This is a genomic window from Streptomyces sp. SGAir0957 (assembly GCF_043523415.1).
This window is the reverse complement of the sequence record NZ_CP027293.1, coordinates 3,151,349-3,266,691: the sequence shown is the minus strand read 5'-3', so window position 1 is coordinate 3,266,691 and position 115,343 is coordinate 3,151,349. Positions and strand designations below refer to the sequence as shown.

At 71.7% G+C, this 115,343-nt stretch carries 100 protein-coding genes (2 of these 100 running past the window's edge); 53 read left to right on the top strand and 47 right to left on the bottom strand.

Annotation, left to right across the window (positions count from 1 at the left end):
- Positions 1-1,274 carry the 5' portion of an MFS transporter gene (locus C1N81_RS19540; protein ID WP_394430837.1) on the bottom strand. Its footprint begins 214 nt before the window's first position, so 1,274 of the gene's 1,488 nt are visible here — the first part of the coding sequence; its start codon is at positions 1,272-1,274; its stop codon lies beyond the left edge, outside the window.
- Positions 1,275-1,430: 156 nt separating this feature from the next.
- Here C1N81_RS19540 and C1N81_RS19535 point away from each other — a divergent pair, with 156 nt between their 5' ends.
- Entirely contained in the window at positions 1,431-2,372 is a 942-nt protein-coding gene (locus C1N81_RS19535; protein WP_394430835.1) for a LysR family transcriptional regulator, read from the top strand.
- A 40-nt stretch (positions 2,373-2,412) separates the two neighbouring features.
- On the opposite strand, the gene C1N81_RS19530 is transcribed toward C1N81_RS19535, so the two are convergent.
- From C1N81_RS19530 to C1N81_RS19510, 5 genes are all read right to left on the bottom strand, one after another.
- The gene (locus tag C1N81_RS19530; RefSeq protein ID WP_394430833.1) at positions 2,413-3,213 is read right to left on the bottom strand and encodes an AfsR/SARP family transcriptional regulator; all 801 of its coding nucleotides are present in this window, start codon (positions 3,211-3,213) and stop codon (positions 2,413-2,415) included.
- Positions 3,214-3,378: 165 nt separating this feature from the next.
- Positions 3,379-4,455 carry an IS701 family transposase gene (locus C1N81_RS19525; protein WP_394430831.1) on the bottom strand — a complete coding sequence of 359 codons (1,077 nt, stop codon included), beginning with the start codon at positions 4,453-4,455 and terminating at the stop codon, positions 3,379-3,381.
- Positions 4,456-4,723: 268 nt separating this feature from the next.
- On the bottom strand, positions 4,724-5,368 hold the full coding sequence (locus C1N81_RS19520; RefSeq protein ID WP_394430829.1) for a TetR family transcriptional regulator: 645 nt from the start codon (positions 5,366-5,368) through the stop codon (positions 4,724-4,726).
- A gap of 181 nt (positions 5,369-5,549) precedes the next feature.
- The gene (locus tag C1N81_RS19515) at positions 5,550-6,269 is read right to left on the bottom strand and encodes an HAD family phosphatase (RefSeq protein WP_394430827.1); all 720 of its coding nucleotides are present in this window, start codon (positions 6,267-6,269) and stop codon (positions 5,550-5,552) included.
- Positions 6,262-6,927, bottom strand: coding sequence for a ScbR family autoregulator-binding transcription factor (locus C1N81_RS19510; protein ID WP_394430825.1), 666 nt, complete (start codon positions 6,925-6,927; stop codon positions 6,262-6,264). The genes C1N81_RS19515 and C1N81_RS19510 overlap by 8 nt, the downstream gene beginning before the upstream one ends.
- 126 nt (positions 6,928-7,053) lie before the next feature.
- Between C1N81_RS19510 and C1N81_RS19505 the strand changes: the two genes are divergently transcribed.
- The gene (locus C1N81_RS19505; protein ID WP_394430823.1) at positions 7,054-7,974 is read left to right on the top strand and encodes a ScbA/BarX family gamma-butyrolactone biosynthesis protein; all 921 of its coding nucleotides are present in this window, start codon (positions 7,054-7,056) and stop codon (positions 7,972-7,974) included.
- Here the strand turns inward: C1N81_RS19505 and C1N81_RS19500 are convergent.
- The 11 genes from C1N81_RS19500 to C1N81_RS19450 form a co-directional block, all read right to left on the bottom strand.
- Positions 7,934-8,671: an HAD family hydrolase gene (locus C1N81_RS19500; RefSeq protein ID WP_394430821.1), complete on the bottom strand. Its 738-nt coding sequence runs from the start codon at positions 8,669-8,671 to the stop codon at positions 7,934-7,936. The two genes, C1N81_RS19505 and C1N81_RS19500, sit on opposite strands and share 41 nt — an antisense overlap.
- A 23-nt stretch (positions 8,672-8,694) precedes the next feature.
- Positions 8,695-10,428: a 3-hydroxyacyl-CoA dehydrogenase family protein gene (locus C1N81_RS19495; RefSeq protein ID WP_394430819.1), complete on the bottom strand. Its 1,734-nt coding sequence runs from the start codon at positions 10,426-10,428 to the stop codon at positions 8,695-8,697.
- 31 nt (positions 10,429-10,459) lie between these two features.
- A complete protein-coding gene (locus C1N81_RS19490; RefSeq protein WP_394430817.1) occupies positions 10,460-11,425 on the bottom strand; it encodes an aldo/keto reductase in 966 nt (321 codons plus the stop codon).
- An 81-nt stretch (positions 11,426-11,506) separates the two neighbouring features.
- The gene (locus C1N81_RS19485; protein WP_394430815.1) at positions 11,507-12,748 is read right to left on the bottom strand and encodes a beta-ketoacyl-[acyl-carrier-protein] synthase family protein; all 1,242 of its coding nucleotides are present in this window, start codon (positions 12,746-12,748) and stop codon (positions 11,507-11,509) included.
- On the bottom strand, positions 12,745-13,002 hold the full coding sequence (locus C1N81_RS19480; RefSeq protein WP_394430813.1) for an acyl carrier protein: 258 nt from the start codon (positions 13,000-13,002) through the stop codon (positions 12,745-12,747). The genes C1N81_RS19485 and C1N81_RS19480 overlap by 4 nt, the downstream gene beginning before the upstream one ends.
- Before the next feature lie 77 nt (positions 13,003-13,079).
- Positions 13,080-14,117 carry a beta-ketoacyl-ACP synthase III gene (locus C1N81_RS19475; RefSeq protein WP_394430811.1) on the bottom strand — a complete coding sequence of 346 codons (1,038 nt, stop codon included), beginning with the start codon at positions 14,115-14,117 and terminating at the stop codon, positions 13,080-13,082.
- The gene (locus C1N81_RS19470; protein ID WP_394430809.1) at positions 14,114-15,742 is read right to left on the bottom strand and encodes an FAD-dependent oxidoreductase; all 1,629 of its coding nucleotides are present in this window, start codon (positions 15,740-15,742) and stop codon (positions 14,114-14,116) included. Before C1N81_RS19470 ends, C1N81_RS19475 begins: the two co-directional genes overlap by 4 nt.
- 42 nt (positions 15,743-15,784) lie before the next feature.
- Complete coding sequence (locus C1N81_RS19465; protein WP_394430807.1) at positions 15,785-16,831, bottom strand: beta-ketoacyl-[acyl-carrier-protein] synthase family protein; 1,047 nt, start codon at positions 16,829-16,831, stop codon at positions 15,785-15,787.
- The gene (locus C1N81_RS19460) at positions 16,828-17,892 is read right to left on the bottom strand and encodes an AfsA-related hotdog domain-containing protein (RefSeq protein ID WP_394430805.1); all 1,065 of its coding nucleotides are present in this window, start codon (positions 17,890-17,892) and stop codon (positions 16,828-16,830) included. Before C1N81_RS19460 ends, C1N81_RS19465 begins: the two co-directional genes overlap by 4 nt.
- Before the next feature lie 217 nt (positions 17,893-18,109).
- Positions 18,110-18,331: an acyl-CoA carboxylase subunit epsilon gene (locus C1N81_RS19455; RefSeq protein WP_394430803.1), complete on the bottom strand. Its 222-nt coding sequence runs from the start codon at positions 18,329-18,331 to the stop codon at positions 18,110-18,112.
- Positions 18,328-19,956 carry an acyl-CoA carboxylase subunit beta gene (locus tag C1N81_RS19450; protein WP_394430801.1) on the bottom strand — a complete coding sequence of 543 codons (1,629 nt, stop codon included), beginning with the start codon at positions 19,954-19,956 and terminating at the stop codon, positions 18,328-18,330. Before C1N81_RS19450 ends, C1N81_RS19455 begins: the two co-directional genes overlap by 4 nt.
- 164 nt (positions 19,957-20,120) lie before the next feature.
- On the opposite strand from C1N81_RS19450, the gene C1N81_RS19445 reads away from it, so the two are divergent.
- The 7 genes from C1N81_RS19445 to C1N81_RS19415 all read left to right on the top strand — a co-directional run bounded on the left by C1N81_RS19445 (position 20,121) and on the right by C1N81_RS19415 (position 27,699).
- Positions 20,121-21,065, top strand: coding sequence for an ACP S-malonyltransferase (locus C1N81_RS19445; protein ID WP_394430799.1), 945 nt, complete (start codon positions 20,121-20,123; stop codon positions 21,063-21,065).
- A gap of 91 nt (positions 21,066-21,156) precedes the next feature.
- Positions 21,157-22,284 carry a threonine synthase gene (locus tag C1N81_RS19440; RefSeq protein ID WP_394430797.1) on the top strand — a complete coding sequence of 376 codons (1,128 nt, stop codon included), beginning with the start codon at positions 21,157-21,159 and terminating at the stop codon, positions 22,282-22,284.
- A 216-nt stretch (positions 22,285-22,500) separates the two neighbouring features.
- On the top strand, positions 22,501-23,253 hold the full coding sequence (locus tag C1N81_RS19435; RefSeq protein ID WP_394430795.1) for a GntR family transcriptional regulator: 753 nt from the start codon (positions 22,501-22,503) through the stop codon (positions 23,251-23,253).
- 378 nt (positions 23,254-23,631) lie between these two features.
- Positions 23,632-23,835: an SPOR domain-containing protein gene (locus C1N81_RS19430; protein ID WP_394430793.1), complete on the top strand. Its 204-nt coding sequence runs from the start codon at positions 23,632-23,634 to the stop codon at positions 23,833-23,835.
- Between the two features lie 21 nt (positions 23,836-23,856).
- Positions 23,857-24,267, top strand: a complete 411-nt coding sequence (locus C1N81_RS19425; RefSeq protein WP_394430791.1) for a (deoxy)nucleoside triphosphate pyrophosphohydrolase — start codon at positions 23,857-23,859, stop codon at positions 24,265-24,267.
- 153 nt (positions 24,268-24,420) lie between these two features.
- A complete protein-coding gene (locus C1N81_RS19420) occupies positions 24,421-24,837 on the top strand; it encodes an ATP-binding protein (protein WP_394430789.1) in 417 nt (138 codons plus the stop codon).
- Positions 24,838-25,080: 243 nt separating this feature from the next.
- Positions 25,081-27,699: a SpoIIE family protein phosphatase gene (locus C1N81_RS19415; protein WP_394430787.1), complete on the top strand. Its 2,619-nt coding sequence runs from the start codon at positions 25,081-25,083 to the stop codon at positions 27,697-27,699.
- Positions 27,700-27,705: 6 nt separating this feature from the next.
- Here C1N81_RS19415 and C1N81_RS19410 read toward each other — a convergent pair whose 3' ends face one another.
- The 6 genes from C1N81_RS19410 to C1N81_RS19385 form a co-directional block, all read right to left on the bottom strand.
- Positions 27,706-28,419, bottom strand: coding sequence for a PspA/IM30 family protein (locus C1N81_RS19410; protein ID WP_394430785.1), 714 nt, complete (start codon positions 28,417-28,419; stop codon positions 27,706-27,708).
- A gap of 59 nt (positions 28,420-28,478) precedes the next feature.
- Positions 28,479-30,581: a TPM domain-containing protein gene (locus C1N81_RS19405; RefSeq protein WP_394430783.1), complete on the bottom strand. Its 2,103-nt coding sequence runs from the start codon at positions 30,579-30,581 to the stop codon at positions 28,479-28,481.
- A gap of 103 nt (positions 30,582-30,684) precedes the next feature.
- On the bottom strand, positions 30,685-31,452 hold the full coding sequence (locus C1N81_RS19400) for a succinate dehydrogenase/fumarate reductase iron-sulfur subunit (protein ID WP_394430782.1): 768 nt from the start codon (positions 31,450-31,452) through the stop codon (positions 30,685-30,687).
- A complete protein-coding gene (locus C1N81_RS19395; RefSeq protein ID WP_394430780.1) occupies positions 31,449-33,386 on the bottom strand; it encodes a fumarate reductase/succinate dehydrogenase flavoprotein subunit in 1,938 nt (645 codons plus the stop codon). The genes C1N81_RS19400 and C1N81_RS19395 overlap by 4 nt, the downstream gene beginning before the upstream one ends.
- A gap of 16 nt (positions 33,387-33,402) precedes the next feature.
- Positions 33,403-34,257 carry a hypothetical protein gene (locus C1N81_RS19390; RefSeq protein ID WP_394430778.1) on the bottom strand — a complete coding sequence of 285 codons (855 nt, stop codon included), beginning with the start codon at positions 34,255-34,257 and terminating at the stop codon, positions 33,403-33,405.
- An 87-nt stretch (positions 34,258-34,344) separates the two neighbouring features.
- Positions 34,345-34,647 carry a hypothetical protein gene (locus tag C1N81_RS19385; RefSeq protein WP_394430776.1) on the bottom strand — a complete coding sequence of 101 codons (303 nt, stop codon included), beginning with the start codon at positions 34,645-34,647 and terminating at the stop codon, positions 34,345-34,347.
- 516 nt (positions 34,648-35,163) lie between these two features.
- Here C1N81_RS19385 and C1N81_RS19380 point away from each other — a divergent pair.
- From C1N81_RS19380 to C1N81_RS19350, 7 genes are all read left to right on the top strand, one after another.
- Entirely contained in the window at positions 35,164-37,398 is a 2,235-nt protein-coding gene (locus tag C1N81_RS19380) for an ABC transporter family substrate-binding protein (RefSeq protein WP_394430774.1), read from the top strand.
- A gap of 294 nt (positions 37,399-37,692) precedes the next feature.
- A complete protein-coding gene (gene typA / locus C1N81_RS19375) occupies positions 37,693-39,600 on the top strand; it encodes a translational GTPase TypA (protein WP_394430772.1) in 1,908 nt (635 codons plus the stop codon).
- 791 nt (positions 39,601-40,391) lie between these two features.
- Positions 40,392-41,423, top strand: coding sequence for an ABC transporter permease (locus C1N81_RS19370; RefSeq protein ID WP_394430770.1), 1,032 nt, complete (start codon positions 40,392-40,394; stop codon positions 41,421-41,423).
- A gap of 107 nt (positions 41,424-41,530) precedes the next feature.
- On the top strand, positions 41,531-43,327 hold the full coding sequence (locus C1N81_RS19365; RefSeq protein ID WP_394430768.1) for an ABC transporter substrate-binding protein: 1,797 nt from the start codon (positions 41,531-41,533) through the stop codon (positions 43,325-43,327).
- Between the two features lie 122 nt (positions 43,328-43,449).
- Positions 43,450-44,427: an ABC transporter permease gene (locus C1N81_RS19360; protein ID WP_394430766.1), complete on the top strand. Its 978-nt coding sequence runs from the start codon at positions 43,450-43,452 to the stop codon at positions 44,425-44,427.
- 10 nt (positions 44,428-44,437) lie between these two features.
- Positions 44,438-45,499, top strand: coding sequence for an ABC transporter ATP-binding protein (locus tag C1N81_RS19355; RefSeq protein ID WP_394430764.1), 1,062 nt, complete (start codon positions 44,438-44,440; stop codon positions 45,497-45,499).
- A 27-nt stretch (positions 45,500-45,526) separates the two neighbouring features.
- Positions 45,527-46,645 (top strand): ABC transporter ATP-binding protein, encoded by a 1,119-nt coding sequence (locus C1N81_RS19350; protein WP_394430762.1) that lies wholly within the window; start codon positions 45,527-45,529, stop codon positions 46,643-46,645.
- Positions 46,646-46,868: 223 nt separating this feature from the next.
- On the opposite strand, the gene C1N81_RS19345 is transcribed toward C1N81_RS19350, so the two are convergent.
- A complete protein-coding gene (locus C1N81_RS19345; RefSeq protein WP_394430760.1) occupies positions 46,869-47,600 on the bottom strand; it encodes a class I SAM-dependent methyltransferase in 732 nt (243 codons plus the stop codon).
- Positions 47,601-47,760: 160 nt separating this feature from the next.
- Between C1N81_RS19345 and C1N81_RS19340 the strand changes: the two genes are divergently transcribed.
- From C1N81_RS19340 to C1N81_RS19320, 5 genes are read left to right on the top strand one after another with little or no spacing between them, the layout of a single operon-like run.
- Complete coding sequence (locus C1N81_RS19340; RefSeq protein WP_394430758.1) at positions 47,761-49,398, top strand: peptide ABC transporter substrate-binding protein; 1,638 nt, start codon at positions 47,761-47,763, stop codon at positions 49,396-49,398.
- Between the two features lie 31 nt (positions 49,399-49,429).
- Positions 49,430-50,353, top strand: a complete 924-nt coding sequence (locus C1N81_RS19335) for an ABC transporter permease (protein ID WP_394430756.1) — start codon at positions 49,430-49,432, stop codon at positions 50,351-50,353.
- Entirely contained in the window at positions 50,346-51,368 is a 1,023-nt protein-coding gene (locus C1N81_RS19330) for an ABC transporter permease (RefSeq protein ID WP_394430754.1), read from the top strand. The genes C1N81_RS19335 and C1N81_RS19330 overlap by 8 nt, the downstream gene beginning before the upstream one ends.
- A 5-nt stretch (positions 51,369-51,373) precedes the next feature.
- Positions 51,374-52,357 (top strand): ABC transporter ATP-binding protein, encoded by a 984-nt coding sequence (locus C1N81_RS19325; RefSeq protein ID WP_394430752.1) that lies wholly within the window; start codon positions 51,374-51,376, stop codon positions 52,355-52,357.
- On the top strand, positions 52,344-53,504 hold the full coding sequence (locus tag C1N81_RS19320; RefSeq protein WP_394430750.1) for an ABC transporter ATP-binding protein: 1,161 nt from the start codon (positions 52,344-52,346) through the stop codon (positions 53,502-53,504). Before C1N81_RS19325 ends, C1N81_RS19320 begins: the two co-directional genes overlap by 14 nt.
- A 3-nt stretch (positions 53,505-53,507) precedes the next feature.
- Here the strand turns inward: C1N81_RS19320 and C1N81_RS19315 are convergent, their stop codons facing one another.
- On the bottom strand, positions 53,508-55,670 hold the full coding sequence (locus tag C1N81_RS19315; RefSeq protein ID WP_394430748.1) for a S9 family peptidase: 2,163 nt from the start codon (positions 55,668-55,670) through the stop codon (positions 53,508-53,510).
- A 179-nt stretch (positions 55,671-55,849) separates the two neighbouring features.
- On the opposite strand from C1N81_RS19315, the gene C1N81_RS19310 reads away from it, so the two are divergent.
- The 4 genes from C1N81_RS19310 (at position 55,850) to C1N81_RS19295 (ending at position 59,904) form a co-directional block, all read left to right on the top strand.
- Positions 55,850-56,044 carry a hypothetical protein gene (locus C1N81_RS19310; protein WP_361064602.1) on the top strand — a complete coding sequence of 65 codons (195 nt, stop codon included), beginning with the start codon at positions 55,850-55,852 and terminating at the stop codon, positions 56,042-56,044.
- Positions 56,045-56,084: 40 nt separating this feature from the next.
- On the top strand, positions 56,085-57,011 hold the full coding sequence (gene mshB / locus C1N81_RS19305) for an N-acetyl-1-D-myo-inositol-2-amino-2-deoxy-alpha-D-glucopyranoside deacetylase (RefSeq protein ID WP_394430745.1): 927 nt from the start codon (positions 56,085-56,087) through the stop codon (positions 57,009-57,011).
- A 65-nt stretch (positions 57,012-57,076) separates the two neighbouring features.
- Entirely contained in the window at positions 57,077-57,451 is a 375-nt protein-coding gene (locus tag C1N81_RS19300) for a DUF6113 family protein (protein WP_394438063.1), read from the top strand.
- A 143-nt stretch (positions 57,452-57,594) separates the two neighbouring features.
- Complete coding sequence (locus C1N81_RS19295; RefSeq protein WP_394430743.1) at positions 57,595-59,904, top strand: hypothetical protein; 2,310 nt, start codon at positions 57,595-57,597, stop codon at positions 59,902-59,904.
- A 101-nt stretch (positions 59,905-60,005) separates the two neighbouring features.
- Here the strand turns inward: C1N81_RS19295 and C1N81_RS19290 are convergent, their stop codons facing one another.
- A complete protein-coding gene (locus tag C1N81_RS19290; RefSeq protein WP_394430741.1) occupies positions 60,006-60,848 on the bottom strand; it encodes a transglutaminase-like domain-containing protein in 843 nt (280 codons plus the stop codon).
- Positions 60,849-60,921: 73 nt separating this feature from the next.
- Positions 60,922-61,926, bottom strand: coding sequence for a GNAT family N-acetyltransferase (locus tag C1N81_RS19285; RefSeq protein ID WP_394430739.1), 1,005 nt, complete (start codon positions 61,924-61,926; stop codon positions 60,922-60,924).
- Positions 61,927-62,066: 140 nt separating this feature from the next.
- Here C1N81_RS19285 and fdxA point away from each other — a divergent pair, with 140 nt between their 5' ends.
- Together fdxA and C1N81_RS19275 are read left to right on the top strand one after the other, a co-directional pair.
- A complete protein-coding gene (fdxA, locus tag C1N81_RS19280; protein WP_111666449.1) occupies positions 62,067-62,387 on the top strand; it encodes a ferredoxin in 321 nt (106 codons plus the stop codon).
- Between the two features lie 137 nt (positions 62,388-62,524).
- The gene (locus C1N81_RS19275) at positions 62,525-63,631 is read left to right on the top strand and encodes a bifunctional succinyldiaminopimelate transaminase/glutamate-prephenate aminotransferase (protein ID WP_394430737.1); all 1,107 of its coding nucleotides are present in this window, start codon (positions 62,525-62,527) and stop codon (positions 63,629-63,631) included.
- Positions 63,632-63,720: 89 nt separating this feature from the next.
- Here the strand turns inward: C1N81_RS19275 and C1N81_RS19270 are convergent, their stop codons facing one another.
- The gene (locus tag C1N81_RS19270; RefSeq protein ID WP_394430735.1) at positions 63,721-64,182 is read right to left on the bottom strand and encodes an ATP-binding protein; all 462 of its coding nucleotides are present in this window, start codon (positions 64,180-64,182) and stop codon (positions 63,721-63,723) included.
- 382 nt (positions 64,183-64,564) lie between these two features.
- Here C1N81_RS19270 and dapE point away from each other — a divergent pair, with 382 nt between their 5' ends.
- Together dapE and C1N81_RS19260 are read left to right on the top strand one after the other, a co-directional pair.
- The gene (gene dapE / locus C1N81_RS19265; RefSeq protein ID WP_394430733.1) at positions 64,565-65,644 is read left to right on the top strand and encodes a succinyl-diaminopimelate desuccinylase; all 1,080 of its coding nucleotides are present in this window, start codon (positions 64,565-64,567) and stop codon (positions 65,642-65,644) included.
- A gap of 93 nt (positions 65,645-65,737) precedes the next feature.
- Positions 65,738-66,487 carry an LOG family protein gene (locus tag C1N81_RS19260; RefSeq protein WP_394430731.1) on the top strand — a complete coding sequence of 250 codons (750 nt, stop codon included), beginning with the start codon at positions 65,738-65,740 and terminating at the stop codon, positions 66,485-66,487.
- A gap of 49 nt (positions 66,488-66,536) precedes the next feature.
- On the opposite strand, the gene folP is transcribed toward C1N81_RS19260, so the two are convergent.
- Positions 66,537-67,397, bottom strand: coding sequence for a dihydropteroate synthase (gene folP / locus C1N81_RS19255; protein WP_394430729.1), 861 nt, complete (start codon positions 67,395-67,397; stop codon positions 66,537-66,539).
- 137 nt (positions 67,398-67,534) lie between these two features.
- Between folP and C1N81_RS19250 the strand changes: the two genes are divergently transcribed.
- Positions 67,535-67,933 carry a DivIVA domain-containing protein gene (locus C1N81_RS19250; protein WP_394430727.1) on the top strand — a complete coding sequence of 133 codons (399 nt, stop codon included), beginning with the start codon at positions 67,535-67,537 and terminating at the stop codon, positions 67,931-67,933.
- Complete coding sequence (locus C1N81_RS19245; protein ID WP_394430725.1) at positions 67,930-68,523, top strand: DNA-3-methyladenine glycosylase I; 594 nt, start codon at positions 67,930-67,932, stop codon at positions 68,521-68,523. The genes C1N81_RS19250 and C1N81_RS19245 overlap by 4 nt, the downstream gene beginning before the upstream one ends.
- Positions 68,524-68,553: 30 nt before the next feature.
- On the opposite strand, the gene C1N81_RS19240 is transcribed toward C1N81_RS19245, so the two are convergent.
- Positions 68,554-69,357, bottom strand: coding sequence for a 2-cyclohexenylcarbonyl CoA isomerase (locus tag C1N81_RS19240; RefSeq protein ID WP_394430723.1), 804 nt, complete (start codon positions 69,355-69,357; stop codon positions 68,554-68,556).
- 335 nt (positions 69,358-69,692) lie between these two features.
- Here C1N81_RS19240 and C1N81_RS19235 point away from each other — a divergent pair, with 335 nt between their 5' ends.
- A complete protein-coding gene (locus C1N81_RS19235) occupies positions 69,693-69,860 on the top strand; it encodes a DUF3117 domain-containing protein (protein WP_003966491.1) in 168 nt (55 codons plus the stop codon).
- 93 nt (positions 69,861-69,953) lie between these two features.
- Here C1N81_RS19235 and C1N81_RS19230 read toward each other — a convergent pair whose 3' ends face one another.
- Complete coding sequence (locus C1N81_RS19230; RefSeq protein WP_394438061.1) at positions 69,954-70,586, bottom strand: O-methyltransferase; 633 nt, start codon at positions 70,584-70,586, stop codon at positions 69,954-69,956.
- 249 nt (positions 70,587-70,835) lie between these two features.
- Here C1N81_RS19230 and sigE point away from each other — a divergent pair, with 249 nt between their 5' ends.
- The 5 genes from sigE (at position 70,836) to C1N81_RS19205 (ending at position 76,640) form a co-directional block, all read left to right on the top strand.
- On the top strand, positions 70,836-71,615 hold the full coding sequence (gene sigE, locus C1N81_RS19225) for an RNA polymerase sigma factor SigE (RefSeq protein ID WP_394430720.1): 780 nt from the start codon (positions 70,836-70,838) through the stop codon (positions 71,613-71,615).
- On the top strand, positions 71,612-72,568 hold the full coding sequence (locus C1N81_RS19220) for an anti-sigma factor family protein (protein WP_394430718.1): 957 nt from the start codon (positions 71,612-71,614) through the stop codon (positions 72,566-72,568). Before sigE ends, C1N81_RS19220 begins: the two co-directional genes overlap by 4 nt.
- 692 nt (positions 72,569-73,260) lie before the next feature.
- Positions 73,261-75,177 carry a S1C family serine protease gene (locus tag C1N81_RS19215; RefSeq protein WP_394438059.1) on the top strand — a complete coding sequence of 639 codons (1,917 nt, stop codon included), beginning with the start codon at positions 73,261-73,263 and terminating at the stop codon, positions 75,175-75,177.
- 170 nt (positions 75,178-75,347) lie between these two features.
- Complete coding sequence (locus tag C1N81_RS19210) at positions 75,348-75,842, top strand: sec-independent translocase (RefSeq protein ID WP_394430716.1); 495 nt, start codon at positions 75,348-75,350, stop codon at positions 75,840-75,842.
- A gap of 141 nt (positions 75,843-75,983) precedes the next feature.
- Positions 75,984-76,640, top strand: a complete 657-nt coding sequence (locus tag C1N81_RS19205; RefSeq protein WP_394430714.1) for a hypothetical protein — start codon at positions 75,984-75,986, stop codon at positions 76,638-76,640.
- An 84-nt stretch (positions 76,641-76,724) separates the two neighbouring features.
- Here the strand turns inward: C1N81_RS19205 and C1N81_RS19200 are convergent, their stop codons facing one another.
- Genes C1N81_RS19200 through C1N81_RS19190 form a run of 3 tightly spaced genes read right to left on the bottom strand, consistent with a single transcriptional unit; the run spans position 76,725 to position 79,730 of the window.
- Entirely contained in the window at positions 76,725-77,858 is a 1,134-nt protein-coding gene (locus C1N81_RS19200) for an Mrp/NBP35 family ATP-binding protein (RefSeq protein WP_394430712.1), read from the bottom strand.
- Between the two features lie 44 nt (positions 77,859-77,902).
- Positions 77,903-78,466 (bottom strand): DUF1003 domain-containing protein, encoded by a 564-nt coding sequence (locus tag C1N81_RS19195; RefSeq protein WP_394430710.1) that lies wholly within the window; start codon positions 78,464-78,466, stop codon positions 77,903-77,905.
- The gene (locus C1N81_RS19190; RefSeq protein WP_394430708.1) at positions 78,456-79,730 is read right to left on the bottom strand and encodes a magnesium transporter MgtE N-terminal domain-containing protein; all 1,275 of its coding nucleotides are present in this window, start codon (positions 79,728-79,730) and stop codon (positions 78,456-78,458) included. Before C1N81_RS19190 ends, C1N81_RS19195 begins: the two co-directional genes overlap by 11 nt.
- 191 nt (positions 79,731-79,921) lie before the next feature.
- On the opposite strand from C1N81_RS19190, the gene C1N81_RS19185 reads away from it, so the two are divergent.
- On the top strand, positions 79,922-80,674 hold the full coding sequence (locus C1N81_RS19185) for a hypothetical protein (RefSeq protein ID WP_394430706.1): 753 nt from the start codon (positions 79,922-79,924) through the stop codon (positions 80,672-80,674).
- 59 nt (positions 80,675-80,733) lie between these two features.
- On the opposite strand, the gene C1N81_RS19180 is transcribed toward C1N81_RS19185, so the two are convergent.
- Together C1N81_RS19180 and C1N81_RS19175 are read right to left on the bottom strand one after the other, a co-directional pair.
- Entirely contained in the window at positions 80,734-81,249 is a 516-nt protein-coding gene (locus tag C1N81_RS19180; protein WP_394430704.1) for a hypothetical protein, read from the bottom strand.
- 14 nt (positions 81,250-81,263) lie between these two features.
- On the bottom strand, positions 81,264-82,394 hold the full coding sequence (locus C1N81_RS19175) for a magnesium and cobalt transport protein CorA (protein ID WP_394430702.1): 1,131 nt from the start codon (positions 82,392-82,394) through the stop codon (positions 81,264-81,266).
- A gap of 506 nt (positions 82,395-82,900) precedes the next feature.
- Here C1N81_RS19175 and C1N81_RS19170 point away from each other — a divergent pair.
- Positions 82,901-83,491 (top strand): suppressor of fused domain protein, encoded by a 591-nt coding sequence (locus C1N81_RS19170; protein ID WP_394430700.1) that lies wholly within the window; start codon positions 82,901-82,903, stop codon positions 83,489-83,491.
- A 52-nt stretch (positions 83,492-83,543) separates the two neighbouring features.
- Here the strand turns inward: C1N81_RS19170 and C1N81_RS19165 are convergent, their stop codons facing one another.
- Positions 83,544-84,818 (bottom strand): MFS transporter, encoded by a 1,275-nt coding sequence (locus C1N81_RS19165; RefSeq protein ID WP_394430698.1) that lies wholly within the window; start codon positions 84,816-84,818, stop codon positions 83,544-83,546.
- 197 nt (positions 84,819-85,015) lie between these two features.
- Here C1N81_RS19165 and C1N81_RS19160 point away from each other — a divergent pair, with 197 nt between their 5' ends.
- The 3 genes from C1N81_RS19160 to C1N81_RS19150 all read left to right on the top strand — a co-directional run bounded on the left by C1N81_RS19160 (position 85,016) and on the right by C1N81_RS19150 (position 87,379).
- Positions 85,016-85,669 (top strand): DUF6758 family protein, encoded by a 654-nt coding sequence (locus C1N81_RS19160; RefSeq protein WP_394430696.1) that lies wholly within the window; start codon positions 85,016-85,018, stop codon positions 85,667-85,669.
- A 143-nt stretch (positions 85,670-85,812) separates the two neighbouring features.
- A complete protein-coding gene (locus tag C1N81_RS19155; RefSeq protein WP_394430694.1) occupies positions 85,813-86,676 on the top strand; it encodes a PHP domain-containing protein in 864 nt (287 codons plus the stop codon).
- 97 nt (positions 86,677-86,773) lie between these two features.
- Positions 86,774-87,379 carry a MarC family protein gene (locus C1N81_RS19150; RefSeq protein WP_394430692.1) on the top strand — a complete coding sequence of 202 codons (606 nt, stop codon included), beginning with the start codon at positions 86,774-86,776 and terminating at the stop codon, positions 87,377-87,379.
- 110 nt (positions 87,380-87,489) lie between these two features.
- Here the strand turns inward: C1N81_RS19150 and C1N81_RS19145 are convergent, their stop codons facing one another.
- From C1N81_RS19145 to C1N81_RS19135, 3 genes are all read right to left on the bottom strand, one after another.
- The gene (locus C1N81_RS19145; RefSeq protein WP_394438606.1) at positions 87,490-87,627 is read right to left on the bottom strand and encodes a hypothetical protein; all 138 of its coding nucleotides are present in this window, start codon (positions 87,625-87,627) and stop codon (positions 87,490-87,492) included.
- A 311-nt stretch (positions 87,628-87,938) separates the two neighbouring features.
- Complete coding sequence (locus C1N81_RS19140; RefSeq protein ID WP_394430690.1) at positions 87,939-88,802, bottom strand: alpha/beta fold hydrolase; 864 nt, start codon at positions 88,800-88,802, stop codon at positions 87,939-87,941.
- A gap of 111 nt (positions 88,803-88,913) precedes the next feature.
- Positions 88,914-91,316 (bottom strand): DEAD/DEAH box helicase, encoded by a 2,403-nt coding sequence (locus tag C1N81_RS19135; protein ID WP_394430688.1) that lies wholly within the window; start codon positions 91,314-91,316, stop codon positions 88,914-88,916.
- A gap of 504 nt (positions 91,317-91,820) precedes the next feature.
- On the opposite strand from C1N81_RS19135, the gene C1N81_RS19130 reads away from it, so the two are divergent.
- Positions 91,821-92,576, top strand: coding sequence for a ferritin-like fold-containing protein (locus tag C1N81_RS19130; protein WP_394438058.1), 756 nt, complete (start codon positions 91,821-91,823; stop codon positions 92,574-92,576).
- A 57-nt stretch (positions 92,577-92,633) separates the two neighbouring features.
- Here the strand turns inward: C1N81_RS19130 and C1N81_RS19125 are convergent, their stop codons facing one another.
- The 4 genes from C1N81_RS19125 to C1N81_RS19110 form a co-directional block, all read right to left on the bottom strand.
- On the bottom strand, positions 92,634-92,906 hold the full coding sequence (locus C1N81_RS19125) for a hypothetical protein (RefSeq protein WP_394430687.1): 273 nt from the start codon (positions 92,904-92,906) through the stop codon (positions 92,634-92,636).
- Between the two features lie 202 nt (positions 92,907-93,108).
- Positions 93,109-93,336, bottom strand: a complete 228-nt coding sequence (locus C1N81_RS19120) for a DUF3107 domain-containing protein (protein ID WP_394430685.1) — start codon at positions 93,334-93,336, stop codon at positions 93,109-93,111.
- Positions 93,337-93,507: 171 nt separating this feature from the next.
- Positions 93,508-94,161 carry a TetR/AcrR family transcriptional regulator gene (locus tag C1N81_RS19115; RefSeq protein WP_394430683.1) on the bottom strand — a complete coding sequence of 218 codons (654 nt, stop codon included), beginning with the start codon at positions 94,159-94,161 and terminating at the stop codon, positions 93,508-93,510.
- Between the two features lie 201 nt (positions 94,162-94,362).
- Entirely contained in the window at positions 94,363-94,581 is a 219-nt protein-coding gene (locus tag C1N81_RS19110) for a hypothetical protein (protein WP_394430681.1), read from the bottom strand.
- A gap of 245 nt (positions 94,582-94,826) precedes the next feature.
- On the opposite strand from C1N81_RS19110, the gene C1N81_RS19105 reads away from it, so the two are divergent.
- The 7 genes from C1N81_RS19105 (at position 94,827) to moeZ (ending at position 104,335) form a co-directional block, all read left to right on the top strand.
- Positions 94,827-96,038 (top strand): alpha/beta fold hydrolase, encoded by a 1,212-nt coding sequence (locus tag C1N81_RS19105; RefSeq protein ID WP_394430679.1) that lies wholly within the window; start codon positions 94,827-94,829, stop codon positions 96,036-96,038.
- 581 nt (positions 96,039-96,619) lie between these two features.
- Positions 96,620-97,504: a DUF3152 domain-containing protein gene (locus C1N81_RS19100; RefSeq protein ID WP_394430677.1), complete on the top strand. Its 885-nt coding sequence runs from the start codon at positions 96,620-96,622 to the stop codon at positions 97,502-97,504.
- Positions 97,505-97,703: 199 nt separating this feature from the next.
- Positions 97,704-99,788 carry a DUF3492 domain-containing protein gene (locus C1N81_RS19095; RefSeq protein ID WP_394430675.1) on the top strand — a complete coding sequence of 695 codons (2,085 nt, stop codon included), beginning with the start codon at positions 97,704-97,706 and terminating at the stop codon, positions 99,786-99,788.
- Positions 99,785-101,158, top strand: a complete 1,374-nt coding sequence (locus tag C1N81_RS19090; RefSeq protein ID WP_394430673.1) for a hypothetical protein — start codon at positions 99,785-99,787, stop codon at positions 101,156-101,158. Before C1N81_RS19095 ends, C1N81_RS19090 begins: the two co-directional genes overlap by 4 nt.
- A gap of 226 nt (positions 101,159-101,384) precedes the next feature.
- Positions 101,385-102,356, top strand: a complete 972-nt coding sequence (locus C1N81_RS19085; protein ID WP_394430671.1) for an NAD-dependent epimerase/dehydratase family protein — start codon at positions 101,385-101,387, stop codon at positions 102,354-102,356.
- Positions 102,344-103,093 carry a spherulation-specific family 4 protein gene (locus tag C1N81_RS19080; protein ID WP_394430669.1) on the top strand — a complete coding sequence of 250 codons (750 nt, stop codon included), beginning with the start codon at positions 102,344-102,346 and terminating at the stop codon, positions 103,091-103,093. Before C1N81_RS19085 ends, C1N81_RS19080 begins: the two co-directional genes overlap by 13 nt.
- Before the next feature lie 63 nt (positions 103,094-103,156).
- Positions 103,157-104,335, top strand: coding sequence for an adenylyltransferase/sulfurtransferase MoeZ (moeZ, locus tag C1N81_RS19075; protein ID WP_394430668.1), 1,179 nt, complete (start codon positions 103,157-103,159; stop codon positions 104,333-104,335).
- A 112-nt stretch (positions 104,336-104,447) separates the two neighbouring features.
- Here the strand turns inward: moeZ and C1N81_RS19070 are convergent, their stop codons facing one another.
- The 3 genes from C1N81_RS19070 to C1N81_RS19060 form a co-directional block, all read right to left on the bottom strand.
- A complete protein-coding gene (locus C1N81_RS19070) occupies positions 104,448-106,076 on the bottom strand; it encodes an alpha/beta hydrolase (protein ID WP_394430666.1) in 1,629 nt (542 codons plus the stop codon).
- 96 nt (positions 106,077-106,172) lie between these two features.
- Positions 106,173-107,720 (bottom strand): alpha/beta hydrolase, encoded by a 1,548-nt coding sequence (locus C1N81_RS19065; RefSeq protein WP_394430664.1) that lies wholly within the window; start codon positions 107,718-107,720, stop codon positions 106,173-106,175.
- Positions 107,721-107,867: 147 nt separating this feature from the next.
- Positions 107,868-110,600: a lysylphosphatidylglycerol synthase domain-containing protein gene (locus C1N81_RS19060; protein ID WP_394430662.1), complete on the bottom strand. Its 2,733-nt coding sequence runs from the start codon at positions 110,598-110,600 to the stop codon at positions 107,868-107,870.
- Between the two features lie 144 nt (positions 110,601-110,744).
- Here C1N81_RS19060 and C1N81_RS19055 point away from each other — a divergent pair, with 144 nt between their 5' ends.
- The 3 genes from C1N81_RS19055 to C1N81_RS19045 form a co-directional block, all read left to right on the top strand.
- Positions 110,745-111,119, top strand: a complete 375-nt coding sequence (locus C1N81_RS19055) for an MGMT family protein (protein WP_394430660.1) — start codon at positions 110,745-110,747, stop codon at positions 111,117-111,119.
- A 278-nt stretch (positions 111,120-111,397) separates the two neighbouring features.
- The gene (locus C1N81_RS19050) at positions 111,398-114,691 is read left to right on the top strand and encodes an ATP-dependent helicase (RefSeq protein ID WP_394430659.1); all 3,294 of its coding nucleotides are present in this window, start codon (positions 111,398-111,400) and stop codon (positions 114,689-114,691) included.
- 63 nt (positions 114,692-114,754) lie between these two features.
- Positions 114,755-115,343: the beginning of a UvrD-helicase domain-containing protein gene (locus C1N81_RS19045; protein WP_394430657.1), read on the top strand. 2,942 nt of this gene lie beyond the right edge of the window; 589 of the gene's 3,531 nt are visible here — the first part of the coding sequence; it begins with the start codon at positions 114,755-114,757; the stop codon falls past the right edge of the window.

The following is a 115,343-nucleotide window of genomic DNA, read 5'->3' as shown; positions in this document are numbered from 1 at the left end:
CCGCCGACGACGCCCTGGTCCTCCTCGGTGACGCCGGTCGTCATCACGGTGATGAAGGAGACGACGCTGAAGACGTGGCCGAGGCCCATGACGGAGGAGGTGGCGATGAGGACCGCCACGTTGCCGCTCTGCGGCAGGGCGAACATGGCGACGGTGCCGACGCCCTGGATGAGCAGACCGGCCGCGAGCACCTTCGCGCCGCCGAACCGGCCGAGCAGCTTGGCGACGTACATGCCGCCGAGCATCGCGGCCGCGCCCTCACCGAGGTAGCCCAGACCGGCCTGGAGCGGGGTGAAGCCGAGGACGTCCTGCATGTAGAGGCTGAGCAGCACGGTCGTACCGGCGCACATGCCGAACGTGACGACACCGAACAGACCCGACCACTTGACCGTGGTGCGGCCCAGGACACCGAGCGGGATCAGCGGCTCGGGGTGACGGCGCTCGACCAGCAGGAACGCGCCGAGCAGGACCAGGCCGCCGACGATGCAGCCGAGCGAGTCCGCGCGGACCCAGCCCTTGTCGCCGCCGGTGGAGATGCCGAAGACGAGACCGAAGAGGCCGAGCGTGGCGAGGATCGCCCCGGGGATGTCCATGCGCCGGGCGGTGGAGGACTCCCGCACCGCGGGCAGCGCGAGCGCGCCGGCCAGCGCGGCGGCGCCGAGGACGCACAGCACGATCATCGTCCAGCGCCAGCTGAAGCCGTTGGTGATGACACCGCCGCCGAGCGCGCCGAGCACGAAGCCGAGCGACATGACGGCGCCGTTGAGGCCCAGGGCGCGGGCGCGCTGCGGGCCCTCGGGGAAGTGGCCCGTCATGAGGGCGATGGCGGCGGGGGCGATCATCGCGGCGGCCGTGCCCTGGCCGACGCGGGTGGCGATCAGGACGCCGGGGGAGCCCGCCAGGGCGGCGCCCAGCGAGAACAGGGTGAACAGGGCGACGCCCAAGGTGAACAGCTTCTTGCGGCCCACCAGGTCGGCGACGCGGGCGAACAGGGGCAGCAGGCTCGCGGACGGCAGCAGGCTCGCGGTGGCGACCCACTGGAGCGTGCCGGGCGAGGAGAAGCCGAGGCTGCTGCCGATGTCGGGCAGCGCCACGGTGACGATGGAGAAGTCCAGCCCGCACATGAACGTCGCGCAGCACAGGGTGATCAGGGTCAGCCAGCCCCGCGCGCTGAACGAGCCGTCGGGCGCGGCGACTTCGGCCACGGGGGCGGGCTGGGCGAGCACGTCGCGCGGTGCCGTCTCGGTGGGGGGAGAGGATTCGGTGACAGCCATCAGGGGTGTCCTTTCGCTATCTGAGCGGGCCTGACCAGCATCGAATTCGGCGCACCTGCGCAACAAGAACGATCTGTGCAACGATCGATTCACCGGGCTCATCGTTCGAGGTGGGCGGGGTGGCGGGCGAGCGGACGGGAACGGGAGGAGAAGGGCATGGAACGCCAGGAGATCGAGATCTTTCTGACGCTCGCGGAAGAGCTGCACTTCGGCCGGACCGCCGAGCGCGTGGGTGTCTCGCAGAGCCGTGTCAGCCAGACCATCGCCCGGGTCGAGCGCCGCATCGGGGCGAAGCTGTTCGAGCGCAGCAGCCGGCGCGTGACGCTGACCGCCATCGGGGAGCAGCTGAGGGATGGTATCGGCCCTGCCCAGCGCCGTATCGAGGAGGAGATCGCCAAGGCCACCGCGGCCGGCCGGGGGATCACCGGCACCCTGCGGATCGGCTTCTCGGGGGCGTTCACGGGGCATCTGCTGCACAGCGTCGCCGCGCTGTTCGCAGGCCGTCACCCAGGGGTGGACGTACAGATCCGGCAGGTGCAGATCTCGGATCCGTACGGGCCCCTGCGGGGCGGCGACATCGATCTCCAGGTCTCCGAACTGCCGGTCGTGGAGCCCGACTTGACGACCGGGCCGGTGCTGCTGTCGCAGCCGAGGGTGCTGCTGATGTCGTCCACGCACCCGCTCGCGCGGCACGCGACGGTGAGCCTGGAGGACCTGGCGGAGGCCACGCTGCTGACGGTGGCCAGGCCCGTGCCGGCCCACTGGCTGGACCATCACTTCCCGCGGCAGACGCCGTCGGGGCGGCCGATTCCGCACGGCCAGGCGATCACGCACTGGGAGGACGCGCTCTCGCTGGTCCTCGCGGGCAAGGGGGTGACGCCGGTGGCGGCGGCGGGGGTGCGGTACTACGCGCGGCCCGGCCTCGCCTTCCGGCCGTTCGGTGACGCCCCCCGCATCGAGTACGCGTTCCTGTGGCCCGCCGACCACGAGACGGCGCGGCTGCGGGCGTTCGTGGGCGCCGCGCTGGAACACGTACGGTCGCTGGGCGGCCCCGCCAGGGCGCTGGAGACCCTGTGGGCGTCCGAGGGCGGTGGCTGAGCGGTTCCGGGGTGGGGCGGGGGCCGGGCGCGCGCGAGGGTCAGCGGACGGCTCCCGCGGCGGACAGATACCGGTCGTCGGGGCGGTCCTGGAGCATGGTGTGGTGCAGGGTCCTGGTGGCCGGTGACGGTGTGATGCCGAGGTCGTCGCTCATGCGCCGGCGCAGTGACTGGTAGGCCTCCAGGGCGGCGGCCCTGCGCCCGGAGGCGTACAGGGCGCGCATCAGCTGGGCGTGCACGTTCTCGTGGTACGGGTGCTCCTCGACGAGGGCGACGGCCTCGCCGACGGCTTCCTGGAACCGTCCGCTCGACAGCAGCGCGTCGACCCGGACCTCACATGCCGCCAGGTGGGCCTCGTTCAGCACCCTTATCTGCACGCTGAGCTGGCTGCCCGCCCTGACATTGCAGAACGGGGTGCCGCGCCACATGGCGAGGGCCTCGCCGAGGACGTCGGTGGCGTGCTGCGCCTGACGCTGCTCCAGCAGGCCGCGGGCCTGGAGAACCAGCTGCTCGAAGCGGGGCCGGTCCCACTCGCTGTCGGCGAGCTTCAGCACGTAGCCGTTGCCGTCGGTGACGAGGCGGTGTTCCGCGACCTCACGCGCGGTGGTGCCGGTGGCGATGGCGAACGCCTTGCGCAGGGACCCGATGTAGGTCTGCAGCGCGGTGGTGGCGGTGCGGGGCGGTTCGCAGTCCCACACCTCGTTGAGCAGTGCCGGTACGGACACCCGGCGGCCCGCTCTGGCCAGGAGCAGGGCGAGTACCTGTCGTTGTTTCGGTGCGGTGGGCGTGATGTCGCGCCCCTGCTCGGATACGTCGATCGGACCTAGGAGACGAAACTCCACAGCCCCTCCCTCGTGATGGACGCACTGTCCGTGTCGGCGGACGGCGAGTGGGTGGACAGGACAGTTGGCGAGTGGGTGGACAGGACAGTCGGTGAGTGGGTGGACAGGACAGTCGGTGGGAACGCCGTGCGGTGTGCCGTGGCGCGTGCCGCGCGGGCCTCCGCCCTAGCCGAGCCCGCGCTGGGCGGAGGCGGCGGAGACGAGCGTCGCGTGCCGGTGCCAGCCGGCGTAGGACCGGCCGGTGAAGTCGTGGAGGCCGAGCTCCGTCTCGGCGGCGCCGGCCCGGGTGGCGGCGCGCGCCGCGATCAGCGCTCCCACGTGGCGGTGCCGGGCGGGCGGCAGGTTGGTCAGCCAGGTGCGCCGGGGCCGCGCCGACGCCGCCGTCCATTCGCCGATCAGCAGGCGGGGGCGGTTCCCGCCGGGCAGCGCGGCGGTGACGGGCAGGGCGCCCAGGTGCAGGCCGTCGGTGTGCGTGGGGGTGACGGACCACGGCGGTGCGGGCCGGCGGACCAGGGTGCGTACGGTCTCCGGGGCCGGCCGGGAGGCCGCGCCCCGGGCCGGTGCGAGAGCGAGCCGGAAGGTGTCGGGCACGGCGACGATCCAGTCGTGCCCGCGTTCCTCCAGGCCCGTGATGAGCGGTTCGGCGTCGACATGGCCTTCGGGGTCGATGACGACGGGAGCGCGGCGCGTGGTCCGCGCGAGCCGGTCGAGCAGGCCGAGGCAGAGTCCCGCGGTGCCGGTGTGGCCGGTGCCCGCGGTGGTCCGGGACGGTTCGCGCGGCAGGTAGAGCTCCCAGTCCACGGAGACGTCACCACCACCGGAGGACAGGAACGCCCCCAGCGCGAGCTGGCAGTTGACGGTGCGGCCGAGGGCGGGCACGAAGCGCCGGTGCACCCCGGCGGCGAGGCTGCCCCGCTTGGGGATGACCACGGGCGCCACGGTCCAGGCGCGGATCGACGCGTGCGCGGCGACCCACCGGGTGAGCTCGGCGCGGACCGGACGCCAGTCCCAGGGGCTGCCGTTGATGAACTGCTGGAGCGACTGGGAGGCCGTAGGGGACGAGGTGACGACGGCCGCCATCCGGCGCAGCGACTTCTTTCCCGGCGTGGCGAGCAGGCCCTTCACGTAGACCTCGGCCCACCGGCGCTGGTCGGCGCGGGGCAGGTGGGCGAAGAGCCGGCGCGCCAGTGGTGCGGAGGCCGTGTCCTCGGTGCACGTCATGTCGTCGAGCGTCCGGTCCATGGGTGGGCTCCTCTCCCCGCGTCGTGGCCGCCCCGGAAATATAGCGAACGTTCTCTATTTTTCTAGCCCGGTTTACGGGGAGGGGAGAGGGGAGGTGAGGACGGTGGTCCGGTCACAAGGGTGCTGAGCTGGGAAGGGAGCGCATCCGGGGCCGACTGGAAAGATCTTGAAGATTTATCAGACGCGGAACGACGAAGAGCGCCGGGCGCGCACCGTACGTACGGTGCGCGCCCGGCGCTCTTCGTTCAGCGGTGTGCCGGAGGTGCGGTCATTCGTCGGCCACGACGAGCGGGCGCCCGTCCTGGCGCGGTGAGGTGTCCGGAGCCGCGAGGGCGCTCAACGCCTGGAGCGCCCGCGTCAGTTCGTCCTGGGGGTCGGCCTGGGGATCGGCGCCGGACGCGTCCCGCAGGGCGCCCCTGGCCGATGTGGTGGCCTCGTAACCGGCGAGGACGTACGTGAGCAGCGCCGCGGCGGAGGACGGGGACAGGTCGGAGCCGGGGCGTTCGCCGGACCAGTCGTGCTCCAGGCCCGCCCGCAGGTGCGGGACCCAGGCGGCGTACCAGTTGGACTCGGCGTCGCGGCCCTCGCGGGTGAACCGGGCGGCGGCCCTGATGCTCGGGGTGGTCTCGAGTGCCGCGGCGAGGGCCAGGGTGTCGCCGAACACGCCGCTCGGGCCCGGCCCCGGGGCGCCGTCGCGCAGGACCGCCCTGGTGGCGGCGGCCCCGGCCTCCTGGACGGCGTCGGCCAGCGTGGACTTCGACGAGAAGTGGAAGGTCAGGGCGCCCATGGTGACCCCGGCCGAGGTGGCGATCCCGAGCAGTGAGGCGCCTGTGTACCCGTGCGCGGCGAACTCGGTGGCGGCGGCTTCGATGAGCCGGCGCCGGGTCTGTTCTGCTCTCTCCTGGCGTGCCATGGATCTACCGTAGGTCAAGATTCCCCCAAGAGGGTCCCAAGGGGGAGAGTCCGGAACGTTCTTGGCAGGTCGGTCCGGCCCCCCGCGGGAGGACCGGACCGACCTCCGGCGGGAGGGCCGGACGGTGACGTGAGGTCAGACCGGACCGACCTCCGGCAGGATGCCGGACGGTGACGTGAAATCAGGCGGCGGCCGCGGTCGCGCCGACGCGCGTCCACACGGTGCCGGCGGCCGCTTCCTCGTCCAGTCTGTGCAGCAGGGCGTCGTCGATCTCGTGCAGGGAGCCGACGAGATGGCGTACTCCGGTCTCCCGCATCAGCTCCGCCTGGTGGCTGTGCTCGAAGGTGCTGGGGTGGCCGATGAACGGCGCGTCGAGCGCCCTGGCCGCCTCGGCGACACGGGCCACGTCGTCGATGAACAGCACCTCGCCGTGGTCGAGACCGAAGTGCGCGGTGATCTCCCTGAGTCCGGGCCGCACCTCGTTCGTGCAGAGGTAACGCGGCGCGGTGAACAGGTCGGCGTACGCGCCGAGATGCTCGTCGAAGTGCGCGGTGCCGAGCCCGCCGTAGCAGACCGCGGGCAGCCCCGCGGCGCGCAACCGTTCGAGCAGGGCGATCGCGCCGTCCATGATCTCCACGGGGTGGTCGGCGAGATAGCGGGCGCGCTCTTCGAAGTACGCGTCCAGGGCCTCGGGGCCGGTCAGCTCCTGGGGCACCGCCTCCGCCATGGCCTGGCCCGCGACGGCCTGGCGCTGGGAGAAGATCCGGCGCTCGACGTCCGCGGAGTAGGTGCCGCCGCGCCCGGTGACGAACTGGTGGATCAACGGGCTGAAGGTGTCGTTGAGCAGAACGCCGTCGATGTTCACGGCGGCGAGTCTCAGTCGGCGCAGCCCGTCAGTCATCTTCGCTCCCCTTGTCGTGCGCGCCCAGGGAGGCCCACAGGGACTCCGCGCGCTCCTGGCTGTTCTCGATCGTTTCGAGGGTCCGGTCGGTGGCGGTGCCGGGCAGCAGCAGCTTCCACATGTTCACCGTGCGCCGCGGCAGGTCGGCCCGCTTGGAGACGACCTGCGCGTACTCCTGCATGCCGGTGCACGCGCCGACGACGAACTCGGCGAGTTCGGCGATGTCGACGTGGTCGCGCAACTCGCCGTTCTCGCGGGCGACTTCCAGGCACTCCTCGAAGCCGCGCGCCCAGACCGCGTACGGCGACGCGTCCTGGAGGCCGAAGCTGGCCTGCTCGCCGGTGAGGCGCACGCCCGCCCGCAGCAGTGGGTCGGCCTGGAGCAGATGCGACCAGACGAGGGTGATGTCCACCATGCGCTGCAGGCCCGTGGACGGCACGTGCGGCTCGATGGTGGTGCGCTGGGCGTGCATCACCTCCAGCGCGAGATCCTGCTTGTTCTTGAAGTGGAAGTAGAGCGCCCCCGCCGTCACACCCGCCCGCTTGAGGATCTTGTTGATCCCCGAACCGGCGTAGCCGTACTCGTCGAAGACCTCGGCCGCCGCCCGCAGAAGCTGCTCACGGGTCTGGACTGCGCGTTCCTGTTTCAGTGCTGCCATGCCACGTCCCGGTCTCGACAAAAAAAAGAACGCCCTCTATGTTACTGGCCGTGGCGCGGATCCGCTACCGCGTCGAGGCCGGTGCGTGGCATCGGCCGACCAACAGGGGGGTCACTTATGAACGGCATGGCTGAGACGGTCAGTTCGATACCGGCTCGCGTCACCAAGGAGCTGGTGCACAAGCGCGACGCGGCGCAAGTTCTTCTCACCGATTTCAGACGGCTCGGCGAGGACGAGTTCCTGATCACCGCGGACTGGACGGACACCGGATTCCTGGGGGGCATCCGGAACGGCCGCCGCGACGACGCGGTCCTGCTCACGGAGACGATCCGGCAGACCTTCCCGCTGCTCTCGCACGCGGGCTACGACGTCCCCTTCGGACACCACCTGCTGTGGGACGAGTACCACTACGCCCTCGGTCTCACGGCGCCGGACGCCGACGGCGCGGGCGGCCGGCCCCAGCTCTACATCAGGTGCTACGACATCGTGCGCCGCCGCGGCGTCGTCTCCGCGCTCTCCCTCGACATCACGGTGCTGCGCGACGGCGAGCAGCTCGCCACCGCCCGCACCCGGTTCGCCATCCAGCCCGCCGCCATCTACCAGCGGCTGCGCGGCACCCGGGGCAACGCCCTCGACATGCTGGAGCTGGCCCGCAGCCGCCCGCTGCCGCCCCCGGTCTCCGGCGCCAGCGAGGAGTTCCGCGACGCCGTCCTGTCGCCCACCGACGAGCCCGACCGCTGGCTCCTGCGCGTCGACACGCACCACCCGATGTACTTCGACCACCCGAGCGACCACGCGCCCGGCATCCTGCTCCTCGAAGCCGCCAAGCAGGCGGCCCGCGCCCTCCGGCACTCCCGGGACGGGGTCACCGTGGCGATGGAGACCGTCTTCCACCGTTACGTGGAGCTGGACAGCCCCTGCCGGGTCGACGCACGGCCGCTCCCGGCCGACCAGCAGCGGCGCGCCCGGCTCCTGGTGACGATGCATCAGGAGGGCGCGCTCTGCTTCACCGCCCTGGTGTCGGTCGCGAAGGCGTCCACGGCCTGACGACGCCGGGCAGTGTGCCCCCGCCCACCGCGGTGACGTGGGCCCCGATCTCCAGGTTGTCCCCGACGGCCACCGGGTGTCCCACGGACCGCAGGAGGTCCAGGTCGGAGGCGTGGTCGCCATAGGCGGCGGCCCGTGACGGCGGGATCGAGTGCCGGGCCATCAGCGCGCGGGCGAGCCGGCCCTTCTCCGGCCCGATGACCGGGCGTTCGACATGACCGGTGCAGAACCCGCCGACGTTCTCGGGCTCGCTGCACAGGACGACGTCCACGCCCAGGTGCTGTGCCACGGGTTCGAGACAGGGCCGGAACGAGCCGGACACGAGGGCGATGAGCGCGCCCTCGTTCCGGTGCCGGCGCAGTGCGTCCACGGCGGGCCGGTGCAGGAGCGTGCCGCTCGCGAGCTCGGCGTCGAACCAGGCGCGGCCGTGCGCGAGGAGCTCCTCCACCGGCCGGCCGGTGAACAGCCGGTAGTACTCGCGGTTCGTCCGCACCCGCGAGACGCCGGCCGCCGCCCGGTCCCGCAGCGCCCTCGCGGCCTCCGCGTACGCGGACGGCGGCAGCCCCCGCTCGCGGTAGTGGAACTCCAGGAAACGGAACATGCTCTTGACGGTGATCAGGGTCTCGTCGACGTCGAAGAAGGCGATGTCGACGGACGAACCTGCCGCTTCGAAGGATGAGCCGGGGATGACTGGCATACGAGTCGCCTTCCGTGCGAGGGTCAGGCCGCGGCCGCGGCGGGAGTGGCGGCCGCCGCGCGCGCCGTCAGATAGGTACGGACACCGTGGCCGGCCGTCTTGCGGCCGAGGTGCCCCGCTTCGACGAGCTGCTCCAGCAGCGGTGCGGGCTCCAGGGTGTGCAGCGCCGGGTCCTCCCGCAGCCGCCGCTGCACCGCGAGAGCCACATCGGCGCCGACGGTGTCGAGCAGCCGTACGGGACCGAGCGGCTGGCCGCCCACCGATTTCAGGGCCGCGTCGAGCGTCGCCGTCGTCGCCACGCCCGCGTCGAGGAGTTCGAGGGCCTCGTTCAGATAGGGGAAGAGCAGGGCGTTGACGATGAACCCGGCCCGGTCACCGCACTCCACGGTCCGCTTGCCGAGCCGCTCCGCCACCGCGCGGGCGCGGGCCAGGGTGTGCGCGCTGGTGCGCGGGCCGGGCACCAGCTCCACCAGCGGCATCAGCGGCGCGGGGTTGAAGAAGTGCAGGCCGAGGACGTGCGCGGGGCGGCCCGCGGGCTCGGTGCAGGCGCGCACCGGCAGGCTTGACGTCGAGGTGGCGAGCAGGGCGTGGGGCGCGCACACCTTTCCGAGCTCGGCGAAGAGTTCGCGCTTGACCGCCAGGTCCTCGAGCACGGCCTCGACGACGATGTCCGCCGCTTCCAGCACGGACCGGTCGCTCGTCGCGGTCCAGGGCGCGGAGGAGTCGGCGCCCCGCTGGAGCGCGAGGGCGATGCGCTCTGCGGCGGCGGCGGCCTTCTCGTCGGTCCTGGCCAGGAGCGTCGTACGGAATCCGCCGCGGACGAAGGACTCGGCGATGCCGGTGGCCATGGTGCCCGAACCGATGACGACGACGGTGCTGCCGGGAGCGGCGGTGGGGGCGACGCTCCGCTCGTCCGCGGCCCGGTCCGTGTACCGGTGGAAGCCCCGGCCGGTCTTGACGCCGAGCGCGCCCTGCGCGATCAGTTCGTCCAGGACGGGGGCGGGCGCACGGTGGCCGCCGCCGAGGTCGCCGAGGCGGCTGAGGATGTCGCGGGCCGTGTCCAGGCCGATGGCGTCGAGGACGGCGAGCGGACCCTTGCTCCAGCCGCAGCCGAGCCGGACCGCGGTGTCCACGGCCTCGGCGCTCGCATAGCCGTCGTGGACCATCCATGCGGCCTGGTTGACGAGGCCGAGGAGCAGGCCGGGTGCGAGCGAACCGGCGCGGTCCGCGACCGGGTGGACCTTGATCCCGGCCGCCGTCAGCACCGCGTCGACCCGGTCGGCGGCCGCGTCGCCCGCGTGCGGGGCGCGGGCCAGCTCGACCGCGTCCAGGGCGTCGGGGCGCAGGAACCGCAGCGCGAACAGGTCCGGCCCCGCCGCGTCCTGAAGCGCGTCGAGTGGAGTGGTCAGCGCCGTGGTGAGGACCGGGGTTCCGGGGCGCCGGTGCTCCCGCAGGGAGGCGAGGACCAGGCGTTTGAGTGCGGGTGGCTCCGGTACGGCCTCGATGATCAGGTCGGCCGCGGCGACGCCCGCCGGGAAGCGGGTCAGGGTGCGGGGGCGCTCGGCGGGGTCCAGGTTCAGCGCGTCGACCAGGGCCGCGGGGTCGTCGTCGACACCGACGACGGTGAGCCCCGCGCGCGTCAGACGGCGGGCGAGCGCGAGTCCCGCGCCGCCCAGGCCGACCACGGCCACGGTGTAGGGAGGCCGGGCGGCCTCGGCGGAGGGGACGGCGTCGGTGGTACGGGTGGGGTCGGCCATGGTGCTGCTCCTGCCTTCGTGGGTTCGGGCATCAGTAGCGGCTGCCGGTGGCGGCGGGCGCGGCGTCCAGGTCGCGCAGATCCTGGGCGGTCAGGCGCAGGTCCGCCGCGGCCAGGTTGGCCGTCAGATAGCGCAGCTGCTTGGTGCCGGGGATGGGGACGATGTGGTCGCCCTGGGCGAGCGTCCAGGCCAGGGCCGTCTGGGCGGCGGTGGCTCCGTGCCGGGCGGCGACCTTCTCGACCGCCTGCACGATGCGCAGGTTCTTGCTGAACGCCGCGTCCTGGAACCGCGGGTTGGTGGCGCGGAAGTCGCTGTCCTCGAAGTCGTCGGGCCGTGTGTAGCGGCCGGTGAGGAAGCCCCTGCCCAAGGGGGCGAAGGGGATGAACGCGGCGCCGTTGGCGGCGCACCAGGCGGCGATCCCGGTGTGCGGGTCGAGCGGTTCGCGGGTCCACAGGGACAGTTCGGACTGGACGGCCGCGACGGGGTGCGCGCGGTGCGCGGCGGCCGCCTCCTCGGGGGTGACCTCGGAGAGGCCGAGCCGGCGCACCTTGCCCTGCCGCACCAGATCGGCCAGGGCGCCCCAGGACTCCTCCAGCGGTACGCCGGGGTCGACGCGGTGCAGGTAGTAGAGGTCGATGACATCGACGCCGAGGCGGCGCAGCGACGCTTCGGCGGAGCGCCGGATGTGCTCCGGGGAGCCGTCGCGGCTGAGGGTGCGGGTGGCGAGTTCGTCCACGACGATGCCGGTCTTGGTGGCCACGACCGCGTCGTCGCGGCGGCCGGCGAGCGCCCGCCCGACGAGGGTCTCGTTGTGACCGGCGCCGTAGGCGTCGGCCGTGTCGAGAAGGAGGGGCCCGGCGTCGAGCGCGCGGCGGATCACCTCCACCGAGGCCGCGTCGTCGCGCAGCGACTCGGCGTATCCCCAGCTCATTCCCATGCAGCCGAGACCGATGGGGGTGACCTCGGGGCCGGTGCTGCCGAGCTGTCGCCGTGTCACGCGAACTCCTCTTGCGTCGTGGGTGGTTCAGGTGGTCGTGGGGGGTGGTGCGGGGGCCGGGGCGCCGTTGCCCCGGCCCGTTCACGCGGCGGTGAGGACGAGGGCGGCGTTGTGCCCGCCGAACCCCAGCGACGTACTCGCGGCGACCTGGATCCGCCGCTGCCGCGCCGCGCCGGTCACCACGTCGATGTCGACGTCGATCGACGGGTCGAGCGCGTCCACGTTGGCCGTGGGGGGCAGTGCGCCGTGGTGCAGGGCGAGGGCGGTGTACGCGGCCTCGACCGCACCGGCCGCGGCCAGGGTGTGCCCGGTGACGCCCTTGGTGGAGGTCACCGCCGCCCGGTCGCCGAGCACCGAGTGCAGCGCCCTGGCCTCGGTCAGGTCGTTCATCGGGGTCGACGTGCCGTGCGCGTTCACATGCTCCACCTCGTCGGGGAGCACCCCCGCGTCGCGCAGGGCGTCCCGCAGGGCCCGGGCCAGACCCGCGCCCTGCGGGTGGGGCGCGGTCGCGTGGTGCGCGTCCGACGTCGCCGAGAATCCGGCGATGTCGGCGTAGCGGCGCGCGCCCCTGGCGGTGGCGTCCTCGCACCGTTCCAGTACGAGGATGGCGGCGCCCTCCCCGGCCACGAAGCCGTCCCGGTCGTGTGCGAAGGGGCGGGACGCGGCGGCCGGGTCGCCCGTGCGGGCCGACAGGGCGCCCATCCGGGAGAGGCCGTTGAGGGTGCCCGGGCTGATCGCCGACTCGGTGCCGCCGGCGAGGACCACGTCGCACAGGCCGGACAGCAGCCACTCGCGGGCGGTGCCGATGGCGGACGCCCCGGACGCGCAGGCCGTCGCCGTGACCAGGCTGGGACCGTGGATCTTCTGGTCCATGGCCACGTATCCGGCGACCATGTTGACCATCCCCATCGGGATCATCAGCGCGGACACGTCGTCGGGTGTGCCGTCGAAGTACGTCCGCAGCTGCTTCTCCAGGGTGGCCGCGCCGCCCAGCGAGTTGCCGATGACGACGCCGACCCGGGTGCCGTCCCAGGAGCCGCAGTCGAGCCCCGCGTCCTTGACGGCCTGCCGGGCGCTGACGATGGCGAGCTGCGCGAACCGGTCCAGCTTCCAGGCGTGGCGCCGGCCCAGTTCGGCCGTGGGGTCGAAGCCGGGGACGCGGCAGGAGATGTCGACCCGCTCACCCTTGAGTTCGGGGTCGGTGGCGGCGGCGGACACGCCCGACAGGACGCGCCGCCAGTTCTCCTCGACGCCGATGCCGGCGGGGGTGACGAGGCCCATACCGGTGACCGCGACTCCGCGGCCCCGGGCCACCCCGCTCATGCCTGGGCCGCCTTCGAGGCGATCACGGCGACGGCTTCGTCGAGGGTGAAGGACGACTTGAGCTCGCCCTCGACCAGGACGACGCCCATCTCCTTGCGGAGTATCAGGCTGAGCTCGACCAGGATCAGCGAGTCGATGTCGAGCTCGTCGAACGTGGCGCCCGACAGCAGCTCCGCCTCGTCGAGGCCGAACTTCTCGCTGATGAGACCGGAGACCTGGTGCTTGAGGGAGAACTCGACGGAAAGAGCGGTCATGACGACTCCAGGTGTGTGTGCTGGCGATGTGGTTGAGGTGCGGGTGGAACGGTGTGCGGTGGAACGTGAGAGGGGGCTCAGGGGGCCGCAGGGGCCATGACCGGTTCGATGTCCGGCCAGACCAGCGCGGCCGAGCCCCAGGTGAGTCCGCCGCCGAAGCCGGTGAGGACGACACGGTGACCCGGTACGAGGTCGCCCCGCGCGGCGGCGTCCGACAGGGCGAGCGGGATCGAGGCGGCGACGGTGTTGCCGACCCGGTCCAGGTTCACCACGATCTGCTTCTCCGACAGGCCCAGTTGCTCGCCGACGGCGTGCAGGATGCGGACGTTGGCCTGGTGCGCCACGACCTTGTCGAGGTCGCCCGGTGTCCAGCCGACCCGGTCGAGGATGCGCTGCGAGGACTCGCTCATGTTGATCACGGCCTGGGTGAAGACGGGCCGGCCCTCCATGGCGAAGAACTCGTCGCCCGCAGGGGCCGGCCGGCCCGTGGAGCGTTGGCGCGAGCCGCCGGCGCGCACCGTGATCAGGTCGGCGCCGCCGCCGTCGCTGCCCAGGTCGAAGCCGAGCAGCGCGCCGGGTTCGCCGGACTCGCCGGCCCGCAGGACCACCGCTCCGGCGCCGTCGCCGAAGATGGCGCGGGTGGTGCGGTCGGCGGGGTCGAGGATCGTGGAGAAGGTGTCCGCGCCGATCACCAGGGCCCGTTCGGCGACCCCCGCGGTGATCATGGAGGCGGCGGTGGCCAGGGCGTACACGAAGCCGGTGCAGACGGCGGAGACGTCGAACGCGGGGACCGTGCCGAGGCCGAGCCGGTGGGCCACGCCGGGAGCGGTGCCCGGGCACGGCCGGTCGGGGGTGCTGGTGGCGAGGACCACCAGGTCCACGGCGGCGTCCCGCGCGCCGCCGCCGCGGCGGGCCGACTCCAGGGCGCGCTCACCGGCCGCGACGGCCAGGTCCGAGGTGGCCTCGCCCGGCGCGACGACGTGGCGCAGGCCGATGCCCGTACGCGTACGGATCCACTGGTCGGTGGTGTCGAGGCGGGCGGCCAGCTCCTCGTTGGTGACGGCGGTGGCGGGCAGCGCGCCGCCCAGACCGCAGACCACGGCGGCGCGGCTCATGAGGCGAGCTCCTCGATCCGCTCGGTGGCCCGTACGGCCCGCACGGCCGGCCTGAAGGAACTGCCCGCACGGCGCAAGGCGGCCCGTACAGCGGCCGGGTCGGGCGCGGTCAGCGCCGCGATGTGTCCGTCGGGCCGTACGAGGACGGCCCTGGGCTCCTTGCCGAGGAGCGGGGCGAAGCCGGGCCAGGCGGAGATGTCCTGGACGCGGACGCGCTCGGGTGCGGCGGCCGTCAGGGCCTCGCGCGCCGCGACCCACTCCGCGTCCTGCCGCTCGCCCGCCCACAGCAGCAGCGAGAGCCGCGCCGGGTCGACCGAGGGCCAGCGGTCGGCGCCGGACTGGGGAGTGCGGTGCGCGGCGAACACGGGGAGACGGTCACCGGCACGGACCTTGCGGGTGAGGCCCGGCAGGGTGTCGCGCAGGGACTCGGCCGGACGGTAGCTGACGTCGTGCTGCGCCATCAGCGGGGCGCCGAAGCGCTGGAGGAGGCCGGTGCGTGCGGCGATCCGCAGGGCGCCGTCGCGCGCCGCTATCTCGTGGCGGCGCTTGAACAGGCCCCAGCTGGTCTGCTTCGCGGTCGTCAGGACGATGCGCTCGGCGGCCAGGTGGCGGTCGGAGTCGTAGGTGTCGAGGATGCCCGGCTCGTAGTGGCCGTTGATGACACCGGCGAGCTTCCAGGCCAGGTTGACGGCATCCTGGATACCGGTGTTCATGCCCTGGGCGCCGGCCGCGCTGAACACGTGGGCGGCGTCGCCCGCGAGGAACACCCGGCCCGCGCACATCGTCTCCGCGACCCTGCGCCGGGCCCGGAAGATCGTGGACCAGTCCAGGTTCCCGACCAGACCGGGGCGGGGGGACCGCTCGTCGAGGAAGTGCTGGAACAGTTCGCGCGGCGGACCCTGCTCCTTGTCCCAGTCCGGCACGCTGATGGCGAGCCGGAACTGGCCGTCGCCGAAGGGCGCGATGCCGAGGGCGCCGGTGCGGGAGTAGCAGTAGACGAGGGAGTGGGGGTCCATGTCGCCGTCGACGGGCCCGTCACCTATCGCGAAGAGCACATCGTTGCCGGTGCCGAGGAGCTGGATGCCGGCGAACTCGCGGACCGCGCTGCGGGCGCCGTCCGCACCGACCACCCAGTCGGCCTCGATCTGCTCGACGCGGCCGTCGGCGCCCTCCACGTCGGCGACCGGACGCGGCCCCGAGGTGTCGAGCCCGGTCAGCTTCCCGAACTCGATCTCCCCTCCGTGGGCCGCCAGCCGGGTGCGGATGACGGCCTCGGTGGTGTCCTGCGGGATGACCACGCCGAACGGGTACGGGGTGTCGGTGAGCCGGCTCATCTCGATGGCGCCTATGGGCCGCTTGCGGGAGTAGTACTGGACGGAGTCGAGGCGGTTGCCCGACTCCACGACGCCCTGGGCGGCGCCGATCCGGCCGAGGAGTTCCAGGCTGCGCGGCCAGACCACGCTGGCGCGGGAGTGCTGGACGGGACCGGCGGCCGAGTTGTCGATCAGTCTCACCGGGACGCCCTGGGCGAGGAGTTCGGTGGCGAGCACCAGGCCCACGGGGCCCGCGCCCACGACGAGGACGGGGCGTCGTCCGCCGGGGCCCTCACGCAGCGGGATCGTCATGACAGGTGTGCCTTTCATCGAGTGGGGGTCGTAACGGGGCGGTCAGGGGCGGTGCACCACGACGGCGCTCCAGGTGAACCCGGCGCCCGCGCTCAGCACGGCGGCGTACTCGCCGGGCCCGAGCCGCAGCGGGCTCGCGTCCGCGGACAGTGCGGTCAGATTGGACAGGAGGTCTCCGGCGCCGAGGTGTCCGGTGCGTTCGCCGAGGTCGGCGACCGGGGCGTCGGTGAGCTGGGCGACGGCGGGGCCGTACACGTCGCGGGCGGTGGCCCGGCCGAGCCGGGGGAGCAGCACGGTGCGCAGCTCCCGGCCGCCGCGGCCGATGCCCGCGTCGTCCAGCGCGGCGGCGAGGACCTCGCTGGTCTCGCGGCGCAGCCGGCCGAGGAACTCCGGCTTGCCCCGGGCGGCGAGGAAGGCCTTCTTGGTGCGCCGCACGTCCACGGCGGCGCTGCTCGTGTGCGGTGCCGGGTGGAACGTGCCGACGTCGCGGTGGGCGCTCTCCAGCGCGGGGACGGCCCGGGTCCGCAGGGCGCGCAGGGTGAGCGCGCCCTCCGGTACGTCGTCGGCGGTGGCGGCCCGTGCGACGACGGCCGCGGTGGCGCCGTCGCCGTACCAGACCCCGTAGTCGCCGCCCCAGCGGTCGAAGCCCGGCGGGGCGAAGCGGTCCGCCGTGGTCACGAGGACCGGTGCGCTGCTCCCACCGGCCGCGATGTGGTCCACCGCGGTGCTCAGGGCGGCGGCCGCTCCGTTGCACATCTGCTGGATGCCGGTGGGGACCGCCCCGTGGGCGCCGGTCTCGGCGGCCACGTAGTGGGCGGGCGACCAGAAGTCGTGGCCCTGGTAGTAGGTCCAGGCGTGCAGGGTGGCGGACAGCTGACCGGCCCGGACGCCCGCGCCGGACAGCGCGCGGTGCGCGGCCCGTACGGCCATCTGCGGTGCCGACTCCCGCTCGGAGACGGGGAGTTGCCCGTATCCCATGGCTTCGGCCTCGTCGGCCGTCACCCGGCCGTCGGCGAGCGCGTCGACGGTCTTCTCCGCGGTGGGCGGCAGCCACTGGGAGGGCGACAGCCACACGTGGTGGGGGATCACAGGCACTCCTCTCCCTCGGGCAGCGGGGTGACCGCCGCCGACGTCGTGGTGTGCATCCGGCCGGAGGCGATGACGTCGCCGTCCTGCTCGAACTCGATGTAGAAGGTCCGCAGGTCCGGCAGCATCAGGCTGAGGTTGTCCTCGTGGGCGTACGGCTCGGTCTTGCGGATGTGGACCGTGGTGGGGGCGTCGAGTTCGGCGTAGCGCATGAAGTCGAAGTCGAAGCCGGCGACCGTGGTGCGGCTCACCGAGGCCCCCCACAGATCGGAGACTCCCAGCAGGCACAGCTGGCGGGCGGCCTCCATGAGCACCATGCCGGGCACGTGGTCCTGGCCGTGGTCGAACATGCTGCGGTTGTCGAGGGGGATGCGCACGGTGGCGTACGCGTTGTCGTTGTTGACGGTGGCGGAGGCGAGCACCACGTTCGAGGGGGAGCTGCGGCCGACGAGGTGCGGCGCCACGTGGGAGTTCTCGCGGGGGATGTCCTTGAAGGGGATCAGTGGTCTGCCGCGGCCCTGGACGCGCACGGCGTCGTAGACCTCGGCGGGGATGTAGCCGACGTCCATCTTGACGAAGCCCAGGCAGCGCTTGGCCAGCTTCATGTCGATGCCGAACGTCAGCCGGCGCACATCGCCCGGGACGCCGCGGCGGTTGCCGGTGCGCACCGAGATCCGCAGCTCGCCCGGCGTCTCCTCGTCGGGCAGGGTGAGCAGCCCGGGCAGCTCCATGGACCAGGACCGCAGCAGGAACTTGCTGGAGCGCGAGACCCCGGCGAACTCGTGGCCGCCGTACGTCTCGGCCTGCCGGCAGCACTCCAGGAGCAGCATCGGGTCGGGGGCGCCGAGCCGCGAGGTGTGCTCGGTGTAGTAGGCGTGGGACGGGGGGAGCTGGGCGGCGGCGAGGTAGTCGTTCTCGCCGGTCTGCCGGCTGTCCGTCAGAAAGACCTCGGAGAGCGCCCAGCGGTGGAGCAGGGAACGGTCCACGGTGCGCATGAATTCGAGGTTCGCGGCGCCCGGCAGGCAGGTCTTGGAAGCGGGGGTCTCGGCGGTCTCGGTGCTCATATTCGTCCTCCTGGAACGGTGCGAGGAGAGAAGGGAATTCTCCGGAACTCCGGGATTTTCCGTTGCTCCGGAATTTCCCGGAACCCCGTAATCTTCTGGAGCTTCGGAATTTTCTGGAGCTCCGGGCCTTCCTCTTCTCTTCCCTCGCTTGGTTTTATTTTCGAGGGGGGTGGCAAAGGGCTCACTAAAGGCGGTCTCAAGACGCCGCGCGGCGCACTCAGGCAGCCCAGGCGAGCGGGCTGCGCCAGCCGTCGGCGGGCCGGTCCCAGTCCGCGCGCGCGGGCGCCACCGGGGTGTCGCCGGCGTCGGCGCCCTCCCGGGAGCGCAGGGTCACCGTCAGCACGGCGACGAGCGCGGCGAGTTCGTCGGGGGTCGGGTTGCCGCGCACCACCCGGAACGCGGCCGCCCGCAGGACATCGGTGCCGGTGGCGGCGGTCACAGCGGGGTGATCCCGTGTTTGCGCTGCGGCAGTGCGCGGTGCTTCGTCCGCAGCATGGCCAGCGACCTGGCGAGCACGGCCCGGGTCTCGCCCGGTTCGACGACGTCGTCCACGAGGCCGCGCTCGGCCGCGTAGTACGGGTGCATCAGCTCGGCCCTGTACTCCGCGACCATCCGCTCACGCATCGCCGGGGGATCGTCGGCGGCGGCGATCTGCCGCCGGAAGATGACGTTCGCGGCGCCCTCGGCGCCCATCACCGCCACCTCGTTCGTGGGCCAGGCGAAGGAGAGGTCCGCGCCCACCGACCGGGAGTCCATCACGATGTACGCGCCGCCGTACGCCTTGCGCATGATGAGCTGGATGCGCGGGACGGTCGCGTTGCAGTACGCGTACAGGAGCTTCGCGCCGTGCCGGATGATGCCGTTGTGCTCCTGCTCGACACCCGGCAGGAAGCCGGGCACGTCGAGCAGGGTGACCAGCGGGATGTTGAAGGCGTCGCACAGGGACACGAACCGTGCCGCCTTCTCGCTGGCCTTGATGTCGAGGACGCCGGCGCTGGCCATCGGCTGGTTCGCGACGATGCCGACGACCTGCCCGTCGATCCTGGTCAGCGCGCACACCACGTTGTTCGCCCAGTCGGGCTGGATCTCGAAGTACTCGCCGTCGTCGACGATCTCCTCGATGACGGCGAGTACGTCATAGCCCCGCGCGGGGTCCACGGGCACGAGATCGGCCAGGGCGTCGGTGCGCCGGTCCGGCGGATCGTCGGTGGCCACCACGGGCGGAGCCTGCCGGTTGTTCGACGGCAGGAACGAGAGCAGATGGCGCACGTCCTCCAGGCAGGACACCTCGTCGTCGTAGGCGAACGCGGAGACACCCGAGACCGACGCGTGCACGTCCGCCCCGCCCAGCTCGTCCATGCTCACGCGCTCGCCGGTGACCGCCTGCACCACGTCGGGGCCGGTGATGAACATCTGCGCCACGCCCCGCACCATGAACGTGAAGTCGGTCAGCGCCGGTGAGTACGCGGCCCCTCCCGCGCACGGCCCGAGGATGACGCTGATCTGCGGGATCACCCCGGACGAGCGGGCGTTGCGGGTGAAGATCCCGCCGTATCCGGCGAGCGCGGTGACGCCTTCCTGGATCCGGGCGCCCGCGCCGTCGCAGAGGCTGACCAGCGGGGCGCCCGACGCCTCGGCGAGATCCATCAACTTGTGGATCTTCTGGGCGTGGGACTCGCCGAGCGCGCCGCCGAAGATCCGGAAGTCATGGGCGTAGACGAAGACCTGACGCCCGTCGACCGTGCCCCAGCCCGTGATCACCCCGTCGGTGTGCGGCCGGCGCCGCTCCAGGCCGAAGCCCGTGGCACGATGCCTGCGCAGCGCCTCCAGCTCGGTGAACGAACCCTCGTCGAGGAGGAGTTCGATGCGTTCGCGGGCCGTGAGCTTGCCCCGGTCGTGCTGCGCCTGCGTCGCCCGCACCCCGGGGCCCGCCTGTACCTCGGCGCGCAGCCGGCGCAACTCCTCGACGCGCACATGCACGCTGTCGGGCCGCCCCGGCTCCGTCTCCGTCTCCCCGAGCGTGTCCGAGCTGGGTGTGACGGGTTCCTCCACCACGGTGGTCATGTCATCTCCTCCCATCCGGACGGCACCTGACCGGCGCCATCGGGAAACAGGATTCGGGGTGGCCGACAATGTGCGACTCAAGGCCGAATCAAATGGCAATTCTTTTCCGGGCCTTGAGCGGACCCCCCGGATGCTTTTCCCGACCGTCACCGGAAGGGAAGACCATGACCACGTACCTCCACGAGTCCGCCGACTCCTCGCCGCGCTACGCCGTTCTCTTTCCCGGACAGGGAGTCCAGCGGCCCGGGATGGGCGAGCCCTGGCGTGACACCGAGTCCTGGGAGCTCGTCGAGACCGTCGCGCGGGCCTCCGGGTTCGACGTCGCCGAGCTGTTGCTCACGGCCGGCCAGGAGGCGCTGTCGCGCACCGACCACGCCCAGATCTCGGTGTTCACGGCCTCGCTGCTCGCCTGGTCGGAGTTCCGCGGCCACGAGCCGGGCGCGCGGGTGGCGGCGGTCGCCGGACACAGCCTCGGCGAGTACACGGCCCTGGTCGCCGCCGGTGTTCTCTCGGTGGCGGACGGCGCCTGGCTGGTCGGCGAGCGCGGCCGCGCCATGGCGGAGGCGGCCCGGCGCCACCCCGGGGCGATGGCCGCCGTCATGGGCGGAACCGTCGAGGAGGTCACCGCCCTGGTCGACGCCTTCCGCCAGGAGGGCGCCGACCTGTGGGTGGCCAACCACAACAGCCCCCAGCAGACGGTGATCGCGGGCAGCCGTACGGCGATCGACGCGGCGGCGCGGCGCGCGGCGGAGTCCGGCCTCCGCCTCAGCGTCCTGCCGGTGACGGCCGCCTGCCACAGCCCGTACATGGAGTCCGCGAGCGCTGCCCTGCGCCGGGCCCTGCAGGTGACCCATTTCGCGGCAGGCGTGCTGCCGGTGGTCGCGAACGTCGATGCCCGCGCGCACTACGGCGGCAGCCAGTGGCAGGAACTCAGTACCCGGCAACTGGTCGGCAGGGTCCGCTGGGCGGAGTCCCTGACGACCCTCCACGAGGAGCTGGACTGCACGGCTTTCCTGGACATCGGCCCCGGCGGCACGCTCGCGGGCCTGGCCCGCAGGTCCCTCCGGGACGTCCCGGCCCACAAGTTCACCGTGCCGGTGGCGGCGTAGGGGCGGAGGTCGGGGAGAGCAGGGACATGCCCCGGGCCGGCCCGGGGCATGTCCCCGCTCGCCGTTTCGGCCCTCGGCCTAGGGTGCCCTCATGAGCGCCCTTCCTGATTGCTACTGCCCCCTCGACGGAACGCGTGTTCCCGCCGGGTCCCTCGACTGGTGCTGTCCCGTGTGCCGGGGACCGCTCGACCTCGACTGGGCTCCTACGCCCGCCTCGCTCGCCTCCTTGAGCGGGCGGGTCAACTCGCTGTGGCGGTATGCCGAGTGTCTGCCGCTGGCCGGGCCCGCGGAGTGTTCGTTAGGAGAAGGGCGTACGCCTCTTGTCCCGCTGGCGGGGGACGTCTCCGCCAAGTTGGACTTCCTGATGCCGACCCTCTCGTTCAAGGACCGGGGGGCCGTCATGCTCGCCGCGCTTGCCGGGCGGCTGCGGCCCGAGCGGGTCATCGCCGACAGCAGCGGGAACGCCGGGACCGCTGTCGCCGCCTACTGCGCGCGGGCCCAGCTGGCCTGCACCGTGTACGTGCCCGAGGGGACGTCCGGCAAGAAGGTGGAGCAGATTCGGGCTCACGGGGCCCGGCTCGAGATCGTCGCCGGGGACCGGGAGGCCACCGCGCGGGCCGCCCGGTCCGTGGCCGACGAGCCCGGGGTCTTCTATGCCAGCCATGTGCACAACCCCTACTTCCTGCACGGGACCAAGACGTACGTCCATGAGGTGTGGGAGGACCTCGGCGGGCGGCTTCCCGAGGTGCTTGTCGTGCCGGTGGGCAATGGGACGCTGCTGCTGGGGGCCGCGCTCGCGATCGCCGAGTTGCACAGTGCCGGGCTCATCGATCGGCGGCCGGCGCTCCATGCGGTGCAGACCGCGGCTGTCGCGCCGTTGGCCCGGGCATGGCGGGACGGGGCGCAGGACGTGGTCGAGGCGGTGCCCGCGGTGCCCACGTTGGGCGAGGGGATCGCCATTCCGCTGCCCGCCCGTGCGCGGCAGATCCTGCGGGTCGTACGGGAGTCCGGGGGCGCCGTCCACACCGTGACGGATGATCAGATCCGGCACGCCCAGCGGGATCTGGCCTCGCGCGGGCTGTTCGTGGAGTCGACCGGTGCCGCGTGCTGGGCGGCCACCCGGGAGGGCGGTCCGGTCGCCGCCGTCCTCAACGGGCGGGCCGCCGTCGTCCCCCTCTGCGGGGCCGGACTGAAGACGGGTCTGGCGGAGAGCCGGTAGCGGTGAGTGGTGCCGAAGGTGCTTCCGTACGGGCTTTTGGGGCGCGCATCGATGTGTGAATCCTGCACTACCTGGAGAAAGTCGCTGAGTAAAGACTTGCGGCGCTGCATGTCATCACTTCGGGTGATTCCCTGGCCTTTGCTTGCATGGCTCAACCCACGGTTGCCACGCTGTTGCTGTCTGTCAATCTGATGGGGATTCGAGGGGAAGCAACCAGTGGCATTCGGTGAGCAGCCGGCGTACCTGCGTGTCGCGGGAGACCTGCGCAGGAAGATCGTCAACGGCTCACTGCCGCCGCTCACCCGGCTCCCCTCCCAGGCCAGAATCCGTGAGGAGTACGGGGTCTCCGACACGGTCGCCCTTGAGGCACGCAAGGTGCTGATGGCCGAGGGCCTCGTCGAGGGGCGTTCCGGGTCCGGGACCTATGTGCGCGAGCGGCCCGTCCCGCGGCGGGTGGCCCGGAGCGGCTATCAGACGGGCGGGGGATCGACCCCGTTCCGGCAGGAGCAGGCCGACCCGGCGGCGCGCGGGTCCTGGGATTCGCGCAGTGAGCAGATCGAGGCCGACGGGGGGATCGCCGAGCGCCTCGGCGTGCGGATCGGCGACCGCGTCATGTGCACGAAGTACGTGTACCGGGACGCGGGGGAGGCGGTGATGCTCGCCACCTCGTGGGAGCCGCTGGCCGTCACCGGGCGTACGCCCGTCATGCTGCCCGAGGAGGGGCCGCTCGGCGGCTGCGGAGTCGTCGAGCGCATGGCGGCGATCGACGTGGTCGTGGACAACATGACGGAGGAAGTCGCCGCCCGCCCCGGGCTCGCCGAGGAGCTGAGTGCTCTGGGCGGGGTGCCCGGCCATGTCGTGCTGGTCATTCACCGGACCTTTTTCGCGTCCGGGAGACCCGTGGAGACGGCCGATGTCGTCGTTCCCGCCGATCGCTATCGCATCGCCTATCACCTGCCGGTGAAGTAAGAACTCCTGGGGCGGAGGGTCCCGGGGGCGGCTCTGCGATGGAATCTGGCCTTTCTTGGCTTCGGCTTTGCCTGCTCTGTTCTTGTTGACGATTTGTCGGGTGGGTGGCGCGCGGCGTTCCGCCTTGCGCCGCGGCCGGTTCCGCCCCCCTGACGTGGGGAGCGCGGGGGAGCAGGGGCGTGTCCTCGTGACGCGCCCCTTTTGTTGTGTTCCAGCGTGCAACAACGCTCCGTGGCTTGTTGCGTATCTCTTTGTGCCAATGCGTATCCGCTCCGTAAAGGTCAGGCGTAGGCTCGGGCATATGCGGATTGCGGTTTCCTCAGGACGCTTAGGGGGCGGGGCACCATGCGAGCCGGAGTCGGGGAGTGGAGGGGCGCGATGACGGACAACACGACCACACTTCCGTGGCTTGTCATTCGCGAGGACGACAACGGCAACCGCTATCGCGTCGGGAGGTTCGCGACCCGGGCCGAGGCGCAGCGCACGGCCGACAGCTTCGACAACGGCGGCCACAAGCAGCTCTACTGGGTCGAGCGCCTCACCCCGAACCCGGAGCCGGGGCAGAACGGCGCGGGGCGCTGACGGGGCCGTAGGCTCCGGCACATGCCTTCTGCACCCACTCCGCCCCGGCCCGTCGTGGTGGTCGCCGCGGCCCTGTACGACGACGCGGGCCGCCTGCTCGCCGCGCGACGGAGCGCGCCCCCCGAACTCGCGGGGCGCTGGGAACTGCCCGGCGGCAAGGTCGAGCCGGGCGAGAGCCCGGAGCAGGCCCTCGTACGGGAGCTGCGCGAGGAGCTGGGCGTCGAGGCCCGGCCCGAGGAGCGCGTCGCGGGGGAGTGGGAGCTGAAGCCCGGATACGTCCTGCGGGTGTGGCGGACGCGGCTCGTCTCCGGCGCTCCCGCCGCCCTCCAGGACCACGACGAGCTGCGCTGGCTGGAAGCCGACGCCATCTGGTCCGTCGACTGGCTGGATCAGGACGTTCCCGCCGTCAAGCAGACGGTGGCCTCGGGGTGACCGCCGGGCGCGCGATCCCCGTGCGCCCATGGCGACCCCGCGTACGCCGTCCGTACCACCACACACCCCCTGACGCGGTAGCACCACGTTCCGTCCGGGTATATGCCGATTAACCCTCTGAAACCGGGCAGGGCTCCTTCGCGTTCCAGGGAAGTGATCGGCGTGCTCCACACCGACGGCGACTATGCCGAGTGGGCCTTCCCCGCCGACCCGACGGCGGTCCGCGGAGCCCGTGCGGCCGTGCGGGCGCAGCTCGCCGACTGGGGCCTCGCCGAGCTGAGCGATGTGACCGCGCTGCTGGTCAGCGAGTTGGTCACCAACTCCATGCGGCACGCGTCCGGGCCGATCGGGGTGCGTCTGTGCCGGCAGGGGGAGCGGCGCGGCGGGCTGCTCGTGGAGGTCTCCGATCCATTGCCCGATCCGCCGCGCGCCCGTACCGCCGCCCATGACGACGAGGGCGGCCGTGGGCTCCAACTGGTCGCCGGGGCCTCCCGGTGCTGGGGCACCAGACCGGGCGACCCCCGCACGGGTGGCAAAACCGTGTGGTTCGAGCTGGCGCTGCCTGGTTAGACGAGGGAGCAGAAACCGTTCGGCAGGGGTGATCGTTGAGGGAATCGGCAGCGGGTGCGGGGCGTCGGGTGTGGGCGTACCTCCACCCTGGGTACGGAAACAATCGGCCCCGACGGGCCAAAAAGCGTCGGGAGCGTGGTGTGATCGTGAACACCGTGTTGCGCGGCCCCGTAGTGCTGGATACTGCGGGCAGCCGCCCCGGTGACCGGTGCCGGGCGTGGTGAGCTGGAGGGGACGGTTCGCGTGAGCGAGATACCAGCGAAGGCCGGGATGTCCGAGGATCCCTCGGGCACGGAGTCTGCGCGGGATGCGGACCGTGGCGCCCAGGCGGGCGCGTCCGACACCTGGCAGTCGAATCCGCCCGGATCGATCTACGACTACATCAAGGTCGCCTCCTTCTCCATCGGGCCCGACGGGCTGATCGACCAGTGGAGCCTGCGCGCCGCGCACCTCTTCGGGGTCGCGCCCGCGGACGCCGTGGGCAAGGACCCGATCGAGGCGTTCGTCCCCGCCGACCTCCGGGAACGCGGTCACCGCAAGATGGCCGAGATCCTGGACGGGCGCGAGTGGACGGGCAGCGTGCCGTTCCGGATGCCGCCGCGCGAGGGCGCCGGGGCGGGCGCCGACCGGCCCACCGCGCGCGCCGAGGTCTATGTGATGCCGACGACCACCGAGTCCGGTGAGCGCGCCGCCGTCTGCATCGTCGTCGACGTACGGACCCTGCGGCGCATCGAGACGGACCTCGCCGCCTCGCAGTCCATTTTCGGCCAATCCCCGTTCGGCTTCCTGCTGTTCGACACGGATCTGAAGGTGCGGCGCACGAACCGCACGTTCACCTCGGTCTTCGGCGGCAAGGCCGACGACCACCGGGGCCGCACCGTCCACGACTACCTGCCGCGCCACGAGGCCGACCGGGTGCAGGGCGCGCTGCGCCGCGTCCTGGAGACCGGGGACGCCGTCACCGACATGCAGCTCGTCGGGACCGTGCCCGGCTCCTCGGAGCGGCGGCACTGGTCCATCAACCTCTACCGCGTGCACAGCGGTTCGGGGCGGCCCATCGGGATCGCCGGGCTCTCCACCGACGTCACCCGGCGCCATGCCGCCGCCCGCGAGGCCGCGCACGCCCGCCGCAACCTGGCGCTGCTGAACGAGGCCGGCGCCCGCATCGGCAACTCGCTCGACCTGGAGACGACCGCGCGGGAACTGCTCGACGTCGTCGTGCCCGGGTTCTGCGACCTGGCCTCCGTCGACCTGTACCAGGGGCTTCTGGTCGGTGACGAGGCGGCGCTCGGCAGCCACAGCCTCGCCGACGGGAGCGCCGAGCTGCGGCGGGTCGCCGCCGCCAGCGCCGTCGCCGACGTGCCCTTCCTGGACATGGGGGGCGCGGAGCCGGTCAGCGTGGGCGCCGTGCACCGGTTCCCGTTCAACTCCGCCTGCGCCGACGCGCTGCGCACCGCCCGGCCCCAGCTGCTGCCCGCCGAGCCGGGCGACCTCGTGCAGTCCACGCTCGCGGTGCCGATGGTCGCGCACGACACGGTCGTCGGGCTCGTGCAGTTCTCCCGCACGAAGGGCAGCGAGCCGTTCAACGAGCGGGACCGGGCGCTCGCGATGGAGCTGGCCGCGCGCGCGGCGGTCTGTATCGACAACGCACGCCTGTACCGCCGCGAGCACGAGCGCGCCCTGATCCTCCAGCGCTCGCTCCTGCCGCCCGACAACCCCGAGGCGTCCGGGCTCGACATCGCCTGCCGCTACCTGCCCGGCAATGCCGCGACCGAGGTCGGCGGCGACTGGTTCGACGTCATCGAGCTGCCCGGACACCGCACCGCGCTCGTCATCGGGGACGTCATGGGGCGCGGCCTTCGCGCCGCCGTCGCCATGGGAGAACTGCGCACCGCCGTACGGACGCTGGCGCTGCTCGACCTCGAACCCGCCGAAGTGCTGAGCGCGCTCGACGAGATCGCGCGCGGGCTCGGCACGCCCGGCGGCGTCCAGCAGGCCACCCGCTCCGTGCGCGGCAAGCCCGCCGACGCCGACCTGTCCGAGGTCTACCTCGCCACCTGCGTCTACGCGGTCTACGACGCCGTCACCCGGCGCTGCACCTTCGCCAACGCCGGGCACCTGCCACCTGTCCTGGTCGCGCCCGGCGACGGCGCCCTGATGCTCGACGTGCCGCCGGGGATGCCGCTCGGCGTGGGCGGCGAACCGTTCGAGGAGGTGGAGGTCGAACTGCCCGAGGGATCGCTGCTCGCCCTCTACACGGACGGGCTCGTCGAGTCCCGTGACCATCCGCTCGACGAGGGGCTCTCCGCGTTCCGTGCCGTCCTGGACGATCCGGCGCCCGCCCTCGAGGACGTCTGCGACCACGTCCTCACCACCCTCGACACGCACCACGGCGAGGACGACATCGCCCTGCTCATGGCCCGGATCGAGGGGCTGCCCAGCGAGAACGTCGGCGACTGGACGCTGCCGCGCGAACCCAAGTCGGTGGGCCTGGCGCGCGAGCTGGCGCGGGAGCAGCTGACCACCTGGGAGCTCGAACCCCTGGTCGACACGACCGAGCTGCTCGTCAGCGAGCTGGTCACCAACGCCCTGCGCTACGGCGAGGGCGACATCAGGCTCCGCCTGCTGCTCGACCGCACCCTGGTGTGCGAGGTGTGGGACGCGGGGCTCGTGCAGCCGCGCCGCCGCCGCGCCCGCGACACCGACGAGGGCGGGCGCGGGCTCCAGCTCGTCGGGCTGCTCAGCGCGGCGTGGGGGTCACGCCGTACGCCGCGCGGCAAGACGGTCTGGTTCGAGATGGCGCTGCCGGACGGCGGGACCGGGCTCGTGGATCCGACGGAGGCGCTGCTCAGCCTGTTCTGAGCGGCCTCACGCGGGGTTCTTCAGCGCGGACAGGCGGGCCGCGATCTCCGCGTCGTCGCCGAGCGAGTCCAGCTGCTCGAACTGCGCGTCGAGCGAGGAGGCGGCCAGCTCCTGCTTGCCGAGCGCCTTGGCCTCCTCGCGGCGCACCTTCTCCTCGAAACGGTGCAGCTCGCTCGTCGGGTCCAGGACGTCGATGTTCTTCGCCGCGTCCAGCATCTGGTTCTGCGCCTGCGCGGTCTTCGCGCGGGCCACCAGCTGGTCGCGCTTGGCCTGGAGTTCCTTCAGCTTTTCCTGCATCTGGGTGAGGCCGGACTTCAGCTTGTCGACGACCTCGGTCTGCGCGGCGATCGTCGGCTCGGCGCCCTTCGCCTCCTTCTCGGCCTGGAGCTGGCGGCCGAGCGCGACCTTGGCGAGGTGGTCGAACGTGTCCGCCTCCGCCGTCGTCCCGGCGGCCCGCAGCTCGTCCGCCTTCCTGCTGGCGGCCAGCGCCTTCGTGCCCCACTCGGCGGCCGCGTCCACGTCCTCCTGGTGGTCCTGCTCCAGCATCCGCAGATTGCCGATGGTCGCCGCGACCGCGTCCTCGGCCTCCCGGATGTTGTTCGTGTAGTCGCGGATGAGCTGGTCGAGCATCTTCTGGGGGTCCTCCGCGTTGTCGAGCAGCGCGTTGATGTTCGCCTTCGCGAGGGTGGCGACCCGGCTGAAAATGGTCTGCTTGGTCATGGTCAGGTCCTCCGTCGGGGGAGTCGAGCCGGCACTGGGGATCGCTGGACTTAAGGCATTCAGAAACGGCCTCCGCCGCCCCTTCGGCCGCGGGTTCCTCCGCCGCCGAAGCTGCCGGGACCCGGACCGCCCCCGCCGCCGAAGCCGCCGCGCCGGCCCCCGCCCACGCCGCCCATCCCGCCCATGCCGCGACCGGCGCCGCCGAGGAGCTGGCCGAGGAGGATGCCGCCGAGCATCGCGCCGCCGGAGCCGCCGCCGCGCCCGCCGCCACCCCCGTAAGGACCGCCGTACGCGCGCACGTCCCGCTCGGCGAGCGACTGGGCCTGCCGGGCCAGCGCGTCGGCCTGCCGCGCCTCGGTGAGCGCGCCCGCCGGGTCGCTCTCCTCGGCGTTCTGCGCGTTCGCGAGATGGCGCTGGGCCTCCGCGAGGCGGGTGCGGGCCTCGCTGCCGACCGCGCCGCGGTGCGTCGTGATGAAGTCGGCGGCGGCGCCGGTGCCGCTGCGCGCCGCGAGCAGCGCCTGCCCGAGGAGCGAGCGGGCGCGCGTGGTTCCGGCCTCGCGCTCCCGGGCCGCCGCGAGCGCCTCGTCGAGCGCCGCGTCCGCCTCCTCCACGCGGCGCAGCGCGTCGATCGGGTCGTACGGGCCCGCGGCCGTCTCCTCGCGTACGTCGCCGACGACGGACTCGGCGCGGGCGATCCGGCCGCGCAGGTCGGCGGTGGAGACGCCCTGGGTGGTGCCTTCGAGGAGGCCGCGCGCGTCCGCCAGGTCGGCCTCGGACTCGGTCAGCGCGGTGGGGAGGCGGTCCGTCGCCTCGGCGAGTTCACCGGCCAGGCGTTCGATCGCGGTGACGAAGGTGCCGGCCTGGTCGACGGCGCCCTCGGCGGCCCGCAGCGAGACGGCGGCCTTGCCGTTGTCGCCCGCGTCCACCAGGCGGCGGGCCTCGTCGAGCTGGGCCGAGGCGAACGTCAGCCGGTCCTCGGCCTGCTCGACATGGCCCGCGACCGGGGAGAGCGCGGACGGCGCGTACCGGGCGCCCAGGGCGGACAGCGTCTCCCGCGCGTGACGCGCCTGTGCCGTCAGGCCCTGGTAGGCCCGCTCGGCGTGGGCCAGCGCGTCCGGCGCCGCCTGTTCGAGGGAGCGGAGCCGGTCGAAGTCGCCGGACTCCTGGTCGAGGCGGCGGCCCGCCTCCGTGCAGCGGCTGATGATCTCGTCCAGCATCCGCCGCTTGGTCGCGTCGTCCTCGGGGAACGCGTCGTCGAGCTGCTGGCGCAGCTTGAACGCCGCCGTCAGCTCCGAGCGCGCGTACGCGAGCGCCTCGCTGAACTGTCTGACCGCGTCCTCGCCGAACTGGGCCGTCGCGAAGCCCAGCTCCTCGGTGCTGGTGCGCACCGCGTCGTCGGTCTCCACGAGCAGGTGCCCGGCCTGCTTGTCCAGCTCGGGCAGCGGCGTGACGTCCTGGCGCCCCCAGGTCCTGGGCGTGGTGCGCTCACTCATGCGCCGCTTGCGGCGGGTGTAGGTGTACGCGGCCAGGGCACCGGCGGCGCCGACCGCGATGACCGGCAGTACGAGGTCGCCGCTGCCGCTGAGGCCGCCGTCGTCGCCGCTCGCGCCCGGGTCGTCGGCGCCCGGCGTGATCGTCGGCGTGGGGACGGGGCGGCCCGCGAGCACGGCGCCGATGCCGTTCGCGGCGCCGATCGCGGCGCCCGGCCAGTCGTTCTCGCGCAGGGCGGGTTCGATCCCGGTCCGGGTGATCTCCTGGATCTGGGCGTCGGTGATCCGCGCGTCCTGGTCCACGGAGAGGGCGTACTGCCGCTCGTGCGTGGCCACGGCGAGGAGCACGTCGTCGAGGCCGAGCCCGTTCCTGTCGGCGGTGGCGTCGGCCCAGCTCTGCGCCGAACGCCCGGAGAAGTCCCGTACGTAGACGACGAAGAGCTGTGTGCCGTGCCGGTCGTCGAGGTCCCCGAGCGCGGTGGCGACGGCGCCCTTGCGGTCGGCGAGCGCGCCCACCTTGTCGGTGATCTGGCCGGTACGGGAGAGGGTGACCGGGTCGTCGGCGCGGACCGGACCGGCGGGCGCGAGCAGCCACAACAGGGTGAGCAGCGCGGCGACGGCGGTCCGCGCGGCTATCGGCACCGGGCGGGGGCGGCTCTCGGGCGGGGGCACATTTCGGAGCGTATGTCCGCCCCGCGGCCTCCGCGACCGCTGCGCCTCCGCCGCGCCCGCCCATCCCCTCGGCGCACGCCGGGCGCCTACGACGTGGGGCCGGTCACGACCTGCGGCGGATTTTGTTGCCCAGCCACACCACCGGGTCGTACTTGCGGTCGATCGCCCGCTCCTTCAACGGGATCAGGGCGTTGTCCGTGATCTTGATGTGTTCGGGGCAGACCTCCGTGCAGCACTTGGTGATGTTGCAGTAGCCGAGGCCGTGTTCGTCCTGGGCCGTCTTCTTGCGGTCGAGGCCGGTCTCGGCGGCCTCGTCGAGCGGGTGCATGTCCAGTTCGGCGACGCGCATCAGGAAGCGCGGGCCCGCGAACGCCGCTTTGTTCTCCTCGTGGTCGCGCACCACATGGCAGGTGTCCTGGCACAGGAAGCACTCGATGCACTTGCGGAACTCCTGCGGCCGGTCCACGTCCTCCTGCATCATCCGGTACTCGCCGGGCCCGAGCCCGCTCGGCGCCACGAACGCCGGGACCTCGCGCGCCTTCGTGTAGTTGAAGCCGACGTCGGTCACCAGGTCACGGACGACCGGGAACGCCCGGAGCGGGGTCACGGTGATCACGTCGTCCTGGCCGAAGACCGACATGCGGGTCATGCACATCAGCCGGGGCCGGCCGTTGATCTCCGCCGAGCACGAACCGCACTTGCCCGCCTTGCAGTTCCAGCGGACCGCCAGGTCGGGCGCCTGCGTCGCCTGCAGGCGATGGATGATGTCGAGGACCACCTCGCCCTCGTTGACCTCGACGTCGAAGTCCTCCAGGCCGCCGCCCGCCGTGTCCCCGCGCCACACCTTGAAGCGGGCCTCATACGCGCTCACTCGTACAGCTCCTCTTCGGTCAGGTACTTGACCAGCTCCTCTTTCTCGAAGAGGGCCAGCAGGTCGGGGCGGATCGGTTCGGTGCTCTCGCGTACGAGGTCGATCTGGCCGCGCACCGGGTCGGTGGCCGCCAGCCCCCCGCTCGGGTCGCGGAGGCGGCAGAGCAGGTTGGCGCGGCGCCACTCGCGGTCCATCGCCGGGTGGTCCTCCCGGGTGTGGCCGCCGCGCGACTCCTGCCGTTCGAGGGCGGCACGGGCCACGCATTCGCTGACGAGCAGCATGTTCCGGAGGTCGAGGGCGAGGTGCCAGCCCGGATTGAACTGGCGGTGCCCCTCGACCCCGGCCCGCCGCGCCCGCACCCGCAGCGCCGCGAGTTTGCGCAGCGCCTCCTCCATCTCGCCCTCGCGGCGGATGATGCCGACGAGGTCGTTCATCGTCTGCTGCAGCTCCTGGTGGAGGGTGTACGGGTTCTCGGGGACGGCGCCGTCCTCCTGGCCCTCCGCGGAGAACGGGCGCAGCGCCTCCGCCGCCGCGGTGTCGAGCTGGAGCTCGGGCACGGCCGGACGCTCCCCGGTGAGGCCCTGCGCGTACGTCGCCGCGTGCAGCCCGGCGCGGCGGCCGAAGACAAGCAGGTCGGACAGGGAGTTTCCGCCGAGCCGGTTCGAGCCGTGCATGCCGCCCGCGACCTCACCGGCCGCGAAGAGGCCCGGTACGCCGCGCGCCGCCGCCGTGTCCGAGTCGACGGCGATGCCGCCCATCACGTAGTGGCAGGTCGGCCCGACCTCCATCGCCTCGGCCGTGATGTCGACATCCGCCAGCTCCTTGAACTGGTGGTACATGGACGGCAGCCGGCGCCGGATCACCTCGGCGGGCATCCGCGTCGAGACATCGAGGAAGACGCCGCCGTGCGGGGAGCCGCGGCCCGCCTTCACCTCGGCGTTGATGGCGCGCGCCACCTCGTCGCGGGGCAGGAGTTCGGGCGGGCGCCGGTTGTGGTCGGGGTCCTCGTACCAGCGGTCGCCCTCGGCCTCGGACTCGGCGTACTTCTCCTTGAACACGTCGGGGATGTAGTCGAACATGAACCGCTTGCCCTCGGAGTTGCGCAGCACCCCGCCGTCGCCGCGCACCGACTCGGTGACGAGGATGCCCTTCACCGACGGCGGCCAGACCATGCCCGTCGGGTGGAACTGCACGAACTCCATGTTCAGCAGGGGCGCGCCCGCGAGCAGCGCGAGCGCGTGGCCGTCGCCCGTGTACTCCCACGAGTTCGACGTCACCTTGAACGACTTGCCGATGCCGCCCGTCGCCAGGACCACGCTCGGCGCTTCGAGGACGAAGAAGCGTCCGCTCTCGCGCTCGTAGCAGAAGGCACCGGAGACGCGCGATCCGTCCTCGTCCTTCAGCACCCGCGTGACCGTGCACTCCTGGAAGACCTTCAGCCGGGCCTCGTAGTCGCCGAACTCCGCCTTGTCCTGCTGCTGGAGCTGGACGATCTTCTGCTGGAGGGTGCGGATCAGCTCCAGGCCCGTACGGTCGCCGACGTGGGCGAGGCGCGGGTACTCGTGCCCGCCGAAGTTGCGCTGCGAGATCCGGCCGTCGCCGGTCCGGTCGAACAGGGCGCCCCACGTCTCCAGCTCCCACACCCGGTCGGGCGCCTCCTGGGCGTGCAGCTCGGCCATCCGCCACTGGTTGAGGAACTTGCCGCCGCGCATCGTGTCGCGGAAGTGGACCTGCCAGTTGTCGCCGGAGTTCACATTGCCCATGGCGGCCGCGATGCCGCCCTCCGCCATCACCGTATGGGCCTTGCCGAACAGGGACTTGCAGATCACCGCCGTCCGGGCGCCCCGCTCGCGGGCCTCGATCGCGGCCCGCAGGCCGGCCCCGCCCGCGCCCACCACGACAACATCCCAGTGCTGCCGCTCCACCACACTCATCGAGAAGCTCCCACCATTAGAAGAACCGCGGATCGTCGAAGACGCCGGACGCGACCAGGTACACGTAGAAGTCGGCGAGCGCGACGCTCACAAGCGAGGCCCAGGCGAGCAGCATGTGACGGCCGTTCAGCTTGCCGACCCAGCCCCAGAGGCGGTAGCGCACCGGGTGCTTCGAGAAGTGTTTGAGGCGGCCTCCGACGATGTGCCGGCAGGAGTGGCAGGAGATCGTGTACGCCCAGATCAGCACGATGTTCAGCAGGAAGACCAGGGTGCCGAGGCCCATGTGGCCCCACGCGTAGTGCTCGTCGCGGAAGGCGAGCACGGTGTCGTAGGTGAGGATGCAGGCGACGAGTACGGCCGCGTAGAAGAAGTACCGGTGGATGTTCTGCAGGATCAGCGGGAACCGCGTCTCACCGCTGTACTTCTTGTGCGGCTCGGCCACCGCGCAGGCCGGGGGCGACGCCCAGAAGCCGCGGTAGTAGGCCTTGCGGTAGTAGTAGCAGGTCAGCCGGAAGCCGAGCGGGAAGATCAGGATGAGCAGCGCGGGGGACAGGCCCCACCAACTGCCGAAGATCTCCCAGTTGGGGCCGTGCCGCATGGGCGCGCAGTTCTCCGCGACGCACGGCGAGTAGAACGGTGAGACGTACGGGGCCGCGTAGTAGTCGGCGTTGGCGAACGCCCGCCACGTCGAGTAGACGACGAAGGCGAACAGGCCCGCCGCGGTCGCGGCCGGGGCCAGCCACCAGCGGTCCGTGCGCAGATGGGGCGCGGCGATCGCGGCACGCGTCCGGCTCCGCACTCCGGTGCCGGGGGCGCTGCCGCTCTTGGTATGGGCTTCGTCGGTGCTGGTGGGTTCCGTGCCGGTGGCCAAGGAAGCCTCCGCTCGAAGGGACGGGGTCGGTGTGACGGGGTGGTCCGTCAGGGGCGTGCCTGTGCGGTCAGGGGCATGCCTGTGCGGTCAGGGGGCGTGCCTGTGGTGCGCCCCGAGCCCCTCGTCGTCCGAGTCGGTCCACAGGGACGTGTCGTACGGGGTGTCGGGGATCGGCACGAGGCCCTGCCGGGGGAGCGGGGGCCGCTCGTCCGGCGCCGCCGCCGCGATCGCCGACGCGCGCAGCAGGGCCACGCTCTCGCGCAGATGGTCGGTGTCGGCGCGGACCCGGCGCAGGTCAGGTCCCGCGAGTGCGGGTTGTAACCGGTTGACGGCGCGGGTCAGCTCGTCGACGCACTGCTGAACCTTCGTCAACTCATTGTCTACGGACATGACTTGCCTCGCTTCCGCTGGTGCGGCGGAGATGTTCATGCGCCTGCGAGTGTCGCGCGTCACATCACCGTTTGTGAAGGCCGCGACGCGTATTGCCGGGGGCACGGGGCGGGGTGTGCGCCCCCGGGGTCCGGTTCGCCGTCCGGGTGGGGGTGTGCGCTCTCGCCGGCGGCCGCGGGTCTCGTCGTGGCCGGTCGCGCAGTTCCCCGCGCCCCTGGAGCATGCGGCTTCGCCGCAGCCCCAGGGGCGCTGAGACGGCGCACGCAGTGCGCCTCTCAGGGGCGCGGGGAACTGCGCGAGCAACCACGACGAGACCCGCGGCCCCCCGCCGGACGGCGCCCCCTATCCCCCGGAGGGACCCCAGAACTAGCCCGCACGGGTGACCTTCCCCCGGAGGGACGCCGTGTCGCCGCGCCCCCGCCCGGCCATCCACTTCAGTGGGCGCCAATAGATGTGATCAGCGACATATACCGCCGAACGAGACAGAACCGGCCCGCACCGGAGGTACCCGTCGAGATGCATGACAACAAGAGGCGCCCACGCGCAGCCGCGTTCCTCGTGTGCGGCGCGCTCGCCGTGACCACCCTCGCGGGGTGTGGCTCGGACGACGACACGTGGGCCCCGACCGCGGGCCCCGACATCGCGCCGGCCGCCCGGGACCGGGTCGGGGACGGCGGGAGTGTGCGCTGGGCGGTCGACGCCATGCCGCAGACCCTGAACTCCTTCCAGGCGGACGCCGACCCGGTCACCAGCCGGATCACCGGCGCCGTCCTGCCGTCGATGTTCCGCCTCGACGCGCAGGGCCGCCCGCGGCCGGACGCCGACTACCTGGAGAAGGCCGAGGTCATCGAGACCGAGCCGAAGCAGGTCGTCCTGTACAAGCTGAACCAGAAGGCCGTCTGGTCCACGGGCCGCGAGATCGGCGCCCCCGACTTCGCCGCCCAGTGGCGGGCGCTCTCCGGCAAGGACAGCTCGTACTGGACCGCGCACAACGCGGGGTACGACCGCATCGAGAAGATCGAGCGTGGCGCGAACGACCTGGAGGTCCGGGTCACGTTCGCGAAGCCGTACGCGGACTGGCGCGCTCTTTTCTCGCCGCTGTACCCCAAGGACGTCATGGGCACCCCGGACAGCTTCAACGAGGGGGCGCGCCGCAAGCTCAAGGTGACCGCGGGCCCCTTCACCGCCGACTCCGTGGACCGGGACGCCAAGAAGGTCACCCTGAAGCGCAGCCCGCGCTGGTGGGGCGAGCGCCCCAAACTCGACAAGCTGGTCCTCACCGTCGTCCCGCGCGCGAAGCGGGCCACGGCGCTCGCCGCCGGAAAACTGGACGTGGCCGACGTCGACGCGGGCGGCGCCGAGCGCATCGCCCACGCCGCCCGCGACCACGGCTCCCCGGGCCCGCTCAGCCACGGCCCCGGCGCCGCCCGCACCCCCGCCGAGGCGCTGCGCTCCTGGGCGATCGCGCACGGCGACGACGAGGAGGCGGCCTACGACGAGATGGCCGCCCGCGCGAAGACCCGCAAGGCCGTCAGGAAGTACGCGAAGGAGCAGGGGAACCTGCACGCGTTCAAGGTGCGCAAGTCCTTCGCGCCCGCCTACACGCAGCTCGCCCTGAACGGTGCGCAGGGTCCGCTCGCCGACGAGCGCGTGCGCCGCGCCGTGGCCCGCGCCCTCGACCGCAACCAGCTCGCCGAGGTGGCCCTCAAGCCGCTCGGCCTGCCGGTGAGCACCGTCGACAACCACCTGGCGCTGGCCGGGCAGGCCGCGTACGCCGACAACAGCAGCGCGCTCGGCGACCAGGACATGGCGGAGGCGCAGGCCCTGCTCGCCGAGGCGGGCTGGGTGCCGGGCGGCCCGCTCAAGGAGAAGAAGGACAAGCCGAAGACGGCGGGCGGCGAGCGCGAGCACGGCCGGGACCACGGCACCGAGGACTCCAAGCGGGCCGGCGCGGTCCAGGACGACAAGCCGCCGGCCCGCGCCCTGCCCTTCGGGCCGCACCGGGTCACCGCCCAGCACGCCGCGCTGCTCCAGCAGGTCCACGTCCTCAAGCACAAGGCGGACAAGGAGGAGGCCGGGAGTTCCGGCCACCGCGACCACGCCGCCTCCGGCGCCTACGCGCCGAAGGGCACCGCCGCACCCGCCGGGGCCGCCGCCGGGGCTCTGGCCAAGGACGGCAAGCCGCTCACCCTGCGTTTCGTGCTCCCCTCGGGCGCCGGTTCCGAGCAGCTGCGGGCCGTCGCGGACCGGATCACGCAGATGCTGAGCAGGATCGGCGTGCGGACGGACGTCATGAAGGTCGACGACGAGAGCTACTTCAAGGACCACATCGCGTCCGGCGAGTACGACATGGCGCTGTACTCGTGGCCCGCCTCCGCCTTCCCGGCCACCGACGCCCGGCCGATCTACGCCAAGCCGGTCCCGGCCGCCGACGGTTCGCTCACGGTCGAGCAGAACTACACGCGCGTCGGTACCGACCACATCGACCAGCTCTTCGACCAGGCCATCGGTGAACTCGACGCCGACGAGGAGAATGCCCTGGTCAAGAAGGCGGACGCGCGGATCTGGGCCGCTGCAGGATCGATTCCTCTCTATCAGCGGCCCCAGCTCGTGGCCGCCCGCGCGGACCTCGCCAACGTCGGCGCCTTCGGCTTCCAGGACCCGCACTACGAGGACATCGGCTACCTGAAGAAGGGCGCGCGGGCCGCGTCGGGCCCGTCCGCTCCCGCGAAGGACGACGGGAAGAAGTAGGCGCGAACGCGGGGCCGACGACAGGCGTACAAGAATCTCAACCTCAGATCGAGCTCAACTCCCTTGCCCGCGGGACGGCCCTGCGGGCAAGGTTCGTTGTACCCATTGACCTGCAGTTTTTCTCCAGCGAACGACCGAGCCCGCCATGATCTGGCCCTCCCCTACAGGGCCGGAAGCGCCCCCACTCGTCAAGCCACGTACCATGGGGTGAGGCCGTGGCGTGTCCAGCCCGGCAGGGCGCGCGTATCACTGATGTACGCGCAGCCGTCACCTATTCCGGGAGTACGCCGCAATATGGCCACGCGCCACGACATCCGAAACGTCGCTATCGTCGCCCACGTCGACCACGGCAAGACGACCATCGTCGACGCCATGCTCAAGCAGGCGGGCTCGTTCGCCGCGCACGCCGCCGAGTCCCTCGACGATCGCATGATGGACTCGAATGACCTGGAGCGTGAGAAGGGCATCACGATCCTCGCCAAGAACACGGCGGTGAAGTACCACCCCAAGGATGGCGGCGAGGTCATCACGATCAACATCATCGACACCCCCGGCCACGCCGACTTCGGTGGCGAGGTCGAGCGCGGTCTGTCGATGGTGGACGCGGTCGTCCTGCTCGTGGACGCCTCCGAGGGCCCGCTCCCGCAGACCCGCTTCGTGCTGCGCAAGGCGCTCCAGCAGCGGCTCCCCGTCATCCTGTGCATCAACAAGACGGACCGGCCCGACTCGCGCATCGACGAGGTCGTCAACGAGACGTACGACCTCTTCCTCGACCTGGACGCCGACGAGGACCAGATCGAGTTCCCGATCGTCTACGCGTGCGGCCGTGACGGCATCGCGTCGCTGACCAAGCCCGAGGACGGCACCGTCCCGGCCGACTCCACCAGCCTGGAGCCGTTCTTCTCCACGATCCTGGAGCACGTCCCGGCCCCGACGTACGACGAGGCGGCCCCGCTCCAGGCGCACGTCACCAACCTGGACGCCGACAACTTCCTCGGCCGTATCGCGCTCCTGCGCGTCGAGCAGGGCGAGCTGCGCAAGGGCCAGACCGTGGCCTGGATCAAGCGCGACGGCTCGATCCAGAACGTGCGCATCACCGAGCTGATGATGACCGAGGCGCTCACCCGCAAGCCCGCCGAGATGGCGGGTCCCGGCGACATCTGCGCCGTGGCCGGTATCCCCGACATCATGATCGGCGAGACGCTCGCCGACCCGGAGAACCCGGTCGCGCTGCCGCTGATCACGGTCGACCAGCCGGCGATCTCCATGACCATCGGCACCAACACCTCGCCGCTCGTCGGCCGTGGTGGCACGGGCAAGGGCGCGGCGGCCAAGTCGGCCGTCAAGGACCGCAAGGTCACCGCCCGCCAGGTCAAGGACCGCCTCGACCGCGAGCTGATCGGTAACGTCAGCCTCCGCGTCCTGGACACCGAGCGCCCCGACGCCTGGGAGGTGCAGGGCCGCGGTGAGCTGGCGCTGGCCATCCTGGTCGAGCAGATGCGCCGCGAGGGCTACGAGCTGACCGTCGGCAAGCCGCAGGTCGTCACCAAGGAGGTCGACGGCAAGACGCACGAGCCCGTCGAGCGCCTGACGGTCGACGTGCCCGAGGAGCACATGGGCGCCGTCACGCAGCTCATGGGCGTCCGCAAGGGCCGCATGGACAACATGTCGAACCACGGCTCCGGCTGGGTCCGCATGGAGTTCGTGGTGCCGTCCCGCGGCCTCATCGGCTTCCGTACGGAGTTCCTGACGAGCACGCGCGGCACCGGCATCGCCCACTCGATCCACGAGGGCCACGAGCCCTGGTTCGGCACGCTGACGACCCGCAACAACGGTTCGCTGGTCGCGGACCGCTCGGGCGCCGTCACGGGCTTCGCGATGACCAACCTGCAGGAGCGCGGCGTCCTCTTCGTCGAGCCCGGCACCGAGGTGTACGAGGGCATGATCGTCGGCGAGAACTCGCGCGCCGACGACATGGACGTCAACATCACCAAGGAGAAGAAGCTCACCAACATGCGCTCCTCCTCCGCCGACTCCTTCGAGGCGATCGTCCCGCCCCGCAAGCTGTCCCTGGAGCAGTCCCTGGAGTTCTGCCGCGACGACGAGTGCGTCGAGGTGACTCCGGAGGCCGTGCGCATCCGCAAGGTCGTCCTGGACCAGAAGGAGCGCGGCCGCTCCGCCTCGCGCGCCAAGCACAGCTGACGCGCCTCTGACGGACGCTGATCGACGCGTCGGGCCCGGTACCTCCGAGAGGGGTGCCGGGCCCTTCGCGTTGGCGCTAATCTGCCCCTGTCTACGCGGATTGACTCGGCGAGGTCAGGTCTCACCCAACAAAGGGTCAAAAGCTGCCGGGACGCAAGTGATTAATTCCACCCGGGTGTCCGATATCCGGGCACCCATGGTCGATAGATATGTAACACGTCCGTTTCGTGGCCCTCTATCTCGGATCAGTTTGTCCGGATTTTGGGCAAAGTACGCATCAGGTGTGATCGAACCGAGACCAAAAGGGTGTGGTCGACGAAGGCCGCGTGGCTAATAGTTGACGGCGTAGAGCTCGGGTCAATGGGTCACGCGCTGTGGGGAGCGCCGACTCGCGAGCACACTGGGGCACTTCAACCTTCGCCGTCAGGGGTGTCGGCCTGGTTACTTGTGCCCCCACTTGTAGTGAACAAAGTGGACTCATGAGGAGGAACCCATGCGAGGTGCCACAAGCGCCATATGGGTCGCGTCGTCCCCGATGACAGGTGTTGGTCCCGCGGGCACGTCTCGCCCCGTCCCCGTGGTGGACGAGGTAACGATCCAGCGTCGCGAGCGCTCTTGACGGCTCGGTCCGACGGCAGGCCGAGGCCGGCCGCGGGCCAGGGTTCCCCAAGGGGTGGGTTCACCCCAGTCGTTGTTCCCATCGCGCGCTTCGAATGACGTACGCCGTGCGACGGCCGTCGATCACCGGTTACCCGGCCGACGACCTCCAACACCTGTGAAATGGACGAATCATGACGAGTCCAATCGAGATTGAGGGCGCCGAGACCTCTTCCGCCTTGGACAAAGAGAGCGCGCCGCAGGGTGACGCGAAGGAGCCCAAGAAGCTGGAGGGGCGCAGCCCCGGTCAGTTGATGTGGCGCCGCTTCAAGCGGGACAAGACGGGCATCACTTCGGCCTGCATTGTCATCTTCTTCTTCCTGATAGCCCTGCTCGCCCCGCTCATCACGAAGCTGTACGGCAAGGACCCGTACACCTTCTACGGGCAGGACGACCCCACGCTCCTCAACGAGTTCAACCTGCCGGCCGGACCCAACGGCGGCATGTCGCCCGAGCACTGGTTCGGCATCGACCCGAACTACGGGCGTGACGTGTTCGCCTACCTGCTGTACGGCATCCGCACGTCGCTGTTCACCGCTCTGCTCGCCACGATCGGCATGGTGCTCATCGGCATCGTGATCGGTCTGGTCGCCGGTTACTTCGGCGGCAAGATCGACTACTGGCTGGGCCGGTTCATCGACTTCATGCTCGCGCTGCCGAACCAGCTGTTCATGGTCGCGGTCATGCCGGTCATCGTCACCGTCTTCGTCGCCCCCGACGAGGAGACGCCGACCTACGTCCGCTTCCTCGCCATCACCGGCGTGATGTGGCTGCTGACCTGGATGAGCCTCGCGCGTCTGATCCGCGCCGTCACCCTCTCCCTGCGCGAGCGGGAGTTCGTGGAGGCCGCGAAGGTCGCGGGTGCCTCGCCCTTGCGCATCATCCGCAAGGAGCTGCTGCCCAACCTGGTGACGCCGATCATCGTGCAGGGCACGTACATGCTTCCCAGCACCATCCTCTCGGTCGCCTTCCTCTCCTTCGTCGGTGTGGGGTACCAAGACCCCACCCCCGACTGGGGATTGATGTTCGCCACGGCCGCGAACATCTACGAGCAGGACCCGACCTACATGTTCTTCCCGGGTATCGCCATGGTCGTCTTCGTCGTGGCGTTCAACCTCCTGGGCGACTCGGTCCGGGACGCCTTCGATCCCAAGACCGGACGCTGATCAGCACCATCCAGGAGAGAGCTGCCACCCGGGCGCCGGACGATCAGGACCGGATGCGCCAGGCAGCACCGCAGGATCACTACTCACAGGCAGGTGGACTCGACTCCATGAGCATCCTTCGATCGCGCACGGCGCAGGCAACGGTCGCCGCGGCGGCTGTCGGCGCCCTCGCGCTGACCGGCTGCAGCAGCGGCAGCAAGAGCAGCGACAAGCCCGTCGGCAAGTCCCAGGACGACGCCAAGGCCCAGGCCAAGCCGGTCGCCATGGGTACGGCCCAGGACTCGGTCGGTCCGGCCAAGCCTGTCGCCGGTGCCCGGAAGGGCGGCACGGTCCAGGTCTACCAGGAGGCGGACTTCTCGCACCTGGACCCGGGGCAGATCTACGTCTCGGACGCCGGCATGCTCGCCAAGCTCCTCTACCGCGGTCTGACCACGTACACCGAGGACGACAAGGGCAACCAGACGGTCGTCGGCGACCTCGCCACCGACCCGGGCAAGTCCTCGGACGGCGGCAAGACCTGGACCTTCACGCTGAAGGACGGCGTCAAGGACCAGAACGGCCACGTCATCACGTCGGCCGACATCCGCCACTCCATCGAGCGCATGTACGACCCGTTCCTCACGGACGGCCCGACGTACATCCAGCAGTGGCTCTCCGGCGCCGGCACCAAGTACCGCGAGGCCTACCAGGGCCCGTACAAGGGCAAGCACCTGCCCGACTCGGTCCTGGCCACGCCGGACGACAAGACCATCACGTTCCACTTCCTCGAGGCGCACACCGACGTGCCGCAGGCGCTCGCCATGGCCGCCTACTCCGTCGTGCCCGAGAAGACGGACACCAAGCAGAAGTACGACCAGAACCCGGTCGCCACCGGCCCGTACAAGGTCGCCTCGTACAAGTCGGGCAAGTCCCTCAGCCTGGTACGCAACACCAACTGGGACGAGAAGACCGACCCGCTGCGCCACGCCTACGTCGACGGCTGGAACATCGAGTTCAACCACGACAAGGCCGACCAGACGAAGACGATCCTGGCCGACCGCGGCGACGCCCAGAACGCCATCATGTTCACGGGCCAGATCGACGCCACCCAGCTGCAGAAGATCACGCGCGACAAGGCCGTGATGAAGCGCACGATCCAGGGCTACGCCCCGTACGTGTGGCAGCTGAACTTCAACATGGACCGCGTCAAGGACAAGCGCATCCGTGACGCCATCGCCCTCGCGATCCCGGCCACCTCGGCCGCCCGCGCCGACGGTGGTGCCTACGGCGGTGACGCCGCCACCTCGCTGATGTCGCCGACCACGCCGGGCTACGACAAGTCGTACGACCCGTTCAACCGCACGAAGAAGCCGAACGGCGACATCGAGGCGGCGAAGAAGCTCATCAAGGAGGCGGGCGCCGAGGGCAAGAAGCTCGTCTACGCCTACGCCAACACCCCGGTCCGCACCACGCAGGCCAACCTGATCATCAACCAGCTGGACAAGATCGGGCTCGACATCCAGAAGAAGGAAGTCGACCAGGCCACCTGGTATGAGCAGATGGGCAAGGTCAAGAACGGCATGGACCTGTACATGACCGGTTGGGGTCAGGACTGGGCCGACGGCAACACCGTCTTCCCGCCCTCCTTCGACGGTGCGCAGATCCAGGACGGCGCGTCCAACTACTCGCACACCAACGACGAGCACGTGAACTCCGAGCTGGGTCGCATCCAGAAGATCGCGGACGCCGACCAGCGCGCCACCGAGTACGCGAAGCTCTCGAAGTACATCTCCGAGAAGATCAACCCGGCCGCGCCGATCTACTACACCAAGGTGTTCCAGATCGCCGGTTCCAACGTGGGTGGCCTGCGCTACGGCCAGGTGGTCAGCTACACCGACCCGACCACGATCTACCTCAAGAAGTAACCGGAAGTAATCAGTACAAGGCAGTCATCGGGGGTGAGGGCGCGGCGGAGCCCTCACCCCCGGGCCGCCGGACCCCCCCTCCTGGCCTCCCACCGCCGCCGTCCTGAGAGCAGCTTTTAGCGATGCTTCGATTTCTCATACGCCGGACGTCTGGCGCAGCACTCATCCTCCTGCTGATCAGCGCCTTCACGTTCTTCATGTACTTCGCCATCCCACAGGACCCGGCGTTGCTCGCGTGCGGCAAGAACTGCACTCCGGCCGCACTCGACATCATCCACAAGAACCTCGGCCTGGATTCCCCGGTTCCGGTGCAGTACTGGAACTTCCTCGTGGGCATCTTCGCCGGGCGGGACTTCGGCGTGGGACACTGCGCGGCGCCGTGCTTCGGCGTCTCGTTCCGCAACAACCAAATGGTGTGGGACACCATGATGGACCGGCTCCCCACCACCCTCTCGCTGACCTTCGGCAGCCTCATCGTCTTCCTCATCGTCGGCCTCGGCGCCGGCATGATGGCCGCCCGCTTCCGCGGCACCTGGCTGGACAAGATCTTCAGCGGTGGCTCGCTGGTGCTCAGCTCGTTCCAGATCTACTTCCTCGGCCCGATCGTGCTCGGCATCTTCGTCTACAGCACCGGCATCCTGGACAAGCCGAAGTACGTGCCGCTCACCGAGGACCCGGCGGCCTGGTTCATGGGCCTGCTGATCCCCTGGGTCGTCATGGCGACGATCTTCACGGCCAACTACACCCGTATGTCCCGCTCGTCGATGATCGAGCAGCTCCAGGAGGAGCACGTACGGGCGGCCAAGGCCAAGGGCATGAGCAGCCGGTACGTCTTCTACCGGTACGCCTGGCGCGGTTCGATCATCCCCATCGTCACCATCCTGGGCATGGACATCGGCGGTCTGCTCAGTGGCGGCATGGTCACGGAACTCACCTTCGGCCTGGCCGGGTTCGGCCGGCTCGCCCGTGACTCCGTGATCAACAAGGACCTGCCGGTCCTCATGGGCGTCATGATCGTCAGTGCCGCCTTCATCATCATCTGCAACATCGTCGTGGACGCGCTGTACGCCGTGATCGACCCGCGCGTGCGCCTGTCCTAGGAGAACCCCCGTGACCACACTCACCAAGACCGAGGACGCCCCGGCCCCGACCGGTTCCGAGGCGTTCCTCTCGGTACGCGACCTGCGGGTGCAGTTCTCCACCGAGGACGGCGCCGTCAAGGCGGTGGACGGCCTCTCCTTCGACCTCGAGCGCGGCAAGACGCTCGGCATCGTCGGCGAGTCGGGCTCCGGCAAGTCGGTCACCAACCTGACCGTGCTCGGCCTGCACAACCCGGCGACCGCGACCATCGACGGCGAGATCGTCCTCGACGGCCAGGAGCTGCTCACCGCCGGCGAGACGGAGCTGGAGAAGCTCCGCGGCAACAAGATGGCGATGATCTTCCAGGACTCGCTGACCGCGCTCTCGCCGTACTACACCGTCGGCCGGCAGATCTCGGAGCCGTTCCGCAAGCACACCGGCGCCTCCAAGAAGGAGGCGCGGGACCGTGCCATCGAGATGCTCGGCAAGGTCGGCATCCCGCACCCCAAGCAGCGCGTCGACGACTACCCGCACCAGTTCTCCGGCGGTATGCGCCAGCGCGCCATGATCGCCATGTCGCTGGTCTGCAACCCCGAGCTGCTCATCGCGGACGAGCCGACCACCGCGCTCGACGTGACGGTGCAGGCGCAGATCCTCGACCTGCTCAAGGACCTGCAGCAGGAGTTCGGCTCCGCGATCATCATGATCACCCACGACCTGGGTGTGGTCGCGAACATGGCCGACGACATCCTCGTGATGTACGCGGGCCGGGCCGTCGAGCGGGGCACCACCCGCGAGGTGCTCAAGACGCCCGAACACCCCTACACCTGGGGCCTGCTGAGCTCGATGCCGCGCCTTTCGTCGGACGTCAACGAGCCGCTGCTGCCGATCCCCGGCTCGCCGCCCTCGCTGCTCAACCCGCCGACGGGCTGCCCGTTCCACCCGCGCTGCACCTTCACCGACAAGGTGTCGGGGAACCGCTGCTCGGGCGAGCGTCCGCTGCTCCCGGCCGGACGGGGCTCCGCCTGCCACCTGAGCGCGGAGCAGAAGCAGCAGGTGTTCATCGAGACGATTCAGCCCCGGCTGGGCTGAGCAGAGACCGGCGACTGGGGCAGAACCATGAGCGAGAACAAGAACAGCACCACGGCGGTCGCCGACGCGATCCCCGGCCAGCGGGAGAGCGGCGCCACGCCGCTGCTCAAGGTCGAGGGGCTGCAGAAGCACTTCCCGATCAAGGGCGGCTTCCCGATCCGGCGCACCGTCGGCGCGGTCAAGGCCGTCGACGGCGTCGACTTCGAGGTCTACCCGGGCGAGAGCCTCGGCCTCGTCGGTGAGTCCGGCTGCGGCAAGTCGACCACCGGGCGGATGCTGACCCGCCTGTACGAGCCCACCGCGGGCACCGTCACGTACAACGGGCAGGACATCAGCCACGCCTCCCGCAAGCAGCTGGCGCCCATCAGGTCCGAGATCCAGATGATCTTCCAGGACCCGTACGCGTCGCTGAACCCGCGCCAGACGGTCGGCACGATCATCTCCGGCCCGATGGAGATCAACGGGATCAACCCGCCCGGCGGGCGCGAGAAGCGGGTCCGTGAGCTCCTGGAGATCGTCGGTCTCAACCCGGAGCACTACAACCGCTTCCCGCACGAGTTCTCCGGCGGTCAGCGCCAGCGCATCGGGGTCGCCCGCGCGGTGGCCCTCGAACCGAAGCTGATCATCGCCGACGAGCCCGTCTCGGCGCTCGACGTCTCCATCCAGGCGCAGGTCGTCAACCTTCTCCAGAAGGTCCAGCGGGAGATGGGCATCGCGTTCGTCTTCATCGCGCACGACCTCGCGATCGTGCGGCACTTCTCGCAGCGCGTCGCGGTCATGTACCTCGGCAAGATCGTCGAGATCGCCGACCGGGACTCGCTCTACAACCGGCCCCGGCACCCGTACACGCACGCGCTCATGTCCGCCGTGCCCGACGCGGACATCGACGCGGAGAAGAAGGAGCGCATCCGCCTCGAAGGCGACGTGCCCTCGCCGATCGCGCCGCCGTCCGGCTGCCGGTTCCGTACGCGGTGCTGGAAGGCGCAGGACAAGTGCGCCTCGGAGGAGCCGCCGCTCGTCCAGATCTCGGGCAGCAAGCCCGGGCATCTGACGGCGTGCCACTTCCCGGAGGAGCCGAGCATCGAGGCGCGGGGCGAGGACATCGTTCTTGACCCGGCGCTGTCGGCGCTGGAGAACAACGACTGACTCCGTCGGTTCGGCGGGACTCAGGCCCGGCCCGGTGATCGCACCGGGCCGGGCCTTCGCGCGTCCGTCCTTCGTCCGCGGCCCCGTCGTGGCTGGTCGCGCAGTTCCCCGCGCCCCTGAGCGGCGCACTGCGTGCGCGCGCTCATGGGGCTGCGGCGCAGCCGCATGCTCCAGGGGCGCGGGGAACTGCGCGACCAGCCACGACGCGACCCGCGGTGGTGAACTAGTCCGCCACCCGGCAGACGCTGACGATCTCGGGGCTCGTAGGTGTCAGCGGGGAGCGGTCGAAGTCCCCGTAGCGGGCCTCGGCCACAAGTCCGGCCGCCGCCAAGAGCCCGTCCAGCTCAGCGGCGGCGACAAAGCGGAGGGTGCTGCGGCTGACCTCCGGCCCGCTCCAGCCGTCCGCCAGGAACGTCGTTTCGAAGGTCACGGTCCGCCCGTCGAAGCCCCGCAGGACCTCGTGCGCCACCCGCACCCCGTCCACCACGACCGCCGCCGACGGAGTCCACCCTTCCCACGCCCGCGCCGCAGGATTCCGCGTCTCGAACGCGAACCTCCCCCCGGGCGCGAGCACCCCCCGCACCGCCTCCAGGCACGTACGGATCTCGGCGTCGTCGAGGAGCACCTGGAACGCGTGCCCGGCCATGAGCACCAGGTCGAACGGGCCGTCGGGCCGCGCCGCGGAGTCCAGCGTGCCCCGCACCCACTCCACGCCCGCCCCCGCCCGCCCCCGGGCAACCGCCAGCATCCCCGGGGCTGGATCGAGCCCGCACAGCCGCCCCGTATGCCCTTCCTCCCGCGCCCGCGCGAGCAGCGCCCCCGTACCGCACCCCACGTCGAGCACGGCGCCGGCGCCCCGCACGAGGTCGAGGTAGAAGTCGTCGCCGGGGCCCCACGGGTTCAGCCCGTCGTAGAGCGCGGCGAGGCGGGTGTCGGTGAAGGCGTGGTCCGGCATCCGCCGATCATCGCCCGGGGCGGGCCCGCCCGGCCACCCCCGCCCGGCCACCCCCGCCCGGCCCCCCGCTCCCGGAAGGCCGCCCTCAAAGTGCGCCGCATCCGACTCGCACCGATATTTAGGCGTACGTGACGTATGACCGGTATGAGGGAGGCACTCCATGCGTGGAGCCACGCACGCCAAGTGGGCCGCGACAGCGGTCGTCGTCGCCATGGCGGCGACCGCCTGTGGCGGGGGCGGCGACAGCGGTGGCGGCGGTGGCGGTGACGGCTCCGGAGTCGTCCGGTCCTCGTGGGGGGATCCGCAGAACCCCCTCGAACCCGCCAACACCAACGAAGTGCAAGGCGGCAAGGTCCTCGACATGATCTTCCGGGGGCTCAAGCGGTACGACCCGAAGACGGGCGCCGCCAAGGACATGCTGGCGGAGAAGATCGAGTCGGACGACCAGACGAACTTCAAGATCACCGTCAAGGACGGGTGGACGTTCTCCAACGGCGAGAAGGTCACCGCGAAGTCCTTCGTCGACGCCTGGAACTACGGGGCGAGCCTGAAGAACAACCAGAAGAACGCGTACTTCTTCGGGCAGATCGAGGGCTACGACAAGGTCCACCCGGACTCGGGCAAGCAGTCCGCCGACACGCTCTCCGGGCTCAAGGTCACCGGTGACCGCACCTTCACGGTCAAGCTCACCCAGAAGTTCTCGACCTGGCCGGACACCCTCGGCTACGCCGCCTTCGCCCCGCTGCCGAAGGTGTTCTTCGACAACCACGACAGCTACGTCAGCAAGCCCGTCGGCAACGGGCCGTACACCGTGCAGTCGTACCAGAAGGGGTCGCAGATGTCCCTTCGCAAGTGGGACAAGTACCCCGGTGCCGACAAGGCGGAGAACGGCGGCGTCGACCTCAAGGTCTACACGGACAACAACACCGCCTACACGGACCTGACGGCGGGCAACCTCGACCTCGTCGACGACGTGCCCGCCTCCCAGCTCGCCAACGCGGACAGCGACCTGAGCGGCCGGTACATCAACACCCCGGCCGGCATCATCCAGACGCTCGCCTTCCCGTTCTACGACTCGAACTGGAACAAGTCCGACAGCGACAAGGTCCGCAAGGGCCTGTCCATGGCGATCAACCGCAAGCAGATCACCGAGTCGATCTTCCAGAAGACCCGGACCCCGGCCACCGACTGGACCTCGCCGGTGCTCGGCGAGGACGGCGGCTACAAGAAGGGGCTCTGCGGCGAGTACTGCGACTACAAGCCCGACGAGGCGAAGAAGCTGGTCAAGGAGGGCGGCGGCATTCCCGGCGGCCAGGTGAAGATCGGCTACAACGCCGACACCGGCAGCCACAAGGAGTGGGTCGACGCCGTCTGCAACTCCATCAACAACGCGCTCGACAACGACAAGGCCTGCGTCGGCAGCCCCACCGGCACCTTCGCCGACTTCCGCAACAAGATCACCGACAAGAAGATGACGGGCCCGTTCCGCGCCGGCTGGCAGATGGACTACCCGCTCATCCAGAACTTCCTGCAGCCGCTGTACTACACCAACGCCTCGTCCAACGACGGCCACTGGTCCAACGAGAAGTTCGACTCCCTCGTCGACAAGGCGAACGGCGAGTCCGACCAGGCGCAGGCGGTCAAGACGTTCCAGCAGGCCCAGGAGGTCGTCCGGGACAACATGGCGGCCATCCCGCTCTGGTACCAGAACGGCAGCGCGGGCTACTCCGACAAGGTCTCCAACGTCGCGCTGAACCCGTTCAGCGTCCCGGTCTACAACGAGATCAAGGTCAACTGACAGACACCGGACGCCAGGGACGGAGCCCTCGATGGGACGGTATGTGATCCGGCGGCTGCTCCAGATGATCCCGGTCTTCATCGGGGCCACGCTGCTGATCTTCCTCATGGTCAACGTGATGGGCGACCCCATCGCGGGGCTCTGCGGGGACAAGGCCTGTGATCCCGCGACCAAGGCCCAGCTCTCCAAGGAGTTCGGCCTCGACAAGCCGGTGTGGCAGCAATACCTGACCTACATGGGGAACGTCTTCACCGGCGACTTCGGTACGGCGTTCAACGGCCAGAAGGTCACCGAGCTGATGTCGACCGCGTTCCCGGTCACCATCCGGCTGACGATCGTGGCGATCCTCTTCGAGATCGTCGTCGGCATCACGCTCGGCGTCCTCACCGGTCTGCGCCGGGGCCGTCCCATCGACACCACCGTGCTGCTGCTGACCCTCGTCGTCATCTCCGTGCCGACGTTCGTCACCGGTCTGCTGCTGCAACTGCTCCTCGGCGTGAAGTGGGGATGGATCAATCCCGCTGTCTCCACCGACGCGCCGTTCGGCGAGCTCATCGTGCCGGGGCTCGTGCTCGCCTCGGTCTCCCTCGCCTACGTCACCCGGCTCACACGGACGTCCATCGCCGAGAACAAGCGCGCCGACTACGTCCGCACCGCCATCGCCAAGGGGCTGCCCCGGCGCCGCGTCATCACCCGGCACCTGCTGCGCAACTCGCTCATCCCCGTCGTCACCTTCATCGGCGCCGACGTCGGCGCGCTGATGGGCGGCGCCATCGTCACCGAGCGCATCTTCAACATCCACGGCGTCGGATTCCAGCTCTACCAGGGCATCCTGCGCCAGAACACCCAGACCGTGGTCGGTTTCGTGACGATCCTCGTGCTGGTCTTCCTCGCGGTGAACCTGATCGTCGACCTCCTGTACGCCGTACTCGACCCGAGGATCCGCTATGCCTGAACCGCAAGCGCCAGAGCCCCCGTCCGGACGGCCCGGAGCGACCGGCGGCGGCCGCGCGCCCGAGGACGGCGCCATCGCCGCGACCGGCATGGGCGGCGCCATGGACCTCGCCACCAGCGAGGGCGCGCTCATCGAGGGCCCGGCCGTCGGCCCCGGCGGCCCGGCCGGAAAGCCCCGCAGCCTGTGGTCCGACGCCTGGCGGGACCTGCGGCGCAACCCCGTCTTCATCATCTCCGCCCTGGTGATCCTGTTCCTGATCGTCATCTCGATCTGGCCGCAGCTGATCGCCTCCGGCAACCCGCTCTCCTGCGACCTGTCCAAACGCCAGCAGGGTTCCGAGCCGGGCCACCCCTTCGGCTTCGACGGCCAGGGCTGCGACGTCTACACGCGCACCGTGCACGGGGCCCGCAACTCGATCACCGTCGGCGTCTGCGCCACGGTCGGCGTCTCCCTCCTCGGCTCGGTCCTCGGCGGCCTCGCCGGGTTCTTCGGCGGCGCCTGGGACGCGATCCTCTCCCGCGTCACCGACATCTTCTTCGCGATCCCCGTCATCCTCGGCGGCCTGGTCCTGCTGTCGGTCGTCACCAGCAACACCGTCTGGCCCGTCATCGGCTTCATGGTGCTGCTCGGCTGGCCGCAGATCTCCCGCATCGCCCGCGGCTCGGTCATCACCGCCAAGCAGAACGACTACGTGCAGGCGGCCCGCGCGCTCGGCGCCTCCAACAACCGGATGCTGCTGCGCCACATCGCGCCCAACGCCGTCGCGCCCGTCATCGTCGTCGCGACCATCGCCCTCGGTACGTACATCGCCCTGGAGGCGACCCTCTCGTACCTCGGCGTCGGTCTGAAGCCGCCGGCCGTCAGCTGGGGCATCGACATCTCGGCGGCCTCCGGGTACATCCGCAACGCCCCGCACATGCTGCTGTGGCCCGCCGGTGCGCTCGCGATCACGGTCCTGGCGTTCATCATGCTCGGCGACGCGGTGCGCGACGCCCTCGACCCGAAGCTGAGGTAGCGCCCATGCCGTTGCTCGAAGTACGCGATCTGCACGTCGAGTTCCGCACCCGGGACGGCGTCGCCAAGGCCGTGAACGGCGTCAACTACACGGTCGACGCGGGCGAGACCCTGGCCGTGCTCGGTGAGTCCGGCTCCGGCAAGTCGGTCACCGCACAGGCGATCATGGGCATCCTCGACGTGCCGCCCGGGAGGATCACCGGCGGCGAGGTCGTCTTCAAGGACCGGAACCTGCTGAAGCTCAAGGAGGAGGAGCGCAGGAAGGTCCGCGGCGCCGAGATGGCGATGATCTTCCAGGACGCGCTCAGCTCGCTCAACCCGGTGCTCTCCGTCGGCGCCCAGATCGGCGAACTGTTCAGCGTCCACCGGGGCCTGTCCAGGAAGGACGCCAAGTCCAAGGCCATCGAGCTGATGGACCGGGTGCGCATCCCGGCGGCGAAGGAGCGGGTCAACCAGTACCCGCACCAGTTCTCCGGCGGTATGCGCCAGCGCATCATGATCGCGATGGCGCTGGCCCTCGAACCCGACCTGATCATCGCGGACGAGCCCACCACCGCCCTCGACGTGACCGTGCAGGCCCAGGTCATGGACCTGCTCGCCGAGTTGCAGCGCGAACTCAACATGGGGCTCATCCTCATCACCCACGACCTCGGCGTCGTCGCCGACGTCGCCGACAAGATCGCCGTGATGTACGCGGGCCGCATCGTCGAGCACGCCCCGGTCCACGAGATCTACAAGGCGCCGGCGCACCCGTACACCAAGGGGCTCCTCGAATCGATCCCGCGCCTCGACCAGAAGGGCCAGGAGCTCTTCGCCATCAAGGGCCTGCCGCCGAACCTCATGAACATCCCGCCCGGCTGCGCCTTCCATCCGCGCTGCCCGATGGCCCAGGACGTGTGCCGCACCGACGTACCCCCGCTCTACCGCGTCTCCGATGACCGTCGCAGCGCCTGCCACTTCTGGAAGGAGACGATCGATGCGTCACGCTGAGGGCGGCTCGCACGTCAGCAAGGGCGATCTCCGCCGGGAGGGCGAACTCGCCGAACACCTCCTGCACAAGGCGCAGGCCGAGACGGACTACGCGGCGAACGGCTCGGCGTCGGGGCGCGAACCCCTCCTCGAAGTACGCGGCCTCACCAAGCACTACCCCCTCACCCAGGGCGTCCTCTTCAAGAAGCAGGTCGGCGCGGTCAAGGCCGTCGACGGCGTCGACTTCGACCTCGGCCAGGGCGAGACCCTCGGCATCGTCGGCGAGTCCGGCTGCGGCAAGTCCACCGTCGCCAAGATGCTGGTCAACCTGGAACGCCCCACCGCCGGTGTCATCAAGTACAAGGGCGAGGACATCACCCGCCTGTCCGGCCGCGCCCTGAAGGCGGTGCGCCGCAACATCCAGATGGTGTTCCAGGACCCGTACACCTCGCTCAACCCGCGCATGACGGTCGGCGACATCATCGGGGAGCCGTACGAGATCCACCCCGAAGTCGCGCCCAAGGGGGACCGCAGGAAGCGGGTGCAGGACCTCCTCGACGTGGTCGGGCTCAACCCCGAGTACATCAACCGCTATCCGCACCAGTTCTCCGGCGGCCAGCGCCAGCGCATCGGCATCGCCCGCGGCCTCGCCCTGCGCCCCGAGATCATCGTCGCCGACGAGCCGGTCTCCGCCCTCGACGTGTCGGTGCAGGCCCAGGTCATCAACCTCCTGGACCGGCTCCAGAACGAGTTCGACCTCTCGTACGTGTTCATCGCCCACGACCTGTCGATCGTGCGCCACATCTCCGACCGGGTCGGCGTGATGTACCTCGGCCGCATCGTCGAGATCGGCTCCGACGCCGAGATCTACGACCATCCGACGCACCCCTACACGCAGGCGCTCCTGTCGGCGGTGCCCGTCCCGGACCCGGAGGCGCGCGAGCACCGCGAACGCATCATCCTCAGCGGCGACGTGCCCTCACCGGCCAACCCGCCCTCCGGCTGCCGGTTCCGCACCCGCTGCTGGAAGGCCCAGCAGCGGTGCGCGGACGAGGTGCCGCTCCTCGCCGTACCGGCCGTCTTCCGCATCGGCGACCCGGGCCCGGCCCAGCACCCCTCGGCGTGTCACTTCGCCGAGGAGAAGCAGGTCGTGCCGCCGGAGCAGTAGGGGCTATCGCAACCCGAGCGACCGCTTCAGGAAGTCGACCTGGAGCAGCAGCAGGTTCTCCGCGACCTGTTCCTGCGGCGTCATGTGCGTCACGCCCGACAGGGGCAGCACCTCGTGCGGCCGGCCGTCCGCGAGCAGGGCCGAGCTGAGCCGCAGGGCGTGCGCCACCACCACGTTGTCGTCGGCGAGCCCGTGCACGATGAGCAGCGGCCGGTGCTGCGGCGCGGCGTTCGAGAGCCCGTCGTCGGTGACCAGGGAGTTCGCGGCGTATGTGTCCGGCGAGGTGGCCGGGTCGCCGAGGTACCGCTCCGTGTAGTGCGTGTCGTACAGCCGCCAGTCCGTGACCGGCGCGCCCGCGACGCCCGCGTGGAAGACGTCGGGCCGCCGCAGCACGGCGAGCGCGGAGAGGTAGCCGCCGTAGCTCCAGCCGCGCATCGCCACCTTGGACAGGTCGAGCGGGAAGCGCTCCGCCAGCGCGTGCAGGGCGGTGACCTGGTCGTCGAGGGTCAGCGTGAAGTCGCCGCGGATCGACTTCTCGCGGCCGGGCGAGGTGCCGGGCGTGCCGCGCCCGTCCGCGACGATCACCGCGAAGCCCTGGTCGGCGAACCACTGCGAGGTCAGATACGGGTTGTGCGCCGCGTGGACGCGCTGCCCGTGCGGGCCGCCGTACGGGTCGAGCAGCACCGGGAGCGGACCGTCCCCCTCCGCGTACGAGGACGGGAGCAGAACGGCGCACGGGATGCCCTCCGCCTCCGTCAGCGTGACGCGCGGGGAGAGCAGGGGGCGTTCGGCGTGCGAGGCGATGTCGGCGACGTGCTTGCCGTCGCGCTCCACACGCACCCGCGCGCCCGGCGTGTCGAGCGTCGACGAGACGAAGACGGTGACGCCGCCCGAGCGGACCGCCGTGTGCACGCCCGCTCCCTCCGAGATCCGCTGCACACCCAGCTCGTTGACCCGGTAGACGTGCACCTCACCGGTCTCGGGGGTGGCGGCGCGGGCGCCCGCGGACGCCGAGACCAGCACATCGCTGTCGCCGACGTCCAGCACGGCCCGCACATGCAGCTGCCCGCCCGTGAGCAGCCGTTCCCCGACCGCGAGGACCCGCGCCCCGCCCTCGTCGGCGATCCGCACCAGCTGCCCGCTCGGCGACCAGCACGGCACGCCAGGGAACAGCTCCAGCCACTGCGCGTCCTCGTCGGCGTGCACCATCCGCGTCGACCCGTCGTCCGGGTCCACCGCCAGGTACAACGCGCTGAGCTGGTCACGGGCCTGCACCAGGATCAGCGGCGCGCCGTCCGCCGACCAGTGCACGCGGGCCAGGTACGGGTAGGCCGACCGGTTCCAGTTGATCTCCGTACGGGAGCCGTCGAGGCCGTACGCGAAGAGCCGCACCTCGGCGTTGGGCGTGCCCGCCGCCGGATAGGCGTTGCGCGCCGGTTCGCGGTCCGGGTGCGCCGGGTCGGCGATCCACCAGCGCCGCACGTCCGCGTCGTCGGCGCGGGCCACCAGCAGCCGGTCGGAGCCGGGCGACCACCAGAAACCCCGGTACCGGCTCATCTCCTCGGCCGCGATGAACTCGGCGAGCCCGTACGTCACCGTGTCCGACTCGGGGCTGGCGAGGGCCCGGTCGTTCGCGCCCTCCGCGTCGACGACCCGCAGCGCGCCCCGCGTCACGTACGCCACGTGCCGTCCGTCGGGGGAGGGGCGCGGGTCCAACACCGGCCCGGGAACGCGCAGTTCACGGGCGGTACCGGCGCGCAGCTCGGCCGCGAAGAGGCGGCCCGACAGGGCGAACGCGGCCAGTTCGGCGGCGGCGTCCGTCGCATAGGCCACGATGCCCGCGCCGCCCTCCCGGCTGCGCTCGCGCCGCGCCCGCTCCTCGGCGGACAGCCGCTCCACGGACCCGCCGAGGAGGCTCACCGGGTCGGCCGCGACCCGCTCCTGACCGCTCGGCACATCCAGCACCCACAGGGCGTTCGCCCGGTCGCTGCCGCCGGAGGAGCGCAGGAAGGCGACCCGCTCCCCGTCCGGCGCCACCGTGAAGGCGCGGGGCGCACCGGAGGTGAAGCGTTGCGTCCGCGCGTGCTGACGAGGAAAGGAGTACGTCCCGCTCCCGCTGCCCTGCGGCGTGTCGGGTCCGCTGCCCGTGGCGTTCTCGGTGGTCATCCCCGAAGCCTAGGACGTAAGCAGGGGCGACGCGCCCCCCTCGCGCTCCCGCCCGCCCCCGGTGCTCCCTCGCCGTGACTCATGCGCGACAGCGGATAGTTATGATCAGTAGCGCTGTGTGGGCATCCCGGAAGGGGGACGTCCGTCGGCGACCGGATCACTTTGGAGGAGGGACCGCTGTGGCACTCTCGATCTCGGCCGTGGTGCTGTTCGCGATCATCGTCTTCATCCTGATCAAGAAGTCAGGGCTGAAGGCGGGACACGCCGTCGTCTGCGTGCTGCTCGGCTTCTATCTGGCGAGCTCCTCCATCGCCCCCACGATCAAGGAACTGACGACGAACGTGGCGGGGATGATCGGAGGCATCAAGTTCTAGGCGGTCCAGACCCCGGGGTGCCGCGTTCTAGGGTGGAGGCATGACGGAACTGCCCGGTCGGCGTCTGCTCCTCGTGCACGCGCACCCCGACGACGAGTCGATCAACAACGGCGCCACGATGGCCGCGTACGCCGCCGACGGCGCCCACGTCACGCTCGTGACCTGCACCCTCGGCGAAGAGGGCGAGGTCATCCCCGATGAACTCGCCCACCTCGCCCCGGACCGCGAGAACCGCCTCGGCCCCCACCGCATCGGCGAACTCGCCGCCGCCATGAAGGAGCTGGGCGTCACCGACCACCGCTTCCTCGGCGGCCCGGGGCGCTACCACGACTCCGGGATGATGGGCGTCGAGCAGAACGAGCGCCCGGGCGCCTTCTGGTCCGCCGACCCGGACGAGGCCGCGGCGCACCTCGTCGAGGTCATCCGCGAGATCCGGCCCCAGGTCCTCGTCACGTACGACCCGGACGGCGGCTACGGCCACCCCGACCACATCCAGGCGCACCGGGTGGCCATGCGGGCCGCCGACCTCGCGGCCGAGCCGGCCTTCCGCCGCGACCTCGGAGATCCGCACACGATCTCCAAGATCTACTGGAATCGTGCGCCACGCACGGTGGTCGAGGAGGGATTTCGCGCACTCGCCGAGGCCCTCGACCGCACCCCCTTCACCGTCACCGCCGCCGTCCCGGACGTCCCCGGCGTCGTCGACGACGAGCGGATCACCGCCGAGATCGACGGCCGCGCGCACGCGGAGCGCAAGGCCGCCGCGATGGCCGCGCACGCGACCCAGGTCACCGTCGCGGACCCGGTCGGCGACCTCCGCGCCTTCGTCCTCTCGAACAAGCTCGCGCAGCCGCTCTTCGTCACGGAGTACTACGAGTTGGTACGCGGCGAGGCCGGATCGGCGTACGAGAAGGACCTGTTCGAGGGTGTGGACGCAATGCAGGGCAGCGAAGGAGCGAGCGCGTGATGAGCAGCGGCGACAACGGCAAGACCGGGAGCTCGGCGGCGGCACGGGCCGACCTCCCCTTCGGCATGGCGCTCACCCCGGGCCGTGCCGTCGCCCTGCTCGGCCTGTTCGTGCTCGGCGTCCTCGTCGGCGCCGCGGGCGCGCTGCTCCAAGGGGGCTGGTTCCCGGCCGGGTTGCTGCTCGCGCTGCTCGGCGCGGCCGGGCTGTTCCACGGCGGAGCACGGCTCACCGGCGGCAGGTCCGGCGCCCTCGCCCCCGCCGCGGGCTGGGTCCTCGCGGTCATCCTGCTCACCGCGAGCCGCCCCGAGGGCGACTTCCTCTTCGGCGCGGGAATCGGCTCCTACCTCTTCCTCCTCGGAGGAATGGCCGTGGCTGTGATGTGCGCCACGCTCTGGCTTCCCCGGCAACCGGCCGCCTCCGCCGCCCGACTTGGGAAGTGACGTACCACTTCGGCCCGTGCCCTATGCAGGATTCACCGTCCGTCCCTCCGTGGCGTCCGGCCGCGGCCAGTATGGTGGTGCGCGCCGCCGAGCAGCCCGCGTGAGGTCGAGACGGGCGGCGGAGCCAACCGGGAGAACCTGCTTTGAGTCGTGAAACTGACAGTTCGTCCTCCGGGCCCCAGGGGCGCGGCGCTGCCGCGTACCCGTCGGGGACGCCTCCGTACGGCACGTCCGCGCAGGGCGCGGCGTCCGGCGACGCCGACCCGCTGGGCCAGGGCCCCGCGGGCGACCAGGGCACCCCGGACAGCCCCAAGACGGAGACCACGCTGACGACGCGGATCCGGATCAACATCCCCGGCTCGCGTCCCATCCCGCCGGTCGTCATGCGTACGCCGATGAGCGATGTCGACGGCGGGCCGCAGGACGGCGCCGAGGCGCGGTCCGCCGAGCCGGACGCCGGCGCGGGCCGCCCGTCCGCCCTCACCGGGTACGCGGACGGCACCACCGGCGCGGCCGACGGTGCCGGGCCCGCCACGGGCGACGCCGCCGAGCCGAAGGCGCCCAGCGAGGAGAAGACCAGCGACTGGTTCGCGCCGCGCAAGAACCCCGCGGCCCGCGCCGCGACCCCGCCGCCCCCGTCGGACACGTCCGGCGGCTTCGACGTGAACGGAGCGGTGGCGTCCGGCCCGCTGGGCGGCGGCCAGGGCCAGACCCCCGGCGACCGGGGCGACCTGCCCTACTTCTCCGGGAACGGCGCGGACGGCGCGGGCGGCTCGGGCGGGCCCGCGGGCGCGGGTGCCGCGGGAGGACCGGGCGGCTTCGGCGGCGACGGCGGCCCAGGCACGTCCGGCGGCCTCGGGATGGGCAGCGGCGCCGACGCGTTCGGCGGTGCCGGTGTCTCCAGCGGCGCGGATGCTTTCGGCGGTCCTGGCGGTCCTGGCGGTCCTGGCGGTTCTGGGGGCCCCGGCGGTCTCGGCAACTCCGGTGGCGCGGACGCGTTCGGCGGTGCCGGTGTCTCCAGCGGCGCGGACGCCTTCGGTGGCCCGCGCGCCGGTGACGGCCTGGGCGCCTCCGGTGGCGCGGGTACGTCCGGTGGCCCCGGCGCGTCCGGTGGCCTGGGCAACGCGGCGGGCCTGGGTGCCACCGGTGGCCCCGACGCAGGCGCCCGGCGGAACAACGCGCCCGGCGGCCCGCGCAGCGGCCCCGCCGGTCCCACCGCCGGACCCGCGACCGGGGACGGGCCGATAATCCCGACCCCCGCACCGAACCCGCGGATCCGTCCGGACACGCCGCGCATGAGCGACGACACCGCGATCCTCACCCCGCAGAAGCCGGCGCCCGAGCCGCCGGCCGGCGGGCACGTCTCCGGTGACACCCTGACCAGCGGGATGCCGGTCGTCCCGCCGGTCGACGGTGACCGGGGGCAGGGCCGGACCCCGACGGCGCACACCGCGCCGAAACTGCCCGACCCGGTGCCGAGCACCCCGGCCCCCGCGAAAAAGAAGAAGAAGGGCCGCAACAAGCTGGTCCTGCTCGGCGCGGGCGTCGTCGTCGTGGCCGGGGTCGCGTACGGCGCGGGCCTGCTGATGAACCACTCCGACGTGCCCAAGGGCACCACGGTCCTCGGCGTCGACATCGGCGGCGGGACCCGCGACGAGGCCGCGGCCAAGCTCGACGAGGTGCTCGGCAAGCGCACCGGTCAGGCGCTCAAGCTCCAGGTCGACGGCAAGACCGTGGAGCTGAAGCCGGACCAGGCGGGCCTCTCCCTGGACAGCGCCGCCACCGTCTCGGCCGCCGCGGGCAGCGACTACAACCCGGTCTCCGTGATCGGCTCGCTCTTCGGCCAGCAGCGGGTCGTCGACCCGGTCATGCCCGTCGACGAGGAGAAGCTGCACGCCGCGCTCGAGCAGGCGGCGGGCGGGGCCGCGGGCTCCGGCGACGGCACGATCAAGTTCGTCCCGGGCAAGGCCGTCGCCGTGTACGGCAAGGCCGGCAAGGGCATCGACGTGGCCAAGTCGACCACCGCGGTCGAGCAGGCGTACCAGCGGCAGGTCGAGACGGGCGCGTCCACGCCCGTCCAGGTCCCCACGACGACCCGGCAGCCCACGGTGTCGAACGCCGAGGTCGACCGGAAGATGAAGCAGTTCGCCGAGCCCGCGATGTCCGGCCTGATCACGATCAAGGCGGGCAACGCCCTGATCCAGTTCGGCCCGGACAAGTCGCTGCCGAAGGTCCTCGGCATGAAGGCGGTCAACGGCAAGCTCGTGGAGACGTACGACCAGGAGGCCCTCAAGAGCCTCTACGGCAACGTCTTCGACGGCGTCCTCATCACCCGAGGCACCGGCCAGAAGACCCCGGTCCAGCCGACGGACGTCGCCTCCGCCATGGGCAAGGCCCTCCTGGGCAAAACCCCGGCGGAACGCACAGCGACCATCGAGACGAACCCGAGCTGACGCCAATGCAGCGGGCCCGCACAAGACAACCGTGCGGGCCCGCTGCATTCCCCCCAGGGGCGCGGGGAACGGCACACGAGAACCGGCCACAAGGCACACGCCTAGTTGAGCATCGCCCGAGCCGCCCTGGCCTGCCCCAGCACCCGCTCCGCGACCCCCGCGTCCACCGCCCCCACCACGTCCGCGTACGCCTCCAGTTCCACGGCCCCGGTCACGAAATCCCCGCGCTGCACGAGCAATTGCGCCCGCTCGTACCGCAGCCGCGCGGGATGCGAGGGCAGCAGCAGCGACAGCTCGATCGCCCAGAGCGCCACCTCGGACCGTTCGGGCCGCGTCGCCGCCCACGCCCGGATGTTGTTGAGGATCCGCAGCACGACTTCGAGCGGAGCGACGGGCCGCAGCATCGACGGGTCCAGCGGAGCCCCCGTCGCCCCGGCGACGAGCAGCTCCGCGTCGGACCCGGTCAACACCCTCCCCGCACCGAACGGATCGGCGAGGATCCGCTCCTCCGGGTCGCCGAACCCGACGACGAAGTGCCCGGGCAGCGCGACCCCGTAGACCGGCGCCCCGGCTCGCCGCGCCACCTCCATCCAGACCACCGACAGCAGGATCGGCAGCCCGCGCCGGCGCCGCAGGACCTCGTGCAGCAGCGACGACTCCAAGCGCTGGTAGTCGGCGGCGGAGCCGTGGAAGCCGAGCCGCTCGCCGAGCAGGTCGGCGAGGGCGGTGGCCCAGGAGCGCGGCCCGCCCGGCCGGAACGGCAACCGCCCGGCGAGTGCGTCGAGTTCGATCTGGACGGCGTCCATGCCGGCCTCGTCGAGCGCGCCGTCCCCCTCCGCGGCGAGCAGCAGGCACAGCTGTGCGAGGTCGGGCCGCTCGGCTCTGGCCTCCTCGGCGAACCGGCGTCGTAGCTCGGCGGAGCGGGGGGACAGTTGCGGGGACATACGAGCCTCGTGCCCTCTCAGACCGATCGATTAGCGCGGCACCCGCCGACGGCGGGCGACGGCCGGTACCTGCTCACCGGGCGCCGCGTTCCGGAGCACGGTAGTGGTGATAGGCGTGGTGCGTGGCGAAACCGAGGCGGTCGTAGAGCGCGCGCGCCCCCTCGTTGTCGGCCTCGACCTGGAGCCAGGCCGCCGACGCGCCTTCGTCGAGGGCGCGGCGCGCGAGGGCCGTCATGACGGCCGAGCCCAGGCCCCGGCGCCGCTGGGCGGGGTCGACCTCGACGGCGGCGAACCCGGCCCACCGCCCGTCGACCACGCACCGCCCGATCGCCGCGGGCACCGCACCGTCCCCGGGCACCGTCGCGAACCACACGGACGGCCCGGCGCACAGCACCCGCAACGCGACCTCGCTCGCGCCCTTGCGCTGGTAGCGCCCGAGCCACGCCTCGTCCGGCTCCCGGCTCAGCACAACGGCCGGGTTCTCCGGCCCGTCCCCGATGGGCGCGAGCGCCGCGATCCGCATCTCGGCGCTGACCTCCCGCACCCAGCCGCGGGCTTCGAGCTCGGCGCAGAGCATCTCCTGCGCCCCGGCGGCCCCGGTGGCGGTCTGCGCGTAAGCGGGCAGGCCACGGGCCGCGTACCAGTCCCGTACGCGCTCCAGGGCGGCGTCGAGCGGGAGGCCGGGGTCGCCCACCGGCAGCACGGAGTTGGCGCGCCGGGTGAACCCCTGAGCGGCCCTCAGCTCCCACTCGCCGAGCCGCTCGCTCTCGGTGGGCCGCCACGCGCGCGAGGCGACGTGCGCGAGCTCGGGGTACGTCGCCGAGGGTCCGCGGCGCCTGGCCGGTTCGGCGGGCACGACCTTGCCCGCGACGAGCGTGGCCGCGTCCACGGCGACCTGTTCTCCGGTGCGTCGTGTGATGAGCAGCACACCTCCGTCCCACGATGTGAGAACGCCGACCGTGTCGGTGAACTTACGACCCGCGGGCCCCTCCTCGCTCACCCTGCGCACCGAAACGCGTTTTCCCACGTCAGCGCGGGTCAAGCGAACCTCGAGCCGTCCGCTCGCAGTGAATTCCACAGCTCGGTCCACCCCTCCTGTTCGGATCATGGCCGGGAACGGAGATACTAGGGGCGGGCATCGACGACGCCGCGCTCCCGCGCGCCAGGCGGCGGAGCCTGTGGAGGCCCGCCAGCGCCCTATCGAGGAGGAACGACAGCGTGACCTACGTCATCGCGCAGCCTTGTGTCGACGTCAAGGACAAGGCGTGCATCGAGGAGTGCCCGGTCGACTGCATCTACGAGGGCTCCCGGTCCTTGTACATCCACCCGGACGAATGCGTCGACTGTGGTGCCTGTGAGCCGGTCTGCCCGGTCGAGGCGATCTTCTACGAGGACGACACTCCTGAGGAGTGGAAGGACTACTACAAGGCGAACGTCGAGTTCTTCGACGAGCTCGGCTCGCCCGGTGGTGCCTCGAAGATGGGTCTCATCGAGAAGGACCACCCGTTCATCGCCGCTCTGCCGCCGCAGAACCAGTAGCAGAACCAGTACCCGCGTCCAGCGGTACGCACAGGCGTTGCCCCGGTCCCGTACGGCTCGACTGCCGTACGGGACCGAGGCGTTTGTCCGACCCGCCCGCCCAGGGCTGCCCCACGCGAGAGAAGTGAGCTGACCAGGTGTCCGCAGTCCCCGCCCCCGTCGACCGCCTCCCCACCTTCCCCTGGGACAAGCTGGAGCCGTACAAGAAGACGGCCGCGGCGCACCCGGACGGCCTCGTCGACCTGTCGGTCGGCACGCCCGTCGACCCGGTGCCCGAGCTGATCCAGAAGGCGCTGACCGACGCGGCGGACTCGCCGGGCTACCCGACGGTGTGGGGCACCCCCGAGCTGCGGGACGCGCTCGTCTCCTGGTGCGAACGGCGCCTGGGCGCCCGCGGTCTCGGCCACACGAACGTGCTGCCGGTCGTCGGCTCCAAGGAGCTGGTGGCCTGGCTGCCGACGCAGCTGGGGATCGGTCCGGGCGACAAGGTCGCCTACCCGCGCCTCGCCTACCCGACGTACGAGGTGGGCGCCCGTCTGGCCCGCGCGGAGCACGTCGCCTACGACGACCCGACCGAGCTGGACCCGGCGGGCCTCAAGCTGCTCTGGCTCAACTCCCCGTCGAACCCGACGGGCCGCGTCCTGTCCAAGGAAGAGCTGACCCGCATCGTCGCCTGGGCGCGCGAGCACTCGGTCCTGGTCTTCTCGGACGAGTGCTACATCGAGCTGGGCTGGGAGGCCGACCCGGTCTCCGTCCTGGACCCGGAGGTCAACGGGGGCTCGCTCGACGGCCTGGTCACGGTCCACTCGCTCTCCAAGCGCTCGAACCTGGCCGGATACCGGGCCGCGTTCCTCGCCGGTGACGCCGCCGTCCTCGGCGACCTGCTCCAGATCCGCAAGCACGGCGGCATGATGACCTCGGCCCCGACCCAGGCGGCCGTCGTCGCGGCGCTCGGCGACGAGGCCCACGTCCACGAGCAGCGCGCCCGCTACGCGGCCCGCCGCGACCTGCTGCGCGAGGCGCTGCTCGCGCACGGCTTCCGCATCGAGCACAGCGAGGCCAGCCTCTACCTGTGGGCGACCCGCGACGAGTCCTGCTGGGACACGGTCGCGCACCTCGCGGACCTCGGCATCCTGGTCGCGCCCGGCGACTTCTACGGTGAGGCGGGGGAGCGGTTCGTGCGCGTCGCCCTGACCGCGTCGGACGAGCGGATCCGGGCGGCGGTCGCGCGCCTGGCGGCCTGACACCCGGACTCCGTCCCGGACAACGCGAACGGGGGTGCGGGGAGCGATTCGCTCCCCGCACCCCCGTCGTCACCGAGGACTCGCGGTGATCAGCCCAGCGGCAGCTGGCCGACCGGCAGCTGGTCGGTGGGCAGCCCGCCGGAGAGCGGGAGGCCGCCCTTGGTGACCGAGTCGGTGGGCAGCCCGCCGTCCGTCACGGAACCGGCCGTCTTGCCGACCGTGTCACCGGCGCTGCCGGCGAGGTCGCCCGCGGCCTTCTGCGCGACCGGCGTGGTGGTCTTGGCGGCCTTGCCGACCGACTTGCCCGCGGCGGGCACGGCCGTCTTCACGGCTTCGCCGCCGGCGTTGCCCGCGAGACCGCTGACTTGCCGGCTCGCGCCGTCGACGGTGTTGCCCAGGTTCGCGCCGTCCAGCGCGGTCACACCGCCGAGGTCGGGCGTGGCCGGGAGTTCGGCAGCGCTCGCGGAGCCGGCCGCACCGACCACGGGTGCCGCTCCCGCCGCTACGAGCAGCGCGACGCGGGCGATCCGGCGGGTCAGGGGGAGGGACATGGTGCTCCTTAGACGGGAGAGAAGATGGTGTGTCCGGCTGCCGTGCGGCGGTCGGACGCCGTGACAACAGCCCCAGGGCCCCGGAAGGTTGCGGGTCGCCCGCGCAAAGGGTTGGTAATGCGTCGCATAATCGGCTGCGGATAAAAACGGGCAAAAGTCGTGTCTCCCGCGGCACTTCCGAAGCGCTGAAGAACCCTTACGCCCCTGTACGCGCAAGGGAATCGCGAGACGGCCCCCGCATCGCCCAGAGCGTTTTGCCGCCCGAGTGCGAAGCATGCCGCGCATACCTCGATCGAGTGGCCGCTCGCACTGATGACCAGGGGGGATTCGGACGCCCGAAGCCGCTCCGTACCTCGCATGGCCGGGCGATAGGGTCAACGCCATGGACCGCACCTCACTCGACCTCACCCAGGACGCCGCCCTCCTCACCGCCCAGCTGGTCGACTTCCCCTCGCCCAGCGGCAGCGAGAAGGAGCTGGCCGACGCCGTCGAGGCGGCCCTGCGCCCCCTGCCACACCTCACGGTCGACCGGTTCGGCAACAACGTCGTGGCGCGCACGAACCTGGGCCGCGCCGAGCGCGTCGTCCTCGCCGGCCACATCGACACGGTCCCGATCGCGGACAACGTGCCCTCGCGTCTCGACGCCGACGGCATCCTGTGGGGCTGCGGCACGAGCGACATGAAGGCGGGCGTCGCGGTCCAGCTCCGTATCGCTCAGACGGTCACCGAGCCCAACCGCGACCTCACGTTCGTCTTCTACGACAACGAGGAGGTCGCCGCGCACCTCAACGGGCTGGGGCACGTCGCCGACGCCCACCCCGACTGGCTGGAAGGCGACTTCGCGATCCTCCTGGAGCCCACCGAGGGCCTGGTCGAGGGCGGTTGCCAGGGCACCCTGCGCGTCATCCTCAAGGTCAAGGGCGAGCGGGCCCACTCCGCGCGCGCGTGGATGGGCCACAACGCCATCCACGCGGCGGCTCCCATTCTTGAGCGCCTCGCCGCCTACGAACCGCGCAGGCCGGTCGTCGACGGCCTGGAGTTCCACGAGGGCCTCAACGCCGTACGGATCGAGGGCTTCGTCGCCACGAACGTCATCCCGGACGACTGCGCCGTCACGGTCAACTTCCGCTACGCGCCCGACCGCTCGATGGCCGAGGCCGAGCAGTTCGTCCGCGACTTCTTCGAGGGCTGCCCGGTCGACGAGTTCGTCGTCGACGACCACACGGGCGGGGCCCGGCCCGGCCTCACCCACCCCGCTGCCGCCGCCTTCCTGGCCGCCGTGGGCGGCGAGCCGCGCCCCAAGTTCGGCTGGACGGACGTCTCCCGCTTCAGCGCGCTCGGCGTCCCGGCGGTCAACTACGGCCCCGGCGACCCGATGTACGCCCACAAGATCGACGAGCACGTCGACACGGCGCTCGTCCTGGAGGCGGAGAAGCGCCTGGCCGCCTGGCTCACCGTCTGACGCCTGACATGCCGAGGTCCCTCGTATGTAACCCGCGTAGACCTACCCTTGCTCTACGTGAGCGCGTGATACCTGCGCATGGAGGGAGCGGACATGAGCAACCCGGAGGGCAAGCGGCATCCGAAGGAGCAGCGGACAGGACCGGTGGTCCGCCGTCGCGACCAGGTGCAGGCCGGGACGAGTGACCAGCGTCTGCTCGATTCGGAAGGACCCTCGGGCTGGGTGCACACGGACCCCTGGCGGGTCCTGCGCATCCAGTCGGAGTTCATCGAGGGCTTCGGCACCCTGGCCGAACTGCCGCCCGCGATCAGTGTGTTCGGCTCGGCGCGCACCCCAGTGGACTCACCGGAGTACGCGGCGGGCGTCGAGATCGGCAAGGCGCTCGTGGAGGCCGGTTTCGCGGTCATCACGGGCGGCGGGCCCGGCGCCATGCAGGCCGCCAACCAGGGCGCCGTGGAGGCCAACGGCACCTCGGTCGGCCTGGGCATCGAGCTGCCCTTCGAACAGGGCCTCAACCCCTACGTCGACCTGGGCCTGAACTTTCGCTACTTCTTCGTGCGGAAGACGATGTTCGTGAAGTACGCGCAAGGCTTCGTCGTCCTGCCGGGCGGCCTCGGCACCCTGGACGAGCTGTTCGAGGCGCTCACCCTCGTGCAGACGACCAAGGTGACGCGCTTCCCGATCGTCCTCTTCGGCACGCAGTACTGGAGCGGCCTCGTCGAGTGGCTGAAGAACACGGTGATCGCCCAGGGCAAGGCGAGCGAGGCGGACCTGCTCCTCTTCCACGTCACGGACGACGTGGAGGAGGCGATCACCCTGGTCACCAAGGAGACCGGCAACTAGGGCCCGCGCTCCGCAGGTAGTACCTGTGGGGCAAGTCCCCCAAGTCCCCTCAGACGAGTCCCCGGCGGGCCACCGCCGGGGGCCTGTGCCCCGCGATCGACGCCACCATGTCGAGCACCTGCCGGGTCTCCGCGACCTCGTGCACGCGGTAGACCTGCGCCCCCAGCCAGGCGGACACCGCCGTGGTCGCGAGGGTCCCGATGACGCGCTCCTTGACGGGCTTGTCGAGCGTCTCGCCGACGAAGTCCTTGTTGGACAGCGAGACGAGCACAGGCCAGCCGGTCTCCACCATCTCCGGCAGCCGCCGCGTCGCCTCCAGGGAGTGCCGCGTGTTCTTGCCGAAGTCGTGCCCCGGGTCGATGAGGACGGACTCGCGCGGCACACCGAGCGCGACGGCCCGCTCGGCATAGGAGACGGTCACGTCCAGGATGTCCGCCATCACGTCGTCGTACGTGGCACGGTGCGGCCGCGTACGGGGTTCGGCTCCGCCCGCGTGCGTGCACACGAGGCCCACCTTGTGGCGGGCCGCGACCTCCGCGAGCTTCGGGTCGACGCCGCCCCAGGCGTCGTTGAGCAGGTCCGCGCCCGCCGCGCACACGGCCTCGCCGACCTCGTGGCGCCAGGTGTCCACACTGATGATCACGGAGGGGAAGCGGCGCCGTACCTCGGCGACGAAACCGACGGTGCGCCGCGCCTCCTCCTCGGCGCCGACGTGCTCACCGGGGCCCGCCTTCACGCCGCCGATGTCGACGATCTCGGCGCCCTCGGCCACCGCCTGCTCGACGCGGGCGAGCGCGGGCTCGTCCTGGAACGTGGCGCCCTGGTCGTAGAAGGAGTCCGGGGTACGGTTCACGATCGCCATGATCACCGGCTCGTGCGCGTCGAACTCGCGCCGGCCAAGCCTGAGCATCCCTGTGACTCTCCTCTGGATCACGCTGCAACGTCCGCCTGCGACCTTAACTGTCGGTGCGGCATGGCACGATCGGAGCCTGACGGTTTCGGGCCGTGTACACACACCGGCCCGGTCGAGCCCAGGGGACGGCAGCGATGGTCATGTTCTTGTTTCTGGTCGCCGCGCTCGTCGTGGTGGTCGCGGCGGTGACGCTCGCGGTCCTCGGCGGGGGCGACGGCGGCGCCCTGCACGAGGAGCCGTCGCAGTTCTACGCGGACCCGCTGCCCCAGGACCGCCCGCTGGCCCGCGCCGACGTCGAGGAGCTGCGCCTGCCCGTGGCCGTGCGCGGCTACCGCATGGCGGAGGTCGACGACGCGCTGAACCGGCTCGGGGCGGAGCTGGCCGAGCGCGACGCCCGGATCTCCGAGCTGGAGTCCGCCCTCGCCACCGCGCACGCGCAGGCGCGGCGGCCGGCCGACCGGGGCCGCGACCCCGGGTCGGGCTTCGCGCCGCCCGGCGGCTACCAGGACGAGACCGGGGAGAGCCTGCGATGAGCGAGCCGACGAGTGGTGCGGTGCCCGGCCCCGACGGCCGCCTGCGCTGCCCCTGGGGCCTGTCGACGCCGGACTACGTGACGTACCACGACGAGGAGTGGGGCCGCCCCGTCCACGGCGACGACGCGCTCTTCGAACGGCTCTCCCTGGAGGCGTTCCAGTCGGGCCTGTCCTGGATCACGATCCTGCGCCGCCGCGAGACCTTCCGCGCCGCGTTCGCCCACTTCAAGATCGCCGAAGTGGCGGCGTTCACCGACGCCGACCGTACGCGCCTGCTCGCCGACCCCGGCATCATCCGCAACAGGGCCAAGGTCGACGCGACGCTCGCCAACGCGCGCGTGCTCGCCGACTGGTCGCCCGGCGAGCTGGACGAGCTGATCTGGTCCCACGCCCCGGACCCGGCCACGCGCCCGGCGCCCCGGGCGCTGACCGACGTACCGGCGATCACCGAGGAGTCGCAGGCCCTGTCCAAGGCGCTCAAGAAGCGCGGCCTGCGCTTCGTCGGCCCGACGACGGCGTACGCGCTCATGCAGGCGTGCGGCCTGGTCGACGACCACCTGGCGGACTGTGTGGCCCGCACGCCTGCCTGAGACCCGCGCGGAGGGGGTCTCGGCGCGGTCTCAGCGCCCCAGGTAGTTCGGCTTCTCCTTGGCGATGAACGCCTGGACGGCGATGGCGTGGTCGTCGGACTCCCCGGCCCGCGTCTGGAGCTCGTCCTCCTTGTCCAGGGCCTCGTCCAGGGAGTGGTCCGCGGCGAACGCCACCGACTCCTTGAGCGCCGCGTACGCGACGGTCGGGCCGGCGGCGAGCATGAGGGCCAGCTTGCGGGCCGTCTCCGCCAGTTCGTCGGCGGGCACGATCTTGTGCACGGCCCCGATCTCGAACGCCTCCTGCGCCGAGATCGTGCGCGGGAACAGCAGCAGGTCCATCGCGCGCCCCGGGCCGACGAGCCGCGGCAGCGTCCAGGAGACGCCGGAGTCCGCGGTCAGGGCGACACCGGCGAACGAGGTGTTGAACGACGCAGTGTCCGCCACGATCCGGTAGTCCGCGCAGAGGGCGAAGCCGAAGCCCGCGCCGGCCGCCACGCCGTTCACCGCCGCCACCACCGGCTTCGCCATGCCGGTCAGGGCTCGCACGATCGGGTTGTAGTGCTCCCGCACGGTGCTCATGGTCTGCCCCGCGCCCGCCTTGCGGTCCTCGACCAGGGTGGTCACATGCTCCTTCAGGTCCTGCCCGACGCAGAAGGCGCGATCCCCGGCGGCCGTGAGCAGGACGGCCCGCACCGCCCCGTCCGCGGCAGCCGCCCGCACCGCGTCGCGAAGGGCGACCTTGGCCTCGGTGTTCATCGCGTTCATCGCCTCGGGGCGGTTCAGCGTGATCGTCGCGAGCCCGTCGCTCACCTCGTAGAGCACGGTGTCGGCCATGACGCTCCTCCTGCTGTGCGGTCCGCTATGCGGTTGCTTAGGTGTCCGTGCCCAGCATGACGGAGATCACGGCATGGGGAACGGCCCCCGTATGTGACCTGCGTCAAACAAATTCGTCACACGAGGGGCACGTGAGCGGCGCAGTATCGCAGCCACATCGCCGAAATGAGTGGTTTTGCTCAAGCGCGTTGCGCAAGCGATGCCGACTGATGTTGGTCATCGGGCTCCGCGATGCGGGATAATGACCTGGAAGCAATGTGTTCGATGCCGGTGACGTGTGCCCGTCCAGAGGGCCGTCGGCTGACGATGAGCTGGTTTCAGGAAGGGGAACGAGCATGGCGGCCATGAAGCCGCGGACGGGTGACGGCCCGCTCGAGGTGACAAAGGAGGGGCGGGGCATCGTCATGCGCGTTCCGCTCGAAGGCGGCGGTCGGCTCGTGGTCGAGCTGACGCCGGACGAGGCCGATGCCCTCGGCGACGCCCTGAAGAAGGTCGTCGGCTGACGCGGAAGCGACCATACCTTTTCGACTGCCCCGGCACATATTCGGTGCCGGGGCAGTCGTATGTCCGCCTCCGCGGGGTGTGCGGACAGGCTCTCAGCGCTTGACCGCGCAGAGCAGCCCGTCCCCCACAGGCAGCAGGGAGGAGACCAGCTCGGGGCTCTCGCGCACCGCGCGCAGCAGCTCCCGCAGCCGCACCACTTCCACCGGCTGCGGACCCGAGTCGACGGTCCGTCCGTCGGCGAAGACACCCTCGAAACACACCAGGCCGCCGGGGCGCAGCAGACGCAACGATTCAGCGAGATAGTCCAGGCTCTCCATGCGGTCGCCGTCACAGAACACCAGGTCGTAGCCGCTGTCCGCGAGGCGCGGCAGGACATCGAGGGCGCGCCCGGGGATGAACCGGGCCCGGTTCGCGGCGAAACCGGCCGCACGGAACGCCTGCCGGGCGAACTGCTGCTGCTCCGGCTCCGGATCGACCGTGGTCAGGACGCCGTCGGGGCGCATCCCGTGCAACAGATGGATTCCGGACACGCCCGTGCCCGTCCCGATCTCGGCGACGGCCTTCGCCTCCACCGTGGCGGCGAGCATCCGCAGCGCGGCACCCGCGCCGGGGGACACCGAGCGAAGACCTGCCTCGCGGGCCCGGTCCCGGGCCCAGCGCACAGCGTCGTCCTCGGCGACAAAGGCGTCGGCGAACGCCCAGCTCGTCTGCCGGTTGCCGGTAATGGCCCTCTCCTGTCCCCGTTGTCCCCTGCATGGCTGTGCTTGTCCGCGCTCGCCCGTGCTTGCCTGCGCGTGACTTTATCCGTTGGCGCCGGGAACTCGCAGATGGGACCGGGCGTTTGAGAGGGCAGGGGGAAACAGCGGGGTGAAGCGGGGGGCAGGGCGCGAGTGATGGGGACGAAACGGGCGGCCGAGAGTCGACCGGCAAATCTGAGTAAAAACGCTTATCCGGAGCTAACGGGCGAGGTGGCTATGGTAGGGGCTCCACTGGACACCACCAGAGCTGACAGGGGAGGTGCGGCTGCGCCTGTGGATCGGGGAGGAGTGCTGCGGCGCTTTCTCAGGTCGGCGGGTGAGCCGAAATCCGTGACCGACACCGCTGACCGATCCCGCACCACTGACTCCGTGCAGCAGACCGCGACCTTTGCCGCTGACGCGGAATCGCAGGCGTGGACTCCGCCCACCTGGGAGGAGATCGTCAGCACGCACAGCGGCCGCGTCTACCGCCTCGCGTACCGCCTGACCGGCAATCAGCACGACGCCGAGGACCTCACCCAGGAGGTCTTCGTCCGCGTCTTCCGCTCCCTCTCGACGTACACGCCGGGCACGTTCGAGGGCTGGCTGCACCGCATCACGACCAACCTGTTCCTGGACATGGTCCGCCGCAAGCAGCGCATCCGCTTCGACGCGCTCGGGGACGACGCCGCCGAGCGGCTGCCCAGCCGCGAGCCGTCGCCGCAGCAGGTCTTCAACGACGCGCACTTCGACGCCGACGTCCAGCAGGCGCTCGACACGCTCGCGCCCGAGTTCCGCGCCGCCGTCGTCCTCTGCGACATCGAGGGGCTCTCCTACGAGGAGATCGCCGCGACCCTGGGCGTGAAGCTGGGCACCGTCCGCTCCCGCATCCACCGCGGCCGCTCGCAGCTGCGCAAGGCGCTGCAGCACCGGTCGCCCGAGGCTCGCGCCGAGCGCCGCACGCTCGCGACCACGGGAGGGATCCCCGTCCTAGGAACAGGGGGCGCGACCGCGTGAGTGGATCACGTCTCAACCCTGCCGAACGCCGGGAGACCGCGGCCGACCAGCATCTGGGAGACCGCCTTGCCGCGCTGGTCGACGGTGAACTCGACCATGACGCCCGTGAGCGCGTCCTCGCGCACCTGGCGACCTGTCCCAAATGCAAGGCCGAGGCCGACGCGCAGCGCCGCCTCAAGAGCGTCTTCGCCGAGGCGGCCCCGCCGCCGCCCTCCGAGAGTTTCCTCGCCCGCCTCCAGGGGCTGCCCGCCGGAGGTGACAGCGACGGTGGGGCACCACCGTTCGGGGGAGGAGGCTTCGCCACCGGACGGGCCTTCGGCAGCGGACCCGGACTCGGGCTCGGGGGCGGCGTCTTCGCCGTAGACCCGGACCCGTTCGCCGCGCACGCCGCCGCCCTGCCCTCCGCCGCCCAGCGCGGCTTCCGCATCCACGAAGTCGGCCGGACCGACCGGCACGACAGCGAGCGGGCCTCGCGCGGGCGCCGCTTCGCGTTCGCCGCGGCCGGAGCGGTGTCGCTCGCCGCGATCGCCCTCGGTGGCGTCACCGCCGGGGCGCCGCTCGACAGCGCCGACACCCGTGGCTCCGGCTCCAACAGCAATGTCACGCCCCTGCGTAGCCAGGCCTCCGGCGCCTCGACCGGCTCCGAGGCCCAGCGCCGCAGGTCCATGGCGCCGCTGCTCGGGCAGAGCGGAGGTGCGCTGTCGGCGCCGGTCGCGCCGACCCGGGCCAGTGCGCCGCTGCTGCCGGGCGGGCGGGTGAACAGCGCGAGCTACCCGTTCGCGACGCCGCTGCTGTCGGGTGCGGCCCGTATGTCGCCCCTCATACGCCCGGCCGCCCCCGCGCCGTCACCCCCGGCGGCGGTCGCCCTCGAGCCACGCCCCGCCCCGACGGGTTCGGCCACGGCATCGGCCGCCGCGCCGACCCTGTCCTCCCGCTCGGCCGCGGTCCGCTGACGCCCCCTGCGCCCGAGCCGCGGAACCTGGTTGAATCCACGTGAGGAGTCCGTGGCGTCCTGCCGCGGACCAGGTGCTGGGAAGATCGGCGGGACATGGACGAGGGCAAGCCCACGAAGGCCAAGTGGTGGAGCCGCCCCCGGCCCGACTCGGCCGGCCCGACGGACGACGGCGACTGGCACCTTCCCGCTCCGCTGCCCACCGGTTCCGAGGGGCCCGGGGCACGTGAGGTGCGGCCTGCCGCGGACCGGACGGCGACGGCCGACCCCGGCGCGGCTGCCCAACCGGGCGACGCCACGTCCACCGGCCCTGACGCGGGCGACTCGTCCTACGGAACGGTGCCGGGGGCCCCGGGGGACGGGGCGGTGCCGGGGGCTCGGATGACGGACGAGGCGTCCGGGCCGGTTCCGGAGGCTCCGGGTGCCCTGGGGGACGGAGCGGTGCCGACAGGTCGGATGAGCGACACGGCACCCGGGCAGGTCCCTGCGACTCCGGGTGCCCCGGCGGACGGGGCCGTGCCGGCCGACTTGGGGTCCGGGCCGGTTTCCGCAGCGCCGGGTGTCCCGGTGGGCGGGGCCAAGCCGACCGATCTGGCGTCCGGGTCGACCCCGGCAACTCCGGTGGCCGGGGCTGCTCCGGCCACGTCGGTCACGTCGGTCACGTCGGCTACTTCGACCAGTGCGGCTGAGCCGGTGTCCGGGGCGGCCCCCGCCGTACCCGGCACCCCGAGCGCCTCCGAGGTCCCGGAGGCGGGAACTGCCTCGGGCACCCCGGTCCAGGACGCCCCGCGTCCGCTGCACGACCCGGACCCCTACAGCACGCCGCCCTACGGCGAGCCCGGCCCGTGGGCGCCCGCGCCGCCCGTGCAGCACCCGGCGACCACCCCGCCGCACGGGACGGCGTCGCCGTTCCTCGCGCAGCCCGGGGCTCACCTGGGCCCCCCGAGCGAACCTCAGCCGCCCGCGCCCGAGCAGCCGTACCAGACGGCAGCCCAGCAGCCCGCGCCCGAGCAGCCCTATCCCGGCCCGGCGGCCCCACAGCCCGCGCCTGAGCAGCCGTACCAGGCCGCAGCCCAGCCGCCCGCGGCTGAGCAGCCGTACCCGGCCGTGCCCGAGCAGCCGTACCCGAGCCCGGCACCCCCTCACTCCACCCCGGATCAGTCCTACCCGGCTCCCCAGGGCGCCCCGCACCAGCCGAATCTCGATCAGTCCTACCCGGCTCCCCAGGGCGCCCCGCACCAGCCGAATCTCGATCAGCCCTACCCGGCTCCCCAGGGCACCCCGCACCAGCCGAATCTCGACCAGCCCTACCCGGCCCCCCAGGGCGCCCCGCACCAGCCGAGTCCCGATCAGCCCTACCCCGTCCCCCAGGGCACCCCGCACCACCCCACCCCCCAGGCCCCCTACACCCACCCCACCCCCGGAGGGCCCTGGCAGAGGTATGACCCGTGGGCCGGGCCCGTCGGGTTGTCGGGGAGTGGGGGGATGGTCGGGGCGCGGCCCCGGCGGTCTCGGCGGGCGGTGGTTGTCGGGGCGGTGCTGATCGCCGTCGTGTCGGGGGTCGTCGGCGGGGCTCTGGGGTCCTACCTGGAGCGCAACGGCGGGGCGGAGGTTAAGCTGCCGCAGGCCGGTGCCGAGTCCGCGCACCGCGACCCGGGCAGCGTCGCCGGGATCGCCGCCAGCGCGCTGCCCGGCGTGGTCACCATCCACACGAAGGGCTCGTCGGAGGAGGGCACGGGCACCGGCTTCGTGCTGGACGGGCGCGGCCACATCCTGACCAACAACCACGTGGTCCAGCCCGCGGGCTCCAGCGGTCGGATATCGGTCACTTTCGCCGGGGGCGAGAGCGCGGACGCCAAGGTCGTCGGGCACGACAGCGGCTACGACCTCGCAGTGATCAAGGTGTCCGGCGTCCGCGGCCTGAAGCCGCTGCCCCTCGGCAACTCGGAGAACGTGCAGGTGGGCGACCCCGTCGTGGCCATAGGCGCGCCTTTCGACCTGGCCAACACGGTCACCTCGGGCATCATCAGCGCCAAGGACCGCCCCATCACGGCGGGCGGTGAGAAGGGCGACGGGACCGATGTGAGTTACGTCGACGCGCTGCAGACCGACGCGCCGATAAACCCGGGCAACTCCGGCGGCCCGCTCGTCGACTCGAAGGCCCGTGTCATCGGCATCAACAGCGCCATCCGCTCCGCCGACAGCGGCTCCGACCTGGAGGGCGGCCAGTCCGGCTCGATCGGCCTGGGCTTCGCCATCCCGATCAACCAAGCGAAGCGCGTAGCCGAAGAGCTCATCAACACCGGCAAGGCCACCCACCCGGTGATCGGCGTCACCCTGGACATGGACTACTCCGGCGACGGCGCCCGCGTCGGCACGAAGGGCAACGGCGGCGGCTCAGCTGTCAGCCCGGGCGGCCCCGGCGCCAGGGCGGGCATCAGGCCCGGTGACGTGATCACCGAGGTGGACGGGGTCCGGGTGCACACCGGCGAGGAGCTGATCGTCAAGATCCGGGCGCACCGCCCGAAGGACGAGCTGGACCTGACGGTCGAGCGGGACGGCAAGGAGCGGAAGGTCACCCTGGTCCTCGGCTCGGCGGACGGCGGCTGACCGCGCCGTCGGCCCGGCGGGGCGGCCCGGCGTGATCCTGTACGTCGCCCTGTGGCTACCGGACGGACAGCATGGCCGGGTACCGTGGACCCGGTCCGTCCGATGCCGGACCAGCCGAAGACCTGCTGCTTGAGACCGACCGCGGGCCGAGGACACGCTAGGAGAGCAAGGTGTTCAACGACATTGGCCCACTGGAGGTCGTGACGCTCGTCGTGCTGGCCGTGCTCGTCTTCGGCCCCGACAAGCTGCCGAAGCTCATCCAGGACGTCTCGCGCACCATCCGCAAGATCCGTGAGTTCTCGGACAGCGCGAAGGAAGACATCCGCAGCGAACTGGGTCCTGAGTTCAAGGACTTCGAGTTCGAGGACCTGAATCCGAAGACGTTCATCCGCAAGCAGCTGGACAGTGACGAGCTGGGTCTCAAGGAGATCCGCAACGGGTTCGACCTGAAGAAGGAGATGGCCGAGGTCACCGAGGCGGTGCACACCGTCGGTGAGCTGGACGATTCCGCCAGCACCTCCTCCGCCTCCGCCACCTCCTCCGCCGCCACCACCTCCGCCTCGGACGGCGCCCGCGTGGACATGCGCAAGGGCCCCGACCTGGAGAAGCGGCCCGCGAAGCCGGCCACCGACGACCGCCCGCCGTTCGACGCCGACGCGACCTGAACCGGACGAAGGGGTCCGGTCGGAGCCGGGCCACCCGGACCCGGTGTGGCATCCTGCCTTGGTTGCGCGGACCGGGAGTGAGAACGCCCGAGGGGGGCGGTCCGCTCCGGTCCGTACGAGAGCGAGGAGGCGGCCGGGTACATGGAGACGACGAGTCGGGTGGGCGCGCAGGCGCCGGACACCGAGGGGGCCGAGGACGCCCCTGCGGCCCGGCGCACGGTCGACGGCTACCTGCTGGCGCCCTTTCCCTGGTACGGCCTGGACGAGGCCTTCACGGGACCGCGCTGGCTGATGCAGGTCGGCATGGCGGCGGAGGGGTCCGTCGAGCACGGTTCGATCGGGCACGGTGAGGAGCCCTCGGTCCGCAGCGAGAGCACGCAGGACACCGAGCGGTTCGCGGTCGTGGTGACCGTCGCCGCGCATCCGACACGGCGCAGCGCCGACGGCACGGGCACGCTCGACGCCACGTCCGTCTCGTCCGCGGCCTGGCTCGCCGGGGTCGGGCTGCTCTCGTACACGTGGCCGACGCAGATGGACCACACCCTGCGCGACGACTGGCTGGAGCAGCAGACCGAGACGGCCTGGGTGCTCGCGGACGACCTGAACTCCTCGGACTGGGCGACGCTGTCGCTGCCGGTGGACGGGGTGCCGACGCCGTTCCACTACCGCGAGTCCGAGTACGGGTGGGTGCTCGCCGGGTCCACGCAGGCCGGAGAGCATCTGGGCGCGTACGGGCGCGGCATGAGCGCGTACGGGCTCGCCTTCTCCGTGATCAAGGACGTGGCCGCGCTCGCCTGACACGTAGGGGTACGCATACGGAAGCGGGCCGCACCGGCATCGGTGCGGCCCGCTTTTTACACAACAGGTACGACAGGTACAGGCTCAGAACTTGTTGCGCGGCGTGATCCCGAGCGACATGCCCGCGAGACCGCGCTGGCGGCCGCCGAGCTTGCCCGCGATGGCGCGCAGCGCCGAACCGGCCGGGGACTCGGGGTCGGTCAGGACGACCGGCCTGCCGTTGTCACCGCCCTCGCGCAGGCGGACGTCGATCGGGATGGCGCCGAGGACCGGCACGTTCGCCCCCGTCGTCTTCGTCAGGCCCTCGGCGACCATCTGGCCGCCGCCGGTGCCGAAGACGTCGACCATCTCGCCGCAGTGCGGGCAGGGCAGGCCCGACATGTTCTCGACGACGCCGACGATCTTCTGGTGGGTCTGGACGGCGATGGAGCCGGCCCGCTCGGCGACCTCGGCGGCGGCCTGCTGCGGCGTCGTCACGACGAGGATCTCGGCGTTGGGGACGAGCTGCGCGACCGAGATCGCGATGTCGCCGGTGCCCGGCGGCAGGTCGAGCAGGAGGACGTCCAGGTCGCCCCAGAACACGTCCGCGAGGAACTGCTGGAGGGCGCGGTGGAGCATCGGGCCGCGCCACACCACCGGCGCGTTGCCCGGCGTGAACATGCCGATGGAGATGACCTTCACGCCGTTCGCCGACGGCGGCATGATCATGTTCTCGACCTGGGTGGGCTTGCCGTCGGCGCCGAGCATCCGCGGGACGGAGTGCCCGTAGATGTCCGCGTCGACGACGCCGACCTTCAGGCCGTCGGCGGCGAGCGCCGCCGCGAGGTTCACGGTCACGGAGGACTTGCCGACGCCGCCCTTGCCGGAGGCGACCGCGTAGACGCGGGTCAGCGAGCCGGGCTTGGCGAAGGGCACCTCGCGCTCGGCGGTGCCGCCGCGCAGGGCGGCGGCCAGCTCCTTGCGCTGCTCGTCGCTCATCACGTCGAGGGTGACGTCCACGCGCGTGACGCCGTCGACGCGGCCGACGGCCTCCTTCACGTTGTTCTCGATCGTGGAGCGCATCGGGCAGCCGGAGACGGTCAGGTACACGGTGACCGCGACGGCTCCGTCCGCACCGATGTCCACCGATTTGACCATCCCCAGTTCGGTGATGGGTCGCTGGATCTCGGGGTCGTTCACTGTCGCGAGCGCCTCGCGCACCGCGTCTTCCGTAGCCATGCTCCCGATAGTACGGCGCGGTAACCGGGGCGCGGAAAGGGCCGTCAGCGGTCGTCTACGTCACGTCGGCGCTCGTGGTCGACCGGGAATACCTCGCCTCTGGAGATGGTCCGCTGCTGCTCCTCCAGCTCTTTGAGCAGGTCCTGCAGCTCGGAGCGGATCCAGTCCCGCGTGGCGACCTCGCCCAGACCGATGCGCAGGGCCGCCACCTCGCGGCTCAGGTACTCGGTGTCGGCGATCGACCGCTCGTTCTGCTTGCGGTCCTGTTCGAGGTTGACGCGGTCACGGTCGTCCTGCCGGTTCTGCGCGAGCAGGATCAGCGGAGCGGCGTACGACGCCTGGAGGGAGAGCATCAGGGTCAGGAAGATGAACGGGTAGGTGTCGAAGCGCAGCGAGGCCGGCGCGAAGACGTTCCAGGCGACCCACGCGATGATGAGCACCGTCATCCAGACGATGAACCGGCCGGTCCCGAGGAACCGTGCGATGCGCTCGGAGAGCCGCCCGAACGCCTCGGGGTCGTAGTCGGGCAGCAGCTTGCGGCGCGCCGGCCGCGGCTGGTCGAGCCGGGTGCGGGGCCGCGTGTCGCGCTCGCGCTCGTCAGTCGCCATCGTTCACGTCCCCCGAAAGGTGAAACTCCTGCTCGCGCCAGTCGTCGGGCAGCATGTGGTCCAGTACGTCGTCGACGGTCACGGCGCCGAGCAGCGCCCCGCTCTCGTCCACGACGGGCGCCGCCACCATGTCGTAGGTGGCGAAGAACCCGGCGATCTCCGGCAGTTGCGCCTCCGGTGACAGGGCCTGCAGGTCCTCGTCGAGGATCGAGCTGACCATCGTGAACGGGGGGTCGCGCAGCAGCCGCTGGAAGTGGATCGTGCCGAGGTACTTGCCGGTCGGCGTCTCGTCCGGCGGGCGGCACACGTAGACCTGGGCGGCGAGCGCGGGGGACAGGTCGGGGTTGCGGACGCGGGCGAGCGCGTCGGCGACGGTCGAGTCCGGGCGCAGCACGATCGGCTCGGTCGTCATCAGGCCGCCCGCGGTCTTGTCCTCGTACGCCATGAGGCGCCGCACGTCGGCCGCGTCGCCGGGGCGCATGAGGGCGAGCAGGCGCTCCTTGTCGGCCTCGGGCAGCTCGCCGAGCAGGTCGGCGGCGTCGTCCGGGTCCATCTCCTCCAGGACGTCGGCGGCGCGCTCCTCCTGGAGCTTGCCGAGGATCTCGATCTGGTCGTCCTCGGGGAGCTCTTCGAGGACGTCGGCGAGGCGCTCGTTGGTGAGGGCGGCGGCGACCTCGGCGCGGCGCTTGGGGGAGAGGTGGTGCAGGACGTTGGCGAGGTCGGCGGGGCGCAGCTGTTCGAAGGTGGCGAGCAGGTTCTCGGCGCCCTGCCCCTCCTCCTCGCGCGCGAAGCCGTCGACGGCGGCCCAGTCGACGGTGAGCGCCTCGCCCTTGCGCCGGAAGGTGCCGCCCTTGCCCTTGCGGACGTAGACCTTGTCGATCTCCCAGTCGCGGCGCGCGGGCAGCTGCTGGATGGAGATGTCGAGCACGGTGACGTCCTCGCCGGTCTCGACGAGCCGTACGCGCCGGTCGAGCATCTCGCCGAGGATGAGGCGCTCGGTGGGGCGCTGCTCGAAGCGCCGCACGTTGAGCACGCCCGTGGTGATGACCTGGCCGGACTCGACGCCGGTCACCCGTGTCATGGGCAGGAAGATGCGACGGCGCGTGGACAGCTCGACGACGAGCCCGAGCAGCCGCGGCGGCCGTCGGTCGGGACGCAGTATCACGACGAGGTCGCGCACGCGTCCGACCTGGTCCCCGTTCGGATCGAAGACGGCGATACCGGACAGATGGGAGACAAAGATCCGTGGAGCCACTGCTGCCATGTCTCCTCGTACCACCCTTTCGTGCTGATCCATCCTGCTATACGCGCAATCCGGGGGTCAGGCTATCCGCTGCCCGTCGAACACGCCTTTGCGCCTGCCGGCGCCCGGACCCGTACGAGTAACCGCAGATGACACAGGTACGCTGCCGTACTGCCGTCGAGCCCGATGCCGTACGAGAGGTGGTCCCGCCCGTGACCGCACGTCCCCCGCACCGTCGCACCCGAAGGACGCTCGTGGCAGGCGCGTTGTGCACGGGGCTCGCGGCCGGGCTCGCGGGATGCGGCGGCGACGACCCCGACGCGGGCACCAACGGGGTCGGCAAGCTCGAAGCCGCCACGATCCAGAACCGTACGGTGAAAGCGGCGCAGGCGGCGGCCACGGTCCACCTGGCGGGCACGGTGGTCAGCGGCGGCCGCACGTACAGGCTCGACATGCGGCTCAAGGACGACGGCGGCACGGGCTCGGTGACGACGGGCGGCAGCACCTTCCGGCTGCTCCGCGTCGGCGAGCACCTCTACCTCAAGGCGGGCGCCGAGTTCTGGACACACTCGGACGACGCGAAGGGCTCGGCCGGGGACGCCGCGGCGGCGGAGAAGCTCGACGGCAAGTATGTGAAGGTGCCGACGGGCGACCCGGCGTACAAGCGCCTCAGCACGTTCACGGACAAGGACGTGCTCCTCGACGGCCTGCTCACGCTCCACGGCACCCTGAACAAGGGCGACCGCTCCACCATGGGCTCCACCCGCACCATCCAGCTCACCGGCGACGACGGCGCCGGCGGCACCCTGGACGTCTCCCTGGAGGGCACGGCCTACCCCCTGCGCCTGGAACGGGCGGGAGGCGCGGGCACCCTTCAACTGACGGAATGGGGCCGCGACTTCGCCCTGACGGAACCGAAGGAAACAGAAACGGTGGATTACGGCCAGGCTTTGCCGACGAGCTGAGCTCACATCAAGCCCGTCCGACGATGGAGGACCGGGGTCCGGGGCAGAGCCCCGCGACATCAGCGCTTACGCCGCCGCCCAAGAAGACGAGGCAGCCCCGCGGGCACGGCGTTACGGGTGACAGCGGCAGACGGCACCGGAGCAGCGGCCAGAGACCCCCCGGAGGCCGGCACGACATCCGCCCCCCGAACGGGTTCGAGCCGCACGACCCGACACTCCCGCCCCCACCGCAGAGTCATCGTCTCCGCGTCGGGAGCATTGAGCCGCTTCCCCTTCAGCTCCGCGACAGCCGCCTCCCACGCCTCACCCCCGGGCGCGAGCTCCACGACCTTCGCCCGCCAGCCGACGAGCCGCCCGCCCTTGTCCTTGCTGCGGACGGTGACGGTGGCCGCACCCCCGTCGACGAGGCCGGGCAGCGGCTGCTCGCCGGGCCCGTCGCCGACGACGAGCGCCGCCCCCTCGTGCCACACGTGCCACAGCGCCCGCTCGGGGCCCTCGGCACCGCGGACCCAGATGAGCCCGGACTTCTTCGTGGCCTCCTCGACGAGGGCGGCATCGAGCAGTTCTGTCGTCATACGGGTCAGCGTAGCTACAGCCAGCCGTTGCGCTTGAGGGTGCGGTGGATCGTGAAACAGGCGGCGACGGTGACGGTGAGGACGAGCGGATACCCGTAGCGCCAGTGCAGTTCGGGCATGTACTTGAAGTTCATGCCGTACACGCCGCACACCATGGTCGGTACGGCGACGATCGCGGCCCACGAGGTGATCTTGCGCATGTCCTCGTTCTGGGCGACGGAGGCCTGCGCGAGGTTGGCCTGGAGGATGGAGTTGAGCAGTTCGTCGAAGCCGATGACCTGCTCCTGCACGCGCTCCAGGTGGTCGGCGACGTCGCGGAAGTACTTCTGGATGTCCGGGTCGATGAGGCGCATGGGCCGCTCGCTCAGGAGCTGCAGCGGGCGGCGCAGCGGCGCGACGGCGCGCTTGAACTCCAGGACCTCGCGCTTGAGCTGGTAGATGCTGCCCGCGTCGGAGCCGCGCGGCGCGCCCTTGCCGGTCTGCGAGAAGACGGCGGTCTCGACCTCGTCGATGTCGTCCTGCATGGCGTCGGCGACGGCGAGGTAGCCGTCGACGACATGGTCGGCGATGGTGTGCAGCACCGCGCTCGGCCCCTTGGCGAGCAGCTCGGGGTCCTCCTGGAGGCGGTGGCGAAGGGCTCGCAGCGAGCCCTGGCCGCCGTGCCGGACGGTGATGAGGAAGTCCCGGCCGGTGAAGCACATGACCTCGCCGCTCTCCACGACCTCGCTGGTGGCGGTGAGTTCGGCGTGCTCCACGTAGTGGATGGTCTTGAAGACGGTGAACAGCGTGTCGTCGTACCGCTCCAGCTTGGGCCGCTGGTGGGCGTGGACGGCGTCCTCGACGGCGAGCGGGTGGAGCCCGAACTCGGCGGCGATACCGGCGAATTCGGCCTCGGTCGGCTCGTGCAGGCCGATCCAGGCGAAGCCCCCGTCGCGGCGCACCTGGAGGCGGGCCTCGCGCGGGGTGAGCCCCGCGGGGGACTCGGCGCGGGCGCCGTCCCGGTAGACCGCGCAGTCGACGACCGCGGAGACGGCCGACGGGTCGCGGGTGGCGTCATACGTATTACGTGCCTCGTTGCCGTACGGGGCCACGCTCTTGCGCAGCGAGGGGCGGACGGCGGCACGCAGGTCGCGGATCATCGACATGGGCAGGCTCCTTCGCGGGCGGGAGCCGCACGCTGCGGCCGGAAGATCGGCACTACCCGGAATGAGGACGTCCTGGGCAACCGGACACGCTGCACGTCCACAAAGCGGGGAGCACCGCACCGACGCTGGGCGGCTTTCGCTTACTGATGCAGATCAAGATCGGGAAGATCTCTGGGATCAGGCGGTGTCGAAGCGCTCTTCCGGCGTACGCGGGCAGCCCGGGAAGCAGACGGTCAGAGAGTCACGCTGCTGACTGCGAAGGGGGCGTGCGAGCCTAGCGGCCGGAAGAACGGGTGGTACTGCACGGTCGACTTCGATCCATGACAGCCCCACCTCCTCCGGCCGGTCCCCCGTGGGGGACGTGAGTGGGTCGGTTCTTCGAGGGCTCCGAGAGCCCCCGGCGGATGCGCACCGCGCACCATTCCGACCGACGGCCTAGAGTATCAGCCGCCTGAAGAAAGCAAGCCCCTTCTTTACCCATTGCAGATGAGTTCTATGCTCGCGGGATGGCAGAAGTTCTTGCGCTGGTAGAGGCCCGGCTGACCACGGCCCTGGGCGAGCCGGACGCGCGCGCGGCGGTCACCTTCCTCGGCACCGACCGGATCGAGGTGCTGCGCTTCACCGACGGCGACCAGGGTCTCGTGCGGTACGCCACGCTCGGCATGTCGGCGTCCCCGATGTCCGACCCGACCGCGGCCCTCGCCGACCCGGTGAAGGGCCCGCGCGCCGAGCTGGTCCTCACGGTCCGCGCCGGGCTCGCCGACACGGACAAGGTGCTGCGCCCGCTCGCGGTCCTTGCCGCGTCGCCGCAGGTCGAGGGGGTCGTCGTGGCGCCGGGCGCGTCGCTCGACGTGGGCGAGGCGCTGTGGCCGGGCGCCCCGTTCACCTCGGTGCTCGTGGCGGAGCCGGGCGGCCTGGTCGAGGACCTCGACCTGGACGAGCCGCTCGACCCCGTACGGTTCCTGCCGCTGCTGCCCATGACGCAGAACGAGGCGGCGTGGAAGCGGGTGCACGGCGCCGCCGCGCTCCAGGAGAAGTGGCTGAACGGCGGGACGGACCTGCGCGATCCGCTGCGCAAGTCCGTCCCGCTCGACTGAGGATCTGATCCGACTCCCCGCAGTACTTACTGCGCGTACTTACTGGGCGTACTTACTGCGCGGCGAAGACACTGACGCCGTCCTCGGTGGCGTGTCGCGGCTCCAGCTCCTCGGCCTCGTGCGTGAGCGCGTTCCTGCGCACCCATACGACGACGGCGCCGATGACCGCCGTGACCGCGGCGACCACGAAGGGGATGTGGATGTCGCTCCACTCCTCGATCTTCGGCGCGAAGAACGGGGCGGCAGCGGCGGCGAACCAGCGCACGAAGTTGTAGCCCGCGCTGGCCACCGGGCGCGGCGCGTCGGACACGCCGAGCGCCAGCTCCGTGTAGACCGTGTTGTTCACGCCGATGAAGGCGCCGGACAGGATCGTGCAGACGACGGCGGCGGTGTGGTTGCCGTAGCCGAGGACGAGCACGTCGGCGGCGAGCAGCACCAGCGAGCCGCCGAGCACCTTCAGGGAACCGAACCGGGCCTGCATACGCGGTGCGACGATCACCGAGAACAGTGCGAGCAGCACACCCCAGGCGAAGAAGACGCCGCCGCTCTTGTAGGGCGTCATGTTCAGCACGAACGGGGTGAAGGCGAGCACCGTGAAGAACGTGTAGTTGTAGAAGAACGCCGAGATCGCCGCCGAGGCGAGACCGCCGTGGCCGAGCGCCTTGATCGGGTCCAGGAGCGACGTCTTCGTGGCGGGCCTGGGCTGCTCCTTCAGGAACACCGTGATGCAGACGAACCCGACGGCCATCAGCGCGGCGGTGCCGAAGAACGGGTAGCGCCAGCTCGCGTTGCCGAGCAGGGCGCCGACCAGTGGCCCGCACGCCATGCCCAGGCCGAGCGCGGACTCGTACAGCAGGATCGCGGCGGCGCTGCCGCCCGCCGCGGCGCCGACGATGACGGCGAGGGCGGTCGAGACGAAGAGCGCGTTGCCGAGGCCCCAGCCGGCGCGGAAGCCGACCAGTTCGCCGACCGAGCCCGAGGTGCCCGCGAGCGCGGCGAAGACCACGACGAGCGCGAGCCCGGCGAGCAGGGTCTTCTTGCCGCCGATGCGGCTGGAGACGAAGCCGGTCACCAGCATCGCGACGGCGGTGATGAGGAAGTAGGAGGTGAAGAGCAGGGAGACCTGGCTGGGCGTCGCCTCCAGACCTTTGGCGATCGACGGCAGGATCGGGTCGACGAGGCCGATGCCCATGAAGGCGACGACGGACGCCCCGGCGGTCGCCCAGACCGCCTTCGGCTGACGCAGGATGCTGGTCGCCCCCGCGTCGAGCGCGTCCCCTCCGCCCGGACCTCCTGGCGTGGTGGCTGCCGTGCTGCTGTGGCTCATGCCCATTCCGGTTCTCCTTGGTGGCTCCTGGGCGCCCTCTGATCGTTGGTGTATGCACATATTAAGTTAGCTGGGCTAATTAATGCAAGATACATCTATACGGGTTCCGGCCACCCGGCGGAACGCCTCCGCGCGGCGGCCTCCGGACGGGTGATCGTCCTTGACGCGACGCGGGACGGAGAGGACCGTGGGGCTTTATGAGGGGCGAACCCAGTTGCCCGAAGTGTGGTGGCCGGGTCAGGGCTCCCGGCCTCTTCGCCGACTCCTGGCAGTGCGACGCGCACGGGGCGGTGCACCCGCTGCAGCCCGTGATCCCGCCCAGCGTCGAGGCGCTCAGCGTCGTGGTGCGCCGCGCCCAGGTGCCCGTCTGGATGCCGTGGCCGCTCCCGGTCGGCTGGCTCTTCACCGGGGTCGCCAACGCGGGGGACGACCGCACCGGCGGCCGCGCCACCGCCGTCGCCTGCTCGGGCCCCGGACCCCTCGGCGGCATGGGTGAGCTGGTGCTCGTCGCGGAGGAGCTGGGCGTCGGGCTCGGCGCGCGCTACGCGGGGATCGACGGCCCGGACCCCGGCCCCTCCATGGACGTCTCGGGCCCGCCGCAGGCCAAGCTCCTGGCGGCGGGGCGGCCCACCCCGATGTGGCTCGTCGCGGGCACCCCCGACGACCGCGCCGTCTTCGCGGGCGAGGCGCTGGGCCTTTGGCTGTGGGCGGTCGTCTGGCCGGAACAGTCCGGTCTGCTGATGTACGACGAGCTGGTCCTCACCGACCTGCGGGACGCGGGCGCGGAGGTGGACCTGCTGCCGTGCGGGGCGTTGTCGCCGCGGATCCTGCAGCAGGTGGGGGAGGAGTAGGGCGCGGGCGGGAGGAGCGTGGGGCCGGCCGGCACCGGCGTGATGGCGGGGTTGTTCGAAATCCCCGTTACCCTGGAGCGTCCCCCTCCGCCTGAGCGGGGCCCCGACCCCCGTCCCGTCCGAGCCCGGAGGAGTACGCAGCCGTGCGCATCGACCTGCACACCCACTCCACCGCGTCCGACGGCACGGACACCCCGGCCGAGCTGGTGCGGAACGCCGCGGCGGCCGGTCTGGACGTCGTGGCGCTCACCGACCACGACTCCACGCGCGGCCACGCCGAGGCGATCGCCGCGCTCCCCGCGGGCCTCACCCTCGTCACCGGCGCCGAACTCTCCTGCCGCCTCGACGGCGTGGGCATGCACATGCTGGCCTACCTCTTCGACCCCGAGGAGCCCGGCCTGCTCGCCGAGCGCGAGCTGGTCCGCGACGACCGCGTCCCCCGCGCCAAGAAGATGATCGCCAGGCTGAACGACCTCGGCGTCCCCGTCACGTGGGACCAAGTCGCCCGGATCGCCGCGGGCGGCTCGGTCGGCCGCCCGCACATCGCCACCGCGCTCGTCGAACTCGGTGTCGTGGACACGGTCTCCGACGCCTTCACGCCCCAGTGGCTGGCCGACGGCGGTCGCGCCTACGCCGAGAAGCACGAGACGGACCCCTCCGAAGCGATCCGCCTGGTCAAGGCCGCGGGCGGGGTCACCGTCTTCGCGCACCCGGGCGCCGCGAAGCGCGGCAGGACCGTCCCCGAGGCGGCCATAGCCGAACTGGCCGCCGCCGGGCTCGACGGCATCGAGGTCGACCACATGGACCACGACGCCGCCACCCGCGACCGGCTGCGCGGCCTCGCCGCCGACACCGGCCTGCTCACCACCGGCTCCTCCGACTACCACGGCAGCCGCAAGACCTGTGTGCTCGGCGAGTACACCACCGACCCCGAGGTCTACGGGGAGATCACGCGCCGCGCCACGGGCGCCTTCCCGGTCCCGGGCGCCGGCGGACACCGCGCCTGACCCGCGCCTCCTTCCGGGGGTGCGCCCCCTTCTCCCCTTCCGCTCAGCACGCGCGCGCCGAACAGCCGCGCTCTACTCCCGCAAGGCAAGCCCCACTGTGTTCGACGTCGCCGTCTTCGGATCCCTCTTTCTCACCCTTTTCGTGATCATGGATCCCCCCGGAATCACCCCGATCTTCCTCGCCCTCACCGCGGGCCGCCCCGCCAAGGTCCAGAAGCGCATGGCCTTCCAGGCCGTCTGCGTCGCCTTCGGTGTCATCGCCGTCTTCGGTGTCCTGGGCCACCAGATCCTCGACTACCTGCACGTCTCGGTCCCGGCCCTGATGATCGCGGGCGGTCTGCTGCTCCTGCTTATCGCGCTCGACCTGCTCACCGGCAAGACCGACGAGCCCCAGCAGACGAAGGACGTGAACGTCGCCCTCGTCCCGCTCGGTATGCCCCTGCTCGCCGGGCCGGGCGCGATCGTCTCGGTGATCCTCGCCGTCCAGAAGGCGCACTCGGTCACGACGCAGCTCTCCGTCTGGACGGCGATCATCGCCATCCACGTCGTCCTGTGGCTCGTCATGCGCTACTCGCTGGTGATCATCCGCGTCATCAAGGACGGCGGCGTGGTCCTGGTGACCCGGCTCGCGGGCATGATGCTCTCGGCGATCGCCGTGCAGCAGATCATCAACGGCGTGACGCAGGTGATCCAGAACAGCTGACCCCGGCCCCGGAGCCGCGCAGCACGAGCCGCGCAGTACGAGCCGCGCAGCACGAAGCCCCCGTACGCCGTGTGCGTACGGGGGCTTCGACGTGAGGTGTCGCTACGCCGTTACGAGGCGGACGACTCGGCCGGGCGGATGTAGAGGCGCTGCCCTATGGCGGCGGCCTGCTGAACGATCCGGTTGACGGAGGCGGCGTCCACGACGGTGGTGTCCACGGCGGTGCCGTCGACGTCGTCGAGTCGCATGATTTCGAAGCGCAAGGGCTTCTCCCTTCGTCTGGTGATCCTCCTGAAGGAGAACTACGGGTGCAGGGCGTACGACAACAGCCTCGACCTGCTGTACGGCCAGGCGGTTGCCTGACCGTTAAGAGTGGATTGCGTGGCTAGAGTGCCCCGCGTTCTGTAAGGGACAACGAGTTGCCCCCAACAAACATTCCCTACGCTAAAGAAAATTTTCGGCGGCCTAATTACTTGGCGGTAGCGTAAGCGTGCGGCTGCGCAGTGTCACGAGGTGGAGGTGCTGGGGCCCAAGCGGCCGGAGGGCCGCGAGTGAGGGGTCAGGCGGCCGGGTGCCGACGCCAGAAGGACGCGAGCGCCGCCGCCGTCTCGGCGGGGCGGTCGGTGTTGGGGGAGTGCTCGGCGCCGCTGATCACCGTGCGTTCCGCCTTGAGGCGCCGCGCCATGTCGTCGAGCAGCGGCACGGGCCAGGCGTCGTCCCGCTCGCCGGACAGCACGTGCACCGGCGGCGCGACCGCGGCCAGTTCCTCGACCCGGTCGGGCTCGGAACGCAACTGCCTTCCCGTGGCGATGAGTTGAGCCGGACTGTTGCTGAGCCAGCGCTGCCGCAGGGCATCCTCGTCGCCCCGCACGTCCACCACGTCCTCGGCCGCGTCGAGCGCCTGCATGGCCTCCCAGACCTGGGCCATGCCGAGCGCGGCGAGCGCGTCCCGCAGCAGCTCGATCCGCTGCCGCTGCGCCTCGGCGACGGCGGCCGGGCCCGACGACATCAGCGTCAGGGTCGCGAACGGGGCCGGGTCCGCGATGACCGCGGCGCGGGCGACGAGCCCGCCGAGCGAGTGCCCCATCAGATGGACGCGCGCCGGGCCGAGCGTCGCGACCTGCGCGAGCACGTCCCGGGCCAGCTCGGCCAGCGCGTAGGGGCTCTCGTCGTCCGCGGGGCCCGGGGTCTGGTACTGGCCCCGGCCGTCCACGGCCACCGTGCGGAATCCGGCCGCGTTCAACGGCTCGTTCAGCGCGATGAAGTCCTCCTTGCTACCGGTGAACCCCGGCAGCAGCAGCGCCGTGCCCCGCACCGCGCCGGACACCGGATCACCGATGAGCGCGGCGAAGTCGCCCCGGGCGGTGCGCAGGGTGTGGGCGCGGGTGCCCGGCGGCGGCGTGAAGGTCGGCGGCCTGCTCATGCCGGTGAGAGTACGCGGCGCGGCGCCCGGGGGCGCGGACGGGGTACGGCGAAGGCCCGGCCCCCGCGCGAGCGGGAACCGGGCCTTCGTAACGCGGTGCGGCGTGACCGATCAGGCCCCGGGGGCCTCGGCGACGGCCTTCTTCCGCGTGCGCTTCGGCTTGACCTCGGCGGACGCGTCCTCGGCCGGTGCGGCGGCGACGGCCTTCTTACGGGTCCGCTTCGGCGCGGCCTCCTCGGCCGGGGCCGCGGCGACCGCCTTCTTGCGGGTCCGCTTCGGAGCGGCGGCCTCGGCCACAGCCTCCTCGACCGGGGCGGCGGCCACTGCCTTCTTCCGCGTCCGCTTCGGCTTGGCCTCGACGGTGTCGAGCGCGGCGTCCGCGGCGGTCTCCGCGGGGGCGGCGGCCTTCTTGCGGGTCCGCTTGGGCGAGGCGGCCTCGGTCACCGTCTCCTCGGCCGGGGCTGCGGCGACGGCCTTCTTGCGGGTCCGCTTGGGCGCGGCGGTCTCGGCGACAGCCTCTTCGACCGGGGCTGCGGCGACGGCCTTCTTGCGGGTCCGCTTCGGCGCGGCGGTCTCGGCGACAGCCTCCTCGGCCGGGGCTGCGGCGACGGCCTTCTTGCGGGTCCGCTTGGGCGAGGCGGCCTCGGCCACCGTCTCCTCGGCCGGAGCCGCGGCGACCGCCTTCTTCCGCGTACGCGCCGGCTTCGCCTCGACGGCCTCCGCCGTGTCGACGACGGCTTCCGCCTTCTTGCGCGTACGACGCGGCTTGGCCGGGGCGGCCTCCGCCTCGACGGCCTGCGGGGCTTCAGCGGTCACGAGGGTCTCGACGGCCGGCGCGGCGGCCTGCTCGACGACGGTCTCCGCCTTCTTGCGCGTACGACGACGCGGCGCGACCGGCGCCTCCGCCTCGACAACCGGCTCGGGTACCGCCACAGGCGCCACAGGAGCCACGGTGGCCGTGGCCGTGGCGGTCGCCGCAGCGGGGGCGGCCGACTGCGCGCCACCGCGCGTGCGGCGGCGACGACGCGGCGTACGGGGCTCGGTCGCGTCCTGCGCGACGGGCGTCACCGGCGCAGCGGCAGCGGCAGCGGCCTCGACCGGGGCGGTGGTGGTCGCGGTCGTCTCCGGGGTCGCGGCGACGGGCTCGCCGTTGCGCGTCCGGCGCCGACGGCGCGGCGTACGGGCGGAGCGCTCGCGCTCCTGGCTCTGGTCCCGGTCCCGGTCACGGTCCCGATCACGTCCGTGATCACGGTCACGGTCACGACCGCGGTCACGATCGCCGGAACGCCCGCCACGGCCGCGCGGCGACGCGCCCCGGCCGCCGGTCTCGCCCAGGTCCTCGATCTCCTCTGCGCCGAGCCCCGCGCGCGTGCGCTCGGAGCGCGGCAGGACACCCTTGGTGCCCGCCGGGATGTTCAGCTCCTCGAAGAGGTGCGGCGAGGAGGAGTACGTCTCGACCGGGTCGTTGAAGCCCAGGTCGAGCGCCTTGTTGATCAGCTGCCAGCGCGGGATGTCGTCCCAGTCGACCAGCGTGATCGCGATGCCCTTGCGGCCCGCGCGGCCGGTGCGGCCGATGCGGTGGAGGTACGTCTTCTCGTCCTCCGGCGACTGGTAGTTGATGACGTGCGTCACACCGTCGACGTCGATGCCGCGCGCGGCGACGTCGGTGCAGACCAGCACGTCCACCTTGCCGTTGCGGAACGCGCGCAGCGCCTGCTCGCGCGCGCCCTGCCCGAGGTCGCCGTGGACGGCGCCGGAGGCGAAGCCGCGCTTCTGCAGCTGCTCGGCGATGTCGGCGGCGGTCCGCTTGGTGCGGCAGAAGATCATCGCGAGCCCGCGGCCCTCGGCCTGCAGGATGCGGGCGACCATCTCGGGCTTGTCCATGTTGTGCGCGCGGTACACGTGCTGCGCCGTGTTGCGCACGGTCGCGCCCGCGTCGTCCGGCGAGGTGGCGTTGATGTGCGTGGGCTGCGACATGTAGCGGCGGGCGAGGCCGATGACGGCGCCCGGCATGGTCGCCGAGAACAGCATCGTCTGGCGCTTCGCCGGAAGCAGGTTGATGATCTTCTCGACGTCGGGCAGGAAGCCCAGGTCGAGCATCTCGTCGGCCTCGTCGAGGACGAGCGCCTTGACGTGCGAGAGGTTGAGCTTCTTCTGCCCGGCGAGGTCGAGAAGGCGGCCCGGGGTGCCGACGATCACGTCGACGCCCTTCTTGAGGGCCTCGACCTGGGGCTCGTAGGCGCGACCGCCATATATGGCGAGAACGCGCACATTGCGCACCTTGCCGGCGGTCAGGAGGTCGTTGGTGACCTGCGTGCACAGCTCGCGCGTGGGGACGACGACGAGCGCCTGCGGGGCGTCGGTCAGCTGCTCGGGCGTGGCCCGGCCCGCCTCGACGTCCGCGGGGACGGTGACGCGCTCCAGGAGCGGCAGACCGAAGCCGAGGGTCTTGCCCGTGCCGGTCTTGGCCTGGCCGATGACGTCCGAGCCCGAGAGGGCGACGGGGAGGGTCATCTCCTGGATGGGGAAGGCGTTGACAATGCCGACGGCCTCAAGGGCTTCGGCGGTCTCGGGCAGGATGCCGAGTTGTCGGAACGTGGAAGTCTGCGTAGTCAGGGTGCTGCCTCTTCTGTGAGGTGCGACGCGAGGCGAACGTGGGGGTCGTGACCGTGCCGGTGGTACGCCGGTCTCGATCCGCACAGTGCGGGTGGACCGGTTGACGCGGGACCACTGCCGACGCTCGAGCGCTCGTGCCGCTGAGGGCCCCTCCTCGTGCCGTACGCCGTGTGACGGACGAGCCGGAGGGCTGTCGGGTCGGAGCCGATCGGGCCTCCGACCGGGCATCCTCATTCGTGCGGCCCGTCGCAAGTACGCGCACGTGCCAGGATTCGGACGTGCACGCGACGGGCTCTTTACCACCATACCCCGGAAACGCGCATGTGCGATGGCCGATTTGGTCACGTAGCCGTCGTCACACTCTTTGACCAGGGACTTACCCGACGCGTGGAGCGGGCTATTGTGCGCTTCATGGAGACGCCTGACAACGCCAAGCCGTCCACTGAAGCGACCCCCGCCGTGACCGGTATCGCCGCCCAGGACTGGGCCACCGCCGCCGCGGACGAGAACTATCGCGCAGCCGTCGTCGACCTGCTCGGGGCGCTCGCGTACGGGGAGCTGGCGGCGTTCGAGCGGCTCGCGGAGGACGCGAAGCTGGCGCCGACGCTCGCCGACAAGGCGGAGCTGGCGAAGATGGCGTCCGCCGAGTTCCACCACTTCGAGCAGTTGAGCAACCGGCTGTCGGCGATCGGGGTCGAGCCGACCGACGCGATGGACCCCTTCGTCGGCGCCCTCGACGGCTTCCACCGCCAGACCGCCCCGTCGGACTGGCTGGAGGGCCTGGTCAAGGCGTACGTGGGCGACTCGATCGCCAGTGACTTCTACCGGGAGGTCGCGGCCCGGCTCGACTCGGACACCCGCTCCCTCGTACTCGCCGTGCTCGACGACACGGGGCACGCCTCGTTCGCCGTGGAGAAGGTGCGGGCCGCGATCGAGAAGGACCCGCGCGTGGGCGGGCGCCTCGCCCTGTGGGCGCGACGTCTGATGGGCGAGGCCCTCTCCCAGTCGCAGCGGGTGGTCGCCGACCGCGACGCCCTGTCGACCATGCTGGTCGGCGGTGTGGCCGACGGCTTCGACCTGGCCGAGGTCGGCAAGATGTTCTCGCGGATCACCGAGGCGCACACCAAGCGGATGGCGGCGCTGGGCCTCGCCGCCTGACGCCTGCCCGTTCTACGGGTTCGGGTTCTACGGGTTCGGGGTCTACGGGTTCGGGGTCTACGGGTTCGGGCTCAGCCGGTGCGCTCTGCCCCCGGCCGGGCGCAGCAGCAGCGACAGCAGGGCCGCCGAGAGGACGAGCGCGCCGACGAGCGTGGCCAGCACATGGCCCGCGCCCAGCGCGTTGTGCGTGATGAACGCCCCGAACAGGGCGCCGACGATTCCGGTCGCGAGCACGAGCGCGCGCGACGGGAGACGGTGGGGCATCCGCAGGCCCGCGGCCCATGCGAGGGCCAGGCCGAGCAGTGCGGAGCCGAGAGCTTCGAGAAGCATGGTGAGGGTCCCTCCCGCGCTGCCAGTTGGTGCAAATCGGTCCTACCCGGTCTACCCCTGGCACCCGGAACGCAATCCTCCTCAGGGCCCCCGCTGTGCGTGCCCTGTGAACACGAAAGGGGCCCGGCGGCTTTGTGCCGCCGGGCCCCTCTCTCGTCCTGCTGTCGCGCTGTCTGTCGCGCGGCTTGTCGTGCTGTCTTCGCTACAGCGGGCCGAAGCCCACCTTGCGCACCGACGGCTCGCCGATCTCCACATAGGCGAGGCGCTCGGCCGGTACCAGCACCTTGCGGCCCTTCTCATCCGTCAGGGAGAGCAGCTGCGCCTTGCCGGACAACGCCTCGGCCACCGCGCTCTCGACCTCCTCGGCGGCCTGGCCGCTCTCCAGAACGATCTCGCGGGGCGTGTGCAGCACGCCGATCTTGACCTCCACGGCCTTGTCCCTCCGACGATCCGTGATGTGCGCGGACGACCGCGCGCCGTACGCAGCAAACATTAGCCCGGCGAAGGGAGGCACCTGGTGCCCCGGCTGCACGCCAAGAGCGAACAGCGAAACGGGAACAAAGCGCGGGCCTCGCAGGCGGGGCCCCGCAGGCGGGGCGTCTCAGTGCTGGTCCGTGTGCGGTTCCGCGCCGTGCAGCGGGAACCCGGCGATGCCGCGCCAGGCCAGCGACGTCAGCAACTGCACTGCCTTGTCACGTTCGACAGGGCTCTCGCTGGACAGCCAGTAGCGCGCGACGACCTGCGACACGCCGCCCAGACCCACGGCAAGGAGCATCGACTCGTCCTTGGACAGGCCCGTGTCCTCGGCGATCACGTCCGAGATCGCCTCGGCGCACTGCAGGCTGACCCGGTCGACGCGCTCGCGCACCGCAGGCTCGTTCGTCAGGTCCGACTCGAAGACGAGACGGAACGCGCCGCCGTCGTCCTGGACGTACGCGAAGTAGGCGTCCATGGTCGCCGCGACGCGCTGCTTGTTGTCCGTCGTCGAGGCCAGGGCCGTGCGGACCGACTGCAGCAACGACTCGCAGTGCTGGTCGAGCAGGGCCAGGTAGAGGTCGAGCTTGCCGGGGAAGTGCTGGTAGAGCACCGGCTTGCTGACCCCGGCCCGTTCGGCGATGTCGTCCATCGCGGCCGCGTGGTACCCCTGTGCGACAAAAACCTCCTGGGCCGCGCCCAGCAGCTGGTTGCGTCGGGCTCGGCGCGGCAGGCGCGTGCCCTTGGGGCGCGCTGCCTCCGTCTGCTCGGTGGCTGTCACGCCGCCTCCCAAAATCGTCCGTGCGCGGTGTGTGCCGCGCCGTCATCGTACTTTTGGGTAACCATGATGTGCGCGGTGCGAGCGCAGAATTTCATGGACCGGACGACTGTGAAAGCCATGTGTGTCCCACATGCGGCGATCGCACGGGGGCGCTACATACGCAAAGCGGTGCAAACCGCGACCCGGGTTTTTCGGTGGTTGCTACCGGTAGTCGTCCTCGTCGAGGGCCACGACCCGCGCCTGCTCGGCCAGGTCGCCTTCATCGGCCGCGCCCACGTCTGCCGCCGCCTGCGGTACGTCGTCCTCGGCCGGCGAGACCTCCGTGAGCTGCTCGGCGGTGTCCGCCTCCGGCGCCTCCACGTCGATCTCCTGGGGCTCGTCAGCCGCGAAGGTCTCGGGCTCATCGGGGTCGACTGCCATGGATGGCTCCCTTCCTCACCTGTTCCTCTGTTCCTTGTGGGGGCGAATGCCCTGTAAGGGCGAGTGCCCTGGCGGGGCGAGTGCCCTGTGGGGGCGGGTGCCCTGTTTTGAGCGTAGGAGACACCTGGATGCGGCGCGATGCGCGGCAGCGAATAATGCAGCGGGTGAGCTTTGGCTAGAACTATGAGCTATCTGTGACAGCGAACACACGATCCCCTGCGTGATCGTCTCGTAACATATGCCGCATGTCTTCGACCGATTCGCCGCGTGTGCCTCCCGCCGTCGCCGCCGCGGTGCCCAAGCCGGGCACCGTCAAGGTGGCGGAGGGGGAGCGGCTCCGCTCGGTCGCTCTGCCGGGGCTCACGCTCTCGGTCCGGTCCCGGCCCGGCACGCGCGAAGGGCTGCCGCCCGCCCTGTACGTCCACGGTCTCGGCGGTTCCTCGCAGAACTGGTCGGCGCTGATGCCGCTGCTCGAGGACGGCGTGGACGGCGAGGCCCTCGACCTCCCGGGCTTCGGCGACTCCCCGCCGCCGGACGACGGCAACTACTCGGTCACCGGACACGCGCGCGCGGTCATCCGCTATCTCGACGCGCAAGGACGCGGCCCCGTCCACCTCTTCGGGAACTCGCTCGGCGGCGCCATCACGACACGGGTCGCCGCCGTCCGCCCCGACCTCGTACGGACGTTGACCCTCGTGGCACCGGCTCTCCCCGAACTCCGGGTGCAGCGCACCGCCCTGCCGACCGGACTCCTCGCCCTCCCCGGCGTCGCCGCGCTCTTCACGCGGCTCACGAAGGAATGGACGGCCGAGCAGCGCGTGCGCGGCGTCACCGCCCTTTGCTACGGCGACCCCGACCGGGTCTCCCCGGAAGGCTTCCGCGCCGCCGTCGAGGAAATGGAACGGCGGCTGCAACTCCCGTACTTCTGGGACGCGATGGCCCGCTCCGCGCGCGGGGTCGTCGACGCGTACACGCTCGGCGGCCAGCACGGACTCTGGCGCCAGGCCGAGCGGGTGCTCGCGCCGACCCTGCTCATCTACGGGGGGCGCGACCAGCTCGTCTCGTACCGGATGGCGGCGCGCGCGGCGCGCACGTTCCGCGACTCCCGCCTCCTCACGCTCCCCGACGCGGGGCATGTCGCGATGATGGAGTACCCGGAGAGGGTCGCGGCGGCGTTCCGGGAACTTGTCGCGGACACCAGCGCGTTGGACGGGGAGCGTGCCCTTCGGGCACGATCGGTCGGCGTCGCGAACGAGAACGCGGGCGGTACCGGAGCCGGAAGCACGGGCGGTACCGGAGACATGGGCAGTGCCGGACATGCAGGCAGTGCCGGACAGGCAGACAGTGCCGACAAGGCGGGCAGTGTCGAGAACACAGGCAGTGCCGAGAACGCAGGCAGTGCCGACAAGGCGGGCAGTGCCGAGAACGCAGGCAGTACTACGGAGCAGGGGAGCTGAGGCGGCCAGTGGGACGGCACAGCCGCCGAGGACCGGCAGACAGCGGCGAGAGCGTCGACATACCTGAAGCACCGGCGGCGTCCGTGCGGTCGGGTGAGGCCCGCGAATCCGGCGTACCCGCACCGGCTCGTCCGGGCACCGGCCGGCGGCGCAAGGCCCCTGCGGGGCAGCCGCACGGGGAGCCCTCGACCCCGGCGCACACGTCCGCGGGGACCGAGACGGAGCGCGGCCGCGGCGGCCACCCCGAGCAGCGGGAGCCGGGCGGCGGCTGGGGCGCCCCGGGCCATCGCGAGGACGGCGGGCGCGGTCACCGGACGCCCGGATCGCCGATGGTCCCGCGGCAACGGCCCCGGCAGGAATACGTCGACGCGTTCGACAAGGAGACCCCCAAGGCGCCGGAGCGCCATGGTGACGCTGCGGGGTGGGGTCCTGAGGAGACCCGGAGTACGCAGGACGGACGGAGTCCGAGGGGCGCTCGGGGTTCAAGGGATCCGTACGCCGCCGTCACCGCCTGGGACGAGGAGGCGCCAACGCCCTCGGCGACGCCCGCGTCCTCTGATGCAGGCGCGGCGGGCCCAGGGGTGACCCCGGGGGCGAAGGCCGATGCGGACGAGAGTGGGGGCGGGGAGCGCGAGAAGCGCGGCCGCGGCCTCACCTACACCGGCATCGCCGCCGCGGCCGTCACCACCGTGCTCGCCGTCGTGGTCGCCGGGCAGGTTGCCGACAAGGGCAGCGCCGCGGCGAGCGACGCGCAGGGACAGGCCGCCGACGGGCCGCGCGCCCACACCGACTCGGCCTCGCGCTCGGACGACCGGGCCACCCCGTCCCGGACGGCGCAGGCCGCCCCGGCCACGTACGCCCAGAAAATGACCAGGAAATACCCGCTGGCCGCGAACCTGAAGGGCTCGGGGGACTTCGAGACGATCCCCGGCACCGACAAGGCCCCCAAGAAGGGCGCGGACCACATCCTCTACCGCGTCGATGTCGAGAAGGGCCTCGGGCTCGACGGCAAGCTGTTCGCGCAAGCGGTCCAGAAGACCCTGAACGACGACCGGAGCTGGGCCCACGACGGCGCTCGCACGTTCGAACGCGTCTCCAAGGGTGAGCCGCGTTTCGTGATCACCCTCGCCAGCCCCGGGACCACGGCGACCTGGTGCGCCAAGTCCGGCCTCGACACGACCGAGGACAACGTGTCGTGCGACTCCGCCGCCACCGACCGCGTCATGATCAACGCCTATCGGTGGGCGCAGGGTTCGAAGACGTACGACGACGTGCTGCACGACCAGGCCATCTACCCGTATCGGCAGATGCTCATCAACCACGAGGTCGGCCACCGGCTGGGCCACAACCACGTGTCCTGCTCGCGCAACGGCGCGCTCGCGCCCGTCATGCAGCAGCAGACCAAGTTCCTCAGCCTCGACGGCATCACCTGCAAGCCGAACCCCTGGGTCTTTCCCAAGGGTTGACACGCTGTAGCTATCTGTAGCGGATCGCTTCCTTAGCGCGACCGAACGTCGCGCGCGCGGGAAAGTCACGGCCTTTCACCCCTTCCGGTGGCGCGATGGACAACCGTCCATCGCGCCACCGGCATGTCCGCATACGTTCGTCCCGCTGTGAGCCGCCGGTCAACGGCGGCTCCCCAGACGGGAGATCGGGGGTGTGCTCGTGCGCATCGGACTGCTGACAGAGGGCGGTTATCCGTATGTGGGTGGTGAGGCCGGACTCTGGTGCGACCGGCTCGTGCGCGGGCTCGCGCAGCACGAATTCGACCTCTACGCGCTCAGCCGCAGCCGACGGCAGGAGACCGCGGGCCTGCTCGAACTCCCCCCGCAGGTGCGGCAGGTGCGGACCGCGCGGCTGTGGACGAGCGACGCGGGGAGCGCGGCGGGCGGGGACGGCGTGCGGGGCGGCGCACTCGGGCGGCGCGCCCGGCGCCGGTTCACCGCGCTGTACGAGGAGCTGGCGGCGGTGATCGTCCGCGGCGCCGGGCCCGAGACCCGGGGTGCGGGTGGCGCTGATGGTGTGAGGGGCCGTGCCGATGGCGTGAGGGGCGGCGCTGATGGTGTGAGGGGCGGCGGCGCAGCTGATGTGTGGGGTGGCGCGGACGGTGTGAGGGGCGGTGCACAAGGTGCGAGGGGCGGTGCGCTGGAAGAGGCGGACCGTTTCGCCACAGCGCTCTACGGGCTCGCCGAACTCGCCCGCGACGAGGGCTCCCTCCACGTCGCCCTCCGCTCCGAGACGGCCGTCCGCATCCTGGAACGCGCCTGTCGCGCGCCCGGCGCCCTGCGCGCGGCCCGCGCCGCCCGTGTGCCCGATCTGCTCACCTGCGCCGGACTCATCGAGCGCGCCCTGCACCCCCTCTCACTCGACTGGTACGGCACCGGCGACGCCGCCGAGGACGGGGCGGCCGGAGCCTCCGCGGCTCGGGGCGAGGGGCTCGGCTCGGTCGACCTGTGCCACGCCACATCGGGCGGCCCCGCGGCCCTGCCGGGCCTGCTCGCCAAGCGGTTCTTCGGCGTGCCGCTGCTCGTCACCGAGTACGGAGTGCGGCTCAGGGCCCAGTACATCGCGGCGGGCGACGCCGAACTGAGCGCGCCGGTCCGGGCGCTGCTCGCCTCCTTCCACGGGTTGCTCGCCGCCGAGATCTACCGGCAGGCCACCGTGATCACCCCGGGCAACGCGCACGCCCGCCGCTGGCAGGAACGGTGCGGTGCCGACCGCGCCAAGATGCGCACCGTCCACCCCGGGATGGACGCCTCGCGCTTCGCCGAGGTCGGCGAGCGCGAGGAGCCGGGGGAGCCGGACACCCTCGTCTGGGTCGGACGCGTCGAGCCGTCCAAGGACCTCATCTCCCTCCTGCACGCGTTCGCGGAGATCCGCAGGGAGGAACCGAAGGCGCGGCTGCGGATCGTGGGGGTGCCGGTGCCGGTGCCGGTGCAGGCGTCGGTGCCTGGGTCGATGTCCGTGCCGGTGCAGGCTTCGATGCCTACGGCGATGCCCGTGCCGGGGGCCGGATCGGTGGGCAGCGGGACGGACCGCGGGGCGGACGGCGCGATGAGCCAGGCGTGCCGGGCGGAGCGGGAGGCCGAGACCTACCTCGGGCACTGCAAGGCCCTGGCCGCGCAGCTCTTCCCCGACGAGGCCGTCGGGATCCACGCCGTCGGCGAGAACCCGGTCTCCTTCGAGGAGCTCGGCGGTCCCGAGGCGCCCGACCTCGCCGAGGTCTATGGCGCGGGCAGCGTCGTCGTCCTCTCCAGCGTCGCCGAAGGCTTCCCGCTCAGCCTGGTCGAGGCCATGTTCTGCGGACGCGCCACCGTCTCGACCGACGTGGGCGCCGTCGTCGAGGTCATCGGCGGCACCGGGCTCGTCGTCCCGCCCCGCAACCCGCGCGCGCTCGCCGAGGCGTGCGTGGCCCTGCTGCGCGACTCCGGACGTCGTGAACGCCTCGGGGCCGCGGCCCGCGCGCGGGCTCTCGAACTCTTCACCGTCGAACAGAACGTCATGGCATTTCACGGCATTTACCTCGACATCGTCTCCCGCTGCCCGGTACGCCGCGACGCCATGGACGACGCCGGCGACCCCCTCCCGTTCTCCCACCCGGCCGAGGCCCACGTCCCGGGCCACTGGACCGCGCGCACCACAGGCACCGCCCGTGTCCCCAGCTGGGCCCCGGGCGGTGGCGGCAACGGGGGCGGTGAGCGCGAGCAGTTGGCAGGAGTGAGCCAGGGCGGCGGAGAGGGTGCGGCATGAAAGGGAGTAGTGACATCGGCAGCGGGGTCAGCACGGACACGCCCCGCGTGCCCCCGGGCGCCGGTGCGTGGAGCACGGCGTCCGCCCAGGCCCTGGCGCACACCTCGACGGACGAAGCGTTCGGCGCCGGGGGAGGTGAGCGAAGCGCCGAGCCACCTCCCGGCGGGAAGCCTGACGCCGGTGCCGCCGAGCCGGTCTCGGACGGGGCCCGTGCACACGCCGGGCCGAGCCGCGCCCCCACCCCGGCGGCAGCCCAACGCCCTCCGCACCGCCGTACCAACGCCGACCCCGTCAAAGCCCTGATGCACCGGCACCACGAACTCTGCGAGCGGGCCATCGACCCGCTGGAGATCGCCGCCGGACTCGAGGCGCACGGCGTGACCGACCGGACCGCGGCCCGCTACCGGCACAAGGACGTGTTCTCGCTCGCCGAGGAGATGTACGCGCGCGTGCCGCGCAATGGCGAGCAGGACGGGTCCACCCGGCCCGCCCACGTCTCCGCGGCCACGCCGGCCACCGGCAGCCTGCGCGGCGCATGGACCCTCCTCGCCCTCCTCCCCGGCGCCGTCTGCGCCCTGACCCTCCTCGCGCTCGCCCACACCGCAGGCACCGCACGCGTGGCCATCGGTGTCGTCGGCGCGCTGGCCGGTGCGGTCGCCCTGCGCACAGCGCTGCGGCACGGCCCGCTGAGCGTCAGGACCCGGGCGACCACGCTCACGACCCGCCTGTGGATCTGCTGGCTCCTCGCCTATGTCCTGCTCGGCGACGACCTGCTGAGCGCCGCCTTGTCCGGCGGCCCCGACGCCGTCCCGCGCCCGGCGACCGCACCCCTCCTCGCGTGCGCCGTGGCCGTCGCGCCCGCCGCCTGGTGCGCCGGGCTCTACGCCTCCGGGGCGCGTCGCCGCCTTGCCACCAGCCGTGGACTCGCCGAGTTCGCCACCTCCGCGCGGCCGCTGCTCCTCGCCGTCGTCACCCTGTTCGCGCTCGCTCTGACGGCCCTGCTCGGCCTGTCCGGGGCCCTGCTCGGCCAGGACATCGACTACGCGGGAGCGGGCTCGCTCGGGGTGCTGCTGCTCCTCGCCCGCCTCCTCGTCGTCCACGGGCGCACGCACGCCCCCGCCGTCGTGCTCGGCGCCGCCGCGGCCGTCGAGATCCTGGCCGTCGCCTCCGTCCTCGCCGCACGCCTGCCCGGCTGCGACGCCCCGGGCGCACCCGTCGAGGCGGCCGTCGACGCCCTGGGCGTGGGCGTCGTACCCGGTGCGGCCTGCACCGGAGCCGCCCTGGCGCTGCTCGTGCACGCCATGCGCACGCTGACCCGGGCCTCCGCCCACGCGGGCGCGGACAGCGCCGCCGCGGAGGGCGCTCCCTGACCACCGCGGCGCGCCGTACCGAGCGTGCCGCGCCACCTGCCTTCCAGTCAGGCACACCCCTTTCCCGCGGGGCCGACACCGCGGGCTCTCCCGCCGACCCACGGCACAACGCATAAGGAGAACGCCAGATGACCACCCCTCCCCCCGGAGGCGCCGGATACGCCGGATACTCCGGACCTCACGGGCCGCGCGACACCCACGGAGCGCGCACCGCGGGAGGTGTCCGATGAGGGTCCTGCTGATCGGAGCCAACGGATATCTCGGCCGCTTCGTCGCCGACAGACTCCTGGCCGACCCCGCCGTACAGCTCACCGCGCTCGGCCGGGGCGACGACGCCGATGTCCGCTTCGACCTCGCCACCGGCAGTCCCGGCGCGCTCACCCGCTTCCTGGACGCCGTCCACCCGGGAGTGGTCGTCAACTGTGCGGGCGCCACCCGTGGCGGCGCCCGCGACCTCACCCGGCACAACACGGTCGCCGTCGCCACCATCTGCGAGGCCCTGCGCCGCAGCAGCTGCGGCGCCCGCCTCGTGCAGATCGGCTGCGGCGCCGAGTACGGCCCCTCGCAGCCCGGCTCGTCCACGGCCGAGGACGCCGTACCCCGCCCCGGCGGCCCGTACGGCGTCAGCAAACTCGCCGCCACCGAACTCGTCCTCGGCTCCGGCCTCGACGCCGTCGTCCTGCGCGTCTTCTCCCCCGCGGGACCCGCCACGCCCGCCGGCTCCCCGCTCGGCCGCCTCGCCGAGGCCATGCGCCGCGCGATGCAGGCCGGGGACGGTGAGCTGAAGCTCGGCGGCCTCGGCGCGCAGCGCGACTTCATCGACGTACGCGATGTCGCCCGCGCCGTGCACGCCGCGTCGCTCTCCGCCGCGCAGGGCGTCATCAACATCGGCTCTGGCCGCGCCGTGCGGTTGCGGGACGCCGCCGCCGTGCTCGCCCGGGTCGCCGGATTCGGCGGCGCCCTCCACGAGCTCGACGCGCCTCCCGGCCCGATGCGGCCATCCGTCATCCACCCGCGCTCCGAATCAGACCACGGGATGCAGGGCCCGCCGCCCGCCGCATACCCGTACCCGGACGGCTGCGGGAGCTGGCAGCAGGCCGACGTGCGCACGGCCCGCGACCGGCTCGGCTGGCGTCCCCGCATCAACCTCGAAGAGTCCCTCGCCGACATCTGGATGGAGGCGGCATGCCGTATCTGACCCCCACCGCGACCGGCCTGTCGAGCACCGACGTACGCCTCGGCTTCGGCATCCCCGGCTTCGCGCACCCCCTCGTCGCGCCTGCCGAATGGGCCGAACTGACCCGCCCGAACGCGCCGGTGCACTGGGTCGTCCTCAACGTCGCCCACGGTCCCGGCGCCCGGCCCGACCCGCACTGCCTGGAAGCGGCCGGCCGTCTGCGCAACGCGGGCGTCCGTGTCCTCGGTCACCTCGACATGGCCTACGGCGCCCGCTCCTTCGGCGAGCTGATCTCCGACGCCCACCGCTTCCTCGACTGGTACCAGGTCGACGGGTTCAGCCTCGACCGCTGCCCCACCGAGCGGGTCGCCCTGCCCGAGGTCCGGCGGACCGTGGCGACGCTGCGCGCGCTCGTCGACGACGCCTACATCGTGCTCGGTCACGGCACCCACCCGTACCCCGGATACGCCGAGACGGCCGACCAGTTGGTGACGTTCTCCGGCCCGTGGAGCGACTACCGCTGGTCGCAGGTGGCCGAGTGGACCGCCGACTATCCGCCCGAGCGGTTCTGCCACTTCGTCCACGGCACGCCCCGCGGCCATCTCGACGAGGCGCTGCGCATCGCGCGCTGGCAGGGAGCGGGCACGATCTGGTTCACCGATCAGACGGACCGCGGGGGACTGAGCGACCCCTGGGAGTCGATGCCCGGCTACTGGGACGAGATCGTCTCGCGTATCGGACCGGGTGTCTCGGAATGAAGGAGGGCGTGGCAGTGTTGCAGACAGAACAACCGTACGTAGATACCGACCAACGGAGTCCCCGTGTCGCTGCCACCCCTGGTCGAGCCAGCTGCTGAGCTCACCGTAGACGAGGTCCGCAGGTACTCCCGCCACCTGATCATCCCGGATGTCGGGATGGACGGGCAGAAGCGGCTGAAGAACGCCAAGGTGCTCTGTGTGGGCGCCGGCGGCCTCGGATCGCCGGCCCTGATGTACCTGGCCGCGGCCGGCGTGGGCACGCTCGGCATCGTGGAGTTCGACGAGGTCGACGAGTCGAACCTGCAGCGCCAGATCATCCACAGCCAGGCCGACATCGGCCGGTCCAAGGCGGAGTCCGCGAAGGACTCGGTCCTCGGCATCAACCCGTACGTGAACGTGATCCTGCACGAAGAGCGGCTCGAGGCCGACAACGTGATGGACATCTTCAGCCAGTACGACCTGATCGTGGACGGCACGGACAACTTCGCGACGCGCTACCTGGTCAACGACGCGTGCGTGCTGCTCAACAAGCCGTACGTCTGGGGTTCGATCTACCGCTTCGACGGCCAGGCCTCGGTCTTCTGGTCCGAGCACGGTCCGTGCTACCGCTGCCTCTACCCGGAGCCCCCGCCCCCCGGCATGGTCCCCTCCTGCGCCGAGGGCGGCGTCCTGGGCGTGCTGTGCGCGTCCATCGGCTCCATCCAGGTCACCGAGGCGATCAAGGTCCTGGCCGGTGTGGGCGACCCGCTGGTCGGCCGCCTCATGATCTATGACGCCCTGGAGATGCAGTACCGCCAGGTCAAGGTCCGCAAGGACCCCAACTGCGCGGTCTGCGGCGAGAACCCGACCGTCACCGAGCTCATCGACTACGAGGCCTTCTGCGGCGTCGTCTCCGAGGAGGCCCAGGAGGCGGCGGCCGGTTCGACGATCACTCCCAAGCAGCTCAAGGAGTGGATCGACGACGGCGAGAGCATCGAGATCATCGACGTCCGCGAGCCGAACGAGTACGAGATCGTCTCCATCCCGGGCGCCAAGCTGATCCCGAAGAACGAGTTCCTCATGGGCACCGCCCTCGAGGGCCTGCCGCAGGACAAGAAGATCGTCTTGCATTGCAAGACGGGTGTCCGCAGTGCGGAAGTCCTCGCCGTGCTCAAGTCCGCGGGCTTCGCCGACGCCGTGCATGTCGGCGGCGGCGTCATCGGCTGGGTCAACCAGATCGAGCCCGACAAGCCGGTGTACTAGAGGGAGCGCCGGGCCTTCGCCCGGTTGTGACTGTCCCGGACGGGCCTCGCGCACTGCGCGCGGGGCCCGTCCGGCATGTCGGGAGCCCGCGGCGCGCCGGTCGCGTCCGCGCTCAGGAGCACACCTTGCCGTCGCGCGGTATTCGGCCCTCCAGTAGGTACGCGTCCACGGTCGAGTCCACGCAGGTGCTGCCGGAGCTGTAGGCCCCGTGGCCCTGGCCCTTCCAGGTGAGCTGGACACCGACCCCCTTGCCGAGTTCGTCGGCCATGCGCCGCGCTCCCTCGTACAAGGTCGCCGGGTCGCCGGTGTTGCCGACGACGAGCACCGGTGCCGCACCCGGCGCGCTCACGTCCGGGGCGTCCCACTGTCCCGGCACGGGCCAGTCGTGGCACCAGCCCGCGGTGTCCCAGCCCATGTACGGGCCGAAGACCGGCGAGAGCGCGCGGAAGTGGTCGAGTCGCGCCTTGGTCTGCGCCACGGTCGGCCGCGCCTTGTCGTCGAGGCAGGAGATCATGCGCTGCGAGTAGCTCGCGGTGCCGTAGTGCCCGCTCCCGTCACGGTCGTTGTAGGCGTCGGCCAGGGAGAGCAGTGTCGTGCCGTCACCCCGCTCAGCGTCCCGCAGACCCCGGGTGAGGGCGGGCCAACTGTCCTTGCTGTAGAGGGTGACCGCCATGCCGGTGAGCGTCAGCGACTCGTTCAGTTCGCGTGCGCCCGCCGTGGGCAGCGGCCGTGCTTCGAGCCGCTTGAGGAGCGCCGTGACCTCGCGCGATCCCTGCTTCGGGTCCGTGCCGCGCGACCTGAAGTAGTTGTCGAGGGCGCGCTGGAATCCGCGCGCCTGGTTCTCTGCCTCTCCGAGGCGTCCCGCCGTCGGGTCCATGACCGCGTCCATGACGAGCCGGCCGACCTTGCCGGGGAACAAGTGGGCGTAGACCCCGCCGAGTTCGGTGCCATAAGAGACGCCCATGTAGTACAGCTTGTCGTCGTCGAGGACCTGGCGCATGAGGTCCAGGTCACGGGCCGCCTCGGTGGTCGACACATGGCCGAGCAGGTCTCCGGCCTTCGCGCAGCCCTTGCCGAGGTCGGCGGCGTCCTTCAGGAAGGCGGCCTCCTCCGCCGGGGTGTCGGGCGTCGCGTCGACGGATTCGGCGGCCTGCCGCTCCTTGTCGCTGCGGCACCGCACGCCTTCGCTCGCCGCGACCCCGCGCGGGTCGAAGCTCACCAGGTCATAGCGCTCGCGCAGCCGCTCGTACTGCGGGGCGAACGCGGGCAGGCGCTCGACACCGGAGCCGCCCGGACCGCCGAAGTTGAACAGCAGGGAGCCGATGCGGTCGCCCCCGGCACCTTGGGCCCTGGCCCTGATGAGCGCGATCGCGATGGTCGCCCCGTCCGGCTTCGCGTAATCGAGCGGGGCCTTGAGCGTCGCGCACTGCCAGTCGGAACCGGGCGGGGGTGCGCCCTCCGTGGCGCCGCAGCGGCCCCAGTCGAGGCGCTGCGCCGTGAGAGAGGAGGGGAGCGGGGGTGGCTGGGCCGCGCGAGGTGTGGTCGTGGCGGTGGAACGGAAGGAACTCTTCGAGGGTTTCGGAGCGCTCGCACCGCTGCCCGAACCGCTTTCGTCCGGGCCGCTGCAACCGGCCGTCAGACCGGCGGTCAGCACGACCGCCGCCGCCAGCGCGGTGGCGCGGGCCCCTGTTCCCGTCCGTGTGCGTGTGCCCGCACGGGCACGTGCATGTCCTGGTGCCATGGCACCTCCCCCCTGAACTGCCCCGGTTCTTGGAACAGTCAGGCCATCGTAGGAGGCGGTGCCGACACCTGCTTCAGCCTGTGGACAACTCCATGATCACGAGCAGACCGTTCCCTCTTTCGGGGTTTTCCCATCCAGGAGATAGCCGTCGACCGCGGCGCGCACGCACTTGTTCCCGCTGTCGTACGCCCCGTGGCCCTGGCCCTTGTACGTCACCTCGACCCCCACGCCGTCGCCCAGCGCGTCGACCATCTTCCGCGCGCCCTCGTACGGGGTCGCCGGGTCACCGGTGTTGCCGACGACGACGATCGGGGCGGATCCGGGGGCGCTGACGTCCGGGTGGTCGGCGGCGCCGTCGACAGCCCAGCCGGTGCAACCGAGCATGCCCCAGGCCAGGTAGTCGCCGAAGAGCGCGGAGGCTGAGCGGAACTCGGGCAGTTTCGCCTCCACATCCTTCGCCGTGTAGCGCGACTTGTCATCGGCGCAGTTGATCGCGACGTTGGCGGCCTGGGTGTTGCTGTACGTGCCGTCCTCGTTGCGGCCGTTCATCGAGTCGGACAGCATCATGAGGACCTTGCCGTCGCCGTCGTACGCCTGTTGCAGCCCCTCGGTCAGGTACTCCCAGAAGTCCTGCGAGTAGAGGGACTGGGCGATGCCGTTGGTGGCGGCGGTCTGGGTCAGGTCGCGGGGGAAGATGCCCGGGATCGGCTCGTCGTCCAGCTCCTTCAAAAGCTTGGCGATCTTCTCCTTGACCTCGTCGGGGGTGTCGCCGACCGGGCAGTCCTCCTCTTTGGACGTACAGTCCTCCGCGTAGTTGTCGAGTGCGAGCTGGAACCCCTTGGCCTGGCCCAGTGAGCCCTGTTCCGAGCTCTGTGTGGGGTCGACGACGCCGTCGAACACGGCGCGGCCCACGTGCCGGGGGAACAAGTGCGCGTAGACGCCGCCGAGTTCGGTCCCGTACGAGATGCCGAAGTAGTGCAGCTTGTCGTCGCCGAGGACCTGGCGCATGAGGTCCATGTCGCGGGCCGCGTCGGTGGTGCGGACGTGGGGGAGGGTCTTGCCGGAGTTCTTCTCGCAGGCATTGTTGAAGGACTCGATGGTGTCGACGAGTTTCGTCCGCTCCGCCGTGTCGTCGGGGGTGGAGTCCTGCTGGAAGTACTCGTCGAGCTGTTTGTCGTCCTCGCAGGCGACGCCGGCGCTGCGGCCCACCCCGCGCGGGTCGAAACTGACCAGGTCGTAGCGGGTGCGCAGCTTCGCGTAGTCGGTGGCGAACGCGGGCAGGCTGGTGACGCCCGAGCCGCCGGGGCCGCCGAAGTTGAAGAGCAGCGAGCCGATGCGCTTGTCCTTGTCGCCGCTCGCCTTGGCGCGAATGAGTGCGAGGTCGATCGTCCGGCCTTCGGGGGCGCTCCAGTCGAGCGGTGCCTTCATGGTGGCGCACTGCCACTCGGCGCCGCCCGGCAAGGGGGACGGCGCGTCACCGCCGCCCTGCGAGTCGGCGGGTGCGGGGCAGTCCTTCCAGCTCAGCGTCTGGGACGGCAGATCCACGTCGTCGTCACCGGACTCGCCGCAGGCCGCGAGGGAGGCGGACAGCAGAGCGGCGGTGACGGCCAGGGCGGCGGCGCGGGGCCGGGACGGAGTGGGCATGCGTCCATCCTGCGGTGACGCCCTGCGGCGCGCTCGGGCTGCGGGCTGTGCGAGTGAGCACGTTCCCGGTGTTCCCGGTGTTCCCGTTGTTCTTGGTGTTCCCGGATGTGCTGGATGTGCTGGGTGTTCTGGACGGGCACGCGCGCGTTACAGAGCGCCCTTGCGCGTCAGGTGGTTGAAGAACAGCCATCCGGGGAGCACGGGCAGCCACAAGGTGAGCAGGCGGTAGAGCAGGACCGCGGGTGCGGCCACTTCCTTGGGCAGGCCGACAGCGATCAGACCGACCGTCAGCGTCGCCTCGACGGCGCCCACACCACCCGGGGTCGGCGCCGCGGAGCCGAGCGCGTTGCCCGCGAGGAAGACCACGGCGACGCTGGCCAGGCTCAGGCTCGTCGTGTTGTCGCCGAAGGCACGGATGGAGGCGTCCAGGCACATCACGAAGCAGGCGGTGAGGAGCAGCATGCCGCCGATGCCGGTGAGCAGCTTGCGGGGCCGCTGCAGCACATCCAGCATGCGCGGGACCACGCCGGCGAAGAGCGACCTCACGCGCGTGACGACGAATTTCCGCAGGAACGGGATCGACGTCACGACAAGGACGAGCACGGCGACGGTCAGCAGGCCCGCGATGACGGTGCGGGACGGCGACAAGGACGGGGTTTTCTCCGTCCCTGTCAGGTAGCCGAAGGTCAGCAGCAGGAGGATGTGGCTGCCCATGCCGAACAGCTGCGAGGCGCCGACGCTGGCGACCGCGAGCCCGGGGCGGACCCCGGCGCGCTGGAGGAAGCGCGTGTTCAGCGCCACGCCGCCGACGGCCGCGGGTGCCACGATCTTCACGAACGACCCGGCGACCTGCGCCGCCACGGTCCGCATGAAGGGCACCCGCTCGGGCACGAAGCCCAGCAGGCTCATCGCCGCCGCCACGTAGCTGAGCGCGGAGAAGACGACCGCGAGGCCGACCCAGCCCCACTCGGCCTCGCCGACGATCGCGCCGAAGTCGATGTGCGTGAGCTGGGAGAGCAGGAAGTACGCGCCGATCGCGCCGGCGATGAAGCTGATCAGGGTGCGCGGCCGGATGCGCTCAAGGCGGGCCGGTTCGACCGGCGCCTGCGGCCGGATGCGGAGCACCTGGTGGCGGATCTGGGTGAGCAGGTCCTCCTCGCGCGCCTCGTCCAGGGCGACGTCTATGGCGCGCTTCTCCGCCTGCCGTTCGGCCTTCTCGGACTTCTTCTCGGATTTCTTCTCGGCGCGTACGGACTTCGTGCCGTCGGCTGTCGCCTCTTCCAGGCGGGCCTGCTTGGCCTTACTGGACGCCTCCAGGACGGCCTCGCGCTCGCGCTGGGCACGCTCCCGGCCGAGCTTGCGCAATGTCGCCCTGGTGGAGCGGGTGAGCGCGATCGGCTGCAGCAGCGGAAGGCAGTCGGCGATGGTGTCGGGGCCGAGGACGCCGACGGCGGAGGCCACCGCGCGTTCGGCGCCGACCCGCAGGCCGAGAGTGGTGAGCATCTGCGCGATGTCCATGCGCAGGACCAGCTCGCCCGCGGCGATCTCGCCGCCGCGCAGGTCCGTGAGGAACACCGTGCCGGAACGATCCACCAGGAGCGCGTCGCCCGCGAGGCGCCGGTGGGCGATCCGCCGGGACTGCAGCGCCTGCACCTGGTGCCAGGTGTCGCGCAGCAGGTCGTCGGTGATCTCGTCGTCCGGCAGCGAGTCGAGGGACCGGCCGCCGATGTGCTCGTACACGAGGATCACGGCGTCGGGGCCGAGTTCGGAGGTGGCGATCAGCTTGGGCGCGTTCGCCCCGGCGGAGATCGCCGCATAGGCGAGCAGCGCCTCCTGCTCCAGGGCCTGGCGCAGTGACTGGAGGCTGCGGCGCTGGGTGATGCCGCGCAGCGTCAGACGGCGCCACACGCGGTAGAAGAAGCCCTGTGCCTGTTGTTCGCGGTCGACGACGGTGACGTCGAGGGGTGGGCCGTCCTCCAGGGTGACGAAGTAGCGCCGCCCCCTGTCGCCGTTCTCCGTGGCCCCTTCGTGTGCCTCTTCGCGGGAGGCGCTGACGGGGTGGAAGCCGACATGGCGCAGGCCGGCGAGGAGCGTCTGGCCGGTGGGGCGCACGTTGGGAGAGCCGACCGCGTACAGCGTCCCGTAGGCGACGGTCCAGCCGATGAGGATCGTCAGGATGATCGAGAACGGCGTGGTGTAGCCGGTGACCAGCATCGCGAACGCGTCGAGCAGCAGGACCACCCACAGCACGACCCGCCATCGTGGTCGCCGGGACATGCCGACGGCGGTCATGTACGCGATGACGGGCGCGAGGTAGCCGTGCACGGGATCGGTGAGCGCGTGGATGTCGCCCGGCGACACCTTGGTGAGCGCGTCCTGGATGGACTGAGGCGCGGCCTTGGCGACCCAGAGATCGGTCGCGAGCGTCACCCCGTGCGCGAGGACGGCCGCGAGCACCCCGTCGGCGATCCGCAATCCGTCGCGCTTGATCAGCCGCTCGATGGCGAAGGCGACCGGGACGAGCAGGATGGCGATGCTGGAGGCGAGCCCCGCGAACTTGGTCAGCAGGTCGGGGGCCTGTCCCGTGCCCTTGTTGATGTCCTGGGCGAAGCCCGACGTCGTGGCGTGCGCGAACGCGGCGATGGCCAGCAGGACGGCGACCGCGAGCACGCCCACGAGAAGCCGCATCAGGTCCGAAGGGCGGTGCACGCGCGCGGGGAGCAACGGTTCGTCGCCCTCGACGCGCTCCGCGTGCGGCTCCGTGTCGGCACAGTCGGGGTCGTGCAGGGGCTGCTCGTGCCTGGTCTCGGCGGCCTCCCCGGCCGCGTTCTCAGGGCGCGCCGGTGTCACAGAGGTGCCCTCCGCCTTGTCGGGGTGCACGCTCTGCTCCGTCGTCTCTTCTTGATCTCGTATCACCAGTCACCGCCCGCACGATGGTGGCATGTCCCGTCGCCGCCGGGAGGCATCAGGGTGCATTTCGTACGAGCCTCCGCGTTGTCGGTGGCGTGGGGCAGGATGGACCGGATGAGCGAGGAGAGCGAGCCGGCGGGTGGACCGCCCGCCCACCCGGAGTACGCGGAGCGGGTCCTTGAGGTCGCCGAGCTGATCCCGCCCGGGCGGGTCATGACGTACGGAGACGTCGCCGAGTGGCTGGAGGAGGGCGGCCCGCGCCAAGTGGGGCGCGTGATGGCCCTCTACGGTGGCGGCGTGCCGTGGTGGCGCGTGGTGCGCGCGGACGGGGCCCTGCTGCCGGGCCACGAACTGAGAGCGCTCGGCCACTACCGGGACGAGGGCACGCCCCTGCGGGACGCCTCCCGGTCCGCCGACGGCCACCTGCCGCGCCTGGACATGAAGCGGGCTCGATGGGACGGCGGGACACGTACGGAAGCTCACAGGTGACAGCTTCGGCCATCCCGCGCGCGGGCGGGGTGCCGGTGGCCCGTACGGGGGAAACGGCGCGTTCGGGGCACTTCGCCACGACCGTGTCCGTTGGTGAGACTGGGCACAATCGCGCCCGGAGTGACGCGAGCAAGGCGTAGGAAGCCCGGCTTCCGCCACACTCGACGGCGTAGCGTCGACGGCACCGTCGATGGCAGACACCTCCTTCGCCCCGCAGCCACCGTTTCGCACGGCAGGCGCTTCGACCACCCGCACACCCACCAGGACCAGCGATCCACGTGAGCTCCACTTCGTCCACCAGGCAGCCGTCGCACCAGCCGGTCCGACAGCGGGTCCCGGGTGCGTATCGACTGGTGCGCACCCCGCGGGCTCCCGTGGACCCCCCTCGTCTGGACGCACCCCAGCGGGCTGTGGTTGACCACGGCCACGGCCCCCTGCTCGTCCTGGCAGGTCCCGGGACGGGCAAGACCACCACGCTGGTGGAGGCGGTGGCGGCGCGCATCGCCAAGGGCACGGAACCCGCACGCATCCTTGTCCTCACGTTCAGCCGCAAGGCGGCGGTCGAGCTGCGCGACAGGATGGCGCTGCGCATCGGTGCCGCGCGCGCCCCGCAGGCGACGACCTTCCACTCCTTCTGTTACGCGCTCGTCCGCGCCCACCAGGACACGGATCTCTTCGTCGAACCCCTGCGCCTGCTGTCGGGTCCCGAGCAGGACGTCGCCGTGCGCGAGCTGCTCGCCGGCCAGATCGACCTGGAGCAGGGCGGGCTCGCGCGCGTCCGCTGGCCCGACGAACTGCGCGCCTGTCTCACCACGCGAGGCTTCGCCGACGAGGTGCGCGCGGTCCTCGCCCGCAGCCGGGAGCTGGGCCTCGGTCCTGCCGCCCTGGACGCTTTCGCGCGCCGTACAGGGCGCCCGGACTGGCGCGCGGCCGCCACCTTCCTCGCCGAGTACCTGGACGTCCTCGACATGCAGGGCGTCGTGGACTACGCGGAACTCGTGCACCGCGCGGTGCTCCTCGCCCACCGGCCGGAGGTCGCCGGGCAGCTGGCCGCGCAGTACGACGCCGTGTTCGTCGACGAATACCAGGACACCGACCCGTCGCAGGTCAGGCTGTTGCACGCGCTCGCGGGCGGGGGACGCACCCTGGTCGCGTTCGGCGACCCCGACCAGTCGATCTACACGTTCCGCGGTGCCGACGTGAACGGCATCCTGGACTTCCCCGACGCCTTCCCGCGCGCGAACGGCACCCCCGCGCCGGTCGAGGTCCTCACCACATCACGGCGCTCCGCGAGCAGCCTCCTGGAAGCCACACGGCGCATCACCCAGCGCATGCCGCTGACCCGTCTGCCCGCCGAGAAGGTGCGTGCCCACCGCGCCCTCGCCCCCGTGCGCGAGGGCGGCAGGACCGAGGTCTACACGTACCCGACGGCCGGCACGGAGCTCGACAACATCGCGGACATCCTGCGCCGGGCCCACCTGGAGGACGGGGTCCCGTGGAGCGACATGGCCGTCCTGGTGCGCGCGGGCGGGCGCAGCATCCCGTCGGTACGCCGCGCGCTCACCGCGGCGGGCGTCCCCCTGGACATCGACGGTGACGACCTGCCGCTGCGCCACGAGCCGGCGGTCGCGCCGCTGCTCACCGCATTGAAGGCGGTCGCGCAGAGCCCGTCCGAAGGGGACGCGGGCGATGCGGCCTTCCGGCTCGACGTCGAGACGGCCCTCACCCTGCTGACCTCACCGCTCGCGAGCATGGACGCCGCGGATCTGCGCCGCCTGGGGCGCGCCCTGCGCGAGGAGGAGCGCGCGGCGGGCAACCAGGTGCCGCCGCCCTCCGACGAGCTGCTCGCCCGCGCCCTCGCCGAGCCCGAGCGCCTCGCCCTGCACGACCCCGCCTACGCGCGCGGTGCGCAGCGTCTCGGCGCCCTTCTGGCTACGGCCCGCGAGAAGCTCGCGGACGGGGGCACCGCGGAGGAAGCCCTCTGGGAGCTGTGGAACGGCACGCCGTGGCCGCAGCGCCTGGAGCGTGCCGCCCGGCGTGGCGGCGCGGCAGGGCGCAATGCCGACCGGGACCTCGACGCCGTGTGCGCCTTGTTCGCCATCGCCGCCCGCGCGGAGGAACGCACCGGCGGCCGGGGCGTCCGTAACTTCCTCGAGGAGTTGGAGGCCCAGGACATCGCGGCCGACACCCTGGCCGGCCGCGCCGTGCGCCCCGACGCCGTACGGCTGATGACCGCGCACCGCTCCAAGGGCCTGGAGTGGCGCCTCGTCGTCGTCGCGGGCGTCCAGGAGGGCCTGTGGCCGGATCTGCGCCGCCGTGGCTCCCTGCTGGAGGCCGACCGCATCGGCCGCGACGGGCTGGCCGAACCCCTGACCCCCGGCGCCCTCCTGGCCGAGGAGCGGCGACTGTTCTACGTGGCCGCCACGCGCGCGCGGGAGCGCCTTGTCGTCACCGCGGTGAAGGCACCCGCCGACGACGGCGACCAGCCGTCCCGGTTCCTGACCGAACTCGGCGTCGAGCCCAAGGACGTCACGGGCCGCCCGCGCCGCCCGCTGTCGGTGGCCGCCCTGGTCGCGGAGTTGCGGGCCACCACGGTCGACCCGCGCGTCTCCGACGCCCTGCGGGAGGCCGCCGCCCGGCGCCTCGCACGCCTCGCCGCGCTCAGCGACGACGACGGCCGGCCGCTCGTGCCCTCCGCCCATCCGTACCGCTGGTGGGGCATGTACGAGCCCACCGAGAGCAAGGTCCCCCTGCGGGACCGGGACAAGCCCGTCGTGCTCTCGGGCAGCGCCCTCGACCAGCTCGCCAACACCTGTGCGCTGCAATGGTTCCTCGGCCGCGAGGTGAAGGCCGACGCGCCCGCCACCGCCGCCCAGGGCTTCGGCAATGTCGTGCACGTCCTGGCCGACGAGGTCGCCTCCGGACGCACCCCGGCCGACCTCGCCGTCCTCATGGAGCGCCTCGACTCCGTGTGGGACGCGCTCGCCTTCGACGCGCCCTGGAAGTCCGCCCAGGAGAAGGAGCACGCGCGCGTGGCGCTCGAACGCTTCCTCCAGTGGCACGTCATGGACCGCTCCGGGCGGACCCCGGTCGCCAGTGAGCACGCCTTCGACGTGACCCTCGAAGCAGGCTCCTACGAAGTGCGCATCCGCGGCTCCATGGACCGCGTCGAACGCGACTCCGAGGGCCGCGCCTATGTCGTCGACTTCAAGACCGGCAAGCAGGCACCCAGCGCCGCCGAGGTGGCCCGCCACCCGCAGCTCGCCGTGTACCAGCTCGCCGTGCGGGAGGGCGCCGTGGACGAGCCCTTCGACGGTGCGAGGCCGCACCCCGGCGGAGCCGAACTGGTGCAGCTGCGCCAGGGCGCCCCTCAGAAGGCGGGCGGCGAGACGTTCCCGAAGGTGCAGGCGCAGGTGCCGCTCGAAGGCGAGTGGGTCGGTGACCTCCTGGCCACCGCCGCCGGAAAGGTCCTCGACGAGCGCTTCGCGCCCACCACCGGGCAGCACTGCACGCACTGTGCCTTCCGCGCCTCGTGCAGCGCGCGATCCGAGGGACAGCACGTCGTGGAGTGACGTACGCCTCCGCTGTGCCGAATCGGGCGGGCGCTGTCAGTGGTGCCGGTTAGCCTCGTTGAGGTGACCTCCCGCCTCACCGACCCCGAGCAGCTCAAAGAGCTCCTCGGCATCCCGTTCACGCCGGAGCAGACGGCCTGCATCGTCGCGCCGCCCGCCCCGCAGGTGATCGTGGCCGGGGCCGGATCCGGCAAGACGACGGTGATGGCGGCGCGCGTGGTCTGGCTGGTCGGTACCGGACAGGTCGCGCCCGAGCAGGTCCTCGGCCTCACCTTCACCAACAAGGCGGCAGGCGAGCTGGCCGAGCGCGTCCGCAAGGCCCTCGTCAAGGCGGGCGTCACCGACCCCGACACCATCGACCCGGACCACCCGCCGGGTGAGCCCGTGATCTCCACGTACCACGCCTTCGCCGGGCGCCTCCTGACCGATCACGGGCTGCGCATCGGCCTCGAACCGACGACGCGGCTGCTCGCCGACGCCACCCGCTTCCAGCTCGCCGCGCGCGTGCTGCGCGAGGCGCCGGGGCCCTACCCCGCCCTCACCCGCTCCTTCGCCGACCTCGTCAGCGACCTCCTCGCGCTCGACGCCGAGCTGGCCGAGCACCTCGTACGGCCGGACCGGCTGCGGGCGTACGACCATGAGCTGCTCCGCT

Coding starts and splice junctions, on each gene's coding strand:
- C1N81_RS19240 (WP_394430723.1), bottom strand. CDS start 69,357: ATGGCCGACACCGTGCTCTACGAGGTGAGCGACGGGCTCGCGACGATC.
- C1N81_RS19205 (WP_394430714.1), top strand. CDS start 75,984: ATGGAGACGACGAGTCGGGTGGGCGCGCAGGCGCCGGACACCGAGGGG.
- C1N81_RS19140 (WP_394430690.1), bottom strand. CDS start 88,802: ATGAGCAGGCCGCCGACCTTCACGCCGCCGCCGGGCACCCGCGCCCAC.
- C1N81_RS19170 (WP_394430700.1), top strand. CDS start 82,901: ATGGCAGAAGTTCTTGCGCTGGTAGAGGCCCGGCTGACCACGGCCCTG.
- C1N81_RS19245 (WP_394430725.1), top strand. CDS start 67,930: ATGAGCGAGCCGACGAGTGGTGCGGTGCCCGGCCCCGACGGCCGCCTG.
- C1N81_RS19290 (WP_394430741.1), bottom strand. CDS start 60,848: ATGTCCCCGCAACTGTCCCCCCGCTCCGCCGAGCTACGACGCCGGTTC.
- C1N81_RS19360 (WP_394430766.1), top strand. CDS start 43,450: ATGCTTCGATTTCTCATACGCCGGACGTCTGGCGCAGCACTCATCCTC.
- C1N81_RS19315 (WP_394430748.1), bottom strand. CDS start 55,670: ATGACCACCGAGAACGCCACGGGCAGCGGACCCGACACGCCGCAGGGC.
- C1N81_RS19445 (WP_394430799.1), top strand. CDS start 20,121: ATGACCACGTACCTCCACGAGTCCGCCGACTCCTCGCCGCGCTACGCC.
- dapE (WP_394430733.1), top strand. CDS start 64,565: ATGGACCGCACCTCACTCGACCTCACCCAGGACGCCGCCCTCCTCACC.
- C1N81_RS19425 (WP_394430791.1), top strand. CDS start 23,857: ATGCCTTCTGCACCCACTCCGCCCCGGCCCGTCGTGGTGGTCGCCGCG.
- C1N81_RS19440 (WP_394430797.1), top strand. CDS start 21,157: ATGAGCGCCCTTCCTGATTGCTACTGCCCCCTCGACGGAACGCGTGTT.
- folP (WP_394430729.1), bottom strand. CDS start 67,397: ATGCTCAGGCTTGGCCGGCGCGAGTTCGACGCGCACGAGCCGGTGATC.
- C1N81_RS19365 (WP_394430768.1), top strand. CDS start 41,531: ATGAGCATCCTTCGATCGCGCACGGCGCAGGCAACGGTCGCCGCGGCG.
- C1N81_RS19325 (WP_394430752.1), top strand. CDS start 51,374: ATGCCGTTGCTCGAAGTACGCGATCTGCACGTCGAGTTCCGCACCCGG.
- C1N81_RS19480 (WP_394430813.1), bottom strand. CDS start 13,002: ATGACCGCTCTTTCCGTCGAGTTCTCCCTCAAGCACCAGGTCTCCGGT.
- C1N81_RS19195 (WP_394430710.1), bottom strand. CDS start 78,466: ATGGCGACTGACGAGCGCGAGCGCGACACGCGGCCCCGCACCCGGCTC.
- C1N81_RS19065 (WP_394430664.1), bottom strand. CDS start 107,720: ATGCCCACTCCGTCCCGGCCCCGCGCCGCCGCCCTGGCCGTCACCGCC.
- C1N81_RS19370 (WP_394430770.1), top strand. CDS start 40,392: ATGACGAGTCCAATCGAGATTGAGGGCGCCGAGACCTCTTCCGCCTTG.
- C1N81_RS19495 (WP_394430819.1), bottom strand. CDS start 10,428: ATGGCCGACCCCACCCGTACCACCGACGCCGTCCCCTCCGCCGAGGCC.
- C1N81_RS19470 (WP_394430809.1), bottom strand. CDS start 15,742: ATGACGATCCCGCTGCGTGAGGGCCCCGGCGGACGACGCCCCGTCCTC.
- C1N81_RS19165 (WP_394430698.1), bottom strand. CDS start 84,818: ATGAGCCACAGCAGCACGGCAGCCACCACGCCAGGAGGTCCGGGCGGA.
- C1N81_RS19320 (WP_394430750.1), top strand. CDS start 52,344: ATGCGTCACGCTGAGGGCGGCTCGCACGTCAGCAAGGGCGATCTCCGC.
- C1N81_RS19145 (WP_394438606.1), bottom strand. CDS start 87,627: ATGCGACTCGACGACGTCGACGGCACCGCCGTGGACACCACCGTCGTG.
- mshB (WP_394430745.1), top strand. CDS start 56,085: ATGACGGAACTGCCCGGTCGGCGTCTGCTCCTCGTGCACGCGCACCCC.
- C1N81_RS19090 (WP_394430673.1), top strand. CDS start 99,785: ATGAAAGGGAGTAGTGACATCGGCAGCGGGGTCAGCACGGACACGCCC.
- C1N81_RS19340 (WP_394430758.1), top strand. CDS start 47,761: ATGCGTGGAGCCACGCACGCCAAGTGGGCCGCGACAGCGGTCGTCGTC.
- C1N81_RS19500 (WP_394430821.1), bottom strand. CDS start 8,671: ATGCCAGTCATCCCCGGCTCATCCTTCGAAGCGGCAGGTTCGTCCGTC.
- C1N81_RS19300 (WP_394438063.1), top strand. CDS start 57,077: ATGGCGCTCACCCCGGGCCGTGCCGTCGCCCTGCTCGGCCTGTTCGTG.
- C1N81_RS19525 (WP_394430831.1), bottom strand. CDS start 4,455: ATGGACCGGACGCTCGACGACATGACGTGCACCGAGGACACGGCCTCC.
- C1N81_RS19450 (WP_394430801.1), bottom strand. CDS start 19,956: ATGACCACCGTGGTGGAGGAACCCGTCACACCCAGCTCGGACACGCTC.
- C1N81_RS19070 (WP_394430666.1), bottom strand. CDS start 106,076: ATGGCACCAGGACATGCACGTGCCCGTGCGGGCACACGCACACGGACG.
- C1N81_RS19260 (WP_394430731.1), top strand. CDS start 65,738: ATGAGCAACCCGGAGGGCAAGCGGCATCCGAAGGAGCAGCGGACAGGA.
- C1N81_RS19160 (WP_394430696.1), top strand. CDS start 85,016: ATGAGGGGCGAACCCAGTTGCCCGAAGTGTGGTGGCCGGGTCAGGGCT.
- C1N81_RS19460 (WP_394430805.1), bottom strand. CDS start 17,892: ATGAGCACCGAGACCGCCGAGACCCCCGCTTCCAAGACCTGCCTGCCG.
- C1N81_RS19510 (WP_394430825.1), bottom strand. CDS start 6,927: ATGGCAGCACTGAAACAGGAACGCGCAGTCCAGACCCGTGAGCAGCTT.
- C1N81_RS19135 (WP_394430688.1), bottom strand. CDS start 91,316: ATGACCCTCCCCGTCGCCCTCTCGGGCTCGGACGTCATCGGCCAGGCC.
- typA (WP_394430772.1), top strand. CDS start 37,693: ATGGCCACGCGCCACGACATCCGAAACGTCGCTATCGTCGCCCACGTC.
- C1N81_RS19505 (WP_394430823.1), top strand. CDS start 7,054: ATGGCTGAGACGGTCAGTTCGATACCGGCTCGCGTCACCAAGGAGCTG.
- C1N81_RS19410 (WP_394430785.1), bottom strand. CDS start 28,419: ATGACCAAGCAGACCATTTTCAGCCGGGTCGCCACCCTCGCGAAGGCG.
- C1N81_RS19335 (WP_394430756.1), top strand. CDS start 49,430: ATGGGACGGTATGTGATCCGGCGGCTGCTCCAGATGATCCCGGTCTTC.
- C1N81_RS19125 (WP_394430687.1), bottom strand. CDS start 92,906: ATGCTTCTCGAAGCTCTCGGCTCCGCACTGCTCGGCCTGGCCCTCGCA.
- C1N81_RS19345 (WP_394430760.1), bottom strand. CDS start 47,600: ATGCCGGACCACGCCTTCACCGACACCCGCCTCGCCGCGCTCTACGAC.
- C1N81_RS19055 (WP_394430660.1), top strand. CDS start 110,745: ATGAGCGAGGAGAGCGAGCCGGCGGGTGGACCGCCCGCCCACCCGGAG.
- C1N81_RS19235 (WP_003966491.1), top strand. CDS start 69,693: ATGGCGGCCATGAAGCCGCGGACGGGTGACGGCCCGCTCGAGGTGACA.
- C1N81_RS19270 (WP_394430735.1), bottom strand. CDS start 64,182: ATGTCCCTCCCCCTGACCCGCCGGATCGCCCGCGTCGCGCTGCTCGTA.
- C1N81_RS19180 (WP_394430704.1), bottom strand. CDS start 81,249: ATGACGACAGAACTGCTCGATGCCGCCCTCGTCGAGGAGGCCACGAAG.
- C1N81_RS19520 (WP_394430829.1), bottom strand. CDS start 5,368: ATGGCACGCCAGGAGAGAGCAGAACAGACCCGGCGCCGGCTCATCGAA.
- C1N81_RS19350 (WP_394430762.1), top strand. CDS start 45,527: ATGAGCGAGAACAAGAACAGCACCACGGCGGTCGCCGACGCGATCCCC.
- C1N81_RS19200 (WP_394430712.1), bottom strand. CDS start 77,858: ATGGCTACGGAAGACGCGGTGCGCGAGGCGCTCGCGACAGTGAACGAC.
- C1N81_RS19105 (WP_394430679.1), top strand. CDS start 94,827: ATGTCTTCGACCGATTCGCCGCGTGTGCCTCCCGCCGTCGCCGCCGCG.
- C1N81_RS19250 (WP_394430727.1), top strand. CDS start 67,535: ATGGTCATGTTCTTGTTTCTGGTCGCCGCGCTCGTCGTGGTGGTCGCG.
- C1N81_RS19395 (WP_394430780.1), bottom strand. CDS start 33,386: ATGAGTGTGGTGGAGCGGCAGCACTGGGATGTTGTCGTGGTGGGCGCG.
- C1N81_RS19475 (WP_394430811.1), bottom strand. CDS start 14,117: ATGAGCCGCGCCGCCGTGGTCTGCGGTCTGGGCGGCGCGCTGCCCGCC.
- C1N81_RS19330 (WP_394430754.1), top strand. CDS start 50,346: ATGCCTGAACCGCAAGCGCCAGAGCCCCCGTCCGGACGGCCCGGAGCG.
- C1N81_RS19110 (WP_394430681.1), bottom strand. CDS start 94,581: ATGGCAGTCGACCCCGATGAGCCCGAGACCTTCGCGGCTGACGAGCCC.
- C1N81_RS19535 (WP_394430835.1), top strand. CDS start 1,431: ATGGAACGCCAGGAGATCGAGATCTTTCTGACGCTCGCGGAAGAGCTG.
- sigE (WP_394430720.1), top strand. CDS start 70,836: ATGGTAGGGGCTCCACTGGACACCACCAGAGCTGACAGGGGAGGTGCG.
- C1N81_RS19380 (WP_394430774.1), top strand. CDS start 35,164: ATGCATGACAACAAGAGGCGCCCACGCGCAGCCGCGTTCCTCGTGTGC.
- C1N81_RS19190 (WP_394430708.1), bottom strand. CDS start 79,730: ATGGCAGCAGTGGCTCCACGGATCTTTGTCTCCCATCTGTCCGGTATC.
- C1N81_RS19485 (WP_394430815.1), bottom strand. CDS start 12,748: ATGAGCGGGGTGGCCCGGGGCCGCGGAGTCGCGGTCACCGGTATGGGC.
- C1N81_RS19385 (WP_394430776.1), bottom strand. CDS start 34,647: ATGTCCGTAGACAATGAGTTGACGAAGGTTCAGCAGTGCGTCGACGAG.
- C1N81_RS19080 (WP_394430669.1), top strand. CDS start 102,344: ATGCCGTATCTGACCCCCACCGCGACCGGCCTGTCGAGCACCGACGTA.
- C1N81_RS19085 (WP_394430671.1), top strand. CDS start 101,385: ATGAGGGTCCTGCTGATCGGAGCCAACGGATATCTCGGCCGCTTCGTC.
- C1N81_RS19430 (WP_394430793.1), top strand. CDS start 23,632: ATGACGGACAACACGACCACACTTCCGTGGCTTGTCATTCGCGAGGAC.
- C1N81_RS19175 (WP_394430702.1), bottom strand. CDS start 82,394: ATGTCGATGATCCGCGACCTGCGTGCCGCCGTCCGCCCCTCGCTGCGC.
- C1N81_RS19515 (WP_394430827.1), bottom strand. CDS start 6,269: ATGACTGACGGGCTGCGCCGACTGAGACTCGCCGCCGTGAACATCGAC.